A 93,334-nucleotide genomic window follows, 5' to 3' on the forward strand; every position below is an offset into this window, starting at 1 on the left:
GCTTTCACTTGAGGCCTTTCTTCCAACGTTGGTGATTCGGTGCGGACGTGGTGTCAGACAACCGTTCAACCGAGCTTACCGGCCGGGCGCCGGCTTTTGATGACGGTTTTGTGAAAGAAAGCTGACGTCAGCTTGAACGCAGCTCGGCCTCTCGCACCAGCAGCGGCTGCCCCATGCGCAGCGTCTGGCCGGTGGCCAGCCCCGGTGCCAGCGCGTGCCCCGGCGGTGCGAACACCAGGATGGTGGAGCCGTGCTCGAACCAGCCCAGCTCCTGGCCTTTGGCGCAGGCCGCATCGCAGGGCAGTTCGTTGGGGCCGCGGTAGCGCAGGTTCAGCGGCACGTCCAGCGCGTGCAGGCGCATGCTCGCCACCAGGATCGCCGCCACCGGCACCAGCAGCAGGCGCGCACCATCGGGCTGGCGCAGGTGCAGCACCGCGCGCTCGTTGCGGCAGAACAGGCGCTCCACGCGCTGCAGCGCAATCGGGTTGACGTTCCAGGTGTCGCCGCTGATGTAGGTGACGTGTTCCAGTCGCGCGTCGCAGGGCGCGTGGAAGCGGTGGTACATGCTGGACGTGAGCCGAAGGGTCACATAGCTGCCGCCCTCCAGCTCGCGGCACAGCGCGGCGGTGTGGGCGGAGTCGCCCAACAGCTCGGCCAGCTGGTACGGAAAGCCCTTGGCCTGGAACACCTGGGGCTCACCGTCCACCTTCTCGATGCGGCCGCAGGCGCCGACGATGCCGTCGCTGGGGCTGGTGATGACGTCGGAGCGCGGGTCCACTGGTCTGGCGCCGGGGCGCAGCTCGCGGATGAAGCAGTCGTGCAGGCTGGCGAAGCGCTGTTCCTTCGCCTCGCTCAGGTCCAGGTCGCTGAAGGCCTTCCAGACTGCCAGCGAGAGGTCGCGCACCCAGGGGTGGCGGATGCGGCTCCACCAGCCGATGGCGTGGGTGAGGGCGGTGCGGGGCACGCGGTTGGTCAGCAGGAAGTTGAGGTCTTCGTGCTGCGCGATGCGGCGCAGGGTGGTGACGGGATTCATGGAGATGACACGCGGCTGAAATAGAAACAGGGCCGACACCCCCACTGGAGCCTGAACCCATGTCTTTGTTGGAAATCGCCCTGCCGGCGGGCGCGCTCGCCCTCGCGGCGCCGATGATCAAGCGCCGGATCGACCTCTCGCGCGCCAAGCACCGGTCCCTGGCCGGGCACTCGCGCATGGCCAAGCGGCTGGCGCGCTGGCTGCCCGGCTACGCCTACGACGAGACCGAGTTCTTCGCCTGCGACGGCGCAGCGCCGGACGTCGTGGCCCAGCGCCGCGCGGCCTTCGAGGCGCTCGCCGCGGGCCTGGCCAGCCGCCACCCGAAGACGCTGGCGATGACGGCGCAGGCCCGCGAAGGCCTCGCCGACCTGCAGTTCACCGGCCGCTACCGCGTGCCCTTCCAGTTCAGCCCCATCGTGAGCGAGCGGCTCAAGGTCGGCGCCTTCGTGCAGTCGGCCGACGGCGTGACGCTGACCGACCTGGACGGCTTTCGCTTCCACGACCTCACCGGTTCTTACGGCGTCAACGTGTTCGGCGTGGACTTCTACAGGGCCTGCATGGCCGAAGGCGCGGCCCGCGTGCAGGACCTCGGGCTGGTGCTCGGCGCCTACCACCCCTGCGTGGCGGGCAACATCCAGCGCCTGCGCGAGATATCGGGCATGGACGAGGTCTCGTTTCACATGTCCGGCACCGAGGCGGTGATGCAGGCGGTGCGGCTGGCGCGCTTCCACACCCGCAAGCGTCACCTGGTGCGCTTTCCCGGCGCCTACCACGGCTGGTGGGAGGACGTGCAGCCCGGCCCCGGCAACCCGCTGCCGCCGCGCGAGACCTACACCCTGGCCGACATGAGCGAACGCAGCCTGCAGGTGCTGCGCACGCGCCGCGACATCGCCTGCGTGCTGGTCAACCCGCTGCAGGCGCTGCACCCCAACCGCGTGCCACCGGCCGACTCGGCCCTGGTGGACAGCGGCCGGCAGGCGCAGTTCGACCGCGCCGCCTACACCGCCTGGCTGCAGCGGCTGCGCGAGGTCTGCACCGAGCGCGGCATCGTGCTGATCTTCGACGAGGTGTTTCTCGGCTTCCGGCTCGCGCCGGGCGGCGCGCAGGAATACTTCGGCGTGAAGGCCGACATGGTCACCTACGGCAAGACGCTCGCCGGCGGCTACCCGGTGGGCGTGGTCTGCGGGCGACACGAGCTGATGCAGCGCTTTCGCGCCGACCGGCCGGCCGATCTCTGCCTGGCGCGCGGCACCTTCAACGCGCACCCGCAGGTGATGGGCGGCATGTCGGTGTTCCTGGAGCGTCTGCAGACGCCCGAGGTGCGGGCGGTTTACGAGGGGCAGGACGCGCGCTGGAACGAACGGGCCCGGCGCTTCAACGACACCATGGAGCGCGAAGGCCTGCCCATGCGCGCCGCGAACCTGCACAGCATCTGGACCATCAACTACACCGAGCCCTCGCGCTACAACTGGATGCTGCAGTACCTGTTGCGCTGGCACGGTGTGGCGCTGAGCTGGGTGGGCACGGGCCGGCTGATCTTCAGCCTGAACTTTAGCGACGCCGACTTCGACGCCGTGCTGGAGAAGTTCGTGCGCGCCGGTCGCGACATGCGCGAGCAGGGCTGGTGGGCGCCGGTGGCGGGTCAGAGCAACCGGGGCATCCGTCGCGGCATCCTGCGCGAGCTGATCGCCACCGCCCTGGGGCGCCGCCAGGGCGCTTGAAGAGAAGGGCGACACCCGCGCGGACCGTGTCAGGCGCGGCCGTGCGCAGGGTCGTACAGCTCGCCGCGCAGCAGCTGCAGCGGGGCCCGGTGATAGAGCTTGATGTCGTGGAACGGGTCGGTCAGGATCTTGGTCATCCACACCAGGCCGGTCTGCACGTCGCGGATGAAGAACAGGTGCACGGTGCGGAACAGCAGCCCGGCCACGCCAAGGGCCAGCCAGGCGGCGCCCACGTCGCGCACATAGCCCGTCCAGTCGGTGTGCGGCTCGATCAGGCCCATCAGGTCGGGGCTGGCCAGCAGCGCCAGCGGCACCGCAGCCCAGATGGCGATCAGCACCACCTTGCGGCGCAGGTTGTAGCCCACCTTGACCTCTTCCTTGTATTCGTTGGTGACCTGGTTCACATGGTCGTAGCCCAAGGGTTCGAAGAAGAAGTGGCCGGACTGCCGCGTCGTCATCGACACCAGCCAGCCGATCAGCGCCGAGACCACCGGATCGATGAACAGCCACCCGTAGGCCACCACGAAGCTGACCGCGCTGATGAAGTGCAGCGTCTGGTTGATGCGGTTGTGGTGGTAGTAGCGGTGGTCGTCCCAGCGCTGGGTCTTCAGGGCGTCGAAAAACGCGGTCATGCGGGCTCCTGCAAGGGTTTGGGGTGCGCGCATCGTGTCGCGATTGCGTGAAATCGCGGTGACAACACCGGGGCTTCACGGTTCGGTCTTCCCGCGGTCACATCGGCGGGCGCGCTGTCACAAATCTGTTGCGCCCCATGCGGACCATTGGCGCATGAAGACACCCGACTTCCAAGACATCCTGCTGCAGGACTTCCCCGCGGCGCACCCCTCGCTGCGGCTGGCGGTGGTCACCGAGACCTGGCCGCCTGAGGTCAATGGCGTGGCGCTGACGCTGTCGCGGCTGGTGCAGGGCCTGTGCGAACGAAACCACCAGGTGCAGCTGGTGCGGCCCCGGCAGGCCAGCGGTGACCACGGCGCGCGCGACATCGGGTTCGAGGAGAAGCTGATGCGCGGTATGCCGATCCCGCGCTATCCCCAGCTCAAGCTCGGGCTGCCGGGCCGCAAGGCGCTGATGGCCTCGTGGTCGCTGCAGCGCCCGGACCTGATCCACATCGCCACCGAGGGCCCTCTGGGCTGGTCGGCGCTAAAGGCGGCGCGGCAGCTGCGCATCCCGGTCACGTCCGACTTCCGCACCAACTTCCACAGCTACAGCCAGCACTACGGCCTGGGCTGGCTGCGCCGGCCGATCGCGGCCTATCTGCGCAAGTTCCACAACCAGACCCTGTGCACCATGGTGCCTACCCGCGCCCTGTGTGCCGAGCTGCTGTCACAAGGTTTCGAGCGGCTGCAGGTGGTGGCGCGCGGCGTCGACACCCGGCTCTTCGACCCCGGCCTGCACGACAACACGCTGCGGGCGCACTGGGGCGCCGGCCCCGGCGACCTGGTGCTGCTGGTGGTCGGGCGCCTGGCGCCCGAGAAGAACCTCGACCTGGTGCTGGAGACTTTCGAGGCCATGCAGGCGGAGCATGAAGGCGTGCGCCTGGTGTTCGTGGGTGACGGGCCGATGCGCGATGCGCTGGAGCGGCGCTGCCCCCAGGCGCGGTTCATGGGCTCGCAGACCCAGGCCGAGCTGGCGCGCAGCTACGCCTCGGCCGACCTGCTGCTGTTTCCCAGCCTCACCGAGACTTTCGGCAACGTGACCCTGGAGGCCCTGGCCAGCGGCTTGCCGGTGCTGGCCTACGCCTGCGCCGCGGCGGCGGAGTGGGTGCAGCCGGGCCACAACGGGTGGACGGTGGCCCCTGGCAACCACCGCGCCTACGTGCAGACGGCGGTTGATCTCGCCCGGGCGCCCGACCGCGTCGCACTGGCCGGGCAGCATGCGCGGGCATCGGTGGAGCCGCTGGACTGGCAGCGGATCACGCTGCAGGTCGAGGCCCTGTTTCTCCAGGCCTTGGAGCGCCACCGCAGCGGGAGCACCCTGAGGGTGGCGGCGGCGCCGCTGCCGGCCTTCTGACGGCCATGCCGGGACCGGTCTTGCGACCGGCCCGCGGTGCCGGCAGGGTCAGGGCAGTCGCAGTCCGGCGGCGGTCGTCACCGACTGGTGCGAATAGTCCGCCGCCGCCGGGCGGCTCACGGTGCCGAGCGTGCGCACATGGTCCACGAAGGTCTGCGTGTAGAGCAGGTAGTTGTTGACATAGGCGCCGGTGGCAAAGACCGCGCCGAAGGTGGCGTAGCCGTCGCGTCCGCTGGCGATGAAGTCGTTGGTGACCACGGTGTACAGCCGCATCGGCTCGATGGGCGACCAGGCGCCGGTGCTGCGGTTGCGCACCTGCACATTGCCAAAGCGTGAGCCGCGCGGCTGGCTCATGTCCAGGTCCCAGCGCAGGCCGGCCGCATAGGGGTGGGAGCCACTGGACTGGGCAGCGTCCAGGTGGTTGGACACCGAGTCCTCCAGCACGGCCACCACCTGCTGGCCGGTCAGGCGCAGCTCCACCAGCACATTGGTGAAGGGCAACAGGGTGAAGGCGGTGTTCATGCTCAGCGGACCAGCTGGGACTGCGATGCGCACGCCACCGGCGTTCTGCACCGCCACGTCGGCCGCCAGGCTGCCGGCCAGGAAGGCCTCGGCCACCACCTGGGCGGCGTCGCTGCCGCGCGCCAGGGTGTTGGCGGCCTCGCAGCCCGCCACGCCGCCCGAGCGGTTGGTCGACTCGCCGGGCACGCGCACCAGGCACAGCGCCTCGGATGCATCGCCGATGATCTCGGCCTTGCGCGCCTCCACCTGCGACGAGTAGCCCGCCAGCACGGCGGCGGCGGCGGCATCCGGCTCGGTCACCTTCAGCGCCGAGCCATTCAGGCGCTCCAGCAGCTGTGTTCGGGTGGTGTCGTCCACCGCCACCCAGGCGCCAGCGGCGTCCTGGCGCTTGAAGACTGAGCCTACCAGCAGCGAGGCCTGGCCGCCGCAGGCGGTTACCTCGCCGCTGCGGTTGAACGAGAGCTTCAGCTCGCCGATGGCCTTGCTGTACTCCCAGGCCTGGCCGATGCAGACCTTCTTGCCGTCCTTGTTCGTGACGATGGTCGGGTAGGCGCCCGAGCTGGCGAGGCCGAAGGACTGGAAGTCGCCCAGCAGCGTGTGCGAGTCGCCGCCAACGATGGCGTCCACGTCGGTCAGCTGCGCAGCCATCGCCCGGTCGGCTTCGTAGCCCTGGTGGGTCAGCAGCACGAAGTGGCGCAGGCCACGCTTCTTGAGCGCGTCGATGGTGCGCTGGGCGGCGACGACCTCGTCCTCGAACACCGTGGTGGCGAGAGGGCGCGAGGAATTGGTGGTTTTGCCCTTGATGTCGATGCCGATGACGGCCACCTTCACCCCCTGGATGCTCTTGATGGTGAAGGGCTGGATGTAGTCGTTCACCGTCTTGGGTGCCAGCGGCGTGCCGATAGCCGGCTGCACGTTGGCCGCCAGCACCGGGGTCTGGCAGGTGCCGCTGCGCAGGTGGTCCAGAAACACTTTGAGGCCAGCGTCGCCGTCATCGAACTCGTGGTTGCCCAGCGCGAAGGCGTCGAAGCAGACTGTGTTCATCAGCTCGGCGTCGGCCTCGCCCTTGAACAGCATGAAGTACAGCGAGCCGGTGACGGCGTCGCCCGCGTGCAGCCGAATCACGTCCTTGCGCTTTTCATAGGCCTTGAAGGCCGCGGTGACCCGGGGAAAGCCACCCAAGTCGACGCGGGTGGCCACCCCGTCGATCTGCAGCTCGGTGTCCGTGAACGGGTCGAGCTGCGAGTGGTGGTCGTTGATGTGTGCCAGCGTCAGGTCGATGGCGGGGAAACGGGGCTGGCCGGTCTTGGGTGTGGTTTCGGACTCGCCTCCACCACAGGCCGATAGGGTCAGTGCCAGACCCGCGCACAGTGCGACCAGGCTGCGCCTCAGGGGATGTGCATTCAAGGCTTTCTCCTCGTGGATGAGATGAAAGCCGGATCGTGCGTGGGCTTGGTGACGGGCCTGTGAAACGGGCACGAGGGGCGGGGTCAGACCTCGACTGGGGTCTCTTCTGCGTCGAAGCTGTCGCGGAACGTGAACCAGATCGATGTGAAGAACATCGAGGCCATGAAGAGCACCGCCGGGTAGACGATCAGGCCCGCGGCGTCTGCGCCGCCGAGCAGGGCACTGAGCAGACTCAGGGACACGCTGAAGGCCACGAACAGCCCGGTCCAGCCGAGCAGGAACACCAGCAGCGCGCCCTTGTTGGCCCAGCTGGCCATGAGGCTGAAGAACAGGCTCTTGACCGGTGGCACGTCGTGCCAGAAGAGCAGGGCGGGCGCGTGCCAGAACAGCATTTGCAGCGGCATCATGGCCGCCAGGCCGAACCACAGTGCCGGACTGGTGACCATGCTGCGCATGGCCTCCTCGGCGGTCATGGTGGCGGCGCCCTCGGGGTTGCCTTCCATCAGGCCCACCAGCAGCAGGATCACCAGCAGCCCCAGGCCGTACAGACCGCCCAGGGTGAGCATGCCCCGGGTCTTGGCGGGGCCGCCACGGAGGGCGGTGACCAGCTGCTTGGGCATCGGGAACCGCCCGGCCTCGGCCTCGCGCGAGGCCGACATCAGGCCCAGGTTGACCGCCGGGGTCAGCAGGGTGGCCAGGGCGGTGCCGAGGAAGGGCACAAGGGCCAGCACCGACACCACCGCCATGAACATGAAGAACAGGCCCGACATGGCCGGCGGTTGCCGCAGGAAGGTCTTGACGCCCAGCCGCACCCACTGCAGGCCGGTGGAAGCGGGCACGGTGCGCAGTTTCATGGCACGGCCTTCAGGCGGGCACGCCGCCGGCGTCGCGCAGCGAGTCCGCCAGCTCGCGGGCCTGGCGCACGCGTTCGCGCAGCACGCGCTCGAAATGGCCCGGGTCGTGCGGCTTGAGCATCGCTGCCTCGCGCGGCAGGTGCCAGTCCCACAGCCGCGAGAGCCAGAAGCGCAGCGCGCCAGCGCGCAGCATGGCGGGCAGCAGCTGGCGTTCGGCCGCCGTCAGCGGGCGCACCGACTGGTAGGCCGCCAGCATGGCGTGCGCGCGGCTCTCGTCGTGCAGGCCGTCGGCCGCCTCGTCGCCGTGGAAGATGCACCAGTCGTTCAGCGTCACCGCCAGGTCGAACAGCCAGCTGTCGTTGCCGGCGAAGTAGAAGTCGAAGAAACCGCAGAGGCGGTCGCCGTCGAACATCACGTTGTCGCGGAACAGGTCGGCGTGCACCGGGCCATGGGGCAGCGCCTTGAACGCGGGCTGCGCGGCCACGTGGTTCTGGTAGGCCCGCTCGCTGCGGATCAGGATGGCCTGGTCGTCGCTCAGGTGGGGCAGCACCACCGGCACCGTCTCGTTCCACCAGGCCAGGCCGCGCAGGTTGGGCTGCTGCATGGCGAAGTCCTGGCCGGCCAGGTGCATGCGGGCGAGCATGGCGCCCACCGCCTCGCAGTGCACCACCGAGGGCCGCAGTTCGCTGTGCCCGGCCAGCTTGTTGACCACGGCTGCGGGCTTGCCCTGCAGCCTGTGCAGGATCTCGCCCTTGGGTTTGGCGGCGGGTTCGGGCACCGGGATGCCCTTTTGCGCCAGGTGCTTCATCAGCCGCAGGTAATACGGCAGCTGTTCGAAGCCCAGGCGCTCGAACACCGTGAGCACGTGTTCGGTCTCGACGCCGTCCAGCACCGTGGTGGCGAAGTAGTTGGTGTTTTCAATGCCCCCCTGGATGCCGCGCAAGGCGGTGAGCTCACCCAGTTGGAGTTCGCGCAGCAGCGCAGCGGCTTCGTCCTGCGGGACTTCGGTGTAAACGGCCATGGAAACGGGAAAGGATCAGAAGCTCAGAAGGCGCCAGCGGCTGCGGCCGCTGCTGCCCTGGCCTTCGGTGGGCAGGTCCGAGCCGCTCTGGGGGGCAATTTCATAGGCCGGGGCGCCGTTCTTGGGCTGCACGTCGATGCTGCGGGTCTGGCCGCCGATGCGCACCTCGTCGATGCGGGAGCCGGCGTCTTCGTGCGTGATGCGTTCGATCACCTTGGCTTCGCCCGCCGGCAGACGGGGCTGTTCGGCCGGTGTGGGCGCCGGGGTGCCGGTCTGGGCCAGCACGGGCAGGGACGCGGCAATGGCGAGGGCCAGCGGGAGGGATCGGAGCAGGGTTGGGGCGCGCATGCCGCATTGTAGGCACGGACCGGCCCTGTCGCCGCTGCTGCCCGGCCATCCCCGACAATCGCCCCCATGTCCGAACAAACCACCCCGCGCCTGCTGCTGGTCGACGGCTCCAGCTACCTCTACCGCGCCTTCTTCGCCGGCGGCGACGCCATGAGCACCACCCTTCCAGACGGCACGGTGCAGAAGACTGGCGCCATCCGCATCATCATCAACATGATGCAGAAGCTGCTGAACGACTACCCGTCGACCTACGCAGCCTGCGTCTTCGACGCCAAGGGCCCGACCTTCCGCGATGCCCTCTACCCTGAGTACAAGGCCCAGCGCAGCCCCATGCCTGACGACCTGCGCAGCCAGATCACGCCGATCCACGAGGTGGTGCGCCTCTCGGGCTGGCCGGTGCTGGACGTGCCCGGCGTCGAGGCCGACGACGTGATCGGCACGCTCGCCGTCACGGCGGCGCAGCAGGGCATCGAGGTGCTGATCAGCAGCGGCGACAAGGACCTGGCGCAGCTGGTGAACGAACACATCACCATCATCGACACCATGAGCGGCAAGGTGCGTGACCTGGCCGGGGTGGAGGCCGAGTTCGGCGTGCCCGCGCGCCTGATGCTGGACTACCAGATGCTGGTGGGCGACACGGTGGACAACGTGCCCGGCGTGCAGGGGGTGGGCCCCAAGACGGCCGTGAAGCTGCTGCAGGAATACGGGTCTATCGACCAGCTGATCGCTCAGGCGGACCAGGTCAAGGGCGCCGTGGGCGAGAAGCTGCGCAAGGCGCTGGACTGGCTGCCCACGGGGCGCCAGCTGCTGACCATCAAGACGGATTGCGACCTCAACGGCTGGGTGCCGGGGCTGCCGGCACTGGACGCGGTGCGCATGGGCGAACCGCAGAAGGCGCCGCTGCGCACGTTCTACGAAACCTACGGCTTCAAGGGCCTGGCCAAGGCGCTGGGTGGCGGCGAGGCGGCGGCACCGGCTGCCGCGCCCGTTGCAGCGCCGGGCGGCACCGATGACTTGTTTGCCGAACCGGCCGCCGCCGCACCGCGCGCCAGCACCCTGGCCTACGACACCATCCTCACCTGGGAGGCGTTCGATGCCTGGCTGGCGAAGATCGAGGCCGCCGACCTGACCGCCATCGACACCGAGACCACGTCGCTGGACGAAATGGTGGCGCAGATCGTGGGCATCAGTTTCAGTGTCACCCCGGGCGAAGCCGCCTACATCCCGCTCAAACACGAGGGGCCGGACGCGCCCGGGCAGTTGCCGTTCGACGAGGTGCTCGCCAAGCTCAAGCCCTGGCTGGAAAACCCGGCCAAGCACAAGCTCGGACAACACATCAAGTACGACCGCCACGTGTTCGCTAACCACGGCATCGAGGTGCAGGGCTACGCGCACGACACCATGCTGCAGAGCTATGTGCTGGAAGTGCACAAGCCGCACGGCCTGTCCAGCCTGGCCGAGCGCCACCTGGGCCGCAGCGGCATCCAGTACGAAGACCTGTGCGGCAAGGGCGCGCACCAGATCCCGTTCGCGCAAGTCGATGTGGCCAAGGCCGCCGAATACTCCTGCGAAGACAGCGACCAGACCCTGGACGTGCACCGCGCCCTGTGGCCGCAGATCGAAGCCGACGCCAAGCTGAAGTTCATCTACGAACTCGAAATCGCGAGCAGCGAAACCCTCTACCGCATCGAACGCAACGGCGTGCTGATCGACGCGCCCACGCTGGCCAAACAGAGCCACGAACTGGGGCAGCGCATCTTCGCGCTGGAGCAGGAGGCCTACGAAATCGCTGGCCAGCCCTTCAACCTCAGCAGCCCCAAGCAACTGGGCGAGATTTTCTTCGACAAGCTGGGCCTGCCCGTCATCAAGAAGACCGCCACAGGCGCGCGCAGCACCGACGAAGAGGTGCTGGAAAAACTGGCCGAGGACTACCCGCTGCCGGCGAAGATCCTGGAGCACCGCAGCCTCATCAAGCTCAAGGGCACCTACACCGACAAGCTGGCCCAGCTGGCGCTGCCGCGCACCGGCCGTGTGCACACCCACTACGCGCAGGCCGTGGCCGTGACCGGGCGCCTGTCCAGCAACGACCCCAACCTGCAGAACATCCCCATCCGCACCGCCGAAGGCCGCAAGGTGCGCGAGGCCTTCGTCGCCGCGCTGGGGCACGTGATTGCCAGCGCCGACTACTCGCAGATCGAGCTGCGCATCATGGCCCATCTCAGTGACGATGCGGCCCTGCTGCGCGCCTTCCAGGAAGGGCAGGACGTGCACCGAGCCACCGCGGCCGAGGTGTTCGGCATCACGCCGGCCGAGGTCAGCAACGAGCAGCGCCGCTACGCCAAGACCATCAACTTCGGCCTCATCTACGGCATGGGGACGTTTGGCCTGGCCAAGTCGCTGGGCATCGAGAACGCCGCCGCCAAGACCTATATAGACCGCTATTTCGCGCGCTTTGCCGGCGTCAAGCAGTACATGGACGACACGCGCGCGCTCGCCAAGGAGCAGGGCTACGTGGAAACCGCGTTCGGCCGCAAGCTGGTGCTGCCCGACATCAAGAACGCCAAGGGCGCCAAGCTGGCCGCGCTGGAGCGCCAGGCCATCAACGCGCCCATGCAGGGCACGGCGGCCGACCTCATCAAGCTGGCCATGGTGGCGGTGCAGAAGGCGCTGGACGACCAGGGCAAGGGCACGAAGATGATCATGCAGGTGCACGACGAACTGGTGTTCGAGGTGCCCGAGGCCGAGGTGGACTGGCTGCGCACCGAGATCCCGCGCCTGATGGCGGGTGTGGCGCAGCTCAAGGTGCCGCTGCTGGCCGAGGTGGGCGTGGGGCCGAACTGGGAACAAGCGCACTGAGTGCCCGCGGCCTCAGCCCACCGGCAGCACCACCTTCGTGTACGGGTGGTCGATGCCTTCCGCCCACAAGTTGACCCACAGGCGGTCCGCGCCCCCAGGCGCATCGGTCTGCAGGGTCATGAAGTTGCGGCAGCCGATCAGCCGGCGCCGGGCGGTCGGGAACTCCACCATCTGGCCGGTCAGCCCAGGCTCCAGGGTCTCGGTCTGCTTGCAGGCCTCTTCGAGGAAGTAGCGCGCCACGCCAGCCGGCGGCGGGTGGGTCACGCCGCTGCTGGTGAGCTGGGTCAGGCCGCGCGCCTCGGGCGAGAGGTCGCTGCGGTCCGACTCGATCACGCCGATGGCGGCCACGTGCACGTCGCCCGAGAGCACGGTGACCCGCAGGCCGCGCGCGCTGGCGTCCAGCAGCCGGTGCACCAGGCGCAGGCGTTCGGCCTGGTGGGGTGGGCTGGTCCAGTGGTCGCGCAGGTCGTCTTCCAGTTCCTCGATGGCCGGCAGGGCGCCGAGCATCTTCTCCAGCTGCTCGAAGCTGGGGTGCATCACCGGGATGCTGCTTATCACCAGCAAGTGCCGCAGGTCACCGGCGGCCAGCTGGGCGTCGAGCCAGGCGTAGACGGCGCTCCAGCTGGCCGGGCTCATCACCTGGTCGGCCAGCACGGTCTTGCGTCCTGCGGCGTCGGTGCTTTCGCTGCGCGGCCGGCGCTCGCTGCGCAGGTCGAGCACCAGCAGGCCGGTGCTGCCGAAGCGGTAGGCGCTGTTGTGTGCGGTCTGGGCGGGCAGGGTGGCAGGCGGCGGTGCACCCAGCATCTGGCGCTGGAACAGTTCGAACGCAGAGCGGGCGATCTCGAACAGGCCCTGGAACACGGGGCTGCCGTGCAGCTCGCCCGGGTGTGATCCCCAGCCATCGATGATGTCGTGGTCGTCCCACATCATCACGCTGGGCACCGAGGCCAGCAGCGCGGCGGTCTCGGGCTGGTTCCAGCGTTCCAGGTAGAACTCGGCGAAACGGGTCTGCAGCGCGGCCCGCAGGCTGTCGCTGAAAGCCATGTGGGTGCGGGTGAACCACTCGACCTCGGTCCAGTCCCGCAGCTCGGGCACGGTGGCCCAGATGTCGTCGCTGTAGATCTGGTCACCGCCCATGAGCAGCAGCTCCAGCGGCCCGGCCGGGATGCCGTCGACGCGCTCCTGCTGCTCGTGCAGGTGGCCCATGCGGGCCCAGAGGGCGTTGGCGTTCTTCATGGTCTTGCGGGTGCGCGCGTCGGAGAACCCATTGCACGACACGTAGGCCATGCTGGGCGTGGCGCCCAGGGCAGGCACCTGGAAGCTGTGGCTGTGGCCCGCCAGCCGGTAGCCGATGCGCTGGGCGCTGGCGGTCTGCCGCACCGCGATGTCGAAGCGCCAGGCGGTGGCGTCCAGGCCGGGCACCGGCCCGCTGGTGCCGCTGACCAGCTCGGCCGGCACGTTCAGGCGCAGCGCCGGCTGCGGATCGGTGGCGTCGCAGACGATCATCAGGCTCAAACCCCAGACGCCGCCCTGGCATCCGAGAAACTGCAGAATGGGTCCGGTCAGGGTCATGGCGCTGTCCTCCGATGCGCGCCATTGTGTGCCCGACCTGCGCACGCCGCATCCCCTTTTCAGCCACACCCAGGAGACACCGATGCTCAACACCGACCTGATCACCGACAGCCAGGCCCTGCTCGACGCGAAGGCGTCGCAGGGTCATGCCACCCGCCGCACCGCACTCAAGGCCGCACTGGGCGTGGGCTACGCCGCCTCGGTGCTGCCGGTGATGGCGCAGACGGCGATCAAGACATCTGCCGACGGGCTGACCGCAGGCGAGGTGATGATCGATGTCAACGGCTTCAAGATGCCCGCCTACCGCGCGGCGCCGGCCGGCAAGACCGGGCTGCCGGTGGTGCTGGTGCTGTCCGAGATCTTCGGCGTGCACGAGTACATCGCCGACACCGCGCGCCGGTTTGCCAAGGCCGGCTTTCTGGCCATCGCGCCGGAGCTGTTCGTGCGCCAGGGCGACGCCCAGAGCTACGGCGAGATGGCCAAGCTGATCGCCGAGGTGATCTCGAAGGTGCCGGACGCCCAGGTGATGGCCGATCTGGACGCCACGGTGAAGTGGGCCGCGGCCAACGGTGGCGATGCGAAGAAGCTGGGCCTGACCGGTTTCTGCTGGGGCGGGCGCCAGGTCTGGCTGTACGCCGCGCACAACCCGGCGGTGAAGGCCGGCGTGGCCTGGTACGGCCGGCTGGTCGGCCAGACCAGCGAGCTCAACCCGAAGCACCCGGTGGATGTGGCGGCCGGCCTGAACGGCCCGGTGCTGGGCCTCTACGGCGCGGCCGACACCGGCATTCCGCTTGACACGGTTGATAAGATGAAAGCTGCTTTGGCGGCCGGCAATGCGGCGGCCAAGGCGTCGAGCTTTGTGGTGTACCCGGATGCGCCGCACGCCTTCCACGCCGACTACCGGCCGAGTTTCCGCAAGGAGCCGGCCGAAGACGGCTGGAAGCGGGCGCTGGCCTGGTTCCAGCAGCACGGCGTCGCCTGACGCTGCCTGCAGACCCCACCCCCGGGCCGCCTGTGCGGCCCTTTCTTTTTGGTTGACGACATTTCATGACCCTGATTGCGATCCTGTTGGGCACCGTGGCGGCGGGGGTGGGCAGCGTGTGGCTGGCCGCGGCGCTGGGCATGGGGGTGCTGGCGCGGTTCACGCAGCACATGCTGAGCCTGGCCGCGGGTGCGCTGCTGGCCACCGCCTTCATGCACCTGCTGCCCGAGGCGTTCGAGAGTCAGGCGGGCGCGCACGAACTCTTCTCCCTGCTGCTGGGTGGTCTGGTGTTCTTCTTCCTGCTGGACAAGGCCGAGCTGTGGCACCACGGCCACGAACACCACCATGGCGGGGATCACCACGATAACGGCCATGACCACGCGCATGCGCACGTCCAGGGTCATGACCATGGGCACGGCGCTCGTTCCGGTGGCTGGACGGTGCTGGCCGGCGACAGCGTGCACGCCTTCGGCGACGGCATCCTGATTGCTTCGGCGTTTGTGGCCGACCTGCGGCTGGGTGCGGTGACCGCGCTGGCGGTGCTGGCGCACGAGGTGCCGCACCACATGGGCGACCTGGTGGTGCTGCAGCAGACCTCGGGCACGCGCCGCGCCGCCCTGGTGAAGGTGTCGCTGGCCGGCACGGTGACGGCGCTGGGCGGGCTGGTGGGTTACCTGCTGCTGGGCCAGCTCGAAGACTGGCTGCCGTACTTCCTGGTCGCTGCCTCCAGCAGCTTTGTCTATGTGGCGCTGGCCGACCTGATTCCCCAGCTGCAGAAGCGGCTGGGTCTGCGCGCGACGGTGGCCCAGATCGCCTGGCTGCTGGCGGGTATTGCCCTGGTGACCCTGGTCAGCGGGATGGCGCACGCCCACTGAGTCGCAGCCAGCGGCCTCAGCTGGTCGCCTCGCTGCCGAAACAGAACTCGAAACGGGCGCCCTGGCCCACCGCGCCTTCGCCCCAGATGTGGCCGCCGTGGCGCTCCAGAATGCGCCGGACCGTGGCCAGCCCGATGCCAGAGCCTTCGAACTCGCTGCTGGTGTGCAGCCGGTTGAAGGCCTTGAACAGGCGTTCGGCCCGCGCCATGTCGAAGCCCGCACCGTTGTCGCGGATGCAGAACACCGGCGCACCCGGGGTCGCCGGCTCGGCGCGGGTGAGACTGATGCGGGCACCTGCGGTCTGGCGGGTGTATTTCCAGGCGTTGCCCAGCAGGTTCTCTAGCACGATCTGCGCCATGCGCGGGTCGCAGTCGGCATAGAGGCCGTCTTCGATCTCCACCTCCACCTCGCGCGTCGGATCGCGGTGGCGCTCCTGGCGGATCACGTCGTGCGCCAGCTCGCTGAGATTGGTGTTCATGCGCTGCAGGGTGCCCTGGCTCACCCGCGCCAGCGCCAGCAGATCGGTGATCAGGCTGTTCATGCGCTGGACCGAGCCCTCAATGCGTTCGAACAGGTCGATGTCCTCTGCGGTCATGCGCTCGGCCATCTGCTCGCGCAGCAGGTGGCTGAAGCCGTCGATGGAGCGCAGCGGCGACTTCAGGTCGTGCGAGACGGAGTAGGCGAACGAGTCCAGCTCGCGGTTGAGGTACTGAAGCTGGGCGGTGCGCGCCGCCACACGCTGCTCCAGCGTGTCGTTCAGTTTGTGGATCTCGCGGTCGCGGCGCAGCCGTTGCAGTTCGGCGTTGCAGCGGCTGGCGAAGATGGTCAGCAGCGCGTCCAGCTGGGCGTTCGGCGGCGGCCGCTGGCGCCAGACGGCGGTGAGCAGGCCCACCACGGAGCCATCTCCGTCGTGCAGCGGCAGGCCCAGAACGGACTGGAGAGGCACTTCCGAAAACGGCGGCACCATGTTCATGTGGGCAGGGCTGGGGCTGTCGACACGCAGCAGTGTCGTCTGCAGCAGAGCCTGTTCGCAGAGGGTCTGGTGCAGCGGGTGGGTGCTGTTGGGGAGCAGCCGGCCGTCCCACACCAGCGCCAGGGTGTGCAGCTGCTTCTGGGCGTCCACCTCTCCCACCATGACGCCGTCGGCGCCGATGGCGTTGGCCAGGTGCTCGACCAGCGAGCGGAAGAAGGCCTCGCCCGTGTCGCCCGAGACACCCTCGGCCACATTCAGCAGCATGGCCTCGCGCCGCTTTTCTTCGTCCACGTTCAGGGTGAAGGACAGGGCGCAAGGCTCATTGTCGATCTCGATGATCTCTGCCCACACCCTCACGGGCACGATGGTGCCTGCCTTGGTACGCATCCGGGTCTCGTATGCCTGCAGACGGCCGTCGCGCCGAAGTGTGCCCACATAGTGGTTGCGGTCGGTCTCGGATACCCAGACGCCCGCCTCCATCGAAGTCTTGCCGGTGAAGTCCTCCTGCGTCCAGCCCAGCACCCGCTCGTTGGCGGGGTTGACCTCGACGAAGCGGCCGTCGCTCAGTCGGGTGATGGTCATGCCCAGCGGGCTGAAGTTGAATGCCTTCGAGAAGCGCTCGCGCGAGATCTCCAGTTCACGGCGCGAGGCCACTTCGGCCGACATGTCGAACACCACCGCGATCAGCAGCCGTTCGGTGGCGCTCTGGGTCACCTCTGCGTACACATGGGCGTGGAAGACCGTGCCGTCCTTGCGCTGCGCCTTGGCTCTCAGGCCGCTGACCCTGCCGTCGGAGTCGATGCAGCGACGGAACTCGGCGTACTCCTCTGTGTCCGCCCACAGACGGGGTGGTCGGCTCCCCACCAGATCGTTGTGCGTGTGGCCGAACAGTGCCTCGAACGCCTGGTTCACGTCGATCACGTCCAGTGTGTCCATCGACTGCACCAGGCAGGCCGCCGGTGTGCTGCGGAACAGGGCCTGGAACCGGCCCTGGCTCAGGCGCAGCAGGCGTTCTACCTCCCGGCCGTGCTCCAGCGCCAGGTTCTGGCTGCGATAGGCGTCCAGCATGCGCCGCCGACCGAGGTTGACCGTGATCATCAGGCTGATGAGGATGGCGGTCTGTGAGATCCACACGGCCCAGCCGGTGGGGGTCTCCGGCGCTGTGATCAGGTGCAGGTTTTCTGCGACGTTGAGCACCCCGAGGATGGTGATGCCCAGCGCACCGCTGATGAGCATGTTCCGGCGGGAGAGGAAGACCCCGGCCCCGACCACCGCGGCGATCATGACCAGCGTGGCCATGCTGCGCACCGTGCCATGGGCCACGATGGCGGCGCCCGAGGCGAAGATCATGGCATACACCAGCATGGGTGCCACCAGTGTGCGCAGGCGCGTGGCGTACAGGCCCAGCAGCAGGTAGTCGATCAGAGAGAGTCCGATGGCCACCCAGGTCAGTGCCACCAGACCGTCCCGCAGATAGACGCCAAAAGCCACCAGCGGACCGGCGACCCCGATGCACAGCAGCAGTGCCAGCAGCGAGCGTTCCTGGTAGCGCTGCAGATTCAGCGGCTGTTCGGTTGTTTCGACGGCGGGAAGGTGGAGGGGCGCGTTCATCTGTGTGCAGAAGCTGACGTCAGGGAGAAGCGGAACTCGGCGCCTTCACCGGGCTTGCCGACGCCCTGGATCTGGCCGCCATGCCGGTCCACGATGCGGCGCACCGTGGCCAGGCCGATGCCTGTGCCTTCGAACTCGCTGGGGCCGTGCAGCCGCTGGAAGGGCTTGAACAGCTTGTCCGCGTAGGCCATGTTGAAGCCGACGCCGTTGTCCCGCACGAAGAAGCTCGTGCGGTCCGGGTCACCGTCCTTGCACCGTCCCATCTCGATCAGCGGCTGCGGCTGGTCCCTGGTGTACTTGACCGCGTTGCCCAGCAGGTTGTCCAGGGCGATGCGCGCCAGCCGGGCGTCGCAGACGCTGACCAGGCCAGGTTCGATGCGCCACGCAAGAGGCCTGTCCGGGTGCTTGGCCTGTTCTGCCTGCATCACCTGTTCGGCGATCTCGCTCAGGTTGGCCATGCCCAGCGCCATCTTGCCCTGGCTCACCCGGGCCAGCGCCAGCATGTCGGCGATCAGGGTGCTCATGCGGTGGGTCGACGCCAGCACGCGGTCCAGCAGCTGTTCCTCGTCGGCGGTCAGCCGCCCCTGCAGCTGTTCGCTCAGCAGGCTCGTGAAGCCGTCGATCGCACGCAACGGCGACTTCAGGTCGTGCGACACCGAGTACGCGAACGAGTCGAGCTCCGCGTTGAGCTTCTGCAACTCGGCGGTGCGCGACAGCACCCGCTGCTCCAGCGTGGCGTTGAGCTGCTGGATTTCGCGCTCGCGCCGCAGCCGCATCAGTTCGGCCGTGGCCCGGCTCGCAAAGATCGACATCAGTGCCCGCATCTCGGCGGTGAGCGTGATGGGCTGGCGCCACATGGCCTTCAGCACGCCTATGGCGGTGCCGTCCTGGTCCCGCAGGCTCTGACCGACATAGGCGCTTGCGTGCACGCCGGTCCGTGAACGTTCGGCAGGAAATGCCGTGTCCACGCCCTGCTCGTAGACGCACAGGTCGTACCGCGACAGGGTTTCGTTGCAGGGAGTGTCTTGCGGTGAGTAGGTGAAGTTGGGCAACGAGCTGCCATCTCTGCACACCGCCAGCGTTTGGACCAGTTGGTCCGGGAGCAGTTCGCTGACCACCACCAGATCGGCCTTGAGGGCGGGGGCAGCGTGTCGCACCAGCGCATCGAAGAAGGCTTCACCGACCTCGCCGGTCATGCCACGGGCCACGCTCAACAGCAAGGCCTCGCGCCGCTTCTCTTCCGAGACGTTCACCGTGGACGACAGGATGCACTCTTCCCCTTCGATGTCGATCAGCACCGCCCACAGCCGCACATCGACCGGCTTGCCATCCCTGTTGCGCATCTGGCTCTCGTAGGCCAGCACGCGGCCGTCGCGCTTGAGCTGATCGACGTAGGCCTGCCGGTGGGCCGGCGTGAGCCAGACACCGCTGTCCAGCGTGCTCCTGCCGCGCAGATAGTTTGCACTCATGCCTTCGGAGATGACACCTGCCCTGTTGACCTCCAGGATCAGTCCGTCGGACAGGCGGGTGATCGCCAGGTTCATCGGACTGAAGTTGAAGGCCTTGGCAAAGCGCTCCTCCGAGCGACGCAGGCGTTCGAGGGTGGCGTTCTGCTCGGTGATGTCGGTGACCGTGGTGATGATCAGCCGGTCCTGTGGGTCGTCGCCCATCTCGCTGGTGATGAGCGCATCGAAGCGGCTGCCATCGACCCTGAGGCCCTTGACGAGGGTCTGGTCCGCCCGGCGGCTGGCGAACAGCTGTTCCAGGTAGCGGGCTCGCTGCTCTGGCTCTGCCCAGAGCATCTCATCGCTGCAGCCGAGCACGTCTTCGCGGCTGCGTCCGTAGCAGCGTTCGAAGGCCGGGTTGACGTCCAGGATCAGGCCGTTGCGGGCCGACTGCGCGATCATCGGGCTGGGGCTGTTGCGGAAGATCCGGGTGAACCGCTCCAGGCTCTGGTCCCGTTCCTGCTCGCTGCGGATGCGCCGTTCCAGCTCACGGCTCTGCAGATCCAGCGCCTGCTGGGCCCGGGTCCGGCTGTGGTAGACCATGATCGCCACCACCACCATGGTCATGGCATAGGTCAGCCAGACCGTGAATCCGACCTTGAAGGTGGCTGTCCTGAACCAGCCCTTCCACTCCATCCACGTCAGTACGCCCAGGATGACCACGCTCAGCGCCACCGTCAGGAACAGGGCGCGCCTTGGCAGGAAGATGCCGGCGCCAGCCACCGCCGCCACGAACAGGAAGCTCGCGGCGGTGCGCACCGAACCGAAGGCCACGATGCCGATCACCGCTGCGATCAGGACCGCGGTCACCAGCAGGGGCGCCACTAGCTGCTGGTACCCCCTGCGCAACAGCAGCAGGACCGTCCAGGCGGAGAGCGCGATCAGTGTGGGCGCTATCGCCTCCGACAGGTTGGAGCTGCTCAGGTACACCAGGGGGGCCAGGATGGTGGCAGCAATGGCCACCAGCAGACCGATGGCCCGCAGTGGATTGGAAGTGGGTTCGAGGGTTGGGCTGGACACGCGGTGCGGGGTTTCAGGGATCGGTTGGCGCAAAGACACGTGTCTGACCTATCGTCCCGTCAGCCGGGAACTTGACTCCGGGCGCAGGGCAGGCCGGGGGTGTTGCACCACTCGCTCCAGCTGCCAGGAAAGAGGGCCGTGCGTCCGAAGCCGGCGATTTCCATGGCCAGAAGGTTCGGGATGGCGCTCACACCGCTGCCACAGTGGTGCACCACCGCAGCCGGGTTGCGCCCCGCCAGCAGGCGCTCGAAGTCGGCCCGCAGTTCGGTGGCGGGCTTGAAGCGACCGTCCGGGCCGATGTTTTCGGTGAACGGCCGGTTGCGCGCTCCGGGGATGTGGCCCGCCACCGGGTCCAGTGGTTCGACCTCGCCACGGAAGCGGGCTGCGCCGCGCGCGTCCACCAGTGTGAGGTCGGGCTGGCCCAGCCGGCGAGCGATGTCCTGCGCCGCCAGCGTTTCGGCGCGGGCGGGCTGCAGTTCGAACCGGCCGGGATGGGGCGCAGGCGACGCGCCTTCGGCCACCGCACCGCCCGCCGCCTGCCAGGCGGCCAGCCCGCCGTCCAGCACCGCCACAGCCTCGTGCCCGCACCACTTGAGCATCCACCACAGCCGGCCGCAGTAGTTCGCGCCCTGCCGGTCCATCGCCACCACCTGCTGACCGGGGTTCAGACCAAGGGTCTGCAGGCGCCGGGCAACCGTCTCACGGGAGGGCAGGGGGTGCCGTCCGCCACTGGCGCGGTCGGATCCGGTCTTGTCGCTCAGGTGCTCGTCCAGGTCCACATGCACCGCGCCGGGGATGTGGGCGGCCTCGAACTGCTGGCCCCCCGCGGCGGGGTTCATCAGGTCGAAGCTGCAGTCCATCACCAGCACCGGCTGGTGGTCGTCCAGGAGTTGCCGCAGCTGCGCGGCAGAAATGAGGGTGGTGTACATGCGGCTGATTTTCCGGCAGAGCGGGACCGCTGACGATCACACCAAAGTCCTAATGGCCCGCCCGTCGCGTGCAGGCGCGCACGGATTCAGTGCTCTTCTGCCGGCGCGTGGGGCACAGCGCGTGCCCGCAAGACAGTGGCCGCAATGCCACTGACGATGATCAGGCCCATGCCGGCCCAGCCGATCAGGGGCAGCCGGTCGCCGAACACCGTCAGGCCGAAGATGCCGGCGAACACGATGCCCGAATACTGGAGGTTGGCCACGACCATGGTGGCGCCGCTGGAGTAGGCGCGGGTCATGCACAACTGACCGCCCAGCGCCAGCAGCCCGATGGGCAGCAGCCACAGCGCGGAAGGCCAGCTCCAGGGTGTGGCTCCGACGAACAGCATGCCGATCAGGCCGGCGACCACAGCCCCGATGGAGAAATAGAACACCGTGCGGCTCTCGGGCTCGCCCGCCCGGCTCAGCGCCGACACCTGCAGGTAGGCGAAGGCCGCGAAGATGCCGGACATCAGGCCGACCAGCGCGCCCAGCATCTGGTCGGGGGCCAGGGTGGGGCGCAGCATCATCGCCACGCCGCCGAAGCCCGCCAGCACGGTCAGGAACAGCGGGGCCTGTTGCCGGACCGGGGCATTGCGGCCCTGGGTCAGCAGGGCGCCGCCGAGCAGGAAGGTGGCGATCCAGACGCTGCTCATGTAGTTGAGCGTCATCGCGGTGGCCAGCGGCAGCACGGCGATCGCATAGAACCAGGCCGTCAGCGAGATGGTGCCCACCACGCTGCGCCAGACGTGCATCATGGGCACCGTGGTGCGCAGCGAGACGCCGCTGAACCGCGTGAAGCCGTAGAGGAAGACAACCCCCACCACGCCCCGGTAGGTGACGATCTCGAAGCTGTTGAAGTGCGCGGATGCGAACTTGATGCAGACCCCCATGCTGGCAAAAAACAGGGATGCCAGCAGCATCCAGAGGGCCTGCATGGGGGCTCAGCCTTTCAGTGCATCGCCGAGGCGGCTGCGGTACCACTCGTGGAAGTGCTGCATGCCGTCTTCCATCGGACTCTGGTAGGGCCCCACCTCGTTGTCGCCGCGCTCGTACAGGGCCTTGCGGCCCGCGTCCATGCGCTCGGCGATCTCGTCGTCCTCGATGCAGGTCTCCATGTAGGCCGCGCGTTGCGCCTCCATGAAGCCGGGTTCGAAGGCTGCGATCTCTTCGGGGTAGTAGAACTCCACCATGTTCAGGGTCTTGTCCACGCCCAGCGGGTGCAGGGTCGAGACCGTCAGCACATGCGGGTACCACTCCACCATGATGTGCGGGTAGTAGGTCAGCCACACCGCGCCCTGCGCGGGCAGCTCGCCGTTGCGGTACTGCATCAGCACCTCGTGCCACTTCTGGTACGTGGCGCTGCCGGACTTGAGCAGGTTCTGGATCCCCACCGTCTGCACCGAGTATTCGGGCTTGAACTCCCACTGCAGGTCGTCGCAGGTCACGAAGTTGCCCAGACCGGGGTGGAAGGGCTCGACGTGGTAGTCCTCCAGATAGACCTCGATGAAGGTCTTCCAGTTGTAGTTGCAGGTGTGCAGCTCGACGTGGCCCAGCACCATGCCCTCGAAGCTGAGCGTGGACGCCGGCCCCATGTTCGCGAGGTCGGCGGCGATGTCGCGGCCGTTGTCCTCGAACAGCAGGCCGTTCCACTCGCGCAGCGGGTATCGCTTGAGATCGGCGCAGGGGTCGTGCGAGAAATGCGGGGCGCCCAGCAGGGTGCCCAGCTTGCTGTTGGCCGACTGGCCACCGCTGTAGGTCCAGCGGTGCAGGGGGCAGACGATGTGGCCGCCGCTGTGACCCTTGGCGTTCTGGGCCAGGTTGCCGCGGCCCTTGAGCATCACGGCCTGGCGGTGGCGGCAGATGCTGGAAACGAGTTCCACACCGTTGGCGGTGCGCACCAGCGCGCGTCCTTCACCCTCCTGTGGCAGGGCGAAGTAGTCGCCCAGCTCGGGAACCGCGTTCACGTGCCCCACATAGCGGGGCCCGTGCTGGAAGATCGTTTCAAGTTCCCTGCGGAACAATGCCTCGTCGAAGTAGCTGGAAACCGGCAATTGGCTTGCGGCCTGCTGCAATTGAAGACTCAAATCAGACATGGTGGTCTTGACCTAAAGACTCCCCCTATGAAGGGGCAGGGTGAAGCGCTCGAGCGAGTGAACGATCTGCGCGGGATGGGTGAAGTGCTGCGTCCCTCCGGGCGTGTGAGGCCCGTCAGTTGAACAAAAAAGAGGCGGGATTGTACCCCGCCGCTTCCGGGGTCCTGGGGTGGCTGGAGATTGCCCGGGGCGAGGGATAAAATCGCGCGCTGGCCCTGCCGTCCGCAGGGTGTGCGTCGGGTGTTTGCCACCCGCTAACGACCTCAGCGAATGACCTCTCCGACCCCCACAAAGCCCACCCGATCGAGCCGCTCGGCCGAAGCGCCTGCCACCCCGGCCAGCTACGAGGCCGCGCTGGAGGAGCTGGAGCAGCTGGTCGCCCAGCTGGACGCGGGGCAGTTGCCGCTGGACCAGCTGCTGGGTCGCTACCAGCGCGGTGCCGAGTTGCTCGCCTACTGCCGCGCCCGGCTGGAGGCGGTGGAGAGCCAGATCAAGGTGCTCGAGAACGGCGAGCCCAAACCCTGGGACGGCCAATGAGCGCGGGCCTGTCGGACAACGCCGCGTTTGTGGCTTGGCGGGTGCGCCAGCAGGAGCACGTGGAGCAGGCCCTGTCGAACTGGGTACCGGCCGATGCGCCGGCCGGTCTGGGGCTGGTCATGCGCTATGCGGTGCTGGACGGCGGCAAGCGCCTGCGTCCGCTGTTGGCGCTGGCGGCTTGCGAGGCCGCGCAGGGAGACCCTGCGGTGGCCATGCGGGCGGCCTGTGCGGTGGAACTCATCCATGCGTACTCGCTGGTCCACGACGACATGCCCTGCATGGACAACGATGTGTTGCGGCGCGGCAAGCCCACGGTGCACGTCAAGTACGGCGAGGCGCAGGCCCTGCTGGCCGGCGACGCCCTGCAAGCTCTGGCGTTCGAGTTGCTGGTGCCCGACGATGGTTCGGTGCCCGCGGCGCTGTCGGCCCGTCTGTGCCGCCAGCTGGCCGCGGCGGCCGGCGCCAGCGGCATGGCCGGGGGGCAGGCTGTCGACCTCGCCAGCGTCGGCGTGGCGCTGGACCAGAAGGCCCTGGAGGGTATGCACCGCCTCAAGACCGGCGCCCTGCTGCAGGCCAGCGTCATGATGGGCGCGTCCACTGCGGCCGTTGACCCCGCCGTGTCGCGACACCTGTCCACCTACGGTTCATGCATCGGCCTGGCCTTCCAGGTGGTCGATGACATCCTGGACGTCACCACCGACTCCGCCACGCTGGGCAAGACCGCAGGCAAGGACGCTGCTGCCGACAAGCCCACGTTTGTGTCGCTCATGGGTCTGGAGGCGGCCCAGGCCTACGCCGATGCTGTGCTGGACCAGGCGCACCAGGCGTTGTCCGCCAGTGCCTTGCCCTACACCGACACCCTGCATGCGCTGGCCGACTGGGTTGGCCGCCGTGCATCCTGAACCCGGAACGTCGCCCCTGAGCGAAACACCTGCCCCATGAGCAAACTGCTGTCCACCATCGAATCCCCGGCCGACCTGCGGCGCCTGTCCCGCGCACAGCTGCGCCCCCTGGCCGACGAGCTGCGTGAGCACGTGCTGCAGAGCGTCTCGAAAACCGGCGGGCACCTCAGTTCCAACCTGGGCACGGTGGAGCTCACGGTGGCGCTGCACTACGTCTTTAACACGCCGGAAGACCGGCTGGTCTGGGACGTGGGCCACCAGACCTACCCGCACAAGATCCTGACCGGCCGGCGCGACCGCATGCACTCGTTGCGCCAGCTGGGCGGCATCAGCGGTTTTCCGCGCCGCGACGAGAGCGAGTACGACACCTTCGGCACCGCCCATTCGTCCACCAGCATCTCGGCGGCGCTGGGCATGGCACTGGCCGCCAAGATGAAAGGCGAGAGCCGCCACGCGGTGGCCATCATTGGCGACGGCGCCATGACCGCGGGCATGGCCTTCGAGGCGCTGAACAACGCCGGTGTCGAACACGGCCGCCTGCTGGTGATCCTCAACGACAACGACATGTCGATCTCGCCGCCGGTGGGCGCGCTCAACCGTTATCTGGCACAGCTCATGAGTGGCCAGTTCTACGCGGCCGCCAAGAACGTGGGCAAGACCGTGCTCAAGGGCGCACCGCCGTTGTTCGAGCTGGCCAAGCGGCTGGAAGAGCACGCCAAAGGCATGGTGGTGCCGGCCACGCTGTTCGAGAAGTTCGGCTTCAACTACGTCGGCCCCATCGACGGGCACGACCTGGACTCGCTCATCCCCACGCTGGAGAACGTGCGGCATCTGCTGGACAACGGTGCGGGGCCGCAGTTCCTCCACGTGGTCACCAAGAAGGGCCAGGGCTACAAGCTGGCCGAGGCCGACCCGGTGGCCTACCACGGTCCCGGCAAGTTCGATCCCGCCGTCGGCCTGGTCAAGCCGTCCACGCCGCCCAAACCCACCTTCACCCAGGTCTTCGGCCAGTGGCTGTGCGACATGGCCGCTGCCGATCCCAAGCTGGTGGGCATCACCCCGGCCATGCGCGAAGGCTCGGGCATGGTGGAGTTCCACCAGAAGTTTCCGGGCCGCTACTTCGACGTCGGCATCGCCGAGCAGCACGCGGTGACCTTTGCCGCCGGGCTGGCCTGCGAAGGCATGAAGCCGGTGGTTGCGATCTACTCCACCTTCCTGCAGCGGGGCTACGACCAGCTCATCCACGACGTGGCGCTGCAGAAACTGCCCATGGTGTTCGCACTGGACCGCGCGGGCCTGGTGGGTGCCGATGGCGCGACCCACGCCGGTGCCTACGACATCGCCTACCTGCGCTGCATCCCCAACATGTCGATCGCCTGCCCATCGGACGAGGCGGAAACGCGCCAGCTGCTCTCGACAGCCCACCAACAGGACCACCCCGTGGCGGTGCGGTACCCGCGCGGTGCCGGCGTGGGCGCGGCGGTGCCGGCCAGTCTGGACGGGCTGCCCTTTGGTAAGGGCGAGGTCCGGCGTCGTGGCCACGGTGTGGCCATCCTGGCCTTCGGCACCTTGCTGCATCCTGCGCTCGCCGCTGCCGAGGCGCTCGGCGCCAGCGTCGCCAATATGCGCTGGGCCAAGCCGCTGGACCTCGACCTGCTGCGCGAGATGGCCCGCAGCCACCAGGCCCTGGTCACGCTGGAAGAGGGCTGTGTGATGGGTGGGGCTGGCAGTGCCGTGCTGGAAGCCCTGCAGGCCGAGGGCCTGTCGATGCCGGTGCTGCAGCTGGGGCTGCCCGACGAGTTCATCGAGCACGGCGACCCCGCCAAGCTGCTGGCCAATGTGGGGCTGGACGCCGCCGGCATCGAGTCGTCCATCCGGCGGCGCTTTTCCGACCTGCTTGGTGGCTCCGCTGCTCTCAAGGCCGCCGCCTGAGCGATCGCATTGAAGGAATTTCACGGCTTGTTTGAGGCGTTTCGCATCGCTGCCCGCTTTGGGTGCAGCAAGCTTGCAAAAGCCTGAAGGCGTTCACATTCCTGCTCTGATTTCGAGGGAAAACCCCCAAGGATGGGGGGGGGCGCCTTCCTACAATGGCCCGGACTGCAGAAGTCCCCGACCCCTTCCGGGCGGGCATGAAGTACCAACCACGGAGTCATACAACATGGATCGTCGTTCCATCCTCAAGCACGCCGGTATCGCCGGTGTGCTGGCCGCAGGAGCAGCCCCCGCTGTGCACGCACAGGCCGCCATCCGCTGGCGCCTGGCCTCCAGCTTCCCCAAGGCGCTGGACACCATCTACGGTGCCGCCGAAGTGTTCGCGGAAAAAGTCAGCGCGATGTCCGGCGGCAAGTTCGTCGTCTCCGTGCACCCGGCTGGTGAACTGATGCCTGCGTTCGGCATCGTGGACGGTGTGCAGCAAGGCACCGTCGAAGCCGGTCACACCGCCCCCTACTACTACTTCGGCAAGGACGACACCTTTGCCATGGGCACGGCCATCCCGTTTGGCCTGAACAGCCGCCAGCTGACCGCCTGGTACTTCGACGGCAACGGCATGAAGCTGTTCCGCGAGTTCTACGACAAGTACAACATCATCAACTTCCCCGGCGGCAACACCGGTGCCCAGATGGGCGGCTGGTACCGCAAGGAAGTCAAGACCGTGGCCGACATCAAGGGCCTGAAGATGCGCATCGGCGGTTTTGCCGGCAAGGTGCTGACCCGCATGGGCGGCGTGCCGCAGAACATTCCCGGCGGCGAGATCTACCAGGCGCTGGAAAAGGGCACCATCGACGCGACCGAATGGGTCGGTCCGTACGACGACGAGAAGCTGGGCTTCTTCAAGGTTGCCAAGAACTACTACTACCCAGGCTGGTGGGAAGGCGGCGCCCAGCTCGACTTCTACATCAACAAGGCGGCCTTCAACGCCCTGTCGAAGGAGAACCAGGCCATTGTCGAGGCCGCAACGGCCTACGCCCACACCGAGATGCAGGCCCGCTACGACGCCCGCAACCCGCAGGCGATCAAGCGTCTGGTGGCCAACGGCGCCAAGGTGCTGCCGTTCCCCAAGGCCGTCATGGACGAGGCCTTCAAGCAGTCGATGTCGCTCTACACCGAGCTGAACGATACCAACCCGGCCTGGAAGAAGATCTACGCCGACTACTCGGCCTTCCGCAAGGACGCCAACGTGTGGTTCCGCTTCACCGAGGCCAACTTCGACAGCTTCATGCAGCGCCAGAAGCTGTAAGCCTCACGGACTTCCCGCAAAAGAACCCCGTCTCCACGGGGTTTTTTTGCGTGGAGGGTACCCTGACATTTTTCTGAATTCCTCGCGACTGCACCCTTCTTCCCAAGGGGATCTTCATGTCATTCCTCCTCACGCTCTCCCGCCTGATCGACGCGCTGACCGAGCGCATCGGCAAGCTCGCCATGTGGTGCATCCTGGCGACCACCATGATCAGCGCCGGCAACGCCATCGTGCGCAAGATCTTCGACACCAGCTCCAACGCCTTCCTGGAAATCCAGTGGTACCTGTTTGCAGCGGTGTTCATGCTCGGCAGCGGCTACGCCTTCCTGCGCAACGCCCATGTGCGCATCGACTTCATCTCGTCGAAGTTCAGCGCCCGCGGCCGCAACTGGGTGGATGTGATCGGCATCATCGTCTTCGTGTTTCCGCTGTGCTACATGATGGCCACCCTGGGCTGGCCGCTGTTCATGAACGCCTACGAATCCAAGGAGATGTCGTCCAACGCGGGCGGCCTGATCCGCTGGCCGGTGTTCGCACTGATCCCGGCCGGTTTTGCCCTGCTCGCCTTGCAGAGCGTGAGCGAACTCATCAAGCGCATCGCCTTCCTGACTGGCAACGGTCCGGACGTGCTGGCCCATGAAGGTCCGAGCGAAGAAGAACTCCTGGCCCAGCAACTGCTGGAAGAAGAGCAGCAGCGCCTGAAAGCCGCGCAATAAGAGGCGAGCGAACCATCATGGAATTCATTGCATCCAACTTTGTGCCCATCATGTTCACCGGCTTGCTGGTGTTCCTGCTCATGGGCTTCCCGGTGGCGTTCTCTCTGGCCGCCACCGGCCTCTTCTTCGGCTTCATAGGCATGGAAGTCGGGTTGTTCCCGTCCAACCTGTTCCAGGCCCTGCCGCTGCGGGTGTTCGGCATCATGCAGAACGACACGCTGCTGGCCATTCCGTTCTTCACCTTCATGGGCATCATCCTGGAGCGAAGCCGGATGGCCGAGGACCTGCTGGAAACCGTGGCCCAGGTGTTTGGCCCCGTGCGCGGTGGTCTGGCCGTGGCCGTGATCCTGGTGGGCGCTCTGCTGGCCGCCACCACCGGCGTGGTCGCTGCGGCCGTGATCTCGATGGGCCTGATCTCGCTGCCCATCATGCTGCGCTACGGCTACAACCGGACGATCGCCACCGGCACCATCACCGCCTCGGGCACGCTGGCGCAGGCGATTCCGCCGTCGCTGGTGCTGATCGTGCTGGCCGACCAGCTCGGCCGCTCGGTGGGTGACATGTACGCCGGTGGCCTGCTGCCCGGCCTGATGCTGGTGGGCCTGTATCTGGCCTTCATCGCTGCCGTGGCCATCTTCAAGCCCGACTGGGTGCCGGCGCTCCCTCAAGAGGCGCGCATCTACCGTGAACCCAACGGCGCGAGCGGCCACCGTTCGCTGCTGGTGCTGCTGGCAATCTGCGGCGTGGCTGGCTACATCTGGGCCCAGAACCACAACGCCATCATCAACCCGATGATCGGGCGCGAAATGGAGGCCGCAGGCGACGAGGTGGTCATCATGTCCATCACCGTGGCCTCGCTGCTGGCACTGGTCCTGGCCATCGTCAACCGCGTCACCCGCATGGGCCTGCTGTCCCGCCTGGCCGAGCAGGTCACCTTCGTGCTGATCCCTCCGCTGGTGCTGATCTTCCTGGTGCTGGGCACCATCTTCCTGGGCATTGCAACGCCCACCGAAGGCGGCGCCATGGGTGCCCTGGGCGCGCTGATCATGGCGGCTTCTCGCAAGCGCCTGAGCTTCGATCTGATGCGGCAGGCCGGCGAGAACACGACCAAGCTGGCGATCTTCGTGCTGTCGATCCTGATCGGCTCCACCGTGTTCAGCTTCACCTTCAATGCTGCCGATGGCCACATCTGGGTCGAGCACCTGTTCGACAAGCTGCCGGGCGGTGCGCTGGGCTTCCTGATCATCGTGAACCTGCTGGTCTTCGTGCTGGGCATGTTCATCGACTTCTTCGAGATCGCCTTCATCGTGGTCCCGATGCTCGCGCCGGTGGCGGCCAAGGTGCTGCCGGAGCTGCTGCCCGAAGGTGCGCCGCCGGAGATGGCGCTGATCTGGTTCGGCATCATCCTCGCGATGAACCTGCAGACATCGTTCCTCACGCCGCCCTTCGGCTTCGCGCTGTTCTATCTGCGCTCGGTGGCCGCCCGCAACGACTACACCGACCATGTCACCAAGCAGCGCATCCCCGCGGTGACCACGGCGCAGATCTACAAGGGCTCCATCGCCTTCATCATCCTGCAGCTGATCATGGTGTCGGTCGTCATTGCCTACCCGAAGCTGGTGATCGGCAACATCGAGGCCGCCGCCAAGGTGGACGACGCGACCGTGACCGACATGCTCAACAACATGCCGGGCCTCGAACAGGAAGAGGAACAGGACCCGACCCAGGGCATGGAGGGTGCCGAACAGCCTGCCGAAGGCGATGCGGCCGCACCCGCCGAAGAGGAGGTCGATCCTGCCAAGGCGCTGGAAGACGAACTCAAGAGCGAGAAGAAGGGGCAGTGAGCCCCTTCAGCGGAACCCGAAACATGCAGATTGATGTCAAGGTGCTGGATCCGCGCATGGCGGACCAGCTTCCCTCCTACGCAACGGCCGGCAGCGCAGGCCTGGATCTGCGCGCCTGCCTGGACGCGCCGCTGACCCTGGCGCCCAACGCCTGGCAGCTGGTGCCGACCGGGCTGGCGATCCACCTCGCCGACCCGGGCTACGCGGCCATGATCCTGCCCCGGTCGGGGCTGGGCCACAAGCACGGCATCGTGCTGGGCAACCTGGTCGGACTGATCGACAGCGACTACCAGGGGCAGCTGATGGTGAGCGCCTGGAACCGCAGCGACGTGGCCTTCACCATCGAACCCATGGAACGCATTGCGCAGATGGTCATCGTGCCGGTGGTGCAGGCCCGCTTCAATGTGGTGAGTGATTTCGCCGAGGCCAGCGAACGCGGCGCAGGCGGCTACGGATCGACAGGGCGGGGCTGACAGGCGCAGCCCGCGCGCTGCGTCAGTTCAGTGCAGGGTGGGCGCCTGAGGTGGTTCGTCGCCGGAACCTGAGGAGTCCACCTGCATCCGGAAGAAGCCGGTGCCCAGCGTGCCCCGGCCGATTTCGCTGACCTCGGCCTCGCGCACGTCGTGCACTTTCAGCAGGATGCGCAGTGCGATGCCCGCCAGCGGGTGGTTGCCGTCCATGACCACGTGGTCCGGGTAGATGTCGCTGACGAAGAACAGACGGTCTTTGGGGGCAGCGGCACTGCAACCCTCCGGCAGCCCCTCGAAGCCCATGCCTTCTTCCAGATGTTCCGGAAACAGGTGGCGCGGCTCCAGGAACAGCAGCCGGTCGTCGTAGTCACCGAATGCGTCGTGCGGCTCCAGCTGCAGTTCCAGCGAGTCGCCGGCCTCATGGCCCTGGAGCGCTTTCTCCAGGCTGGCCAGCAGATCGTTGCCACCCACCAGGAACTCGACTGGCTCGTCGAGTGCATCGAGTTCTTCGCCCAGCGTGTCCTTGAGTGTCCAGGTCAGCGCGACCACACATTGTTCGGTGATTTTCATCCGACAATTGTCCCATGACACCACACACCGATTCCATCGCAGGCGCGCCTTCCGTGGACCTGCCGGCGCAGATGCTGGGGGGCATGACGCCGGCCCGGTTCATGCAACGCTACTGGCAGAAAAAGCCCTTGCTGATCCGCAACGCCTTCCCCGGCTTTCAGCCCCTGCTCACGCGTCCCGAGCTATTTGCTCTGGCGGCGCAGGAATCGGTCGAGTCCCGCCTGATTGTGCACAAGCCGGCCGGGTGGCAACTCCGGCACGGCCCCTTTGCCCGGACCGCCTTTCCGCCGCTCAAGCAGAAGCGCTGGACCCTGCTCGTGCAGGGGGTGGACCTTCACATGGACGCGGCGCACGAGCTGCTGGGCAGGTTCCGTTTTGTGCCCGACGCGCGCCTGGACGACCTGATGATTTCCTGGGCCAGCGATGGGGGGGGTGTAGGGCCCCATTTCGACAGCTACGACGTGTTCCTGCTGCAGTCCAGCGGCCAGCGTCTCTGGCGCATCGGAAGGCAGAAAGACCTGTCGCTGGAGCCGGGTGTGCCGCTCAAGATACTGAGCAACTTCGAACCCGAGCAGGAGCACCTGCTCAACCCCGGCGACATGTTGTACCTGCCACCGCGCTGGGCGCACGATGGCATCGCTGTGGGTGACGACTGCATGACCTACTCGGTGGGGTTCCGCGTGCCCCCGCGCGGAGGGCTTGCCGGCGAGCTGCTCCAGCGCATGGCCGATGAGTTTGAAGACAGCACGCTGTACCGCGACCCCGGGCAGGAGGCCACCGACCACCCGGCCGCGATGCCGCTTTCGCTGGAGGCCTTTGCGGTCGATGCCCTGCAGCGCATGCTGGCTGATCGGACCTCGCTGGCCTGCGCCCTTGGCGAGGTGATGACCGAGCCCAAACCCCGTGTGTGGTTCGAGGAGCCCGCAGGCCCATGGCAGCCAGGGTCGGCGTTGCGCCTGGATCGGCGCACCCGCATGATGTACGACGCAAGGCACCTGTTCATCAATGGCGAGAGCTTTCGTGCCGGCGGCACCGACGCCCGCCTCATGCGTACCCTGGCCGATGAGCGTCGCCTGGATGCCGCCAGGGTGCGCCGCGCCAGTGCCGACGCTCAGGCCCTGTTGCTGGACTGGTTCGAGGCCGGCTGGCTCCATGCGGAATCCACGGCAGGTGGCGAAAAGGACTGAGAGATGACACAGCAGCCGACACCGGACGATCTCCCGGCATTGCCGGAAGGGCGCATTCAGGGGCGCCGCGAGTTTGCGGATCTGGTGCGGCTGGCGCTGCAGACCGCCGCCCGCGATGGCTGGCCCCAGATCGTGCTCAGTGATCCTGATTTCGCCGACTGGCCTCTGGGAGAAAGGGTGGTCATTGACGCCCTCAATGACTGGGCTGGTCGCGGCAGAAAGATCCAGTTGATGGCCGCGGACTTTGACCGGCTGCGCGAGCTGCATCCAAGACTCGTGCAATGGCGAACGACCTGGTCACACATCGTCGAAGCCCACGCATGTCGCTCGGTGGCGGGGGGCGAACTGCCCAGTGCGATTTGGTCGCAGGACTGGACCATGGAGCGCTTGGACATCGGCCGCTGCCTGATGGTGGCCAGCCGGCGGCCGGAGCGCCGAACGTTGCTCCAGGAACAGCTGCAGGCCTGCTGGCAGCAGGGCAGCCCTTCATTTCCTGCGACGGTTCTCGGGTTGTGACAAGAGCCCCAACGGCGTGTGTTTTTGCAACGCCAACTGTCAACAAAAGAAAAAGTTGACAAGGGTAAATACGGGTGTGCAATTCAGGCGTATGATTCCGCACCAGATCGCAATCGTTAATAGCGGTAAGCGACTGGGTCAGCCAAGCCCGGATCATCGATTCGGGTTTTTTTATGGTTGATTCAATGTTTTTGTTCTCATCCACATCCTGAGGAATCACCATGAAAAAGACCGTTCTGCTGGCCAGCCTGCTCGCCGCCATCGCCCTCACCGCTTGCGGCAAGAAGGAAGAAGCCGCTGCTCCTGCTGCTGCTCCCGCCGTTGAAGCTGCCAAGGACGCCGCTGGCGCCGCTGTCGACGCCGCCAAGGATGCTGGCGCTGCTGCTGCCAACGCTGGCGCCGCCGCTGGTGCTGCTGCTGCCGACGCCGCTGGTGCCGCTGCCGATGCCGCCAAGGACGCAGCTGGCGCCGCCGCCGACGCTGCCAAGGCTGGCGCTGACGCTGCCAAGGAAGCTGCCGACAAGGCCGCTGAAGCTGCCAAGGCTGCTGCCAAGCCCGCTCAGTAATTGCCCAGTTGGTTCGGACTCAGGTCCGAATCTTCCGGTCAAAAGAAATGCCGCCCTCGGGCGGCATTTCTTTTGTATGCGCGGCCTTTACTTGAGATCGGCGGCCAGCAACTGAACAATGCGCTGGCCGTCGGCCGTGGTGTCGGGTTGTCCCTGGGCGTTCAGCACGGACACCGTGGTGCTCGTGCCGCTGCTGCGGACGGCAATGCGGTATTGCACCGGCTTGGTCTGGGCGGGCGAGCTGCTGAAAAGACGGCTGAAAAAGCCGGGCTTGGCCGACTCGGCGGTGGCGTCTGCCGGCACGTAGCGCACGAAGTACACGCCCTGGCTGCGATCCCTGTCCTCGACGGTGAACCCGGTGCGGTCCAGCGACAGCCCGACCCTGCGCCAGGCGCGATCGAAGTCATCGTCCAGCTGCACCGAGGGCTGGTTGTTGATGGTGACCACACGGGCCGCTGAAGGCGTTGGCGCCGATGCGGTGACTGCCTTGGCCTGGGCCTCGGTCACGCCAAGCTTGACCATCAGCCGGCGCATGAACTCCGTTTCAAGCTCGGGGTCGGCCGCGCGGGGCTGCCAGACGGTCTGGTCCTTGCGGGCATCGGTGTAGACCTCGATCATGCCGCGGTGGCTGATGTAGATCTCTGTGGCGCCCGACGGGTTGCGCTCCAGCCGGGTGCGGAACTTGTCCTTCTCCCCCGTTGAATAGAGGCTGTCGAACACTTTGCCCAGTGTGGAGCGGATGACGTCCTGCGGCAGCTTGGCGCGGTTCTCGGCCCAGTCGGTCTCCATCACGCCCAGGGTCTCCTGGTCCAGGGTGAGCACGAAGCCGTTCTCCTGCCAGAAGTCCTTGACGGGCCCCCACACCTTGTCGGCAGGACGGTCCACCACCAGCCAGCGCTGGCTGCCCGCGCGCTCGATGCGGACATCGCCAATCTTGCTGGCGGCGGTGTCAGAGGAGCCTGTGGCGGGCTGGGCCGTCTGGTAGCCGCTGGCCGTCACGGTGGCGCCGGGCACCTGGTACCGCGACTCGCGGCTGAGCTGGGTCAGGTCCGGCGGCACTTCCAGGGAGTTGACCTGGCGGGCGCTGCGGTAGTCGATCTTGTCTTCCTCGAGCACGGAGCAGCCCGTGGCGAGAAAGGCCGCCATGGCCACGGCGCCCCAGCGGAGCGACAGGGTGGGGCGGGTGCGCGAAGACGGGGTACGTGAGGTGATGGACATGGGCAGCTTGGATGACTTCTTGGGGGGAGCTGGCGGCGGGGAGATCAGATCAGTCCGCTCTCTTTGAGCGCAGCCTCGACCACCGGTTCCAGCGGAGCGCTCATGGGCGTGAGCGGCAGGCGCATGGTGCCACCACACAGGCCCATGCGTTCCATCGCCCACTTCAAGGGGATCGGATTGGCTTCGACGAAGAGGTTCTTGTGCACGGGCATCAGGCGACGCTGGATCTCCATTGCCTTGCGGGCCTCACCGGCGATTGCGGCCACACACAACTCGTGCATGAGCCGGGGCGCAATGTTGGCGGTCACGCTGACGTTGCCCTGGCCACCACACAGCATCAGGGCGACCGCGGTCGGGTCGTCGCCCGAGTAGATGGCAAAGCCTTCCGGCGCTTCTCGGATCAGCCACTGGGCGCGCTCGATGTTGCCGGTGGCTTCCTTGATGCCGACGATGCCGGGCACAGCCGCCAGGCGCAGCGCGGTGTCCACGCTCATGTCGGCCACCGTGCGGCCGGGCACGTTGTAGAGGACGATGGGCAGGTCACCAGTGGCTTCGGCGATCGCCTTGAAGTGCTGGTACTGGCCTTCCTGCGTCGGCTTGTTGTAGTAGGGAACCACCTGCAGTTGGCAGTCGGCGCCGACCTTCTTGGCGAATTTCGCCAGCTCGATGGCTTCGGCGGTGGAGTTGGCGCCGCAGCCGGCCATGATGGGCACACGCTTGGCGGCCTGCTCGACGGAGACGCGGATGATCTCGCAATGCTCCTCGACGCTGACCGTGGGCGACTCGCCCGTGGTGCCGACGACGCCGATGCAGTCGGTGCCTTCGGCGATGTGCCAGTCGATCAGCTTGCGCAGTGTGGGGTAGTCGACGCTGCCGTCGGGGTGGAAGGGGGTGACGAGGGCAACGATGCTGCCGGTGATGGTCTTCATGTTCTCGGGCTCAAATCAGAGGCGCCGGCCAATGCGCCGGACACGTTGAGGAAATCGATCCGGCGGCTCGCGCGCGAATCGTGCATTCTACCCAGCGCGGTCAGTCAGTCAGGGAGCAGGTGGCGCGCCGCCAGGGTGGCGTCGGACGGGCGTTTTCGCAGCGCCGCAATGCGTTGCACGAAGCGCTCCGGGTGGTCACAGAAGCCGTTTTCATAGGCGACCACGTGCAGGCTGGCGCAGGCCTGCAGCAGCTCGCCCGGCCGCAGCAGGAAGTCGGGGCGCGAGGGTCGGCCGACCGATTCGTTACCGGATGCAAACGTTTCGTAGATCAGCACGCCGCCCTCGGCCACGCTGTCCACGATCACGGGCAGCAGCGCGCGCCAGAGGTAGTTGGTCACCACCACGGCGTCGAAGCGTTGTCTTTCGAAGGGCCACGGGCCGTTCTCGATGTCGGCCTGCACCACCCGTCCGGCGCTGGCCGCTGCTGCCACGGCGGTGGGGTCCCGGTCCACGCCGGTCACCGCATGGCCGCGGCCGGCGAACCAGCGCAGGTGCCGGCCCTGTCCGCAGGCCACGTCCAGCACAGTGCCTCCGGCCGGCACCAGGTGGGACCAGCGTTGCACCCAGCGTGAGGGCGACTCCGTGCCGTGCATCAGAAACAGCTCCAGAGCTGGTCGGCCAGGTTCACCAGGAAATCCGGGCGCTGGTAGAGCATCAGCGTGCCCAGCAGGGCCAGAACCACAGTGGCCCAGACCATCGCCCTGACAGCCAGCGGCTTCACGCGGGCGCTCCCACACGCTGCGGGCCGCGCTCGATGGCCGACTCGCGCACCGGCAGGTTGACCAGGGCCGCAAATACGCCCAGCGCGATTGAGATGTACCAGACGATGTCGTAGCTGCCGGTCCGGTCGTAGAGCACACCGCCCAGCCAGACGCCCATGAAGCTGCCGATCTGGTGGCTGAAGAACACGAAGCCGCCCAGCATGGACATGTGGGCCACACCGAAGATCTGGGCCAGCACCGCGTTGGTCGGCGGCACCGTCGAGAGCCAGAGCACGCCCATCACGGCGGAGAAGACATAGACGGTCATGGGCGTGAGCGGCGCCCAGAGGAAGATCACGATGGCGACCGAGCGCGCCAGATAGATGAACGCCAGGATGTGGCGCGTGGCCAGGCGCTGTCCCAGCGCGCCGGCGGCGTAGGTGCCGATGACATTGAACAGGCCGATGATGGCCAGCGCGTAGCTGGCCACCTGGGGCGAGAGGCCGTGGTCCTTGAGGTAGCTGGGCATGTGCACACCGATGAACACCACCTGGAAGCCACACACGAAGTAGCCCGCCATCAGCAGCTGGAAGCTGCGGTAGCCGAAGGCCTCGCGCAGGGCCTGGCCGATGGTCTGTTCGCGCCTGGGTGCGGCACCGCCCATGAAGCCGGGCTCGCGCAGGAACAGCGCCAGCGGCATGATCAGCAGCACCGCGGCGCCGAGGACAAGCAAGGCATGTTGCCAGCCGAAGCCCGAGATCAGCCAGCCTTCCACTGGCACCATCAGGAACTGGCCGAAGGAGCCGGCCGCTGCCGCCACGCCCATGGCCCAGGAGCGGCGCTCGGCCGGGATCTGGCGGCCGATGACCCCGTAGACGACCGCATAGGTGGTGCCCGCCTGGGCGGCGCCGATCAGCAGGCCAGCGGTCAGCATGAACACGAACGGGGTGGGTGAGAGTGCCATGCCGGCCAGGCCCAGCGCGTACAGCACCGCACCCCCCAGCAGCACCCGGAACGCGCCGAAGCGGTCGGCCGCCATGCCGGCGAAGATGCCGAACAGGCCCCAGGCCAGGTTCTGGATGGCCAACGCGAAGGAAAAATCTTCCCGGGTCCAGCCCATGTCCTGGGTGATCGGCTGCAGCCAGAGCCCGAAACCGTGGCGAACCCCCATGGAAAGGGTGACGATGGCGGCGCCGCAGATCAGCACCTGTGCGGCGGACAGGCGCGCCGGTGACATGGGGATGGGGGAAGCTGAGGACATCCCGGCACTGTAGCGAATCCGGCTTTGCCGAAGGCGTCGCAAGGTAGACGCTGGCCCGTGAAATTTCTCCCGCCGATTGATGCACGCAAGGCATCGCAGGAAAAACCGGGTCTTTGATCTGTATTTGCATACAGGCTTTTGAAGGGCCGCACCGTACAATTTCCCGATGGCAACCCAATCGAACGAGTATTCCGAAGGCTCCATCCGCGTCCTCAAGGGACTGGAGCCGGTCAAGCAGCGCCCGGGCATGTACACCCGCACCGACAACCCGCTGCACATCATTCAAGAGGTGCTGGACAACGCGGCCGACGAGGCGCTGGCGGGCTTCGGCAAGAAGATCAAGGTCACGCTGCACACCGACAGTTCGGTGAGCGTGGAAGACGACGGCCGCGGCATTCCCTTCGGTCTGCATCCGGAAGAGAAGGCGCCGGTGGTCGAGCTGGTGTTCACCCGCCTGCACGCGGGCGGCAAGTTCGACAAGGGCAAGGGCGGCGCCTACAGCTTCTCCGGCGGTCTGCACGGCGTGGGTGTGAGCGTGACCAACGCGCTGTCCACCCGGCTGGAGGTCACCTGTTTCCGCGACGGCCAGGTGGCGAAGCTCGCCTTTGGCGCCGGCGACGTGATCGAGCCGCTGGTGGTGACGCCAAAGGGCGAGGGCGACCGCAAGCAGGGCACCACGGTGCGCGCCTGGCCCGACGCCAAGTACTTCGATTCAGCCGTGCTGCCGCTGGGCGAGCTGACGCACCTGCTGCGCAGCAAGGCGGTGCTGATGCCGGGCGTGCAAGTCACGCTGGTGAACGAAAAGACCAAGGACAACCAGGTCTGGCAATACAAGGGCGGCCTGCGCGACTACCTGGCGCAGACGCTGACCACCGACCCGGTGATCCCGCTGTTCGAGGGCGAGGGCTACGCCGATGCCAAGGACGACAGCTTTGCCGACGGCGAGGGCGCGGCCTGGGCGGTGGCTTTCACCGAAGACGGTGCGCCGGTGCGCGAGAGCTACGTCAACCTGATTCCCACCAGCGCCGGTGGCACGCACGACAGCGGCCTGCGCGACGGCCTGTTCCAGGCCGTCAAAGCATTCATCGAGATGCACGCGCTGCTGCCCAAGGGCGTGAAGCTGCTGCCCGAAGACGTGTTCGCGCGTGCCAGTTATGTGCTGAGCGCCAAGGTGCTGGACCCGCAGTTCCAGGGCCAGGTGAAAGAGCGCCTGAACTCGCGCGATGCGGTGCGCCTGGTCGGCGGCTTCGTGCGCCCGGCGCTGGAACTCTGGCTCAACCAGCACGTGGACTACGGCAAGAAGCTGGCCGAACTCGCCATCAAGGCGGCTCAGAGCCGCCAGAAGGCCGGCCAAAAAGTCGAAAAGCGCAAGGGCTCGGGCGTGGCCGTGCTGCCTGGCAAGCTGACCGACTGCGAAAGCCGCGACATCGCGCACAACGAACTCTTCCTGGTCGAGGGCGACTCGGCCGGCGGCAGCGCCAAGATGGGCCGCGACAAGGAGTGCCAGGCCGTGCTGCCGCTGCGCGGCAAGGTGCTCAACACCTGGGAGGTCGAGCGCGACCGCCTGTTTGCCAATACCGAAATCCACGACATCTCGGTCGCCATCGGCGTCGACCCGCATGGCCCGCTGGACACGCCCGACCTGAGCGGCCTGCGCTACGGCAAGGTCTGCATACTGTCGGACGCCGACGTGGACGGCTCGCACATCCAGGTGCTGCTGCTCACCCTGTTCTTCCGCCACTTCCCCAAGCTGATCGAGGCGGGCCATGTGTATGTGGCGCGTCCGCCGCTGTTCCGGGTGGATGTGCCGGCGCGCGGCAAGAAGCCCGCGGCCAAGCAGTACGCGCTGGACGAAGGCGAGCTGCACGCCATCCTGGACAAGGCCGAGAAAGACGGCGTGAACCGCGAGAAGTGCCAGATCAGCCGCTTCAAGGGCCTGGGCGAGATGAACGCCGAGCAGCTCTGGGACACCACGCTCAACCCCGACACCCGCCGTCTGCTGCAGGTCACGCTGGGTGCGATGGACTTTGCCGCCACCGAGGCCCTGATCACACGGCTGATGGGTAAAGGCGAAGCCGCCGCGCGCCGCGAACTCATGGAACTCCACGGTGACTCCGTGGAGGTGGATGTGTGATGCCCCGTCTGGCCCAGACCTTCGGCGGTGTCCTGCTGGCGGTGGCGCTGGCCGGGCCTGCGCACGCCGAAATCTGGGCCTACCGCGACAAGAACGGTGTCACGCATTACTCCGACCGCCCGCTCAACGCACGCTACGAGCTGCTGTACCGCGGCTCCGGCATGGGCGGACCGATCGCCAGACCGGGCAGCGGTGGCAGCCGTCCCGCGCTTTCCTCGGCGTCGGCGGTCACCCGCATGGAGCTGTCGACCCGCTTCAAGGCGGTGCGCCACCTGATCCGCGAGGCGGCGAGCCAGCACGGCCTGGAGTTCGAGCTGCTGCAGGCGGTGATCGCCACCGAGTCGGGCTTCGATCCCGGCGCCGTCAGCCCCAAGGGCGCAGTGGGCCTCATGCAGGTGATTCCCGACACCGCGGAGCGTTTCGGTGTCCGCGCCACCGGGCGCCAGAGCGTGAGCGAGCGCCTGACCGACCCGCGCACCAATATCCAGGCCGGCTCGCGCTACCTGGCCTGGCTGATCAACTATTTCAACGGTGATGTGCGCCTGGCGGTGGCCGCGTACAACGCGGGCGAGGGCGCTGTGCTCAAGGCCGGGCGCCGCGTCCCCAACTACCCCGAGACCATCAACTACGTGCGCAAGGTCACCGACCTGCACCACAGCCTCAAACCCCCGCGCACCGTCAGCGAGGCGCGGGCCGAGGTGATACCCGCGTCCGCACCCATGCCGCCACGCCCTCCCGGCCGCGGCTGACAACGTCGGCGCTGGCGTGCCTTGGATGGCACCCGTTCTTCCAGTTTGTGACCCCATGACCCAAGACCTGATCATTCCCGAACCCGTGGCCGAACCCGGCGACGACAACCTGGCCGCCTACGCGCAACGCGCCTACCTCGAATACGCACTCTCGGTCGTCAAGGGCCGCGCCCTGCCCGATGTGTCCGACGGCCAGAAGCCGGTGCAGCGCCGCATCCTCTACGCCATGGACCGCATGGGTCTCGGTTTTTCGGGCAACACGGCGGCCAAGCCGGTCAAGAGCGCCCGCGTGGTGGGCGACGTGCTCGGCAAGTACCACCCGCACGGCGACAGCGCGGCGTACGACGCGCTGGTGCGCATGGCGCAGGACTTTTCGCAGCGCTACCCGCTGATCGACGGCCAGGGCAACTTCGGCAGCCGCGATGGCGACGGCGCCGCCGCCATGCGCTACACCGAAGCGCGCCTGGCCAAGATCACCGGTCTGCTGCTCGACGAAATCGACCAGGGCACGGTGGACTTCATTCCCACCTACGACGGCTCGTTCGAGGAGCCCAGGCAGCTGCCCGCACGCCTGCCGTTCAACCTGCTCAACGGCGCCAGCGGCATCGCCGTGGGCCTGGCCACCGAGATCCCCAGCCACAACCTGCGCGAAGTGGCCGATGCCTGCGTGGCGCTGGTGAAGAACCCCAGGCTCAGCGACGAGGAACTGCTGACCATCCTGCCCGGCCCGGACTACCCCGGCGGCGGCCAGATCATCAGCCCGGCGGGTGACATTGCCGACGCCTACCGCACCGGCCGCGGCAGCCTGAAGGTGCGTGCGCGCTGGAAGATCGAAGACCTGGCGCGCGGCCAGTGGCAGCTGGTGGTGAACGAGTTGCCGCCCGGTGTGAGCAGCCAGAAGGTGCTCGAAGAGATCGAGGAGATCACCAACCCCAAGGTCAAGGCTGGCAAGAAGGCGCTGAGCCAGGACCAGACCCAGCTCAAGGCCAGCATGCTGATGGTGCTGGACGCGGTGCGCGACGAATCGAGCAAGGACGCGCCGGTGCGCCTGGTGTTCGAGCCCAAGAGCAGCCGCATCGAGCAGCAGGAGCTCATCACCGCACTGCTGGCGCACACCAGCCTGGAAAGCTCGGCGCCGATCAACCTGACCATGATCGGGCTCGATGGCCGGCCGACGCAGAAGAGCCTGCGCCTGATGCTGGAAGAGTGGATCGCCTTCCGCCAGACCACGATCACTCGCCGCACGCAGCACCGTCTGAACAAGGTGCTCGACCGCATCCACATCCTCGAAGGCCGGCAGCTGGTGCTGCTCAACATCGATGAGGTGATCCGCATCATCCGCCACAGCGACGAGCCCAAGGCCGCGCTGATCGAGCGCTTCAGGCTCAGCGACCGCCAGGCCGAAGACATCCTCGAAATCCGCCTGCGCCAGCTGGCCAGGCTCGAAGCGATCAAGATCGAGCAGGAACTGAAAGAGCTGCGCGAGGAGCAGGGCAAGCTCGAAGACATCCTGTCCAACCCGGCGAGCCTGAAGCGCCTGATGGTCAAGGAGATCGAAGCCGACGCCAAGACCTTCGCCGACCCGCGCCGCACGCTGATCCAGGCCGAGAAGAAGGCCGTGGCCGAGATCAAGGTGGTGGACGAGCCGGTCACGGTGGTCATCTCCAGTAAGGGCTGGGTGCGCGCCCGCACCGGCCACGGCCACGAGGCTGCCAGCTTCGCCTTCAAGGCCGGCGACGGCCTGTACGGCACATTCGAATGCCGCACGGTGGACACGCTGATCGTGTTCGGCAGCAACGGCCGCGTCTACTCGGTACCGGTCGCGAGCCTGCCCGGCGCCCGCGGCGACGGCCAGCCCATTACCACGCTGATCGAGCTGGAAAGCGGCACGCAGCCGCTGCACTACTTCGCTGGTCCGGCCAACGCCACGCTGCTGCTCAGTGGCACGGGTGGCTACGGCTTCCTGGCGACGGTCGAGAACCTGGTGTCGCGCCAGAAGGCCGGCAAGGCCTTCATCAGCGTGGGCGAGGGCGAAACCATCTGCGCGCCCTCGCACGCGATGAGCACCTCGGGTGGCCAGCCGCTGGCGGCCGCCACGCACGTGGCCTGCGCCTCCACCGGCGGCCGCATCCTCACCTTCGAGATCGGCGAACTCAAGCTGATGGAGAAGGGCGGTCGCGGCCTGATGCTGATCGACCTGGAAGACAAGGACACGCTGGCCGGCGCCTGTGCCTACACGCGCAGCGTGAAGATCGAGGGCATCGGCCGCGGTAGCAAGGAGCGCGACGAAACGCTGGAAATCCGCAGCCTGAACAACGCCCGGGCCGCGCGCGGTCGCAAGGGCAAGGCGGCCGACTTGGGCTTCAAGCCCAACCGCATCACGAGGGTGGAATGATGAGCGCCGCCGGGCCGTTCCCAAGGCGCTCAGCCCCGCAGTGCGCAGCACGGAGGGTTGTCCAATGACCACCGACGGTATCGGCCTGTTTCTGATGCTGGCGAGCTTCGCGCTCACCTTCTTTTTTGCACGCATGCTGGGCAAGCGCCTGAAAGCCAAGCGCGAGGCCCAGCGCGCGAAGCAGGCCGAGCTCGACCTGGCCCGGCAGAGCCGTCAGGTGCGGCGTGCGGCGGAGCGCAAGAAGAAATCCTGACGGGCAATCACCCAGGACTTCGCGGGTCGGCGTTCCGTCGCCAGAATGGTGTTTCTTGGAAAGGATGGCCATGAAGTCGATGGGCAAACGGGCTGAAGGCCAGAGGCTGGAGCGCATGCAGGCCTCGTCCCAGTGGCGCGGTCAGGGTTTCCACAACGTCTACCCGGTGGCGCCGGGGCTGCGCGACCCGGACGCTCCGTTTCCCAGTCTGAAAGACTTTCTCTGCGGCGGCGAGCGCCGCGTGCCGACCACGCCGCTGCCTGCGACCGACCCGCGCGAAGGCTGGCGCCGGGTGCCCCAGAGCGGCCTGCGCGCCACCTGGCTGGGGCATTCGACGGTGCTGATCGAGATCGGCGGCAAGCGCCTGCTGACCGACCCGGTCTGGGGTGCGCGCGCCTCGCCGTCCACCCTGGTCGGCCCCAGGCGCTTCCAGCCCGTGCCGCTCAAGGTCAAGGAGCTGCCGGAGGTGGATGCGGCCCTCGTCTCGCACGACCACTACGACCACCTGGACTACCCCACGGTGCGCGAACTCAACAAGCGCGGCGTCCCTTTCGTCACCTCGCTGGGTGTGGGCGCGCACCTGCAGGCCTGGGGCGTGCCGACCGAACGCATCACCGAACTGGACTGGTGGGAAACGCACCGCCTGCCGGGCAGCGGGGTCACCATCACCGCGGCGCCGTCGCAGCACTTTTCGGGCCGCGGCCTGAAAGACCGCAACGCCACGCTCTGGTCCTCGCTGGTGATCCAGTCCGACCGGCACAGCGTGTTTTTCAGTGGCGACACTGGTCTGACCGACGCCTATGCAGAGATCCGCGAGCGCCTCGGGCCTTTCGATCTGGTGATGCTGGAGATCGGCGCCTTCCACCCCGCCTGGGGCGACATCCACCTCGGACCCGAGAACGCCATGAAGGCGCACCAACTGCTGGGCGGTGGCGTGCTGCTGCCGGTGCACTGGGGCACCTTCAGCCTGGCCATGCACGCCTGGGACCAGCCGGCCGAGGTGTTGCACACACTGGCCGAAAAGAACGACACCCCGCTGCTGATGCCCCAGTTGGGACAGGCGGTGGAACCCGCCCATGTGGAGCGCACCGATCCGTGGTGGCGGCGCGTCGAGACCAGGGCCGGCCCGGCGCCCGTGGTCGAACCCGGTCAGCCACCCAAGAACCTGCCCAAGGCCCTGCAGTGGCCTCTGGACTGAACCCCCCATGACAACCCCTGACACCGTCTTCGGCCCCCACCTCAAAGGCTTCCCCACGGGCAGCTCACCGCTCACGCGGGCGCAGATCCCGTCACAAGGCTGGAATCTGCTGCGCGGCGACCTGGCCCTGCCGCTGGCCGTGCTCAAACAGTCGGTCCTGCAGCACAACCTGCACTGGATGCGCGACTTCTGCGCGCAGCGCGGCCTGTACCTGGCGCCACATGGCAAGACCAGCATGTCGCCCGAGCTGTGGCAGATGCAGCTCGACGCCGGGGCCTGGGGCATCAGCTTTGCCACCGTGTTCCAGGCGGCCGTTGGCGCGCGCCACGGCGTGCCGGTGCTGCTGATCGCCAACCAGGTGATTCAGCGCGCCGAGCTGGACGCGCTGGCGCTGTTGCACGCGGAGCGACCAGGCCTGCGTTCGATGTTCCTGGTCGACTCGGTCGGGCAGGTGGACGCCATCGAGGCCTGGGCCCACGACCGTTCGTTCCAGGGCCGCTTCGAGGTGCTGCTGGAACTGGGCATTGCCGGTCAACGCACCGGCACCCGCACGGCCGGGGAGGCGCGGCAGACCGCCATGCGCATCGCCGCCAGTCCGGTGCTGCAGCTTGTGGGTATCGAGTGCTACGAAGGTACGACCGCGTACTGCGACCACGCCAAAGACCGCGCCACGGTGCAGGGCCTGATGGACCGGGTGGACGCCATCGCGCGTGAGGCCATTGCCCAGAACTGGTTCGCACACGAGGAAGTCATCCTCACGGCGGGTGGCTCGGCCATCTTCGACCTGGTGGCGGAACGCCTGACTCCCGACCTGGGCCGTCCGGTGCGGGGTGTGCTGCGCTCGGGGTGTTACCTCACACACGACCACCAGCGCTACACGCGCTATCTGTGTTGCGTGGGCGAACGCCTGAACCTGCGCGAGACCTTGAAGCCCGCGCTGGAGGTGCTGGCCTGTGTGCAGAGCCAGCCCGAGCCGGGCCTGGCGCTGCTGTCGATGGGCAAGCGCGACGTGGCCTACGACCTCGACCTGCCAGTGCCCGTCTGGCGCGTGGGTTCTCGGGCTGCAGGGCAGGGCAGGGCACCGCAAGCGGTGCCAGCCCACTGGCGCATCGACGCGCTCAACGACCAGCACGCCTACCTGCGCTTCGACCCCTCTGCTCCGGCGGGCGAGTGGCCCTGTCTGGGCGAGACGGTGGGCAGCGGCATCTCCCACCCCTGCACCACCTTCGACAAATGGCGCTGGCTGCCGGTGGTGGACGACGCCTACAGTGTCGTGGACGCTGTCACCACCTGGTTCTGACGGCCCGGCGATCCACAGGCTGCCCGCGGGTTTTGGCATGCCTCCCTATTTTTGCTGCAATGCAGCAAAAACGACTTGCCAACTCAGGGTTTGACCTTAGAATTGCGCCATGCTGCACTGCAACATTCATCAACCCGATGTATGTTTTCCTGGCGGCTGTTTCAACCCTTCATCTCAAGGAACCGACATGAACAACGCTGCAGAACAGATCATTTCCGCCAACAAAGCCAACCTGGAAGCCCTTGAAGGCGCCACCACCAAGGCCTTCGCCGGCGTGGAAAAGCTGGTCGAACTCAACCTGGCCGCTTCCAAGGCCGCTCTGGGCGAGTCCTTCGGCTACGCCCAGGCCGTGCTGGCCGTCAAGACCCCGCAGGAGTTCATGACCCTGCAGACCGGCTTCTTCCAGCCCCTGGCCGAGAAGTCCGCCGCCTACTTCCAGCATGTGCAGAGCATCGCCACCGAAGGCAGTGCCGAGTTCGTGAAGCAATTCGAAGCCAACCTGGCCGAAGCCCAGAAGGCCGTTGGCGCCTCGGTGGACCAGCTGGTGAAGAACGCCCCGGCCGGTTCCGAAGCCGCCGTGGCCGCTTTCCAGAGCGCTCTGAGCAACGGCCAGAAGGCTGTTGAACAGACCCAGGCCGCGATCAAGAAGGCCACCACCCAGGCGCAGGCCAACTTCGCTGCAGCTTCCAAGCAGGCGACCGATCTGGCCAAGAAGGCCGCCAAGGTCTGACCGGACCCTGATCGGCACGGCCTTGGGCCGCGGTCATGAAAGAAAAAGAGGCTCCCTGGTGAGCCTCTTTTTCATGGCGGCTGCAGATGAGGCTCAGGTTCTTGCCAGCACCACGATGCCGGCGGCGATCAGCAAGGTGCCCGCCATGCGCATGGGGGTGACGGCTTCGCCGAGGAACGCCCAGGCCAGGACCATCGTCACCACAAATCCCAGGCCGACAAATGGATAGGCCAAGCTCACATCGACCCTGGACAGGACCAGGAGCCAGACCAGGGCTGCGCCCGCATACAGGCCCAGGCCCACAACCACCCACGGATGAAACAGCACCGTCACCAGGGCTGGCAGACGAACGCCAGCGGCCAGCGCGCGAGCCACTTCGGGAGCACTCATGCCGGTTTTGAGCACGATTTGCGCCAGGGAGGTCATGGCCACATTGGCCACGATGAGCAGCAGCGTTGATCGGTTCACGGAGGGGTCATCCTGCTGTGGGATAACAAAAAAGAATCAAGAATCGCCGAATATACTCCCGCCATGACGCTCAATCCGGCTGGTACGTCGGTCGCTCATCCCCTGTGTGTCGACCTGGATGGAACGCTGATTCGCACGGATCTGACGTTCGAATCGCTGCTGGCCGCACTGAAGCGGCAGCCCTTGCTGATCTTCTTTCTGCCGCTCTGGTTGTTGCGGGGGCGGAGCTACCTGAAGCACCGCCTGGTACAGGCCGGGCGGCTTGATGTGACAGTGCTGCCCTACCACACCGACGTGCTCGATCTGATCGACAAGGCCAGGCGGCAGGGGCGGCCGGTGATGCTGGTGACGGGCAGCCATGAGTCGCTGGCCAGGCAGGTGGCGGAGCACCTTTCCCTGTTTGATTCGGTGTTGGCGACCTCAGAGACCGTCAATCTGATCGGTGCGAACAAGGCGGCGGTGCTGGAGGATCGGTTTGGTCCAGGCCGGTTCGAGTACGTCGCCAACGGGCGGGTGGACCTGGCCGTCTGGCAAAAATCCGGTGCGGCTGTCACGGTGAATGCACCCCGTTCGATCGTGCGTCAGGTGGCCGGCATGGGCATCCCGCACCGGGACATTCCGAACACCGCTGGTCGATGGAAAACCTGGCTGAAGGCCATCCGCCTGCAGCAATGGCTCAAGAACCTGCTGCTGCTGGTGCCCATCATCACCGCCCATGAGGTGCTGAACGCGCAGGCCCTGGGTGCCGTGACGCTCGCGTTCCTCTGCTTTGGTGCCTGCGCATCGGCGACCTACCTCATCAACGATCTGCTGGACCTGGAGGCCGACCGGCACCACCACAAAAAGAAGAACCGGCCCTTTGCCGCCGGAACCCTGGATGTCCGTGCCGGTCTGGTCGCCGTTGTGGTACTGATGGCATCCGGCCTGGGGTTGGCGTGGCTGCTTCCCGTGGGGTTCCAGCTGGCCCTGGGCACCTACCTTGTGACCACCCTGTTGTATTCCCTGTGGCTCAAGCGGGTGGCCAGCCTGGACGTGATCGTGCTCGCAGGCCTGTACACGCTTCGGATCATCGCGGGCGCACTGGCGACCGGCATCAGCTTGTCTTTCTGGTTGCTTGCGTTCTCGATGTTCATCTTTCTCTCCCTGGCGCTGGTCAAGCGGGTGGCAGAGCTGGTGGAAGTGCGAAAGAAGGAGATCGCCACCGGCGTGACCCAGGGAAAGCTGCGGGGCAGGGAGTACGCGACGGAGGATGTGGTTGTGCTGCAGAGCCTGGGCGCAGCCAGCGGCTACCTGTCTGTCCTGGTGCTGGCCCTGTATATCCACAGCACCGAGGTGTCGCAGCTGTACCGCTCCCCCGAGATACTGTGGCTGATCGCTCCCCTGATGCTGCTGTGGGTCACCCGCCTGTGGGTGGTCACAGCGCGGGGGTATATGGACGAAGATCCCATCTTCTTTGCCGCCACCGATCCTGAAACCTGGGCCACTGGTGCCGTGGTGGCCCTGATCCTGACGGGCGCCACCCTGTTGCAGCTCTGAGTCTGATCCACATCTGGTCAGTTGAACCTTTCTTCGCTTCACCTCAGCATGAACAACCGTCCTACCGATGCCGGGCCCGGAGAGCTGCAATGGACAAGGTCCTTGTGGCTTGTGACCTTTCTGGCGTTGTCGCTGCGCCTGATCTGGGCCTGGTGGGTGCCGGTCATTCCCAGCTCCGATGGTGAGGCCTACGACGCGTTTGCCCGCACCCTGGTGCAGCACGGCACGTTCGGCTGGGAGGCGGATCACCCCACCTCTTTCTGGCCGCCCGGTACCACCTTCCTGCATGCCTCGCTGTTTGCGCTGTTTGGCATCCGGTACGAACCCATCGTGGCCATGAACATTGCGCTGTCCCTCGGCATCATCTGGGTGACGGCGAGACTGGCCGCCCGTTTCTGGGGGCAGAACGTGGCCGTTTTGAGTGCGCTGGTGCTGGCCGTCTGGCCCACGCTGGTCATGTATCCGACGATTCTGGCGAGCGAGCTGCCCTTCCTGTTCCTGACCTTGCTCGCTCTCGATCTGTGGACTGCTCCCAGGTTCGGACGGACCACCAGGGCGCTGCTGGCCGGGCTGGTGCTGGGCTTTGCCGCGCTCGTGCGTCCGCAGGCGCTGCTGCTCCCGCTGGTGTATGCCGGCGGACTGGTGCTGACAAGTCGTATGGAGCGAACCGTGCTGCTTGAGCAGATCCGATGCGTGGTTCTGGCCGGCATCGCCATGGCCGTGGTGGTCGCACCCTGGACATGGCGCAACCACCAGCTCTATGGTGAACCGATGCTCATTTCCAGCAATGGCGGTATTACGCTCTGGATGGGCAACACCCCGGGCACCGACGGGCGCTACATGTCGACGCCAAAACACTACAGCCACCTGCCCGAGAACGAGCGGGCGAGGGTGCTCGGGCAGGAGGCGAGGGCGTACATCCTTCAGGACCCGGCGGCCTTTGCCGCGCGAGCGGTCAAGAAGCTGCTGATCCTCTATACCAACGAGTCGGTGGGGGTGGGCTGGAACTCGCCAGGTATCCGCGAGGTGTTCGGTGAAGCGTGGGAGCCACGGCTCAAACGCCTCACGCAGGCGACCTGGGGGCTGATCTGTCTGCTGGTGGTGGTGGGCCTGTGGTCGTCGCTGCGCAGAACCGGTTTCGTGTCGACCCTGTTCTCGCCGATCACGCTGAGCATTCTGTATTTCACAGCCATCCACATGGTCGTGGTCTCCCAGGAGCGGTATCACCTGGCGTTTGCCGGGCAGTGGGCCATTCTGGCCGCCCTGGGTCTTCTGCAACTGGCCGCCTGGCGACAGGGATGGTCGGCTGCCGCAACCCGCCCGTCTCCCCAGTGACCCGCCACGCATCCGATCCATGTCCATCCAGAACACCCTGACTCCCACAGCCATCCAGCGGCTGGCCGTTCCTCTGTACGCGGGCGTGCCCAGTGCCAAGGTGCGTTTGATGCAGGAGTACCGCTCGCACATCTGTCCCCTGCATGAGGTGATCCACGAAGTTCCGCCCCAGTCCGCGGTGCTGGATGTGGGTTGTGGAAACGGATTGCTGCTGAACCTGCTGGCCCGTCTCGGCCGGATTCGCCGGGGACATGGGTTCGACGTGGCGGCGCCTGCCGTGGCGGTGGCCAGCCAGGTGGCCAGCGACCATCGGCTCTCCTCGGTGGTCGCGTTCGAACACCGCACCATCGAACAGGGCATTCCGAACCTGGGACATGAGGTGGTGACGGTCGTCGATGTGCTTCACCACGTGCCTGATCAGCACAAGGCGGCGTTTGTGGCAGCTCTTTGTGACGTGGTGCCGGCGGGGGGGCGCCTGATCGTCAAGGACATGGTGGTGCGGCCGCGCTGGCGCGCTGCCGCCAACCAGATGCACGATCTCGTGATGGCGCGCCAGTGGGTCGAGCATGTCGACTCCGACCAGGTGGAAGCCTGGGCCGTGGGCAACGGCATGCGGGTGAGCCGGCGCGACCGCTTCAACACGCTCTGGTACGGGCACTGGCTCCTGGTGCTGGACAAGCCCTGAGCCCACCTTCCGCGCAGGCATGGCGCCGCCGGGCCGGCGACGCCGCATGAGTTGTTTTACGCCAGCTCGGCGATCAGTTCGATCTCGACACAGGCACCCAGAGGAATCTGGGCGACGCCGAAGGCACTGCGGGCATGCGCGCCCACCTGGGGACCGAACACCTCGCCCAGCAGCTCGCTGCAGCCGTTGGTGACCAGGTGCTGTTCGGTGAAGGTGCCGGTGCTGTTGACCAGGCTCATGACCTTGACGATGCGCTTGACGTCGTCCAGCGTCTTGCCTACGGCCAGGCAGGCCGCGGCGAGGGTGCCCATGAGGTCGATGGCGATGGCGCGTGCGGCCGCCTTGCCCTCGTCGGTGGTCATGGTCAGGCCCAGCTGACCCACCCATGGCTTGCCGTCCTTCTTGGCAATGTGGCCGCTGAGGAAGATCAGGTTGCCGGTCTGCACGAACGGCACGTAGGCCGCCGCAGGGATGGCCACGGGGGGCAGGGTGATGGCGAGCTGGTTCAGCTTGTCGTAGACGCTCATTGAAGGCTCCAGAAGGTGTGTGTTGGGGTCAGCGGGGCATTCTATCGAGGGGGGTGTCAGCCGTTCTTCAGCCGCTCCGGAAATAATCGAGGGTTACGAGGAGACAAACACCATGAAATTACGAACCGCGCGTTGGGTCGCTGCTGCCCTGGCATTGTTGCCGTCGCTGGCGCTGGCAGCCGATATGGACGGCTCGCAGCTGTCGGTGCTGTGGGGCGTTCCGTTTGCGGGCATCCTGCTCTCTATTGCCATCATTCCGCTGGTGGCCCCGATCTTCTGGCACCACCATTTCGGCAAGGTATCGGCGGCCTGGGCGCTGGCGTTCCTGCTGCCGTTCGCCCTGGTGTTCGGTTTCGGCGCAGCGGGTGCTGGCGTGGCGCACGCGCTGCTGGCCGAGTACATCCCTTTCATCATCCTGCTGACTGCCCTGTTCACCGTGGCCGGCGGCATCTACATCAAGGGCAACCTGCACGGCAGTCCCGGGTTGAACACCGGCATCCTTGCCATTGGCGCGGTGCTGGCGAGCTTCATGGGCACGACGGGCGCCTCGATGCTGCTGATCCGCCCGCTGATCCGCGCCAACGACAACCGCAAGCACGTGGTGCACGTGGTGGTGTTCTTCATCTTCATCGTCTCGAACGCCGGCGGTTCCCTCACGCCGCTGGGCGATCCGCCGCTGTTCCTGGGCTTCCTCAAGGGTGTCGAGTTCAGCTGGACCCTGACCCACATCTTTCCGGAAACGCTGTTCCTGGTCGGCACCCTGCTGGTGCTGTTCTACGCGCTGGACTGGTGGTACTACCACAAGCGGGAAGAGGTCCGTCCTGCCGATCCGACCCCGGACGACCGCCGATTCGGCTTCGACGGTGGCGTGAACTTCCTGTTGCTGGCCGGTGTGGTCGGCCTGGTGCTGATGAGCGGTCTGTGGAAGTCCGACGTGGTGTTCGACATCGCGGGTACCGAAGTCGGCCTCCCCGGTATCGTGCGCGACCTGGGACTGATCGCGATCACCGTGGCCTCGCTGCAGCTCACGCCCGGCAGCGTGCACGCCGACAACCAGTTCAGCTGGGGACCGATGCAGGAGGTGGCCAAGCTGTTCGCCGGCATCTTCCTGACCATCATCCCGGTCATCGCCATGCTCAAGGCGGGCGTGGACGGTCCGTTCGGCGCCGTCGTGAGTGCGGTCACCAACCCCGACGGTTCGCCCAACCCGGCCATGTACTTCTGGGCCACGGGCCTCCTGAGTTCCTTCCTCGACAACGCGCCCACCTACCTGGTGTTCTTCAACACCGCCGGAGGCGACGCGCAGGTGCTGATGACCACGCTGGCGCCGACGCTGGTGGCGATTTCGGCCGGCGCGGTGTTCATGGGCGCCAACAGCTACATCGGCAACGCGCCCAACCTGATGGTCAAGGCCATCGCCGAAGACCGCGGCGTGAAGATGCCCAGCTTCTTCGGCTACATGGCCTGGTCGGTGGGCATCCTGGTGCCCCTGTTCGCGCTGATGACCTGGCTGTTCTTCGCGTGAGCAACGGTACGATGCGCGGATGACCGATGGACTGCTGATCTGGATCTTGGTGGCTCTGGGCGTGGTCAACGCCCTTTGTATGTTGTGGCTGCTGTTGCGCCAGCCGCCGGTCAACGCCGAGGAGGCGGCGCAACGCGCGCAGCTGCTGGCCGTGCTGCAGCAGCAGGGCCGGGCCACCGAGCAGCGCATCGAACGGGTGGAGAGCGAGCTGCGCCGCGAGGTCGGCGACAACGCCCGCACCGGCCGGCTGGAGATCCAGCAATCGCTGGCGACGTTCCAGGACACGCTGGTGCGCCAGGGCGCAGAAACCACCCGCACGCAGAACGCGCAGATCGACGCTTTCGCGCAGCAACTGGTGCAGCTGCGCGGCACCCTGGGCGACACGCTGACGCGCCAGCTGCAGGACCTGAGCGAGGCCAATGCGCGCCGCCTGTCCGAGGTGCGAGCGACGCTGGAAACCCAGCTCGCCCAGCTGCAGACCAGCAACGCCGCCAAGCTCGACGAGATGCGCGCCACGGTGGACGAGAAGCTGCACGCCACGCTGGAGCAGCGCCTTGGCGAGAGCTTCAAGCAGGTGGCCGAGCGGCTGGAACAGGTGCACAAAGGCCTGGGCGAGATGCAGACCCTGGCGCAGGGCGTGGGCGACCTCAAGCACCTGCTGAGCAATGTGAAGACCCGCGGCATGTTCGGCGAGGCGCAGCTGGGCGCGTTGCTGGAGCAGGTGTTCTCGCCCGAGCAGTACGCGGCACAGGTGGCGACGCGGCCGGGCAGCCGCAACATGGTGGACTTCGCGATCCGCCTGCCCGGGCGCGGTGACGACGGCGCGCCCTGCTGGCTGCCCATCGACGCCAAATTCCCGAACGAAGACTACGAGCGCCTGCTGGACGCGCAACAGCGCGCCGACGCCGAGGGCGCCGAACTGGCCGCGCGCGGGCTGGAGCAGCGCATCCGGCTCGAAGCGAAGTCCATCGCCGAGAAGTACCTGGAGCCGCCGCACACCACCGATTTCGCCATCCTGTTCCTGCCCACCGAGGGCCTGTACGCCGAGGTGCTGCGCAGGCCAGGCCTGATGGAGGCGCTGCAGCGCGATCACCGCGTCACGCTCACCGGCCCGACCACACTGATGGCCATGCTCAACGCGCTGCAGATGGGCTTTCGCACGCTGGCGCTGGAAAAGCGCAGCTCCGAGGTCTGGCAGGTGCTGGGCGCGGTCAAGACCGAGTTCGGCAAGTTCGGTGAGGTGCTGGCCAAGGTGAAGAACCAGACCCAGACCGTGCTCAACACCCTGGACGCGGCCGAGGTGCGCAGCCGCGCCATGGGTCGCGCGCTCAAGACCGTTGAGGCCCTGCCGCAGGAGCGCGCGCAATCGCTGCTGCCGCTGGACGCCGGCGACGGCGATGCGGCTTGAGGCCCGGCACCCGCACCGCCCTGGTCCGCCTGATCGGCGCGCAGATCTGCGTGCACGCCTGCATGACGGGTTTCCGCATGGCCGCGCCGCTCATGGCGCTGCGCGAGGGGTACAGCGCCGCCGCGGTGGGTGTGTTGCTGGCCCTGTTCGCGCTGGCCCAGGTGTTCCTGGCCCTGCCTGCGGGGCGCTACGCCGAGCGCCATGGCCTGCAGCGGCCCTTCGTGCTCGCGAGCGTGGTGGCGACCACCGGGGGGGCTGTGTTCGGTGGCCTGGCCGCACTTCGGTGTGTTGTGTGCCACGGCGCTGACCAGCGGCGCGGCGGTTTGCCTGGCCATGATCGCGCTGCAGCGCCACGTGGGCCACATGGCGAGCGACGCCACCGAGCTGCGCCAGGTGTTCAGCTGGGTGGCAGTCGGGCCGTCCATTTCCAATTTCCTCGGGCCTTTTCTCGCGGGGCTGCTGATCGACGCCTCTGGCTTTCGCGCTGCCTACCTGTTGCTGGCCTTGCTGCCGTCGCTGGCCTGGTGGTGGGTGCGGCGCGTGCCCGACCACCCCGCGCCCGACACGGGTGAAGCGCCGCGCCGGCAGTCGTCCTGGGACCTGCTGCGGGACCGGCCGTTCCGCCACCTGATGCTGATGAACTGGCTGCTGGCTTCGTGCTGGGACGTGCACACCTTCCTGGTGCCGGTACTGGGCCACGAGCGCGGGCTCTCGGCCACGGTGATCGGCACCATCCTCGGGGCCTTCGCGCTGGCGGCCACGGCCATCCGCGTCGTCATGCCCTGGCTCGCGTCGCGGCTGCACGAAGGCACGGTCATCGGTATCGCCATGGTCAGCACGGCCGGGCTGTTCGCTCTCTACCCGCTGGTGCACACCGCCTGGCTGATGGGGCTGCTGTCGGTGCTGCTGGGCCTGGCCCTGGGCTCGGTGCAGCCCATGGTGATGAGCACCTTGCACCAGATCACCCCGAAACACCGGCACGGCGAGGCGCTGGGCCTGCGCTCCATGGCCATCAACGGTTCCAGCGTGGTGATGCCGCTGCTGTTCGGGTCGGCGGGGGTGCTGGTGGGCGTGAGCGGCGTGTTCTGGACGGTGGGCTTCGCGGTGGGGGCTGGGTCCCGGCTGGCGTGGCGCATGCGCCGGTCGGCACCCCCGCCGCAGCGGCTCGACTGAGTCCGGGTATGTCCCCGGGAACTCGCGGGGCGGGTGGTGCTCCCTAGAATGCGCGCTCACCCGAAGGAAGCACCGTGCTCTTGTTGATTGTCTTGCTGCCTCTGCTGCTCGGGACCGTGTCCACCGCCTGGCTCGGTTCAAAGTCCCGCACTCTCACCGCCCTGGCCGCCGGTCTGGTCACTGCGTCGGCGCTCGCCTTGTTGCTGTCGCTGGCGCCCCAGGTGTTCGCCGGGCAGACGGTGATGAACGCCTGGCCCTGGGTGCCCGAGATCGGGCTGCAGCTGAGCTTCCGGCTCGACGGCCTGTCGCTGATGTTCGCCGGGCTGATCCTGTTCATCGGCCTGTTGATCGTGCTGTACGCGGCTTACTACCTCGCGCCTGAGGACTCGGCTGGCAAGTTCTTCAGCTTCATGATGCTGTTCATGGCAGCCATGCTGGGCGTGGTGCTGTCGGACAACCTGCTGCTGCTGGTGGTGTTCTGGGAGCTGACCAGCATCTCGTCCTTCCTGCTGATCGGCTTCTGGAGCCACCGTGCCGACGCGCGCGCCGGTGCGCGGCAGGCCCTGGCCGTCACGGGTGGTGGCGGGCTGGCCATGCTGGGCGGTTTCGTGCTGCTGGGGCAGATCGCCGGCACCTACGAACTCAGCGCCATGGCGGCGAACGTGGCGGCCATCCAGGCCGACCCGCGCTTCGTGCCCGCGCTGCTGTTGATCCTGCTGGGCGCCTTCACCAAGAGCGCGCAGTTCCCGTTCCACTTCTGGCTGCCCGACGCCATGGCCGCGCCCACACCGGTCTCGGCCTACCTGCACTCGGCCACCATGGTCAAGGCCGGTGTGTTCCTGCTGATGCGCATGTACCCGGTGCTGGCCGGCACCGGGCATTTCGAGGCCATCGTCAGCGCGGCCGGCCTGGCCACGGTGCTGTTCGCGGCATTCATCGCGATCTTCAAACACGACCTCAAGGGCTTGCTCGCGTACTCCACCGTCAGCCACCTGGGCCTGATCGTGTTCCTGATCGGTCTGGGCTCGCCGCTGGCGGCCGTTGCCGCCGTGTTCCACGTGCTCAACCACGCGGCGTTCAAGGCCTCGCTGTTCATGATCGCCGGCATCGTCGACCACGAGACCCATTCGCGCGACATGCGCCAGCTCGGCGGGCTGTGGAAGTTCATGCCCTGGACGGCCACCTTGTCCATGGTGGCGGCCGCATCCATGGCCGGCGTGCCGCTGACCAACGGCTTCCTGTCCAAGGAAATGTTCTTCACCGAAGCCGTGGTGGGTATCAGCGGTGTCTACGCCTGGCTGGTGCCCGCGCTGGTTACGCTGGCGGGTGTGTTCAGCGTGGCCTACTCGCTGCGCTTCGTGCACGACACCTATTTCAACGGCGAACTGGGTGACGTGCCGAACGATCATCCGCACGAGCCCCCGCTGGGCATGAAGCTGCCGGCCATGCTGCTGGTGACGATCTGCATCGTGGTCGGCCTGCTGCCGGCGCTCACCTTCGGGCCGCTGGTGCACGTGGCCGCCACGGCGCTGGTTGGGCAGCCGCTGCCCGAGTACCACCTGGCGATCTGGCACGGCTTCAACCTGCCCCTGCTCATGAGCGCCATCGCGCTGGCGGTGGGCGTGGGCCTGTACCTGTGGCTGGCGAAGGGCAAGCGCCTGCACCGCATCAGCTCCGAAGACTGGTTCGGCGCCGCCACCGGTCGCGCGATCTTCGAGTGGCTGATCGACCGCCTGTTCGGCTTCTCGGGCCGGCTGACGGCGCGGCTGGAGACGGGCTCGCTGCAACGCTACGTGGGCTGGCTGCTTCTGACGGCGCTGGTGCTGGGCGCATTGCCTTTTGTGGGCAGTGGCATCGGCACCGGGGAGCGCCCGCAGATGCCGGCCACGCCGCTGGCCTGGGCCATGTGGGCGCTGCTGCTGCTGACCTGCATCGCCATCGTGCGCACGCACCACCAGCGTTTCCAGACCGTGGTGCTGGTGGGCGTGGTCGGCGTGGCGGCCTCGCTCACCTTCCTCGGCTTCTCGGCACCCGACCTGGCGCTGACCCAGCTGTCGGTGGACATCGTCTCCACCGTGCTGCTGCTCATGGGCCTGGCCCTGCTGCCGCAGACCAGCCCCAAGGAAACGCCGGCCCTGCGCAAGGGCCTGCACGCGCTGCTGGCGCTGGCGGGCGGCGCGGCCATGTCGGTCATCACCTGGCTGGTGCTCACGCGCGATCAGGATTCGATCTCGTGGTTCTTCCTGGAACAGTCGCTGCCCAAGGGCGGCGGCTCGAACGTCGTCAACGTGATCCTGGTGGACTTCCGCGGCTACGACACCATGGGCGAGATCTCGGTGCTGGGCATCGCCGCCATCGGTGTGCTGGCCCTCATGGACGGCCTGCGCACCCGCCGTGCGGGCACCGACCCCGAGGGCCGCGCCTGGACCTTTGCCCAGCAGCCGCTGCTGCTGCGCGTGGCCGCGTCGGTGGTGCTGCCGCTGGCGCTGGTGTTCAGCCTCTATATCTTCATGCGCGGCCACAACCTGCCGGGTGGCGGCTTCATCGCCGGTCTGATCACCGCCGTAGCGCTGGTGCTGCAGTTCATGTCGCTGGGGCAGGCTCGGGCCGAGCAGTTCCTGCGGGCCGGCGGCGGGCGCCGTTTCGTGCGCTGGATCGGCGCCGGCCTGGGCATTGCCGGCCTCACCGGCGTGGGCGCCTTTGCGCTGGGCCGCCCCTTCCTGACCAGCGCCTTCGGCCATCCGCATGTGCCGGTGCTGGGCGAGCTGCCGCTGGCCACCGCCGCCATCTTCGACCTCGGCGTTTACCTCACCGTGGTCGGCAGCACGCTGCTGACACTCTCGGTCCTGGGCCAGGCCTCGCGCGAGGTGCCCGCCACCGCCACCCAACGGAGGCTCTCATGAGCATGGAATTTCTGCTGGCCACCGGCGTGGGCATGGTCACCGCCACCGGCATCTACCTCATGCTGCGCGGGCGCAGCTTCCCGGTCGTGCTGGGCCTGTCGCTGTTCGGTTACGCGGTCAACGTGTTCATCTTTCTGATGGGCCGGCTGTGGACCAATTCGGCCCCGGTGCTGGTGGGTGAGGGCCCGGTGGCCGACCCGCTGCCGCAGGCGCTGGTGCTCACCGCCATCGTGATCGGTTTTGCGACCACCGGCTTCGTGGTGGAACTGGCGCTGCGCAGCCGCCACGAAAGCGGCAGCGACCATGTGGACGGCCACGAGCCCGGAGGGCCGCGCGCATGACGGGTTCGATCTTTGACCTCTGGCTGCAGCACGCCCCTGTGCTGTCGGTCGTGCTGCCGATGCTGACGGCGGTGGTGCTGCTGCTGATCGGTGATGCCGGCGGCATGGCCGGGCAGGGCGGGGCGCACGACGACGCTGCGCTGCGCTGGCGCCGCCGCATCGCGCTGCTGTCCACCGCGCTGGGCCTGTTCATGGCCGTGGGCCTGGTGCAGCACGCGGCGCAAGGCGAGCTGCTGGTGTACCGCCTGGGCGAGTGGCCGGCGCCGTTCGGCATCGTCATGGTGGTGGACCGGCTCTCGGCCCTGATGGTGCTGCTGACCTACCTGGTCGCGCTGCCGGTGCTCTGGTACGCCGCCAGCGGCTGGGATTGCCGCGGCCGCTACTTCCACGCCATCTTCCAGTTCCAGCTGATGGGCCTGAGCGGCGCCTTCCTCACCGGCGACCTGTTCAACCTGTTCGTGTTCTTCGAGGTGCTGCTGATCGCGTCCTATGTGCTTCTGGTGCACGGCCAGGGGCGCGAGCGCTTTCGCATCGGCGTGCACTACGTGGTGCTCAACCTGGTCGCCTCGGGCCTGTTCCTGATCGGCCTGTCGCTGGTGTACGCCGCGACCGGCACGCTGAACATGGCCGACGTGGGCCGGCGCCTGGCTCTGCTGCAGGGCGACACCCTGCTGTTTGCGCAGGCCGCGGCGCTGGTGCTGCTGGTGGTGCTCGGCCTCAAGGCCGCCATGCTGCCGTTGTACTTCTGGCTGCCCGGCACCTACGCCGCGGCCAGCGCACCGGTGGCGGCGCTGTTCGCGATCATGACCAAGGTGGGGGTCTACAGCATCGTGCGGGTGCACTGGCAGCTGTTCGGGGCCGAGGCCGGCGGCGCCGCGCTGGCCGTTGCCGACTGGCTGCTGCCGCTGGCCCTGGCCACCAGCGCGCTGGGTGTGCTGGGCGCGCTGGCGGCGCACAGCCTGGGCCGGCTGGTGGCCTACCTCACCGTGTCCTCGGTGGGCACCATCCTGGCGGCGGTGGGGCTGTTCAGTCCGGCGACCTTGTCTGCCGCGCTGTACTACACGCTGCACAGCACCATCGTGGTGGCGGGCCTGTTCCTGCTAGTGGAGCTCATCGCAGCGCAGCGCGGCGAGGCGATCGACAAACTGCAGCCGGCGCACGCGGTGCGCGAGCCGGTGCTGCTGGGCGTGATGCTGCTGTTCGGCGCCGCCTCGGCCGCCGGCCTGCCGCCGCTGCCCGGCTTTCTGGGCAAGCTCATGGTGCTGCAGGCCAGCAGCGGCCTGGTGGCGCAGGCCTGGGTGTGGAGCGTGGTGCTGGGGGGGGGCTTCCTCACCATCGTCGGCCTGGCGCGCGCCGGCGTCATCGTGTTCTGGCACGTGCAGCCGGCGGTGGACAAGGGCGCGCCCGGCAGCAGCGCGAACCTGCGGGCGCCGGTCTGGGCCTTCATGGCACTGACGGTGGCGCTGGCCGTGCTGGCCGCACCGGTCAAACGCTACACCGACGCGGCCGCGGCGCAGCTGTCGGTCAACGCAGACTACGTGCGTGCCGTGCTCGGGCCGGACGCACCGCCCAGCACGCGCCCCTACGACGGCCAGCGCGCGGCACCCGCCCAGGAGAAACAGCCATGAAGTCCGACACCCTCGACCGCCGCGGCGGCTGGTTCGACCACCCGGTGCTGTCCCTGCTGCTGGCCGTCAGCTGGCTGGCGCTCTCGCGCAGCCTGGAGCCGGTGCACCTGCTCTCGGCCCTGCTGATCGGCCTGATCGTGCCGCGGCTGCTGCGCGGCCTGCTGCACGTGGGCAGCCCGATCCGCTGGGGCGCCGCGATCCGTCTGACCTGTGTGGTGCTGTGGGACATCGTCGTGTCCAACATCACCGTCGCCAGACTGGTGCTCGGGTCCATGAGCCGACCGCAGCCGGCCTGGCTGCGGGTGCCGCTGGCCTGTGAGCACCACCGCGTGAACGCGCTGTTTGCCAGCATCATCACCATGACCCCGGGCACCGTCTCGGCGGTGGTGGACGAAGCGGCGCACTGCATTTGGGTGCATGCGCTCAACTGCGACGACGCGCCTGGCATGGTGGCCGACATGAAGGCGCGCTACGAGGCGTCGCTGATGACGATCTTCCGGCTGGACGGGGAGGGCGCCACATGAACGTGCTGGATATCGCGCTGACAATCGGCATTGGCGCCGTCACCCTGACCCTGCTGCTGTGCGGCTGGCGACTGCTGCGCGGCCCTACCATCGCCGACCGCGTGCTGGCGCTGGACACGCTCTACCTGAGCCTGGTGGCGCTGGTGGTGCTGCTGGGTCTGCGCTGGCAGACGCCTTTGCTGTTCGAGGCTGCGCTGATCGTGGCGCTGCTGGGGTTTGTGGGCACGGTGGCGCTGGCGCGCCACCTCAACCGTGGCGACGTGGTGGAGTGAGTCGATGGAACTGAACTCGATCATCGAATGGGCGGCCGCGATCCTGATCGTGATCGGGGCCTTCTTCCTGCTGGTGGGCGCCATCGGCATGGTGCGTCTGCCCGACTTCTACATGCGCCTGCATGCGCCCACCAAGTCGTCCACCCTGGGCGTGGGCGGGGTGCTGCTGGCCTCGCTGCTTCTGGGCTGGGCGCAGGGGCGGCCTGGCCTTGCCGAGCTGCTGATCACGCTGTTCGTTTTCGTGACCGCGCCGGTGTCGGCGAACCTGCTGGCGCAGGCGGCGCTGCATCTTCGGTTGCCTTCGCGTGCAGAGGAGCCCGAGGATCTGCCGCCTTCGGTGCCTCCAGGGCGCTGAAGCCCAGCCCCTCCAGGTAGCTGTCCATCACCTGGGTGCCAACCTGGACCAGGTCGAAATCGCGCGGGTCGAGCAGCCAGTCGTCGAGCAAGCCGGTGAGGATGGCCTTGAGGCCCAGCGCCGCGCTGCACGACGGGATCGGCAGCCGCCAGTGCACTTCGGCAGCCGCGGCCTCGAACTGCTGGGCGAGGTAGACCAGGTATTCGTCGCGCCAGCGCAGCTTGCGCTCGCGCACGGCCAGCATCTCGCCGTTGTACTCGACCTGCTGGGTGGCGATTTCGAACACGCGGCGCGCCTGTTCGTCGGTGGCGGTCTTGTGCAGAGCCGTCAGCACCGACGTTCGCACCTGCTGCAGCGGCGCTTCCATTGCCCGGGCGGCGCAGGTCGACTGCTCCAGGGGCAGTGTCACGCGGTCCATCATGGCGTTGAACAGGTCGGCCTTGTCCTTGAAGTGCCAGTAGATGGCACCACGCGTGGTGCCGGCCGCGCTCGCGATCTCCTGCAGCGAGGTGCGCGAGACCCCGTTGGCCTGGAACAGCTGTTCGGCGGCATCGAGCAGGGCGGTGCGGGTGGCTTCGGCGTCGGCTTTGGTGCGGCGGACCATGGCTGTGTTCACAAAGAAAGAGACCCCACGAATATACATACATTCGTGTCTGTATGTATACTGCGACCCCTTCGGTAACGCTGGCATGCGCTTTGCGCAGGATGGCGTGTCCGTTCAGGTTCTGTCTTCATCTGCCGCCCATGAGGTTCTTCATGCCCGCTTCCACCCCTGTTTCTCCGACGCCGCCCGCGGCGCGCTCATTCTCCGGCGCGCGTCTGCGCCAGACCTTCCTGCTGCTGCCTCTGGTGGCGGCGCTGGCCGCCTGCGGCAAGGCCGACGCACCGCCCGCCGGTGGCGGCGCACCGGGAGGGGGCATGCCCGCGCCGGAAGTGGGCGTGGTCACCGTGCAGCCCGGCGATGTCGGTCTGCAGACCGAGCTGCCAGGCCGGCTGGAGGCCTCGCGCGTGGCACAGGTGCGGGCCCGCGCGGCCGGCATCCTGCAGCAGCGCCTGTTCAAGGAAGGCAGCGATGTGAAGGCCGGTCAGGCGCTGTTCCGCATCGATGCTGCGCCCTACCAGGCCACGCTGCAGAGCGCCCAGGCCAGCCTGGCCCGCGCCCAGGCGAACCTGGCCAGCACCACCGCGGTGGCCGAGCGCTACAAGCCGCTGGTGGCCGAGAACGCGATCAGCCAGCAGGAATACACCAACGCCGTGGCCGCCCAGAAGGCGGCCGAGGCCGATGTGGCCGCAGCCAAGGCCGCCGTGCAGACCGCCGGCATCAACCTGAACTACGCCAGCGTGACCGCGCCCATCTCGGGCCGCATCGGCCGCGCGCTGGTGACCGAAGGTGCGCTGGTCGGGCAGGGCGAGGCGACCGCGTTGGCGGTGATCCAGCAGGTCGACCCGCTGTACGTCAACTTCACCCAGTCGGCCACCGAGGCCATGCGCCTGAAGCGCGCCATGGAGGCCGGGCAGCTCAAGGGCGCTGGCGAGGGTGCAGCGGCGGTCCGCGTGGTGCTCGACGATGGCAGCGAACACGCCAAGCCAGGCAAGCTGCTGTTCTCCGACCTGACGGTCGATGCCGCCACCGGGCAGGTGACGCTGCGCGCCGAGGTGCCCAACCCGGGCGGCATGCTGCTGCCGGGCCTGTATGTGCGCGTGCGGCTGGAGCAGGCAGTGGCCGGTGATGCCATCACGCTGCCGCAGCAGGCAGTGACGCGCACGGCGCAGGGCGACTCGGTGTCGGTGGTCGGCGCGGACGGCAAGATCGAGAAGCGCCCTGTCAAGGTGGGCGGGCAGCAGGGTGGCCGCTGGGTCGTGCTCGATGGCCTGAAGGCCGGCGAACAGGTCATGGTCGACGGCTTCCAGAAGCTGCAGATGATGCCCCCGGGCACCCCGGTCAAGGCCGTGCCCTGGGCGCCGCCGGGCAGCCAGCCTGCCACTGCCGCCCCGGCCGCTCCGGCGGCGGATGCCAAGCCCGCTGCCGAGGCCAAGCCCGCCGCGGAACCCGCCAAGTAAGGAGCGCCCGACATGGCGAAATTCTTCATCGAGCGCCCCATCTTCGCGTGGGTGATCGCGCTCTTCATCATGGTGGCGGGCGCGGTGTCCATCACCCAGCTGCCGATTGCGCAGTACCCGCCGGTGGCACCGCCGTCCATCGTCATCAACGCCACCTACCCAGGTGCGTCGGCCAAGACGCTGGAAGACAGCGTGTTGTCCGTCATCGAACAGGAAATGAACGGCTCGCCGGGCCTGATCTACATGGAAGCCGTGGCCCAGGCCAACGGCACCGGCAGCATCACGCTGAGCTTTGAGCCCGGCACCAACGCCGACCTGGCGCAGGTGGATGTGCAGAACCGGCTCTCGCGCGCCACGCCCCGCCTGCCCGCGGCCGTGACGCAGCAGGGTGTGCGCGTCGACAAGTCGCGCAACAACTTCCTGCTGTTCGCGATCCTGACCAGCGACGACCCCGCCCTGGACCCGGTGGCCCTGGGCGACTACGCCTCGCGCAGTGTGGTGCCTGAAATTCAGCGCCTGCCCGGCGTGGGCCAGGCCCAGCTGTTCGGCACCGAACGCGCCATGCGCATCTGGATCGACCCGACCAAGCTGCTGGGCTTCAACCTCAGCGCGGCCGACGTGACCAACGCCATCCGCGCGCAGAACGCCCAGGTCTCGGCCGGTGAAATCGGCGCGCTGCCCAACGTGGCGGGCCAGAGCATCGCGGCCACCGTGGTGGTCAACGGCCAGCTCGCCAGCGTCGAGCAGTTCGGCAACATCGTGCTGCGCGCCAGCAGCGACGGCGCGACCGTGCGCCTGAAGGACGTGGCCCGCATCGAGCTTGGTGCCCAGGCCTACGCCACCTCGGCGCGCCTGAACGGCAAGCCCTCCACCGGCATCGGCGTGCAGCTGGCGCCCAGCGGCAATGCGCTGGCCACCGCGGAAGCCGTGCGTGCCCGCATGACCGAGCTTGAGAAGTTCTTCCCCAAGGGCATGAGCTGGACCATTCCCTACGACAGCTCCAAGTTCGTGAAGATCTCGATCCAGGAAGTGGCCAAGACCCTTCTGGAGGCCGTCGCCCTGGTGTTCCTGGTGATGCTGGTGTTCCTGCAGAACTGGCGCTACACGCTGATTCCCACGGTGGTGGTGCCGGTGGCGCTGCTCGGCACCTTCGCCGCGCTGCTGACCATGGGCTTCTCGATCAACGTGCTGACCATGTTCGGCATGGTGCTGGTGATCGGCATCGTGGTGGACGACGCCATCGTGGTGGTGGAGAACGTCGAGCGCATCATGAGCGAAGAAGGCCTGCCACCGCTGGAGGCCACGCGCAAGGCCATGGGCCAGATCTCGGGCGCCATCATCGGCGTGACTGTGGTGCTGATCTCGGTGTTCGTGCCGCTGGCCTTTTTCAGTGGCTCGGTGGGCAACATCTACCGCCAGTTCGCGGCGGTGATGGGGGTGTCCATCGCCTTTTCGGCCTTCATGGCGCTGTCGCTCACGCCCGCGCTGTGCGCCACGCTGCTCAAGCCGGTCGAGGCCGGGCACCACCACGAGAAGAAAGGCTTCTTCGGCTGGTTCAACCGCAGCTTCTCACGCACCGCCAAGCGCTACGAAGCCGGTGTCTCGCGCCTGCTGCCGCGCGCCGGCCGCACCATGCTGATCTATGTCGCCATCGTCGCGGCGGTGGCGGTGATCTATCAGCGCCTGCCGGGCTCCTTCCTGCCCAACGAAGACCAGGGCACGATGCTGGTGAACGTGCAGCTGCCGCCAGGTGCGACGCAGGAGCGCACGCTGGACGTGATGACGCAGGTCGAAGGCTTCGTGCTGCAGCAGCCGGAAGTGCAGAGCATGGTCAGCGTGCTGGGCTTCAGCTTCTCCGGCCAGGGCCAGAACGCCGCGCTTGCCTTCGTGACGCTCAAGGACTGGGCCGAGCGCACGGCGCCGGGCAGCGACGCGCAGTCCATCGCCGGCCGCGCCTTCGGTGCGCTGTCGGGCATCCGCGACGCCTTCATCTTCCCGCTGAGCCCGCCCCCCATCCCCGAGCTGGGTGCGTCCTCGGGCTTCAGCTTCCGCCTGCAGGACCGCGCTGGCCTGGGCCGCGATGCGCTGGTGGCTGCGCGCAACCAGATGCTGGGCATGGCCTCGCAGAGCAAGCTGCTGACCCAGGTGCGGCCGGATGGCCTGGAAGACGCGCCGCAGCTGCAGATCGACATCGACCGCGACCGCGCCAACGCGCTGGGCGTGGGCTTTGACAGCGTCAGCGCCGCCATCGGCACCGCGCTGGGCTCCAGCTACGTCAACGACTTCCCCAACGCTGGGCGCCTGCAGCGCGTGGTGGTGCAGGCCGATGCCACGGCCCGCATGCAGCCTGAAGACCTGCTGCGCATCAACGTGCTCAACAACAAGGGCCAGGCCGTGCCGCTGTCGGCTTTTGCCAGCACCCACTGGATCACCGGCCCGATGCAGACCGTGCGCTACAACGGCTACCCCGCCATGCGCATCAGCGGCAGCGCCGCGCCGGGCGTGAGCACCGGCCAGGCCATGGCCGAGATGGAGGCGCTGGCGGCCAAGCTGCCACAGGGCTTCGGCTTCGAATGGACCGGCCAGTCGCGGGAGGAAAAGCTCGCCGGCTCGCAGGCCATGATCCTCTACGCCTTCGCCATCCTGGCCGTGTTCCTCTGCCTGGCCGCGCTGTACGAGAGCTGGTCGATCCCCATGGCCGTGATCCTGGTGGTGCCGCTGGGCGTGCTGGGCGTGCTGCTGGCGACGCTGCTGCGCGGTTACGCCAACGACGTCTACTTCCAGGTGGGTCTGATCACCATCATCGGTCTGTCGGCCAAGAACGCTATCCTGATCATCGAGTTCGCCAAGGACATGCAGGCCCAGGGCCACAACGTGATCCAGGCCGCGCTGGCGGCGGCGCACATGCGCTTCCGTCCGATCGTGATGACCTCGATGGCCTTCACCCTGGGCGTGCTGCCGCTGTTCCTGGCCAGCGGGGCCGGCTCGGCCAGCCAGCGCGCCATCGGCACCGGCGTGATCGGCGGCATGCTGACCGGCACGGTGCTCGCGGTGGTCTTCGTTCCGATCTTCTTCGTGCTGGTCCGCACCTTCTTCAAGGACAGCGAGCGCCAGCAGCGCCTGCACGAGTCCGAGGCCCAACACCATGGGGTACACCATGTCTGACACCCGTTTCTTTTCCCTGGGCGCGCTGGCGGCAGCAGCCCTGATCGCCGGCTGCTCGATGACGCCCACGCTGGAGCGTCCCGCAGCCCCTGTCCCGGCCACCTTCCCGGGACAGCCGGCCTCGGTCACGGCCAGTGGCCCGGTGCAGGCCTGGGAGAGCTTCATCACCGACGCCCGCCTGCGCGAGCTGGTGGCGCTGGCCCTGAAGAACAACCGCGACCTGCGCGTGGCGACGCTGAACATCGAGCAGGTGCGCGCGCAATACCAGGTGCGCCGCGCCGACCAGGTGCCAACCGTCAACGCCTCGGTGGCCGGCAACCGCCAGCCCACCGCCAGCGGTGACATCAGCAGCACCTACACGGCGGGCCTGGCCATGGCCAGCTGGGAGCTGGACTTCTTCGGCCGTGTGGCCAGCCTGAAGGACGCCGCGCTAGCCCAGTTCCTCGCCAGCGAGGAAGCTCAGCGCGCGGTGCAGACCAGCCTGGTCGCCTCGGTGGCCAGCGGCTGGCTCAGCCTGCAGACCGATGAGGCGCTGCTGGCGCTGACCCAGCGCACCCTGGCCACGCGCGAGGATTCGCTGCGGCTGACCAAGCTTCGCTTTGACAACGGTGCCGCGTCCGCGCTGGACCTGCGCCAGGCGGAGTCCCTGACCGCGGCGGCGCGCGCAACGCTGGCGCAACAGCGCCGGACGATCGCGCAAGACCTCAATGCCCTGACCCTGCTGGTGGGGCAGGAGGTGCCGGCGAACCTGCTGCCCGGTGCGGGCGACGTGGCGCCGTTCCAGCCCGTGCCCGAGGGCCTGCCGTCGGAACTGCTGACCCGCCGCGCCGACATCCGGCAGGCCGAACAGCAGATGGTCGCTGCCAACGCCAACATCGGCGCTGCACGGGCCGCCTTCTTCCCGCGCATCTCGCTGACCGCCGGCATCGGCACCGTCAGCACCGAGCTCTCGGGTCTGTTCAAGGACGGGTCCTGGGGCTTCTCGCTGGCGCCTCAGGCCCTGTTGCCGATCTTCGACATGGGGCGCAACCAGGCCAACCTGGACTCGGCCAAGGCCGCGCGGGACATCGCCATCGCCCAGTACGAGAAGGCCATCCAGACCGCGTTCCGCGAGGTGGCCGATGCCCTGGCCGGGCGCGCCACGCTGGGCGAACAGCTGGCGGCCCAGGAGGCACAGGCGCAAGCCGAAACCGACCGTTTCCGCCTGGCCGAACTGCGCTACCGCAATGGCGTGGCGAGCTATCTCGATGTGCTGGACGCACAGCGCTCGTTGTTTGCCACTCAGCAGGCGCTGGCGCAGACACGGCTGGCGCAGCAGCAGAACCAGGTCGCCCTCTACAAGGCCCTGGGCGGGGGCTATTGATCAGGCAGTTCCGGCGCGAAGTGCCTGATCCAGCACCCACCGCGGAACCGGCTTTGCCGGGCCGCAGGTGGGGTCCCCCTGGGGGGGAAGCCGCGCAGCGGCGCAGGGGGGTCAGGTTTTCAAGGCGTAGAACTGGGCGATGTGGTCCCAGGCCGCCTGAGGGTCGTCGACCAGCTTGAACAGGTCCACGTCTTCGGGCGAAATCATTCCTTCCTCGACCAGCACGTCGAAGTGGATCAGGCGCTTCCAGTAGTCGCTGCCGAACAGCACGATGGGCACTGGTTTGGCCTTCTTGCATTGCACCAGGGTGATGACTTCGAACAGTTCGTCGAGTGTGCCGAAGCCGCCCGGGAAGGCCACCAACGCCTTCGCACGCATCATGAAGTGCATCTTGCGCAGCGCGAAGTAGTGGAACTTGAAGCTCAGTTCGGGTGAGATGAAGCGGTTGCCCGACTGCTCGTGTGGCAGGGCGATGTTCAGGCCGACGTTGGGGGCCTGCTCGTCGTGGGCACCGCGGTTGGCCGCTTCCATGATGCCGGGGCCGCCGCCGGTGCAGATGAACAGCTGGTCTTCCTTCGGGCAGCGGGCGCTGTAGCGCGCCACGATGCGGGCGAAATCGCGTGCTCGGTCATAGAAGTGGGCGTTGCGCAACAGCGCACGCGCCTTGGCGATGGCACGCGCATCGCCGCTGGCCTCGGCCAGTTCGAGCTGCTCCTGGGCCTCCGCAGGCTCGCGCACGCGCGCGCTGCCAAACACCACGATGGTGTTCTCGATGCCCAGGTCGTGTTGCGCCAGGTCGGGCTTGAGCAGTTCGAGCTGGAAGCGGATGCCGCGCGTTTCGCGGCGCAGCAGGAATTCGGGGTCTGCAAAGGCCAGGCGGTAGGCATCGGCCTGCAGGGTGTTGCCGCTGTTGGCGTGGGCCTGAAGGTCGGCCCATGCGTCGGCGATGCGGCGCTCGTTCAGGTACTGGTGCTGTTCCATGTCGGATTCCTTGTGGTGCGGGTCACATTCTGATCTCACAGCCCGATGGCCAGGGCCAGCGGCACGAAGACCACCGCCAGGGCGTTGCCCAGCATGATCATGGCGGCGACCTTGTCGGGCTCCTGGTGGTAGCGCTCGGCCAGCATGAACTGCATCACGGCCGGGGGCAGGGCGGCGAACAGCAGCAGCTGTCCGCGCGCCGCTCCCTCCAGTCCCAGAGCCCAAGCAAGAGGAATGGCGATGGCCAGGCCGAGCAGGGGGCGGGCCAGTGCACCCAGCAGACCGAGCGCCAGGCCGGCGCGGGTGAGCGAGGTCAGCCGAACGCCCAGGGCGAACAGCATCATGGGCAGCAGCGCATCCCCCAGCAGTTTCAGGCCGGACATCAGTACATCAGGCGGGCGGAGATCGGTGAGCGCGCTGGCAAACCCGAGCGCGGTGGCGATCATCAGGGGGCTGGTCAGCAGGTCGCGCGTGCGGGCCGAGGCGCTGGTGATGCGCGCGCCGATCGAGAAGTGGAACAGGTTGCTGACCGAAAACAGCGCGACCGCGGCACCGAAGTGCGCCGGGCCGAAGGCCAGCAGGGCCAGCGGCAGGCCCATGTTGCCGCAGTTGTTGAACATCACCACCGGCACCAGGGTGCGCGGCTGCGCGCCGAACACCAGCGCCAGCGGCCAGGCCAGCAGGCCGCTGCCCAGGATCAGCACCGTGCCACCGATCAGCAGCGGCACATGATCGGCCAGGCGGAAGTCCTTGGCCGCGAGAGCCGAGTACACCAGCACAGGCGCCAGCACGTCCAGCGCGATGCGGTTGAAGGCGGACAGGTCCGGCACCTTGCGGCGCGCGTAGCCGTAGCCGATCGCCACGATCAGGAAGACCGGGATGATGACGTCAGCGATGCGGGAGAGGAGGTCCATGGTGCAAGGGTAGCAACAACAAAAAAGGCTCCCTTGCGGGAGCCTTTCTGTGGGGCAGGAGCCCGATCAGACGCGCTTGCGGTATTCGCCGGTGCGCGTGTCGATTTCGATCTTGTCACCTTGTTCCACGAACAGCGGCACGGCCACTTCGAAACCGGTGGCGATCTTGGCGGGCTTGAGCACCTTGCCGGACGTGTCGCCCTTGACGGCGGGTTCGGTCCAGGTGATTTCGCGCACGATGCTGGTGGGCAGTTCGACCGAGATGGCCTTGCCTTCGTAGAACACCACTTCAACGGCCATGCCGTCTTCGAGGTAGTTCAGGGCATCGCCCATGTTTTCGGCTTCCACTTCGTACTGGTTGTACTCGGTGTCCATGCAGACGTACATCGGGTCGGCGAAGTAGGAGTAGGTGCACTCCTTCTTGTCCAGAATGATCTGGTCCATCTTGTCGTCGGCCTTGAAGACGACTTCGGTGCCGATGTTGCCCAGCAGGCCCTTGAGCTTCATGCGGACGGTGGCAGCGCCGCGGCCGCCGCGGGCGTACTCGGTGCGCAGGACGATCATGGGGTCCTTGCCGTGCATGATCACGTTGCCGGCGCGGATTTCTTGGGCGATTTTCATAGGGGTTCCAACAGTTGGGCCGCGGTTCCTTGTGCGGCGACGCTTCTAGCAAAGCCTTGAATTTTAACGCTTTCCAGTGACGAACCCGATCAGCTGGCCGATCAGGTCGGGCTGGGCTTGCAGGCGCTGCCGCGCCGCCAGCGCACAGGGCTGCCAGGTGTTCACCACGTCCCAGCCCGGCCAGACGGTGCCGGGGGCCGTGATGCCGTTCCAGGCGCGGTGGAAATCGCGCAGCGAGGGCGGTGCCTCCAGCCAGTCCAGGAACGCTTCCAGCTTGGCGTGGTGGGCGTTGTCGTGCTGCGGGTAGATGTGCCAGACAAAAGGCTTGCCGGTCCACAGGGCACGCACCAGCGAATCCTCGCCGCGCACGAAGTTCAGGTCGCAGGACCAGAGCAGGTGGTCGTAGTCGTGTTGGGTCAGGCGCTGCACGGTGTGCAGCCGGGCCTGACCGGTGTCCAGACCCCGGCCGCGCTCGGCTGCCACGGCGTCGGCGGCGCGGCCGGTGGTGACCAGCCAGTCGCTGGGCGCCTGCGCGCCCGCCTCCTGGAGCACGGCGCGCAGGGCAGGGGGCTCGTAGCAGAACAGGCTCGCCCTGGGGAGCCCGCTGACCGGCAGCGACTGCGACGCCAGCCAGGCGGCCGCGTCGAAGGCCGCCTGCCGTGCAGGCAGGTCCGCTTCGCGCAGCAGGCCACCCGTCCGTGGCGTGAAGCCCGGGTAGAAGAACCACTTGGTCAGGCCCTGCAGCGGCCCGGTCATGATGGGCGAGGGCAGGCGGTGGCAGCGCTCGACATAGGCCTCGGCGCTCATGTATTCCAGGTTCAGCCAGACCGGCGCCGCAGCGCCCTGTTGCACGCGCAAGGCCAGCTCATCGAGGCATTCATGCGCCGGATCACAGCCGAATGCCTCGATCCAGACATCGGCGGTGGTGCCGGCGCAGGCGGCCTGCAGCGGCTCCGTCCAGTGGATCACTTCGACCCCGTGGATGTGGCCCTCCCTGGCGCCGGGCACCATCCAGTCCAGATCGTCGGGCACGTCAATCCACAGACGCACGCGCTGCTGGCGCGCCGCCAGTCCCGCGCACAACCGCCAGCACACACCGATGTCGCCCAGGTTGTCGATGACCCGGCAGAAGATGTCCCATTGCATGCGCCGATTGTCCATGGCGGCGGATTCACAATACGGCCCCATGTCCAGTCCCGCACCCGACGCACCCCACTCCGAACAACTGCTGGCCGAAGTGGCGGCCCTGCCCGGGCTGCCGGGGGTGTACCGGTATTTCGACGCCCAGGACCAGCTGCTCTACGTGGGCAAGGCGCGCAACCTGAAGAAGCGTGTCAGCAGCTACTTCCAGAAGAACCACGACGGCACCCGCATCGGCCACATGGTCAGCCGCATCGTGCGCATGGAAACCACGGTGGTGCGCACCGAGGCGGAGGCGCTGCTGCTGGAAAACAACCTGATCAAGACGCTGAACCCCAAGTTCAACATCCTGTTCCGGGACGACAAGAGCTACCCCTACCTCAAGATCACCGGCACCCGCGAGACCTTCCGGACCGCCGGGACCAAACCCCTGCCGATGCTCGCGTTCCCGCGCATGGCCTATTACCGCGGCGTGGTCGACCGGCGACACAGCTACTACGGCCCGTACCCCAGCGCCTGGGCGGTCAAGGAAACCATCACGCTGCTGCAGAAGGTGTTCCGCCTGCGCACCTGCGAGGACACGGTGTTCGCCAACCGCACGCGCCCCTGCCTGCTCTACCAGATCAAGCGCTGCACCGGCCCCTGCGTGGACCTGATCGACACCGAAGCCTACGGGCGGGACGTGGCCGACGCCGAGCGCTTCCTGCGCGGCGAGACCCAGGAGGTGCTCGATGCGCTGCAGGCGCGCATGATGGCCCACGCCGACAAGCTGGAGTTCGAGCAGGCGGCCGAGATCCGCAACCAGATGAGTGCGCTCTCCCGCGTGCTGCAGCAGCAGGCGATGGACAACCTCTCGGACAAGGACGTCGACGTGCTGGCGGTGAAGGTGCTGGGCGGACGGGCCTGCGTGAACCTGGCCATGGTGCGCGGTGGCCGACACCTGGGCGACCGGCCGTACTTCCCGGCCCATGTGGAGGACGCAACCCAGATCGACGAGGCGCTGGAATCGGAAGCCGAGTCGCCGTCTTCCGCCGACCCGATGGAACGGGTGCACGTGCGGGTGCTGGAGGCCTTCATCGCACAGCACTACCTTGGGGCGGCGCTGCCGCACACGCTGGTGACGAGCCATGCCGTGAGCCGGACGCTGATGGAGGCCCTCACCGAACAGAACGGGGCCAAGGTGCACACGGTGCACCAGCCGCGCGAACACCGGCGCGCCTGGCTGGACATGGCGCAGAAGAATGCCGAGATCGCGCTGGCGCGCCTGCTGGCCGAAGAAGGATCGCAGCAGGCGCGCACGCGCGCGCTGGCCGAGGCGCTGGGGTTGCCCGACGACAACCTGGACGAGCTGCGCATCGAGTGCTTCGACATCTCGCACACGGCGGGCGAGTCGACCCAGGCGTCCTGTGTGGTGTTCGAGGCGCACAAGATGCAGAACAGCCAGTACCGCCGCTACAACATCGACGGCATCACACCCGGCGACGACTTCGCGGCCATGCGCCAGGTGCTGCTGCGGCGCTACGGCAAGATCGCCGAGGCGCTGCGGGCCGAGCAGGGCGTGGCGCAGGAGGCGCAGGCCGACGCGGTGGAAGCAAAGGCGCTCGCTGCCGACACCCCGGAACCCACGGCCGAGGCCGCCGGCGAGGCGCCCCGTGGGCCGCGCATGCCCGACCTGGTGCTGGTCGATGGCGGCAAGGGCCAGGTCAGCATGGCGCGCGAGGTGTTCCAGCAACTGGGGCTGGACCTGTCGCTGATCGTCGGTGTCGAGAAAGGCGAGGGGCGCAAGGTCGGGCTGGAGGAACTGGTGTTCGCCGACGGACGCGAGAAGGTCTATCTGGGCCATGATTCGGCGGCGCTGATGCTGGTGGCGCAGATTCGCGACGAGGCGCACCGCTTCGCCATCACCGGCATGCGGGCGCAGCGCGCCAAGGTGCGCACCGGAGGCAGCAAGCTGGAGGACATTCCCGGCGTCGGGCCGAAGAAGCGGGCGCGCCTGCTGCAGCGCTTCGGCGGCGTGCGCGGCGTGGCCGCCGCCAGCGTCGAGGACCTGAGCACCGTCGAGGGCATTTCGGCCGAGCTGGCCGACGCCATCTATAGGGCGCTGCACTGAAGGGCTGAGCCCTGGGCTGGCCTACTTGCTGGTGAAGAGGAAGCTGCCGTCCCATTCCGCCAGCGGCGGGTGGTCCAGGTAGCGGCGGCAGCGGCTGTGCAGCACCCGCGATGGCGGGTCGTCGGGGTAGCGCTCCAGCAGGGCCATGGCCGTGCCGAAGTCGCGCTGCTGGTAGAGGGCAAAGGCGGCCTCGTAGTCGGCCACCATGTCCAGCAGCCCTGGTGCCACCGCACCCTGGCGGCCCAGCAGCTCGTACACCCGGATCGGCCGGCTCTTGCCGTACGCCACCAGCTGGTCCACCAGGCGGGTCACGAACTGCGCCTGCACCCGCTGCTGCGTTTGTTCGGACAACAGGATCGAGGTGCCATAGAACTTGTTGGTGGCTTCCAGCCGGCTGACCAGGTTCACCTCGTCGCCGATCACCGTGTAACTCATGCGGTCGTCGGAGCCGATGTTGCCGACGATGGCTTCACCGGTGTTGATGCCGATCCGCGTCCTGAACACCACGCTGCGACCCTGGGCCTCCCAGTCAAGATTGAGCCGGGCAACGGCCTCCTGCACCGCCAGGGCCGCATCGCAGGCGCGCTGCGGATGGTCGGCCACCGGCTCGGGGGCGTTCCAGAAGGCCAGCACCGCGTCGCCGATGTACTGGTCGACCGTGGCGCCGGCACCCAGCAGGCGGCCGGAGACTGCGGTGAGGTACTCGCCCAGGTGGTGCACCAGCTCGTCCGGCGCAAGCCGCTCGCTGAGCGTCGTGAAGCCCTCCACGTCGGACATGAAGAAGGTCATCTCCTGCTGCGTGCCGCCGAGCTCGGCATCGACGCCCCGTGCGATGAGCCGCCGCACCATCTCGGCCGGCACGTACTTCTGGAACGACCGCAGGCCCGAACGCATGCTCTCCAGCTGCTCCACCATGCGGTTGATCTCGATCACCCGCGAGCGGATGGGGGGCGTGCTTTCCAGGTCGAACTGGCGCACCTTGCGCATGTCGCCCTCGAGCCGCGACAGGGGACGACGGATGCGGTGGGCCATCCAGTAGGCCACCGGCATCAACAGCAGCGCGAGCAGGGCGCAGGCGCCCCAGAGGGCGTACTGGTATTGCCGTTTCTGCTGGAGGATGCGGTCCGCCGACATGTCCAGCCCGAGCACGGCGTCCATGCTTCCGTCGGGCAGGTACAACGGCGCGTAGGCCGACATCCAGGTGCCCCAGTCGTCGGTGTAGAAGCGCTGCGTGACAAAGGCCTTGGCCGTGCCCTTGGGCGCAGACAGGGCGGCCCGCAGTTCCGGGCTTACGTCGGCGTAGACGTCGCCGAGTGCGCTGAAATCTTCCGGCTTTTCTTCGGCATCCACCACGAAGACCACCTGGCCGTCCTGTCGCAGGCGGGTGGTGTAGATGAAACGGATGTGGGTGCCGTGGTCCCGGATCTTGCGCAAGTGCTCCTGCAGGGCGCGGTAGTCCGGGCTGTCCTGGTCCTTCGGGGTCTGCAGGCGGTGGTGGGCCTGAACATCGATCTGCGTGGCGGCGACGGCCGCCAGGTCGGACATGCGCAGGCGGAATTCGTCCCGCACGAAGTCGCCCACCAGGGTGGCCGTGGCCAGCCCGATGACCAGGCTGACCAGCAGCGTGATGCCGGTGAACGCCGCAACGAGCGTGAACCGCAGGGTGAAGGTGCCCAAGCTCCGAGGCGCCGTGGGGGGAGGGGGAGGGGGCGACATGGAAGGCCAGTGTACAAAACCACCCCCATAATCTCGCCCATGTTCTTCAACCTTCCCACCCTGCTGACCTGGGCGCGCATCGTCGCCATTCCCCTGATCATCGGCGTGTTCTATCTGGAAGGTGTGAGCCCGGCGCAGCAGAACCTGATCGCCACGGTGATGTTCATCGTGTTCGCAGCCACCGACTGGGCCGACGGCTATCTGGCCCGCAAGCTCAACCAGACCTCGGCCTTCGGCGCCTTCCTCGACCCGGTGGCCGACAAGTTCCTGGTCTGCGCCTGCCTGCTGGTGCTGGTCCACCTGGAACGGGCCGATGTGTTTGTGGCGCTGATCATCATCGGCCGCGAAATCGCCATCTCGTCACTGCGCGAGTGGATGGCCATCATCGGTGCCACCAAGAGCGTTGCCGTGCACATGATCGGCAAGGTCAAGACCACGGTGCAGATGGTGGCGATCCCCTTCCTGCTGTTCCACGGCACGCTGTTCGGCGTGATCGACACCCACCTCTGGGGCACCTGGCTGATCTGGATTTCCGCGGTGCTGACCGTGTGGTCCATGGTGTATTACCTGCAGAAGGCGCTGCCCGAGATCCGCGCCCGCTCGCGCTGATGAGCCCCCGCGACAACGCATGGCTCCGTGCCATGCCCTGGGTGTTCGTGCTGATCTGGAGCACCGGCTTCATCGTGGCGCGCTACGGCATGCCGCACGCACCGCCGATGTCCTTTCTGGCGGTGCGCTATGCGCTCTCCATCCTCTGTTTCCTGCCCTGGATCGTGCTGGCCGGGGTGAAGTGGCCGTCCGACCGCCGGCAGGCCCTGCACCTGGCCGTCACCGGCGTGCTCATGCATGCGGGCTACCTGGGCGGCGTCTGGGCAGCGGTCAAGGCCGGCATGGGCTCCGGCCTGTCCTCGCTGATCGTCGGCATCCAGCCCGTGCTCACAGCGATCTGGCTGACCAGCGTGGGCGGGCACCATGTGTCGCGCCGCCAGTGGCTGGGCCTGCTGCTGGGCTTCGCAGGTCTGGTGCTGGTGGTTTCGCGCAAGTTCGGCGCCGGCGGGCCGGGTGACTCGGCCAACTGGCTGAACCTGTCGTTCGCGGTGATGGCCCTGTTCGCGATCACCGCGGGCACGCTGTATCAGAAGCGCTTCGTCCAGCCCTGCGACGTGCGCACCGCGAACACGGTCCAGCTTGCGGCGGCCCTGGTGGTGACGCTGCCGCTGGCGCTGCTGGAGACTGAGACCATGCGCTGGAACGCCGAACTGGCGGGCGCCATGGCCTGGTCCGTGCTCGGGCTGACGCTGGGGGGCAGTTCGCTGCTGTACATGCTGATCCAGCGTGGCGCGGCGGCGTCGGTGACCAGTCTGATGTACCTGGTGCCACCCTGCACGGCGCTGATCGCCTGGGTGCTGTTCGCCGAACCGATCACGGCGACGACGATCGCCGGCACCGCGCTCACCGCTTTCGGCGTGAGCCTGGTGGTGCGTCCTTCGCGCTGACCGGGCTGGTGGCCTGCTGGTGGCGCCAGGGCTCGTCCCGGAAGCGTTCCGCCAGGAAGTCCACCAGCAGCCGGATGCGCCGTGGCACCTGCACCCGGTAAGGCGCGATCCAGTGAATGTCCGCGTCGGGCACGCTCCATTCATCGAGCACCCGCACCAGCTCGCCGCGCTCCATCAGCGGTGCCACGTCCCACAGGCTGCGCAGCATGATGCCGTGGCCCGCCAGGCACCAGTCGCGCACCAGCTCGCCGGAGTTGCTCGACAGCGGTCCTCGCACCGGCGCGTGGACCCACTGGCGCTCGCCGCCCCTCTGAAGGCGCCAGTGGTCGAAGCGCAACTCGGCGCCGCTACCGTTCTCGCGGACCACCAGGCAGTCGTGCTGTGACAGCTCGTCCAGCGAGCGGGGTACACCGCGCCGGCGCAGGTAGGCCGGCGCAGCGACCAGCACACGCTGGTTGGTGGCGAGCTGCCGTTGGGTCCATTCGCCCGCGCGCTGCGCCGGTGCGTTCCACAACCAGATCGCCCCGTCCAGCCCCTCCGCCGTGAGGTCGGGCAGTTGTTCTGTCAGCTGCACCTGCACGTTGACCTTCGGATACAGGGACTGGAGCGACGCCAGCGCTGGTCCCAGCCAGGTGCGACCGAAGCCGAAGGTGGCCGCCAACCGGATCGGCCCGGACGGCTCGGCCTGGCGCTCGCGCAATTCCGCCTCGGCCGATTCAAAAGCGCGCAGCAGCTCCTGCGCACGTTCGCACAGCGTGTCGCCGTCGGCGGTCGGGCTCACGCGGCGGGTGGTGCGCTGGAACAGCCGGGTGCCCAGCCGGGCCTCCAGCGCCGCCAGGCGTTTGGTCACCACGGACGGCGCCACCTTCAGCGCCCGCGCGGCGGTGACAAGGCTGCCGTGGCGTCGGACGGCCAGCACCAGTTCCAGATCAGGACGGTCCAATTCTTTCTTTCATGGAAACAATGGGTGGACGAATTATTGTCATAAACAGCCGTAAGCTCGACACCACATTGCCACCACAGGAGCTTTCCATGTCATCAGTCCATCGCATCGCTGTCATCGCCGGGGACGGCATCGGTACCGAGGTCATGCCCGAGGGGTTGCGCGTCCTCGAAGCGGCCGCCACCAAGTTCGGCATCGGCCTGCAGTTCGACCACTTCGACTTCTCCAGCTGCGACTACTACGAGCGCCACGGCAAGATGCTGCCGGACGACTGGAAGGAGCAGATCGGGGGGCACGACGCGATCTACTTCGGTGCGGTGGGCTGGCCCGACAAGGTGCCCGACCACATTTCGCTCTGGGGGTCGCTGCTGATGTTCCGCCGCGAGTTCGACCAGTACGTCAATGTGCGGCCGGCCAGGCTGATGCCCGGCGTGCGGGCACCGGTGGTGCGGCGCGACGGCAGCCCGCGCGAACCCGGCGAGATCGACATGGTGATCGTGCGGGAGAACACCGAGGGTGAATACAGCAGCATCGGAGGCCGCATGTACGCAGGAACCGAGCGCGAGATCGTGGTGCAGGAGACGGTGATGTCCCGCGTCGGCGTGGACCGGGTGCTGCGCCACGCTTTCGAGGTCGCACGTTCCCGTCCGAAGAAGCACCTGACCAGTGCCACCAAGTCCAACGGCATCGCGATCACCATGCCCTACTGGGACGAGCGCGTGGAAGCCATGGCGAAGGAATATCCGGACGTGAAGGTGGACAAGTTCCACATCGACATCCTCACCGCGCACTTCGTGCAGCGCCCGGATTTCTTCGACGTCGTGGTGGGCAGCAACCTGTTTGGCGACATCCTCTCCGACCTGGGCCCCGCCTGCACCGGCACCATCGGCATTGCGCCGAGCGCCAACCTCAACCCCACGCGCCAGCATCCTTCCCTTTTCGAGCCCGTCCATGGTTCGGCGCCGGACATCGCGGGGCAGGGCATCGCCAACCCGATCGGCCAGATCTGGTGCGGCGCCATGATGCTGGACTTCCTGGGGCATCGCGAGGCCCACGACGCCATCATGCGATCGATAGAGACCTGTCTGGCGCCCGGCAGCGATGCGCCACGCACCCGCGACCTCGGGGGGCAGGCCAGCACCAGCGATCTCGGCAAGGCCATTGCGGCCATCGTTCAGGCGGGGTGATCCGGCCCGCGATGCGTGGCGTGGTGCGCGTCACGCGCGCGTCGCTGGGAGCCTATGGAAACCGCATAGAATCTCGCGGTTCTGGCGTTCGTTGGGGGTTTCAATGGCCTCTGTATTGACAGTGCAGCAGGCCAGTGGGTCTAATGAAGACGCGCATGGGCGGTGGCTTTTCCGTACCAATGCGACCTGTGACCCAACCAGAAACAGCAGGCTGTGGCGGCCGGTGCTTCACCACCACGCATTCGCCTGATGAGACGAACTTTTATTTCTTATAGAGGGGCTATTTGTGAACAAAACAGAACTCGTCGAGCACATCGCCAAGCACGCCGACATTTCCAAGGCTGCGGCCACCCGCGCACTCGATTCCACCATCACCGCCATCCGCACCACCCTGAAAAAGGGCGGCACGGTGTCCCTGGTGGGTTTCGGTTCGTTCGCTGTGACCAAACGTCCCGCTCGCAAGGGTCGCAATCCCCGCACCGGCGCTGAGATTAAAATCAAGGCCGCCAAGGTTCCGAAGTTCCGTCCGGGCAAGGCCCTCAAGGATGCTCTGAACTGAGCAGCCACAGGTATCCGGTGGGGTGCTTAGCTCAGTCGGTAGAGCGGCGCCCTTACAAGGCGTAGGTCGGCGGTTCGACCCCGTCAGCACCCACCACCATCAAGAAGGCGAACTCGGGTTCGCCTTTTTTGTTGTCGACACTCCGGTGTCGGCGTTTGTTTGAAGTAGCAGGATTCCAGGCATGTTCGACTCCATCCGCAATCACAAGAAGTACCTCATGGGCTTCCTGCTGATACTGATCATCCCGTCCTTCGTGCTGTTCGGTGTCCAGGGCTTCACCGACTTCAATCAGCGCGGTGAAGCCGTGGCGACCGTGGATGGTCACGACATCCGCAAGAGCGAATGGGACGAGGCGCATCGCAATGAGGCGCAGCGCCTGCGAGAGCAGATGCCCAACCTCGATGCCAAACTGCTCGACAGCGATGCCGCGCGCTACGCGACGCTGGAGCGTCTGGTGCGTGACCGCGTGCTGGCCGCCGCTGTGCAGAAGGATCACCTCTATACCAGCGACCAGCGCCTGGCGCGTGCGTTGCAGGAAGACCCCGGCATCGCCGCCCTGCGCAAGCCCGACGGTTCGCTGGATGTCGAGCGCTATGCGCAGATGGTCGCGCGCCAGGGGCTGACACCTGAAGGTTTCGAAGCCCGCATCCGCTCCGACCTGTCCATGCGTCAGGTGCTCGGTGGTGTGCAAGGCACCGGGTTCGCGCCCCCATCAGTGGCCCAGGTCTCGCTCAATGCGTTCTTCGAGCGCCGCGAAGTGCGCGTGCTGACGCTGGCCGCCAAGGACTTTGCGGCCAAAGTGGCGCCGACCGATGCCGAGATCGAGCAGTTCTACAAGGACAATCAGTCTCTGTTCCAGGCGCCCGAACAGATCGACGTCGAATACCTCGTGCTCGATGCCGCGGAGATCGCCAAGGGCCTGACGCTGAACGAAGAAGATCTGCGCGCCTACTACAAGGAGAATGTCGCCAAGCTCTCTGGTGACGAGGAGCGGCGCGCCAGCCACATTCTTCTCAACGCCGCAGCCAGCGCGCCCGCCGAGGAGCGCGAAAAGGTCAAGGCCAAGGCGCAGTCCTTGCTGGAGCAGGTGCGCAAGGCTCCGGAAACCTTCGCCGCCGTGGCCAAGGCCAACTCGCAGGACTCCGGGTCTGCATCCAAAGGTGGCGATCTCGAGTTTTTCGGCCGTGGTGCGATGGTCAAACCGTTTGAGGACGTGGTTTTTTCGCTCAAGAAGGGTGAGATTTCTGATCTGGTGGAAACCGAGTTCGGATACCACATCATCCAGCTCACCGACATCAAGGCTCCCCAGCAGAAGACGTTCGAGGAAATGCGTCCGCAGATCGAGGCCGATCTGAAGAAACAGCAGGCACAAAAGCGCTTCGCAGAGAGCGCGGACGGCTTCGGCAATACGGTCTACGAGCAGGCGGAAAGCCTCAAGCCTGCTGCAGACCAGTTCAAGCTTGCGATCAAGACCGCGAAAGGCCTGACGCGTCAGCCGGTGCCGGGCTCCGGGGTGCTGGCCAACGAGCGCCTTCTCTCGGCCCTGTTCGCTCCCGACTCCCTGCAGAACAAGCGCAACACCGAGGCCATCGAAACAGCCTCGGGCCAGATGACGGCGGCGCGGGTCGTGAACCACTCCCCGGCTCGCACGCTGCCACTGGCCGAAGTCCGCGACAGTGTGCGCGCTCGCCTGATCGCCCAGCGGTCCGCCCAGATGGCCAAGGAAGAGGGGGCCCGCAAGCTGGAGGCACTCAAGTCGGGCAGCGACACCACTGCGCTGCCTGCGTCTGTGGTCGTTTCTCGCGACAACCCGCAAGGTGTGTCCGGACAGGTCCTGAGGGCCGCGCTCAGCACCGATCCCAAACAGTTGCCGTCCTGGGCCGGTGTGGACCTGGGCGAGCAGGGCTATGCGATCGTGAAGGTGGAGAAGGTGCTGCCGCGTGCCACGCCATCTGCCCAGAACCAGGAAGTGCAGCAATACGCGCAGTGGTGGAACACCGCCGAGGCGCAGGCGCACTACGAACTGCTCAAGCAACGGTTCAAGGTCAAGATCCTGGTGCCCGAGCCAAAACAGTAAAGGTTCACGCTATAATGGCAGGCTTGCGGTGGCTGTAGCTCAGTTGGTAGAGTCCAGGATTGTGATTCCTGTTGTCGTGGGTTCGAGTCCCATCAGCCACCCCAGTGAATCAAGGAACCCCCGCTATCTATTTGATAGCGGGGGTTCGCTTTTGTTGTCGTGTAGCCACTGTGTAGCCGCCGGTACAGGGTTTTGCACGTTTAGGCAGTGCTTACAGATTAGCCCCACATACCCCGCACTGTGCATCGGCCACAAGGGCAGGCAGCTGCGTTTCAACCATGCCTGTCATGGTAGTCACTGCAGGCATTCAGAGTTCTTGTCCACCACCTGGGCTGCACGTCGGTGATAGCTTTCGCTGCATTGCGGTACTTCGTGAGCCGTTTGTACCTCAGGTGGTGTGATCGCTAAGGACGGCAGCGCCGGCGATGCTCCATGCGTACATCCAGATGCTGCGGCTAAAAAACGGCGCACATCCTTGGCCAGTTTTTCAGGGCCTGAGTGGGTGACAGGTGATCACGCATTCGCTCCGGTATGCGATGGTTGTACATGTCCGGGTTGTGCTTGAGCGCCGTCGCCAACTCCTCAGCGACTTGAAGCTCGTTCGACCATTGATTTCGCTCATCCGATCATTGAAGCGTTCAACCATGCCTTTGGTCAGTAGGTAATGGGGCAGGCACAACCGGTGCTCAATAGACAGTGAGCGCCTTGCGCCGACGGCTATCTGCCAATGGCTGACAGGTACGCTGATCCGGTTCCTTGCCGCACGTCCTGAAGCCGCGCAGGCGCCACCGCGCCGGGACACGCTACGACACGCCGACCGCATGGTGATTTGGTACTCTGGAGCGCGGCCAAAGCCAAGTCAGCTTCTGCTAGCTGTGGAATGCTAAGGGCGTCCTCGGCGATGCGGCACAGTCCTGCGTGCGGCGGTCGAAACATGCGTCAGCGGCTTCGGCTTGGGGACTGCAGAGGCTGCGACAAGCTGATTGATAGCTGCTGGATCTCTCAACAGCGCCTCCAAATACTTGGCTTCGATGGAGTTGGCCAAGCCCGTCCACTCCTGTACGGTATTGAACCGCGCCAAGGAATCATGGGGGCAGGCTGGTTTAAGTCAGGCCGGTGTTGCGGCCTGATTGGCGAGTTGCCGGTAGTAGTTTGCCTCAGCCTCGGCGGGTGGGATGTAGCCGACAGGTTCGAGCAGTCGGTGGTGGTTGAACCATGACACCCTTTCGAGAGTGGCCAGCTCCACCGATTCCTTTGTCTTCCAAGGAGCTCGGCGGTGGATCAATTCGGCTTTGTACAGCCCGTTGATCGTCTCGGCCTGCGCGTTGTCGTAGCTGTCGCCCTTGCTGCCCACTGCGGGCTCGATACCGACCTCGGCCAGTCGCTCGGTGTAGCGGATGCTGACGTACTGAGACCCCCTGTCGGAGTGACAGACCAGGCTGCCATCACGCTCAGGCTGACGGGCGTAAAGCGCCTGCTCCAGGGCATCGAGCACGAAGTCCGTGCGCATCGAACTGCTCACCCGCCAGCCCACGATGCGCCGCGCGTACACGTCGATCACAAAGGCCATGTACGGCCAGCCTTGCCAGGTCGAGACGTAGGTGAAGTCCGAGACCCAGAGCTGGTTGCGTCAGAAGGCGGCTGGTACAGGGATTCCGAACTTTTTACATCATCCATTCAGGGGATGTGTGGCGCACGCCCACCATGTAACCATGCGTACTCTAAAGTTTTACATGTGGAGGCACCTATGGACGCGATGGTCTTGTCGGTTGAAACGGTGATCTTCAATCAAACGAAGAGCCTGCCCCCCTTGATGCTTTTGCATGCAAGGGGGACGGTCAATACAGGTGGCTGGACAAACGGGCGGCTTTCCCCGCACGTCTACGTCACCCCGCCTGCAGATGGCATCTGGGACTTTTCGTTCATCGCGGCCATGCCAACCGGACCATCAATTCAAGTCTGCTCGACCATTGAGTCCGAGGTCTTGATGCTTTCGGCGCCAGCATGGTGCAAGGGAGTACGGGTGCACGCATCCGTCAACTCCATCGAGACTTCGACTGCGATGCCAGAGCTTGTTCCAGCTAGTCTCGTTTCAATGAACTGGGTGCCATACCCATGGGGGGCTGAAACTCAAGGATCCAACAGCAATGATGCTCAGAACGTTGTGACTGCGGTCGGCATCGCGTTTCCCTGGGCAGGGTCTTAGCCTGAAAAAGGGAGAGAAGCTATGGCCTCCGTTGAGCAGACCTTGTTGTACGCCTTCTTGATCTCAGCTTTTCTAGGCGCGTTTGGACAGAGCCTGCGGGCCGTTGCCGGTCTGAAGAAGCAGTCAGATGAGGCCGCCGCAGAAGGGAAGTCTCTTGCAGATGTCTTCAGCGGCAAAACGCTTGGAATCTCGATTTTCATCGGCGCGGTAGCTGGCGTCACAGGTTTTCTCGGGCTGAAGTTCGGGTCGGGAGAGGCCGATTTCAGCAAGGGTACGACCCTCCTGGGTGTTATCGCTGCAGGCTATGCCGGCACTGACTTCATTGAAGCGTTCGCAAAAAAGTATCTGCCGAAATAAAACGGGCAGTACTTGGTTCTCGCTCGTGTGCAAGTGTTGTTGGTCTCGCAAACCGCCAATGATTAGGGCGAAGCAAGCTTCTTGATCCAGCCTGAATATCACAACCCACGGAGGTTCAAGTATGAACAGGAACTTTTTCAGCGCATCAATCGCCCTCATTGCCATCGTTCTCACCACTACAGCTAGGGCACAAACGACTGAGCTTTGTTCCTGTACTGGGAGAGGTGGGGCAAACGGTGTCACCCTTTGGGGGCCAAAAGGTGAGCCTTGTGGCGGCATGATACAAGGCGACACCCGACCTTGGGGTACTTACTCAAACTCATGCGTGACAGTCGAAAAGATTGGCAAGTGCGCTGGCGAGGGTGGTGTCAAGGATTTGGAGCTTTGGGGGCCACCGGGTAACGTCCGTGGTGGCCTGTGGGAAAACAAGGACAAATACACCGTTGGTCAGCGCAACGCTAAGGATGTGCGCCTCTGCTCGTGCAAAGGCAAGGGCGGAGTCGACGGTGTTGCTCTCTGGGGTCCTGAAGGAGACTTTTGTGCGGGTATTCCAGATGGCTGGGGGAAATACGACGCCAGTTGCAAGTAGCGACAGCGAGGGGAGGTCTGCAAAACTTGACCCTGTACCCGATTCAGTACCGCCCATCAAATGTGGCGCACTTGAACTCAATATCATGTAGTCAGCCGGCTGCTCTACTAGAGAACCATGTTATTCCCAGCCTAGCAGTTATCCTGACGCACTCGAACAGGGTGGCTGAACCGTTTGCACTCAGATGCGCGGTGCGATGCGCATCGAGGCACGTGGTTTCGGTGCGCGCGACTCGAGTGATGGCTCCTCGTCATGCAGCAGCTTTGCCAGCTCGTCGATGCGCTGCATGCACTCGAAGGCCTGGGCCTTGTGCGCCGCGCTGTAGTCGTGCGGCGGAATATCCTCAAGCGCCTCATCCCATCGGCCGGCAGCCAGCGATCGCCCCAAGTCCTTCGCCATCCGTTCGAAAACTCCGAGCAGGATGCGCAGCCGCTGCTGGCGGTGGTAGCGCCAACCCTCGCTCAACTGCCCGGGCGGCGCATGGAATCGTGCGCGCAGCTTCTGGGCCGCGACGCGCCCGGCCGCGCTGAGGTTCTCGATGTTGCGGTCGGGCATGTCGAGGTTTAGGCCGCCTTCGTCCTTCAGCTGGCTGATCTGCACGATGCGGTCGCGGTAGCCCGGGTAGGGGAACTGGATCTCGTCGCGCCAGTTCTGCATCGTGTCGACGATGCTGAAGACGAAGCCGATCAGTCCGCCGAGCGAGCTGCCGTCGGCCGGTGCCGGCCAGTAGCGGCGCTCACCGCCGACGTTGCTGTCGGGCAGGTAGACACGCCCTGGCTGTTGGCCGGGCGGCAGCGTAGCGTCGATCTTGTGGTCGGGGTGCTCGGACTTCAGGTTGATCGCGAAGGTCGGATGACCGGGCAGCGGCGAGTCGAAGAAGTGCAACGGCATGTTGCTCGCGATGCCGCCGTCGGAGAACCACACTCGGGTGGCCATCAGCGAGTCCAGGGGTGGCTGACCCTTGGGGCACTGGTTGAGTTTTAGGCTGAAGTCTACGGCGTACAGCGGCACGGCCGACAGTAGCGCCGGGAAGCTCAGGCTCATGCGCACCGCCACCACCAGCGGCAGGTTGGCATTGCTGGGCAGTCGCGACAGCACGCGGCGCTCGCCGTTCAGCTCGTGCACGACGGTCTCCAGATCCTCGCCCGCCGCACGGACTTCGGCGCCCTCTGCGGCAGAGACACCGTCCAGCCACTTCATCACCTCATCGGGAAACAGCTTCCGCCATTCCTGCGGGTCGTAGTACAGGCCCTGGTCGCCGCGGAACGGGATGGCGTAGCACATCTGCTGGCTCACAGCCGAGGTCATCACCTCGAGGTTGACGCGGCGGTCCGCCGGCTTGACGTCGGCGAAGCGGCCGTTCACGAGCGGCGCATTCCAGAGGTCGCCGAAGACCAGCGGGTGCGACGCATGATGACCCGCGAGACCCTCGAAGTAGCCGCTGAGCCAGTCGGTCAGCCCGGCATGTCCGGCACCGGCCTCGACCGTGCGACCGCTGCACAGCCCGTAGCCGTTGCCGTGCATGCCGGCCACCAGTGTGTTGCCGAAGCGAAGGCCCGACAGCGCCAGCACCAGCCCTATGGTCAGCGGTGCGGCGATACCACCGGCCAGCACCGCCCATAACAGCGCCACGCCGCCGGCGGTGCCGCCGATTGCGCCCAGGATCGCTGCGCTGGCCAGCAGCCCGAACACCCACCACAGCAGCGGCGCCTTCCATGGCGAGGCCTTCAGCGCCTCGAGCCGGCACAGACCGTAGGCCGCCCACAGCCACCACAGCAGCAGCACGGCCAGCGCCACACCGGACGCCGCGGCAAGCGACAGCGTCGGTGCCGCGACCAGCACCACCGGCGTAAACAGAACGAAGGCGAGCAGCACGCCGAGCAGCGCGATGCCCCAGAACTGGCGCACCATGGCCAGCACGGCCCGTCCGGCCGCCGCCAGCGGGCTGGCGTTGAGCATGCTGACCAGCACCGCGAAGTGCTTGCGCACCGGCGCCGCCGGCTGGAACAGGTGGAATAGCATCGAGTGGCCGTCGGCGCTGCGTTCCTTCAACTGCCGGGGCAGCTTCATTAGCTCGGCAAAGGCATCGGCGCGCTGGCCGGTCAGCCGGCCATGCTCGGCCGCCGCGCAGCCGGCCGCGGCAATCGCCCCGGCCGAGGTGCCGCCGATGTTCTTGAAGCGGTAGGTATCAGCCAGTTCGGCGATCAGCTGCGGGTAGACCACGCCGCTGGTGATGCCGCCCTTCATGACCAGGTCGCACAGCGGCTTGTCGGCGGCAGCGGGGTTCGATTCGGGCATCACGGCATCCTCGGTCACGGCCGGACACGCAGCCCGGATCGGGCAAATGGCGCGCCAGCAGCGCATTGGCGTAGGCCGAGTACTCGGCCTGCGGGTCGGTCATCGTGCACAGCTGCGCGTCGAGCAGGTTGTCGATCACGTAGCGCACTGGGCTGTTGCCGGTTGCGTTAGCACCGACCTAAGGCTTCGCTGAACAAGGCCCCTGACTCACCAAAGGAGTTTTAGGTATCAAGGATTTGCGAGCGTCGCCTCGGAGTTTCGGCAACATGTTCAGCATTGGCTTAATGCATTTCGAGAGTGCTCGAACTGTACGGGAATGAAGCATCCGCGCGTTGAGTGCCGACGAGTGGTGTGCCATATCTAGCCAGCCGAGTTGGTTGTAGGGAATGGGGGGCCCGGCCAGTTCGGGTGATCTCAAAACGTCAAGCCGAGAGACAGCTCGGTCTTCGCTTTTTTGGATCGACCAGTCAGCAGGTCTGCACCCACGCTGCGCACCAGCTGCACTGAAGGCACGATCTTGCCCCCCTCTTCGTCAGGCCGCGCGAACAGCAGATTCAGTTCCAAGCTGTAAAGCTTGCGCGTCTGCTTCGTGCGGCTCCCGGTCGCGCTGAAGTCGCGCTGCACCTGTCCGGCCAGCCGGATAGTCGGCACTATTGCCAGCCCGGCCACCGGCGTGGGCTCGATGCCCAGGGGAGCGTAGTTCGCACCCAACTTGAGTTGTGCTCCGGTCAAGCGGCCCGTACCCTTGACGCCATTGCCGTGGGATTGGTCGACGTAAAGGGCTGGTCCGCCGTCGAAGTACAGGATCGACGGAATCACCCCCTTCTGAGGGCTACCTCCAATGGCGGGTTGCACATAGCCGCCCAGCGCCACCACAAGTCGCGCCTTGTTCTTGTCGACCCAGGACTTGGCACCGACCGAATCCTCGATCTCGACGAGTGACTTTCCGACGCTCAGCTTGACCGAATACCCAAGACTGCCGACAGGACCGGCGTTGCCCAAGTCAGACACGAGAAGCCCTGCATAGCCGGCAGAGAGTCCACGATCGTTCTTGGGTGCAGTGGACGTGGAGTCTCGATGCACATAGAGACCTGCGCTGTACGAACCGTTACGCGCAAAGTTGGCGTTTCGCCTCGCCTGCACCTCCGATTGGTAGGTCAGCACCAGATCGGCCGTGACGGTATTGCTGCCGCCCTCGCGTGTGATGGCCAGGGTGGCAGGCTCCTTCCAGGGCGTGTTGACCGGAGCGTCGTCTGCGTGAAGTTTGAGTCCGGCGCTGAGAGCCGGAGTGGCAATCAGGGTTGAGGCAACCAGCATAGAAAACGATGCCGGGTGGATAGCAATGTCATTGATCGACATGTGGCGCTCCATCAAGCCACGTTGGCCATTACAGCCTTGCGAACGTCATCTACGGTTTTGCACTTGGCCGCAACATCAGCTGGTGTAGGTTTGGCATCCGGCTGGCAGTAGGCATTGATCCAAAGCCACATGATTGAAGCGCCCTGCGGTGTAATCGCCAGTTCAGCCAACTTGAAGCCGCCAATCTTGCTCAGCGAATCTGTGCTGATGCTGTACGCAAGGGAATAGGGCGATGCCTTGTCTACCGCGTAGTAGACCAAAGCCTCCAAGCGCTTGACGGCGGCGGGCGGGGGGGTGTTGGTGGGGGCCACTCGCTCTCCTTGAAATGTTAGGGCGATATTGAGCCGAAACAATTCTCGGACGATCCTCGGTTCAATGCGTCACCAATTTTGGGGGTGAAGCGGTTTGTCGTGAACTCAAAATACAGCGGTCAGTCGGGGTGCAAGATGACGAATAGCCGGTTACTAAGAGGGCTGTCATCGGGCGACCAAACCTGACCGGCAGCAAGCAGCCTGGAACCGACTTTGCAAAACCGGAGGGTCGCAGTGCAGCGGGGGCTGTCAGCCGCACCTTGTGGTCGAGCGCACACTCACTTGCCTAATGAAGTCTTTGTCCATCGAAACTGCAGTTGCAAGAAGGGCTAAATCTTCATTTTTCCCTGCTCTGCTCTCACATCTGCGCGCTCCGCCTGGCGAACCCAGTCCTCGGAAATGGCCATCAATATCGCGGAGGTGCGAGGGTACGCCATCGTCGCGTCTGCCCAGCGCTGATAGCGCTCGGCGTACTCGCGCTCCTGCGCCCCCCCTTCATTCATTCCCTTCCGATAAACGCCGCGCTTGTTGAAGCACTCGATTGCGAAGCCGCGCTCGACCTGCTCTGACGCGACGTTCTCGACCACTTGGCACACCGCTGAAGGCGGCCAGAAGGCTTCGTCGGGATTCTGCGGTGCATGGGCAAGCACGAAACCAATGCGCTGATCTCCAATTTCATCGAGGCCCTTGGCCGCAGCAAGGCTTCTGACTTTCGTCACCCATTCGGATAGCTCGGCCGCGCTGACCATTCCATCATGCAGACCCGGCAAGGTCTTGAACGCCGACAGCAGGTCGTACGAGATCTCCGCGCGCACCTTCATCGCTTCGGTGATCTCCAGGTCGCTCGGCGCGTTTTTGCCCTTGAACACGTCGGACAGCACCTCGACGAACATTTCGGGATCCGACGCCAGCAGGCTGTAGACGGTGAGGGGCTCCTTCTCGTAGCGCAGCAGGCCGAGGTAGGCGTACTCCAACTTCGCGATCTCCAGCTTTGCCACATCACCGCGGGTTCGCAGTTCCTTCAGGGCTAGGCCGACGTAGTAGGACAGCATGTTCCCCAGGCGCTTGAGACCATCGCCTATTTGGTTGAGGCCTTTAGCGAGCAGGCTCATCAGCACGGACGTCGGCACGTCCTTGCTGCGTCTGTGAAGCAGGCCCAACACCTCAATATCCCGGTCCACGCTGCGGAACTGATCGATCGCAAACAGGAAGTCTTCGAGCGGCCCTTCCGTCGGCAGCAGGCCCGCGTGACGCCAGTACTGGTCTCGCACCTCGCTACCCAGTCCTTCCACGTAGTTCCAGGTCGGACGGGTAGAAGCCCAGCCCAGCAGCAGCTTGGCCTTTGCCGTGCTATCAGTAACGAGTGAGAGAACGCGGCCTTCAAACCCCTCCGTCCATGCCTCACCGAACTTGTCGAAGCCAGCGGCCGAGGTGTAGTAAGACAGGCTCGGCGGTGCATCAGCCTGCAGCGCGCCCTGCAGCAGCTCAAACATTTGCTCGATGGTGAACGGCACCTGGCCCAAGACTTGGCCGAGGAGATCAGGCAACTTGACCATCTTGGCAAGCCTCAGGATTCCCGGCACGCCATCTCGCGCCAGCACTCGCTCAAGAATTTCCTTGCGCAAGTTCGCGGAGTCATCAAGGACTTCGGCGTCCGGGTTGTACTTACCAACGTGCGGCGTCCAGTCGTCGAATGCATGGCGTTCAGACACCATCGGGTCGGCTGGACGATGTCGCTCAACCACTGCCTTCAGCGCCGCCAATTCATCACCGGTTAGCGCCCAGTCGGAGTCGCCAAAGTACTCGTTTCGGCTCGCCTCGTCTTTGAGGGCGTGCCATGTCGTGTTGCCCTCTGCCGTTTGGTGAGCGTCCAAGAAGCTGTCGAGGCGGGCCAGCAGCTTCGCTCGATTTGAAGGCTGCAGTCGCCCCATCGCTTCGACGAAGACCCCCAGCCGCCCCTCGCTTTCACCAGCGGCCACAAGCGCGCGATCGATCACGGCGCTTTCGAAGTCCCACACCGTCCCGAACGTGATTTCCTCGGGCTTTTCGGGCGCGAGGTCGCGCAGCTTGGGATGCTGCGTGGGCGAGGTCGAGTCCATGTGACGGGGCATCAGCTTCTTGAGCAACTGCCAGCCGACGTCGGGACATGCGGCCAGTACCGCATCTAGGCATGCGATGCGCTGAGGCTGCGAGGCGTAGGTGCCGGGCGACCAGGCCAGCAAGATGTCGCGCAGGCTGTTGATTGGCCGATTGACGTGGTTCGAGTCCGGATCTGGATCCAGTTCGCCTAGCTTGGCCAGCACCACCGCCGCGCGGTTCAGGTATTTCGGGTCCCAGGCAATCGTCTCCAGCGCCCAGAGGAAATGCACATGTGGGCTCCACGGACCGAATACGCGATCACGCTCGGACTCGAAGATCTTAGCGACCTGCTTAGGGGTGCCCTCGAGAATAGACTCGAGGGCCTTCAAAAAAGGGTTGGGCGCCGCCTCCGCGAAGAGCGCGGTCTGGTCGCCTAGGCGCATTATTGAGTGGTGCGACTTGCTCCATTCAGGCAAGGCATTGACCACGTCGTCAACGTACTGCTGCGGCGACTTGCCTTTGACGTGCAGGTTGGCCACGTCGTGCATCGAAGCGATGATGAGCAGCGTCAACGCAAGCCCGTCGCGCAGCCATCGACTGTGATTGGTTGGCGCGGCCCTTGCCGGGTTGAATTTCTGATCTCGTGATGGTTGCTCGAGCGGCTTGCTGAAGACCTTGACGACGGCATCGCGGAGCCGCGCAAGGTCGTCTTCGGTGAGCTGGCCGCCGTAGAAGTAGAACGCATCTACAGGTGCACGCACCTGCCAGACGTCGGCCTCTCTATCGACGGGACGATCCGGCATACCCAGCGTCGGGATGAGGATGTCCTCGATGGCGCTGTAGGCGGGAAAGTTGCCCAGTTCCTTCAGTACTTCGCAGTCGGCCGCAAGGTCGCTCGACCACCCGCCGGCAAGCAGCGCGGGTTTCAACGCGCTTGCCTGGCCTACCCAAGCGGGGTCACCGACTGGCGTGTTCTTAATCAGTCGCTTCAAGATAGTCAGGCTGCGCCCACATCGATGGGCCAGTTCGTAGCCCTGACCATGGTCAAGACCCATTTCGATTAAGCCCGGGACCATATCCGAGGCAGTTGGCCGACGCAGCAAGGGGCCGCGCTTGGCCTGAGCGCCCGTTGCGGCAGACAACGTTGGACAGTTCTTTCCGAGCACGCCTGCCAGCGATTCTGCTGCGCCCGTAGCGATGAAGGCCATCTTCGATTTCATCGCCAGAAAGCGGGCCGCCGCTTCCGTGCGGACGATCAGCGTTCTGGACTCCAAGGATTCGCGCACGGCCGTATCCGCGCTACGGATCGCTGCAACTGCGAAGGCAATGACCTCCTCCGATGTCTCAGCACCGAGCATGAAAGATTCGGGCTGGCCGCGCAGTTTGGCAATCAGCGCATCGGCATCATTCTGTCGACCACCGATAACGACCTTCTCATTGAGCTGCGGCCTGAACTGCGTGCTGAATTCCTCCCAGTATTCATCTGTGCTCAAAGCCCCGTCCTGCGGCGCAGACTTGAGGACATTGCGCGCGTAACGTGCCGCGATGGCCGGGTGATCCTTCAGCCACTGGACGAGAGCCACGCCGTCGAGATACCTGACGTCCTTCCATTTGCCCTCGGCGCGTCGGTCGTTCTCCCATTCCGGGATCTTCTTGGTTGGCGTGTCCCAGCAGCCGAGGTTGACCAGAACGAGCGTGTTCTCCGCCATCTCGGCCGCGGGGGTCTGGTTGGTCCGCTTCTCGTAGTCGGCGTTCGCCTTTGACGCGCCGGGCCCGGTTCCGAACTCCCACTTCGACTTGCCCGCGGGGACAAAGCTCTTGGCCTCGTCGGTTTCTAGGTCACCATCCCAGCCCCGCAGCTGGCTCACCTCGCCGCTCGGGAAGCGAAACCGCGACGCGTCGTCGATGGTCATGCGGATCAGATCCGCCAGCATCGCCATCAGGTGCTCGCGAGCGTTAAGGAAAGTCGCCCAGGTCTGAAGGCCTTTTTCGTCGATCCATTGCATGGCTTCTCTCTATCGTCTAGGACATCCACGATACGCGAACAGTGAAACTCAAGAAATGGTAGTCGTTGATGGCCGTCAAGGCGAGAACCGTGAAGACGTCCCAGACCAGGCCAACGCGACAGGGTGACGACTGCTTCGAGCGTTCGCTGACACTCCGCCTGAAAGTTTCAACGGCCGCAACCAGCCTTAAACGCTCAATGAGCAAAGGGTACTAAAGGGCGACAACGACCTACGATCAATAGCGGACGGC

75 protein-coding genes, 2 tRNA genes and 3 pseudogenes (1 of these 80 only partly in view) are annotated in these 93,334 nt (G+C 66.5%); 47 read left to right on the top strand and 33 right to left on the bottom strand.

Features of this window, described 5'->3' with window-relative positions; all coding sequences use genetic code 11:
- Together HFL01S_RS13385 and asd are read right to left on the bottom strand one after the other, a co-directional pair.
- Positions 1-8 carry the start of a hypothetical protein gene (locus HFL01S_RS13385; protein ID WP_066259243.1) on the bottom strand. 292 nt of this gene lie to the left of the window's left edge, so 8 of the gene's 300 nt are visible here — the first part of the coding sequence; the start codon lies at positions 6-8; the stop codon falls past the left edge of the window.
- A gap of 119 nt (positions 9-127) precedes the next feature.
- Positions 128-1,033, bottom strand: coding sequence for an archaetidylserine decarboxylase (gene asd / locus HFL01S_RS13390; RefSeq protein WP_066259246.1), 906 nt, complete (start codon positions 1,031-1,033; stop codon positions 128-130).
- A gap of 59 nt (positions 1,034-1,092) precedes the next feature.
- Here asd and HFL01S_RS13395 point away from each other — a divergent pair, with 59 nt between their 5' ends.
- Positions 1,093-2,754 carry an aminotransferase class III-fold pyridoxal phosphate-dependent enzyme gene (locus HFL01S_RS13395; protein WP_066259249.1) on the top strand — a complete coding sequence of 554 codons (1,662 nt, stop codon included), beginning with the start codon at positions 1,093-1,095 and terminating at the stop codon, positions 2,752-2,754.
- Between the two features lie 29 nt (positions 2,755-2,783).
- Here the strand turns inward: HFL01S_RS13395 and HFL01S_RS13400 are convergent, their stop codons facing one another.
- Positions 2,784-3,386 (bottom strand): hypothetical protein, encoded by a 603-nt coding sequence (locus HFL01S_RS13400; protein ID WP_066259251.1) that lies wholly within the window; start codon positions 3,384-3,386, stop codon positions 2,784-2,786.
- 154 nt (positions 3,387-3,540) lie between these two features.
- On the opposite strand from HFL01S_RS13400, the gene HFL01S_RS13405 reads away from it, so the two are divergent.
- A complete protein-coding gene (locus tag HFL01S_RS13405; RefSeq protein WP_066259253.1) occupies positions 3,541-4,782 on the top strand; it encodes a glycosyltransferase family 4 protein in 1,242 nt (413 codons plus the stop codon).
- Positions 4,783-4,830: 48 nt separating this feature from the next.
- Here the strand turns inward: HFL01S_RS13405 and HFL01S_RS13410 are convergent, their stop codons facing one another.
- The 4 genes from HFL01S_RS13410 to HFL01S_RS13425 all read right to left on the bottom strand — a co-directional run bounded on the left by HFL01S_RS13410 (position 4,831) and on the right by HFL01S_RS13425 (position 8,934).
- On the bottom strand, positions 4,831-6,711 hold the full coding sequence (locus tag HFL01S_RS13410; protein WP_245644811.1) for a 5'-nucleotidase C-terminal domain-containing protein: 1,881 nt from the start codon (positions 6,709-6,711) through the stop codon (positions 4,831-4,833).
- A gap of 83 nt (positions 6,712-6,794) precedes the next feature.
- The gene (locus tag HFL01S_RS13415; RefSeq protein ID WP_066259254.1) at positions 6,795-7,565 is read right to left on the bottom strand and encodes a BPSS1780 family membrane protein; all 771 of its coding nucleotides are present in this window, start codon (positions 7,563-7,565) and stop codon (positions 6,795-6,797) included.
- Positions 7,566-7,575: 10 nt separating this feature from the next.
- On the bottom strand, positions 7,576-8,586 hold the full coding sequence (locus HFL01S_RS13420) for a homoserine kinase (protein WP_066259255.1): 1,011 nt from the start codon (positions 8,584-8,586) through the stop codon (positions 7,576-7,578).
- Positions 8,587-8,601: 15 nt separating this feature from the next.
- On the bottom strand, positions 8,602-8,934 hold the full coding sequence (locus tag HFL01S_RS13425) for a hypothetical protein (protein ID WP_066259257.1): 333 nt from the start codon (positions 8,932-8,934) through the stop codon (positions 8,602-8,604).
- Positions 8,935-9,000: 66 nt separating this feature from the next.
- Here HFL01S_RS13425 and polA point away from each other — a divergent pair, with 66 nt between their 5' ends.
- On the top strand, positions 9,001-11,790 hold the full coding sequence (gene polA, locus HFL01S_RS13430) for a DNA polymerase I (protein ID WP_066259259.1): 2,790 nt from the start codon (positions 9,001-9,003) through the stop codon (positions 11,788-11,790).
- A gap of 12 nt (positions 11,791-11,802) precedes the next feature.
- Here the strand turns inward: polA and HFL01S_RS13435 are convergent, their stop codons facing one another.
- Positions 11,803-13,362, bottom strand: coding sequence for an alkaline phosphatase D family protein (locus tag HFL01S_RS13435; protein WP_066259261.1), 1,560 nt, complete (start codon positions 13,360-13,362; stop codon positions 11,803-11,805).
- Positions 13,363-13,444: 82 nt separating this feature from the next.
- Between HFL01S_RS13435 and HFL01S_RS13440 the strand changes: the two genes are divergently transcribed.
- Positions 13,445-14,344 carry a dienelactone hydrolase family protein gene (locus tag HFL01S_RS13440; RefSeq protein WP_066259263.1) on the top strand — a complete coding sequence of 300 codons (900 nt, stop codon included), beginning with the start codon at positions 13,445-13,447 and terminating at the stop codon, positions 14,342-14,344.
- 65 nt (positions 14,345-14,409) lie between these two features.
- Positions 14,410-15,219, top strand: a complete 810-nt coding sequence (locus HFL01S_RS13445; protein WP_066259265.1) for a ZIP family metal transporter — start codon at positions 14,410-14,412, stop codon at positions 15,217-15,219.
- 16 nt (positions 15,220-15,235) lie between these two features.
- Here the strand turns inward: HFL01S_RS13445 and HFL01S_RS13450 are convergent, their stop codons facing one another.
- From HFL01S_RS13450 to HFL01S_RS13470, 5 genes are all read right to left on the bottom strand, one after another.
- Positions 15,236-17,803 (bottom strand): PAS domain S-box protein, encoded by a 2,568-nt coding sequence (locus HFL01S_RS13450; RefSeq protein WP_066259268.1) that lies wholly within the window; start codon positions 17,801-17,803, stop codon positions 15,236-15,238.
- The gene (locus tag HFL01S_RS13455) at positions 17,800-20,328 is read right to left on the bottom strand and encodes a PAS domain S-box protein (RefSeq protein ID WP_066259270.1); all 2,529 of its coding nucleotides are present in this window, start codon (positions 20,326-20,328) and stop codon (positions 17,800-17,802) included. The genes HFL01S_RS13450 and HFL01S_RS13455 overlap by 4 nt, the downstream gene beginning before the upstream one ends.
- Positions 20,329-20,387: 59 nt before the next feature.
- Complete coding sequence (locus HFL01S_RS13460; protein ID WP_066259271.1) at positions 20,388-21,257, bottom strand: sulfurtransferase; 870 nt, start codon at positions 21,255-21,257, stop codon at positions 20,388-20,390.
- Between the two features lie 86 nt (positions 21,258-21,343).
- Positions 21,344-22,234, bottom strand: coding sequence for a DMT family transporter (locus tag HFL01S_RS13465; protein ID WP_066259273.1), 891 nt, complete (start codon positions 22,232-22,234; stop codon positions 21,344-21,346).
- Positions 22,235-22,240: 6 nt separating this feature from the next.
- A complete protein-coding gene (locus HFL01S_RS13470) occupies positions 22,241-23,392 on the bottom strand; it encodes an aromatic ring-hydroxylating oxygenase subunit alpha (protein ID WP_066259274.1) in 1,152 nt (383 codons plus the stop codon).
- Positions 23,393-23,662: 270 nt separating this feature from the next.
- Between HFL01S_RS13470 and xseB the strand changes: the two genes are divergently transcribed.
- The 7 genes from xseB (at position 23,663) to dut (ending at position 31,102) form a co-directional block, all read left to right on the top strand.
- Entirely contained in the window at positions 23,663-23,929 is a 267-nt protein-coding gene (gene xseB / locus HFL01S_RS13475; protein WP_066259276.1) for an exodeoxyribonuclease VII small subunit, read from the top strand.
- The gene (locus HFL01S_RS13480) at positions 23,926-24,831 is read left to right on the top strand and encodes a polyprenyl synthetase family protein (protein ID WP_066259278.1); all 906 of its coding nucleotides are present in this window, start codon (positions 23,926-23,928) and stop codon (positions 24,829-24,831) included. Before xseB ends, HFL01S_RS13480 begins: the two co-directional genes overlap by 4 nt.
- Positions 24,832-24,867: 36 nt before the next feature.
- The gene (dxs, locus tag HFL01S_RS13485) at positions 24,868-26,763 is read left to right on the top strand and encodes a 1-deoxy-D-xylulose-5-phosphate synthase (protein ID WP_066259282.1); all 1,896 of its coding nucleotides are present in this window, start codon (positions 24,868-24,870) and stop codon (positions 26,761-26,763) included.
- 226 nt (positions 26,764-26,989) lie between these two features.
- On the top strand, positions 26,990-28,069 hold the full coding sequence (locus HFL01S_RS13490) for a TRAP transporter substrate-binding protein (protein WP_066259283.1): 1,080 nt from the start codon (positions 26,990-26,992) through the stop codon (positions 28,067-28,069).
- Positions 28,070-28,185: 116 nt separating this feature from the next.
- Positions 28,186-28,785 (top strand): TRAP transporter small permease subunit, encoded by a 600-nt coding sequence (locus HFL01S_RS13495; RefSeq protein WP_066259285.1) that lies wholly within the window; start codon positions 28,186-28,188, stop codon positions 28,783-28,785.
- A 17-nt stretch (positions 28,786-28,802) separates the two neighbouring features.
- Positions 28,803-30,629, top strand: a complete 1,827-nt coding sequence (locus HFL01S_RS13500; RefSeq protein WP_066259288.1) for a TRAP transporter large permease — start codon at positions 28,803-28,805, stop codon at positions 30,627-30,629.
- Between the two features lie 23 nt (positions 30,630-30,652).
- Positions 30,653-31,102 (top strand): dUTP diphosphatase, encoded by a 450-nt coding sequence (gene dut, locus HFL01S_RS13505; protein ID WP_066259292.1) that lies wholly within the window; start codon positions 30,653-30,655, stop codon positions 31,100-31,102.
- Between the two features lie 27 nt (positions 31,103-31,129).
- On the opposite strand, the gene HFL01S_RS13510 is transcribed toward dut, so the two are convergent.
- On the bottom strand, positions 31,130-31,669 hold the full coding sequence (locus HFL01S_RS13510; RefSeq protein ID WP_066259294.1) for an FKBP-type peptidyl-prolyl cis-trans isomerase: 540 nt from the start codon (positions 31,667-31,669) through the stop codon (positions 31,130-31,132).
- 14 nt (positions 31,670-31,683) lie between these two features.
- On the opposite strand from HFL01S_RS13510, the gene HFL01S_RS13515 reads away from it, so the two are divergent.
- The 3 genes from HFL01S_RS13515 to HFL01S_RS13525 all read left to right on the top strand — a co-directional run bounded on the left by HFL01S_RS13515 (position 31,684) and on the right by HFL01S_RS13525 (position 33,938).
- A complete protein-coding gene (locus tag HFL01S_RS13515; RefSeq protein WP_066259295.1) occupies positions 31,684-32,856 on the top strand; it encodes a JmjC domain-containing protein in 1,173 nt (390 codons plus the stop codon).
- 3 nt (positions 32,857-32,859) lie between these two features.
- Positions 32,860-33,372, top strand: a complete 513-nt coding sequence (locus HFL01S_RS13520) for a hypothetical protein (protein ID WP_066259300.1) — start codon at positions 32,860-32,862, stop codon at positions 33,370-33,372.
- Positions 33,373-33,593: 221 nt separating this feature from the next.
- Entirely contained in the window at positions 33,594-33,938 is a 345-nt protein-coding gene (locus HFL01S_RS13525) for a hypothetical protein (protein ID WP_066259301.1), read from the top strand.
- 87 nt (positions 33,939-34,025) lie between these two features.
- Here the strand turns inward: HFL01S_RS13525 and bamC are convergent, their stop codons facing one another.
- The 5 genes from bamC to HFL01S_RS13545 form a co-directional block, all read right to left on the bottom strand.
- Positions 34,026-35,156 carry an NlpB/DapX family lipoprotein gene (bamC, locus tag HFL01S_RS13530; RefSeq protein ID WP_066259303.1) on the bottom strand — a complete coding sequence of 377 codons (1,131 nt, stop codon included), beginning with the start codon at positions 35,154-35,156 and terminating at the stop codon, positions 34,026-34,028.
- 44 nt (positions 35,157-35,200) lie between these two features.
- The gene (gene dapA / locus HFL01S_RS13535) at positions 35,201-36,085 is read right to left on the bottom strand and encodes a 4-hydroxy-tetrahydrodipicolinate synthase (RefSeq protein ID WP_066259306.1); all 885 of its coding nucleotides are present in this window, start codon (positions 36,083-36,085) and stop codon (positions 35,201-35,203) included.
- A 104-nt stretch (positions 36,086-36,189) separates the two neighbouring features.
- Positions 36,190-36,738, bottom strand: coding sequence for a class I SAM-dependent methyltransferase (locus tag HFL01S_RS13540; protein WP_066259313.1), 549 nt, complete (start codon positions 36,736-36,738; stop codon positions 36,190-36,192).
- Positions 36,738-36,866, bottom strand: coding sequence for a hypothetical protein (locus HFL01S_RS25920; protein ID WP_281179919.1), 129 nt, complete (start codon positions 36,864-36,866; stop codon positions 36,738-36,740). The genes HFL01S_RS13540 and HFL01S_RS25920 overlap by 1 nt, the downstream gene beginning before the upstream one ends.
- Positions 36,863-38,107 (bottom strand): MFS transporter, encoded by a 1,245-nt coding sequence (locus HFL01S_RS13545; protein ID WP_066259316.1) that lies wholly within the window; start codon positions 38,105-38,107, stop codon positions 36,863-36,865. Before HFL01S_RS13545 ends, HFL01S_RS25920 begins: the two co-directional genes overlap by 4 nt.
- Before the next feature lie 166 nt (positions 38,108-38,273).
- Between HFL01S_RS13545 and HFL01S_RS13550 the strand changes: the two genes are divergently transcribed.
- The 7 genes from HFL01S_RS13550 to HFL01S_RS13580 all read left to right on the top strand — a co-directional run bounded on the left by HFL01S_RS13550 (position 38,274) and on the right by HFL01S_RS13580 (position 46,866).
- Positions 38,274-40,241 (top strand): DNA topoisomerase IV subunit B, encoded by a 1,968-nt coding sequence (locus tag HFL01S_RS13550; RefSeq protein ID WP_066259317.1) that lies wholly within the window; start codon positions 38,274-38,276, stop codon positions 40,239-40,241.
- Positions 40,241-40,990, top strand: coding sequence for a lytic transglycosylase domain-containing protein (locus HFL01S_RS13555; protein WP_066259320.1), 750 nt, complete (start codon positions 40,241-40,243; stop codon positions 40,988-40,990). Before HFL01S_RS13550 ends, HFL01S_RS13555 begins: the two co-directional genes overlap by 1 nt.
- Positions 40,991-41,045: 55 nt before the next feature.
- Positions 41,046-43,385 (top strand): DNA topoisomerase IV subunit A, encoded by a 2,340-nt coding sequence (parC, locus tag HFL01S_RS13560; protein ID WP_066259322.1) that lies wholly within the window; start codon positions 41,046-41,048, stop codon positions 43,383-43,385.
- 64 nt (positions 43,386-43,449) lie between these two features.
- A complete protein-coding gene (locus tag HFL01S_RS13565; RefSeq protein WP_066259323.1) occupies positions 43,450-43,638 on the top strand; it encodes a hypothetical protein in 189 nt (62 codons plus the stop codon).
- A 70-nt stretch (positions 43,639-43,708) separates the two neighbouring features.
- On the top strand, positions 43,709-44,836 hold the full coding sequence (locus HFL01S_RS13570; protein ID WP_066259421.1) for an MBL fold metallo-hydrolase: 1,128 nt from the start codon (positions 43,709-43,711) through the stop codon (positions 44,834-44,836).
- A gap of 7 nt (positions 44,837-44,843) precedes the next feature.
- Positions 44,844-46,136 carry a type III PLP-dependent enzyme domain-containing protein gene (locus HFL01S_RS13575; protein ID WP_066259325.1) on the top strand — a complete coding sequence of 431 codons (1,293 nt, stop codon included), beginning with the start codon at positions 44,844-44,846 and terminating at the stop codon, positions 46,134-46,136.
- A gap of 187 nt (positions 46,137-46,323) precedes the next feature.
- A complete protein-coding gene (locus HFL01S_RS13580; protein WP_066259330.1) occupies positions 46,324-46,866 on the top strand; it encodes a phasin family protein in 543 nt (180 codons plus the stop codon).
- A gap of 93 nt (positions 46,867-46,959) precedes the next feature.
- Here HFL01S_RS13580 and HFL01S_RS13585 read toward each other — a convergent pair whose 3' ends face one another.
- On the bottom strand, positions 46,960-47,334 hold the full coding sequence (locus HFL01S_RS13585; protein ID WP_245644812.1) for an EamA family transporter: 375 nt from the start codon (positions 47,332-47,334) through the stop codon (positions 46,960-46,962).
- Positions 47,335-47,397: 63 nt separating this feature from the next.
- Between HFL01S_RS13585 and HFL01S_RS13590 the strand changes: the two genes are divergently transcribed.
- Genes HFL01S_RS13590 through HFL01S_RS13600 form a run of 3 tightly spaced genes read left to right on the top strand, consistent with a single transcriptional unit; the run spans position 47,398 to position 50,890 of the window.
- A complete protein-coding gene (locus HFL01S_RS13590; RefSeq protein ID WP_066259332.1) occupies positions 47,398-48,870 on the top strand; it encodes a UbiA family prenyltransferase in 1,473 nt (490 codons plus the stop codon).
- Positions 48,871-48,918: 48 nt separating this feature from the next.
- Positions 48,919-50,205: an ArnT family glycosyltransferase gene (locus HFL01S_RS13595; RefSeq protein WP_084383298.1), complete on the top strand. Its 1,287-nt coding sequence runs from the start codon at positions 48,919-48,921 to the stop codon at positions 50,203-50,205.
- 19 nt (positions 50,206-50,224) lie between these two features.
- Positions 50,225-50,890, top strand: a complete 666-nt coding sequence (locus HFL01S_RS13600; RefSeq protein WP_066259340.1) for a methyltransferase domain-containing protein — start codon at positions 50,225-50,227, stop codon at positions 50,888-50,890.
- A 56-nt stretch (positions 50,891-50,946) separates the two neighbouring features.
- Here HFL01S_RS13600 and HFL01S_RS13605 read toward each other — a convergent pair whose 3' ends face one another.
- A complete protein-coding gene (locus tag HFL01S_RS13605; protein ID WP_066259343.1) occupies positions 50,947-51,417 on the bottom strand; it encodes a RidA family protein in 471 nt (156 codons plus the stop codon).
- Between the two features lie 112 nt (positions 51,418-51,529).
- Between HFL01S_RS13605 and HFL01S_RS13610 the strand changes: the two genes are divergently transcribed.
- From HFL01S_RS13610 to mnhG, 9 genes and pseudogenes are all read left to right on the top strand, one after another.
- A complete protein-coding gene (locus HFL01S_RS13610) occupies positions 51,530-52,942 on the top strand; it encodes a sodium:proton antiporter (RefSeq protein WP_066259345.1) in 1,413 nt (470 codons plus the stop codon).
- Between the two features lie 19 nt (positions 52,943-52,961).
- Positions 52,962-54,350, top strand: coding sequence for a DNA recombination protein RmuC (locus HFL01S_RS13615; RefSeq protein ID WP_066259348.1), 1,389 nt, complete (start codon positions 52,962-52,964; stop codon positions 54,348-54,350).
- 62 nt (positions 54,351-54,412) lie between these two features.
- A pseudogene (locus HFL01S_RS13620) lies at positions 54,413-55,523 on the top strand (MFS transporter).
- Positions 55,524-55,597: 74 nt separating this feature from the next.
- The gene (locus HFL01S_RS13625; RefSeq protein ID WP_066259349.1) at positions 55,598-58,426 is read left to right on the top strand and encodes a monovalent cation/H+ antiporter subunit A; all 2,829 of its coding nucleotides are present in this window, start codon (positions 55,598-55,600) and stop codon (positions 58,424-58,426) included.
- A 2-nt stretch (positions 58,427-58,428) separates the two neighbouring features.
- The gene (locus HFL01S_RS13630; protein ID WP_218008631.1) at positions 58,429-58,767 is read left to right on the top strand and encodes a Na+/H+ antiporter subunit C; all 339 of its coding nucleotides are present in this window, start codon (positions 58,429-58,431) and stop codon (positions 58,765-58,767) included.
- On the top strand, positions 58,764-60,395 hold the full coding sequence (locus tag HFL01S_RS13635; RefSeq protein WP_084383299.1) for a monovalent cation/H+ antiporter subunit D: 1,632 nt from the start codon (positions 58,764-58,766) through the stop codon (positions 60,393-60,395). The genes HFL01S_RS13630 and HFL01S_RS13635 overlap by 4 nt, the downstream gene beginning before the upstream one ends.
- A complete protein-coding gene (locus tag HFL01S_RS13640) occupies positions 60,392-60,919 on the top strand; it encodes a Na+/H+ antiporter subunit E (RefSeq protein WP_066259353.1) in 528 nt (175 codons plus the stop codon). Before HFL01S_RS13635 ends, HFL01S_RS13640 begins: the two co-directional genes overlap by 4 nt.
- The gene (locus HFL01S_RS13645) at positions 60,916-61,191 is read left to right on the top strand and encodes a K+/H+ antiporter subunit F (protein ID WP_066259356.1); all 276 of its coding nucleotides are present in this window, start codon (positions 60,916-60,918) and stop codon (positions 61,189-61,191) included. Before HFL01S_RS13640 ends, HFL01S_RS13645 begins: the two co-directional genes overlap by 4 nt.
- A 4-nt stretch (positions 61,192-61,195) precedes the next feature.
- A pseudogene (gene mnhG / locus HFL01S_RS25720) lies at positions 61,196-61,453 on the top strand (monovalent cation/H(+) antiporter subunit G); the annotation flags it as partial.
- Here the strand turns inward: mnhG and HFL01S_RS13655 are convergent.
- Entirely contained in the window at positions 61,416-62,150 is a 735-nt protein-coding gene (locus HFL01S_RS13655; protein WP_218008630.1) for a TetR family transcriptional regulator, read from the bottom strand. The pseudogene mnhG and the gene HFL01S_RS13655 sit on opposite strands and share 38 nt — an antisense overlap.
- Before the next feature lie 152 nt (positions 62,151-62,302).
- On the opposite strand from HFL01S_RS13655, the gene HFL01S_RS13660 reads away from it, so the two are divergent.
- From HFL01S_RS13660 to HFL01S_RS13670, 3 genes are read left to right on the top strand one after another with little or no spacing between them, the layout of a single operon-like run.
- Positions 62,303-63,607: an efflux RND transporter periplasmic adaptor subunit gene (locus tag HFL01S_RS13660; protein WP_084383300.1), complete on the top strand. Its 1,305-nt coding sequence runs from the start codon at positions 62,303-62,305 to the stop codon at positions 63,605-63,607.
- Positions 63,608-63,619: 12 nt separating this feature from the next.
- Positions 63,620-66,772 carry an efflux RND transporter permease subunit gene (locus HFL01S_RS13665; RefSeq protein WP_066259363.1) on the top strand — a complete coding sequence of 1,051 codons (3,153 nt, stop codon included), beginning with the start codon at positions 63,620-63,622 and terminating at the stop codon, positions 66,770-66,772.
- On the top strand, positions 66,765-68,135 hold the full coding sequence (locus HFL01S_RS13670) for an efflux transporter outer membrane subunit (protein WP_066259428.1): 1,371 nt from the start codon (positions 66,765-66,767) through the stop codon (positions 68,133-68,135). Before HFL01S_RS13665 ends, HFL01S_RS13670 begins: the two co-directional genes overlap by 8 nt.
- 111 nt (positions 68,136-68,246) lie before the next feature.
- On the opposite strand, the gene HFL01S_RS13675 is transcribed toward HFL01S_RS13670, so the two are convergent.
- From HFL01S_RS13675 to earP, 4 genes are all read right to left on the bottom strand, one after another.
- Positions 68,247-69,116 (bottom strand): LOG family protein, encoded by an 870-nt coding sequence (locus HFL01S_RS13675; RefSeq protein WP_066259364.1) that lies wholly within the window; start codon positions 69,114-69,116, stop codon positions 68,247-68,249.
- 35 nt (positions 69,117-69,151) lie between these two features.
- Positions 69,152-70,030 (bottom strand): AEC family transporter, encoded by an 879-nt coding sequence (locus tag HFL01S_RS13680; protein ID WP_066259367.1) that lies wholly within the window; start codon positions 70,028-70,030, stop codon positions 69,152-69,154.
- 66 nt (positions 70,031-70,096) lie between these two features.
- Complete coding sequence (efp, locus tag HFL01S_RS13685; protein WP_066158929.1) at positions 70,097-70,651, bottom strand: elongation factor P; 555 nt, start codon at positions 70,649-70,651, stop codon at positions 70,097-70,099.
- Between the two features lie 63 nt (positions 70,652-70,714).
- The gene (gene earP / locus HFL01S_RS13690; RefSeq protein ID WP_157538869.1) at positions 70,715-71,797 is read right to left on the bottom strand and encodes an elongation factor P maturation arginine rhamnosyltransferase EarP; all 1,083 of its coding nucleotides are present in this window, start codon (positions 71,795-71,797) and stop codon (positions 70,715-70,717) included.
- Positions 71,798-71,837: 40 nt separating this feature from the next.
- Here earP and uvrC point away from each other — a divergent pair, with 40 nt between their 5' ends.
- On the top strand, positions 71,838-73,901 hold the full coding sequence (gene uvrC / locus HFL01S_RS13695; protein WP_066259432.1) for an excinuclease ABC subunit UvrC: 2,064 nt from the start codon (positions 71,838-71,840) through the stop codon (positions 73,899-73,901).
- A gap of 21 nt (positions 73,902-73,922) precedes the next feature.
- Here uvrC and HFL01S_RS13700 read toward each other — a convergent pair whose 3' ends face one another.
- The gene (locus HFL01S_RS13700; RefSeq protein WP_066259372.1) at positions 73,923-75,578 is read right to left on the bottom strand and encodes an adenylate/guanylate cyclase domain-containing protein; all 1,656 of its coding nucleotides are present in this window, start codon (positions 75,576-75,578) and stop codon (positions 73,923-73,925) included.
- Positions 75,579-75,656: 78 nt separating this feature from the next.
- Between HFL01S_RS13700 and pgsA the strand changes: the two genes are divergently transcribed.
- Together pgsA and HFL01S_RS13710 are read left to right on the top strand one after the other, a co-directional pair.
- Entirely contained in the window at positions 75,657-76,226 is a 570-nt protein-coding gene (gene pgsA / locus HFL01S_RS13705; protein WP_066259373.1) for a CDP-diacylglycerol--glycerol-3-phosphate 3-phosphatidyltransferase, read from the top strand.
- On the top strand, positions 76,226-77,113 hold the full coding sequence (locus HFL01S_RS13710) for a DMT family transporter (RefSeq protein WP_066259375.1): 888 nt from the start codon (positions 76,226-76,228) through the stop codon (positions 77,111-77,113). The genes pgsA and HFL01S_RS13710 overlap by 1 nt, the downstream gene beginning before the upstream one ends.
- Here the strand turns inward: HFL01S_RS13710 and HFL01S_RS13715 are convergent.
- The gene (locus tag HFL01S_RS13715; protein WP_066259378.1) at positions 77,070-78,056 is read right to left on the bottom strand and encodes a LysR family transcriptional regulator; all 987 of its coding nucleotides are present in this window, start codon (positions 78,054-78,056) and stop codon (positions 77,070-77,072) included. The genes HFL01S_RS13710 and HFL01S_RS13715 overlap by 44 nt on opposite strands.
- 89 nt (positions 78,057-78,145) lie before the next feature.
- Between HFL01S_RS13715 and HFL01S_RS13720 the strand changes: the two genes are divergently transcribed.
- The 5 genes from HFL01S_RS13720 (at position 78,146) to HFL01S_RS13740 (ending at position 81,983) form a co-directional block, all read left to right on the top strand.
- The gene (locus HFL01S_RS13720) at positions 78,146-79,243 is read left to right on the top strand and encodes a tartrate dehydrogenase (protein ID WP_066259382.1); all 1,098 of its coding nucleotides are present in this window, start codon (positions 78,146-78,148) and stop codon (positions 79,241-79,243) included.
- 286 nt (positions 79,244-79,529) lie between these two features.
- The gene (locus tag HFL01S_RS13725; protein WP_066158910.1) at positions 79,530-79,802 is read left to right on the top strand and encodes an HU family DNA-binding protein; all 273 of its coding nucleotides are present in this window, start codon (positions 79,530-79,532) and stop codon (positions 79,800-79,802) included.
- A 20-nt stretch (positions 79,803-79,822) separates the two neighbouring features.
- Positions 79,823-79,898, top strand: a tRNA-Val gene (locus tag HFL01S_RS13730).
- 85 nt (positions 79,899-79,983) lie between these two features.
- Positions 79,984-81,879 carry a SurA N-terminal domain-containing protein gene (locus HFL01S_RS13735; protein WP_066259384.1) on the top strand — a complete coding sequence of 632 codons (1,896 nt, stop codon included), beginning with the start codon at positions 79,984-79,986 and terminating at the stop codon, positions 81,877-81,879.
- A gap of 28 nt (positions 81,880-81,907) precedes the next feature.
- Positions 81,908-81,983, top strand: a tRNA-His gene (locus HFL01S_RS13740).
- A gap of 1,004 nt (positions 81,984-82,987) precedes the next feature.
- Here HFL01S_RS13740 and HFL01S_RS13745 read toward each other — a convergent pair.
- Positions 82,988-83,506 (bottom strand): annotated as a pseudogene (locus HFL01S_RS13745) (IS3 family transposase); the annotation flags it as partial.
- A gap of 120 nt (positions 83,507-83,626) precedes the next feature.
- Here HFL01S_RS13745 and HFL01S_RS25095 point away from each other — a divergent pair.
- Complete coding sequence (locus tag HFL01S_RS25095) at positions 83,627-84,085, top strand: hypothetical protein (protein WP_157538870.1); 459 nt, start codon at positions 83,627-83,629, stop codon at positions 84,083-84,085.
- A gap of 21 nt (positions 84,086-84,106) precedes the next feature.
- Positions 84,107-84,442: a hypothetical protein gene (locus HFL01S_RS13750; protein WP_066259386.1), complete on the top strand. Its 336-nt coding sequence runs from the start codon at positions 84,107-84,109 to the stop codon at positions 84,440-84,442.
- Positions 84,443-85,211: 769 nt separating this feature from the next.
- Here the strand turns inward: HFL01S_RS13750 and HFL01S_RS13755 are convergent.
- The 4 genes from HFL01S_RS13755 to HFL01S_RS13770 form a co-directional block, all read right to left on the bottom strand.
- Positions 85,212-87,329, bottom strand: coding sequence for a patatin-like phospholipase family protein (locus HFL01S_RS13755; RefSeq protein ID WP_157538871.1), 2,118 nt, complete (start codon positions 87,327-87,329; stop codon positions 85,212-85,214).
- A 414-nt stretch (positions 87,330-87,743) separates the two neighbouring features.
- On the bottom strand, positions 87,744-88,688 hold the full coding sequence (locus tag HFL01S_RS13760; RefSeq protein WP_157538872.1) for a hypothetical protein: 945 nt from the start codon (positions 88,686-88,688) through the stop codon (positions 87,744-87,746).
- A gap of 11 nt (positions 88,689-88,699) precedes the next feature.
- Positions 88,700-88,999, bottom strand: a complete 300-nt coding sequence (locus HFL01S_RS13765) for a hypothetical protein (protein ID WP_066259393.1) — start codon at positions 88,997-88,999, stop codon at positions 88,700-88,702.
- A gap of 329 nt (positions 89,000-89,328) precedes the next feature.
- Complete coding sequence (locus HFL01S_RS13770) at positions 89,329-93,084, bottom strand: hypothetical protein (RefSeq protein ID WP_066259396.1); 3,756 nt, start codon at positions 93,082-93,084, stop codon at positions 89,329-89,331.
- Between the last annotated feature and the right edge of the window lie 250 nt (positions 93,085-93,334).

It is taken from the genome of Hydrogenophaga flava NBRC 102514 (assembly GCF_001571145.1).
GTDB classification, from domain to species: domain Bacteria; phylum Pseudomonadota; class Gammaproteobacteria; order Burkholderiales; family Burkholderiaceae_C; genus Hydrogenophaga; species Hydrogenophaga flava.

What these genes read in the sequence shown, in the direction of transcription:
- asd (WP_066259246.1), bottom strand. Translation starts at nt 1,033, where the DNA reads ATGAATCCCGTCACCACCCTGCGCCGCATCGCGCAGCACGAAGACCTC.
- HFL01S_RS13395 (WP_066259249.1), top strand. Translation starts at nt 1,093, where the DNA reads ATGTCTTTGTTGGAAATCGCCCTGCCGGCGGGCGCGCTCGCCCTCGCG.
- HFL01S_RS13400 (WP_066259251.1), bottom strand. Translation starts at nt 3,386, where the DNA reads ATGACCGCGTTTTTCGACGCCCTGAAGACCCAGCGCTGGGACGACCAC.
- HFL01S_RS13405 (WP_066259253.1), top strand. Translation starts at nt 3,541, where the DNA reads ATGAAGACACCCGACTTCCAAGACATCCTGCTGCAGGACTTCCCCGCG.
- HFL01S_RS13415 (WP_066259254.1), bottom strand. Translation starts at nt 7,565, where the DNA reads ATGAAACTGCGCACCGTGCCCGCTTCCACCGGCCTGCAGTGGGTGCGG.
- HFL01S_RS13420 (WP_066259255.1), bottom strand. Translation starts at nt 8,586, where the DNA reads ATGGCCGTTTACACCGAAGTCCCGCAGGACGAAGCCGCTGCGCTGCTG.
- HFL01S_RS13425 (WP_066259257.1), bottom strand. Translation starts at nt 8,934, where the DNA reads ATGCGCGCCCCAACCCTGCTCCGATCCCTCCCGCTGGCCCTCGCCATT.
- polA (WP_066259259.1), top strand. Translation starts at nt 9,001, where the DNA reads ATGTCCGAACAAACCACCCCGCGCCTGCTGCTGGTCGACGGCTCCAGC.
- HFL01S_RS13435 (WP_066259261.1), bottom strand. Translation starts at nt 13,362, where the DNA reads ATGACCCTGACCGGACCCATTCTGCAGTTTCTCGGATGCCAGGGCGGC.
- HFL01S_RS13440 (WP_066259263.1), top strand. Translation starts at nt 13,445, where the DNA reads ATGCTCAACACCGACCTGATCACCGACAGCCAGGCCCTGCTCGACGCG.
- HFL01S_RS13445 (WP_066259265.1), top strand. Translation starts at nt 14,410, where the DNA reads ATGACCCTGATTGCGATCCTGTTGGGCACCGTGGCGGCGGGGGTGGGC.
- HFL01S_RS13450 (WP_066259268.1), bottom strand. Translation starts at nt 17,803, where the DNA reads ATGAACGCGCCCCTCCACCTTCCCGCCGTCGAAACAACCGAACAGCCG.
- HFL01S_RS13460 (WP_066259271.1), bottom strand. Translation starts at nt 21,257, where the DNA reads ATGTACACCACCCTCATTTCTGCCGCGCAGCTGCGGCAACTCCTGGAC.
- HFL01S_RS13465 (WP_066259273.1), bottom strand. Translation starts at nt 22,234, where the DNA reads ATGCAGGCCCTCTGGATGCTGCTGGCATCCCTGTTTTTTGCCAGCATG.
- HFL01S_RS13470 (WP_066259274.1), bottom strand. Translation starts at nt 23,392, where the DNA reads ATGTCTGATTTGAGTCTTCAATTGCAGCAGGCCGCAAGCCAATTGCCG.
- xseB (WP_066259276.1), top strand. Translation starts at nt 23,663, where the DNA reads ATGACCTCTCCGACCCCCACAAAGCCCACCCGATCGAGCCGCTCGGCC.
- HFL01S_RS13480 (WP_066259278.1), top strand. Translation starts at nt 23,926, where the DNA reads ATGAGCGCGGGCCTGTCGGACAACGCCGCGTTTGTGGCTTGGCGGGTG.
- dxs (WP_066259282.1), top strand. Translation starts at nt 24,868, where the DNA reads ATGAGCAAACTGCTGTCCACCATCGAATCCCCGGCCGACCTGCGGCGC.
- HFL01S_RS13490 (WP_066259283.1), top strand. Translation starts at nt 26,990, where the DNA reads ATGGATCGTCGTTCCATCCTCAAGCACGCCGGTATCGCCGGTGTGCTG.
- HFL01S_RS13495 (WP_066259285.1), top strand. Translation starts at nt 28,186, where the DNA reads ATGTCATTCCTCCTCACGCTCTCCCGCCTGATCGACGCGCTGACCGAG.
- HFL01S_RS13500 (WP_066259288.1), top strand. Translation starts at nt 28,803, where the DNA reads ATGGAATTCATTGCATCCAACTTTGTGCCCATCATGTTCACCGGCTTG.
- dut (WP_066259292.1), top strand. Translation starts at nt 30,653, where the DNA reads ATGCAGATTGATGTCAAGGTGCTGGATCCGCGCATGGCGGACCAGCTT.
- HFL01S_RS13510 (WP_066259294.1), bottom strand. Translation starts at nt 31,669, where the DNA reads ATGAAAATCACCGAACAATGTGTGGTCGCGCTGACCTGGACACTCAAG.
- HFL01S_RS13515 (WP_066259295.1), top strand. Translation starts at nt 31,684, where the DNA reads ATGACACCACACACCGATTCCATCGCAGGCGCGCCTTCCGTGGACCTG.
- HFL01S_RS13520 (WP_066259300.1), top strand. Translation starts at nt 32,860, where the DNA reads ATGACACAGCAGCCGACACCGGACGATCTCCCGGCATTGCCGGAAGGG.
- HFL01S_RS13525 (WP_066259301.1), top strand. Translation starts at nt 33,594, where the DNA reads ATGAAAAAGACCGTTCTGCTGGCCAGCCTGCTCGCCGCCATCGCCCTC.
- bamC (WP_066259303.1), bottom strand. Translation starts at nt 35,156, where the DNA reads ATGTCCATCACCTCACGTACCCCGTCTTCGCGCACCCGCCCCACCCTG.
- dapA (WP_066259306.1), bottom strand. Translation starts at nt 36,085, where the DNA reads ATGAAGACCATCACCGGCAGCATCGTTGCCCTCGTCACCCCCTTCCAC.
- HFL01S_RS13540 (WP_066259313.1), bottom strand. Translation starts at nt 36,738, where the DNA reads ATGCACGGCACGGAGTCGCCCTCACGCTGGGTGCAACGCTGGTCCCAC.
- HFL01S_RS13545 (WP_066259316.1), bottom strand. Translation starts at nt 38,107, where the DNA reads ATGTCCTCAGCTTCCCCCATCCCCATGTCACCGGCGCGCCTGTCCGCC.
- HFL01S_RS13550 (WP_066259317.1), top strand. Translation starts at nt 38,274, where the DNA reads ATGGCAACCCAATCGAACGAGTATTCCGAAGGCTCCATCCGCGTCCTC.
- HFL01S_RS13555 (WP_066259320.1), top strand. Translation starts at nt 40,241, where the DNA reads ATGCCCCGTCTGGCCCAGACCTTCGGCGGTGTCCTGCTGGCGGTGGCG.
- parC (WP_066259322.1), top strand. Translation starts at nt 41,046, where the DNA reads ATGACCCAAGACCTGATCATTCCCGAACCCGTGGCCGAACCCGGCGAC.
- HFL01S_RS13565 (WP_066259323.1), top strand. Translation starts at nt 43,450, where the DNA reads ATGACCACCGACGGTATCGGCCTGTTTCTGATGCTGGCGAGCTTCGCG.
- HFL01S_RS13570 (WP_066259421.1), top strand. Translation starts at nt 43,709, where the DNA reads ATGAAGTCGATGGGCAAACGGGCTGAAGGCCAGAGGCTGGAGCGCATG.
- HFL01S_RS13575 (WP_066259325.1), top strand. Translation starts at nt 44,844, where the DNA reads ATGACAACCCCTGACACCGTCTTCGGCCCCCACCTCAAAGGCTTCCCC.
- HFL01S_RS13580 (WP_066259330.1), top strand. Translation starts at nt 46,324, where the DNA reads ATGAACAACGCTGCAGAACAGATCATTTCCGCCAACAAAGCCAACCTG.
- HFL01S_RS13590 (WP_066259332.1), top strand. Translation starts at nt 47,398, where the DNA reads ATGACGCTCAATCCGGCTGGTACGTCGGTCGCTCATCCCCTGTGTGTC.
- HFL01S_RS13595 (WP_084383298.1), top strand. Translation starts at nt 48,919, where the DNA reads ATGAACAACCGTCCTACCGATGCCGGGCCCGGAGAGCTGCAATGGACA.
- HFL01S_RS13600 (WP_066259340.1), top strand. Translation starts at nt 50,225, where the DNA reads ATGTCCATCCAGAACACCCTGACTCCCACAGCCATCCAGCGGCTGGCC.
- HFL01S_RS13605 (WP_066259343.1), bottom strand. Translation starts at nt 51,417, where the DNA reads ATGAGCGTCTACGACAAGCTGAACCAGCTCGCCATCACCCTGCCCCCC.
- HFL01S_RS13610 (WP_066259345.1), top strand. Translation starts at nt 51,530, where the DNA reads ATGAAATTACGAACCGCGCGTTGGGTCGCTGCTGCCCTGGCATTGTTG.
- HFL01S_RS13615 (WP_066259348.1), top strand. Translation starts at nt 52,962, where the DNA reads ATGACCGATGGACTGCTGATCTGGATCTTGGTGGCTCTGGGCGTGGTC.
- HFL01S_RS13630 (WP_218008631.1), top strand. Translation starts at nt 58,429, where the DNA reads ATGGAATTTCTGCTGGCCACCGGCGTGGGCATGGTCACCGCCACCGGC.
- HFL01S_RS13635 (WP_084383299.1), top strand. Translation starts at nt 58,764, where the DNA reads ATGACGGGTTCGATCTTTGACCTCTGGCTGCAGCACGCCCCTGTGCTG.
- HFL01S_RS13640 (WP_066259353.1), top strand. Translation starts at nt 60,392, where the DNA reads ATGAAGTCCGACACCCTCGACCGCCGCGGCGGCTGGTTCGACCACCCG.
- HFL01S_RS13645 (WP_066259356.1), top strand. Translation starts at nt 60,916, where the DNA reads ATGAACGTGCTGGATATCGCGCTGACAATCGGCATTGGCGCCGTCACC.
- HFL01S_RS13655 (WP_218008630.1), bottom strand. Translation starts at nt 62,150, where the DNA reads ATGGTCCGCCGCACCAAAGCCGACGCCGAAGCCACCCGCACCGCCCTG.
- HFL01S_RS13660 (WP_084383300.1), top strand. Translation starts at nt 62,303, where the DNA reads ATGCCCGCTTCCACCCCTGTTTCTCCGACGCCGCCCGCGGCGCGCTCA.
- HFL01S_RS13665 (WP_066259363.1), top strand. Translation starts at nt 63,620, where the DNA reads ATGGCGAAATTCTTCATCGAGCGCCCCATCTTCGCGTGGGTGATCGCG.
- HFL01S_RS13670 (WP_066259428.1), top strand. Translation starts at nt 66,765, where the DNA reads ATGTCTGACACCCGTTTCTTTTCCCTGGGCGCGCTGGCGGCAGCAGCC.
- HFL01S_RS13675 (WP_066259364.1), bottom strand. Translation starts at nt 69,116, where the DNA reads ATGGAACAGCACCAGTACCTGAACGAGCGCCGCATCGCCGACGCATGG.
- HFL01S_RS13680 (WP_066259367.1), bottom strand. Translation starts at nt 70,030, where the DNA reads ATGGACCTCCTCTCCCGCATCGCTGACGTCATCATCCCGGTCTTCCTG.
- efp (WP_066158929.1), bottom strand. Translation starts at nt 70,651, where the DNA reads ATGAAAATCGCCCAAGAAATCCGCGCCGGCAACGTGATCATGCACGGC.
- earP (WP_157538869.1), bottom strand. Translation starts at nt 71,797, where the DNA reads ATGCAATGGGACATCTTCTGCCGGGTCATCGACAACCTGGGCGACATC.
- uvrC (WP_066259432.1), top strand. Translation starts at nt 71,838, where the DNA reads ATGTCCAGTCCCGCACCCGACGCACCCCACTCCGAACAACTGCTGGCC.
- pgsA (WP_066259373.1), top strand. Translation starts at nt 75,657, where the DNA reads ATGTTCTTCAACCTTCCCACCCTGCTGACCTGGGCGCGCATCGTCGCC.
- HFL01S_RS13710 (WP_066259375.1), top strand. Translation starts at nt 76,226, where the DNA reads ATGAGCCCCCGCGACAACGCATGGCTCCGTGCCATGCCCTGGGTGTTC.
- HFL01S_RS13720 (WP_066259382.1), top strand. Translation starts at nt 78,146, where the DNA reads ATGTCATCAGTCCATCGCATCGCTGTCATCGCCGGGGACGGCATCGGT.
- HFL01S_RS13735 (WP_066259384.1), top strand. Translation starts at nt 79,984, where the DNA reads ATGTTCGACTCCATCCGCAATCACAAGAAGTACCTCATGGGCTTCCTG.
- HFL01S_RS25095 (WP_157538870.1), top strand. Translation starts at nt 83,627, where the DNA reads ATGGACGCGATGGTCTTGTCGGTTGAAACGGTGATCTTCAATCAAACG.
- HFL01S_RS13750 (WP_066259386.1), top strand. Translation starts at nt 84,107, where the DNA reads ATGGCCTCCGTTGAGCAGACCTTGTTGTACGCCTTCTTGATCTCAGCT.
- HFL01S_RS13755 (WP_157538871.1), bottom strand. Translation starts at nt 87,329, where the DNA reads ATGCCCGAATCGAACCCCGCTGCCGCCGACAAGCCGCTGTGCGACCTG.
- HFL01S_RS13760 (WP_157538872.1), bottom strand. Translation starts at nt 88,688, where the DNA reads ATGTCGATCAATGACATTGCTATCCACCCGGCATCGTTTTCTATGCTG.
- HFL01S_RS13770 (WP_066259396.1), bottom strand. Translation starts at nt 93,084, where the DNA reads ATGCAATGGATCGACGAAAAAGGCCTTCAGACCTGGGCGACTTTCCTT.